This is a genomic window from Tenacibaculum sp. E3R01, from assembly GCF_003318185.1.
Taxonomy (GTDB): Bacteria; Bacteroidota; Bacteroidia; order Flavobacteriales; family Flavobacteriaceae; genus Polaribacter; species Polaribacter halocynthiae.
Genome location: NZ_QOCC01000025.1, coordinates 1 through 115,343, shown reverse-complemented (window position 1 = coordinate 115,343; position 115,343 = coordinate 1). Strand labels below are relative to the sequence as shown.

The window sequence follows — 115,343 nt, the reverse complement described above, 5'->3', positions numbered from 1 at the left end:
GTCAGCACAAGCCACTAAAGTATATTCTTCACCAAACATTGAACCATCTTCAGATATTAATGCTAATCGATCAACATCAGGATCAACTACAATTCCTAAATCTGCTTTCTTTTTTACAACTAATTTAGATATATCTGTTAAGTTTTCTTTTAAAGGCTCAGGGTTGTGAGGAAAATGTCCATTAGGCTCACAATATAGTTCTATACATTTAACTCCTAGTTCTTTTAAAAGCATTGGAATAGCTATACCTCCTGTTGAATTTACTCCATCAACTACAGCTTTAAATTTAGCTTTTTTAATTGCTTTTTTATCAACTAAGTCAAGTTTTAAAACTTCCTTAATATGTTTTTTTATATAGTTCTTTTTCTTCTTATAGTTACCTAAATCATCTACTTCAGCAAATTGCAAATTATTGCTTTCAGCTAAAGCTAAAACTTCTGCTCCATCTGCTCCATCTATAAATTCACCTTTTTCATTTAATAATTTTAAAGCATTCCATTGTTTAGGATTATGTGATGCTGTTAAAATTATACCTCCATCTGCTTTTTCAATAGGAACTGCTATTTCAACAGTTGGCGTGGTAGATAAACCTAAATCCAATACATCTATTCCTAAGCCTACTAAAGTATTTGCAACTAAACTAGTAATCATCTTACCAGAAATACGGGCATCTCTTCCTATTACTATTTTTATTTTTTCTTTTTCTTGATTCTGTTTCTTTATAAATGTACCGTAAGCTGCAGCAAATTTTACTGCATCAATAGGCGTTAAATTATCACCTATAGCTCCCCCTATAGTACCTCTAATACCTGAAATAGATTTAATTAAAGTCATATTGTTATTTAATTTGATAACAAATATAACGGTATTTCAGAAATTAAAGCTTACATATAGGCATCTTTAAATGTAACAATTGTTACACTATACAGATATAAAAGATCCGTTAAATCTATACTTAATGGTATCAATTAAGAAAAATTAGTTTCTTGCTTTATATATAGTTTTTTGATATTTATCTCCGTTTTTCAATTCTTTATTTATAATACTATATCCAAAAGGCAATGTTTCTACTAATTTAGGGTTTTGAATTTCTTCACTATCCAATTTTTTAACCTCATAATTATTATCTATTATATTTCCAAAACTAATTACAGTTCCTCCTTGATATACTGATGGTCTGGGGATATTGCATTTACGAGCTTCAGAACTTGAAACCTGAAGAATCTTTATTGCTGTAAAGTATGGATGCTCCTTTGGAACGTCATTTTTAGAATAACTTTTTTTAACAAAAGTAGTTTTCTTACAGTCTACAAATTGATAGTCAAAACCTTTTTGAAATTTCATCTCTTTTCCAGTAACATTATTTGGATCTTGATATATTCCTTGAACATAACTTCCCTGATAAGGTTCATATAAACTTTCAATTGAATTTTCAACTTTTTTATATATTGTATTCCATTTATTCTGAATTGTTAACATCATTCGCTTGCCTTGACCAGAAGTAAAGCTTGCATTTTCTAAAGACCTACAGGGCAAAACATTTGAACTCATAAAATTAGTTGCTGGTACTTGAGTAAAATCAATTCCGCATTTATTTTTATCTTTATCACCTATATATGTTGTACAATCTGAATCAATTTCTGAATTCTCATAAGCCATTGAAGGTAATGTATCGTCTATATAATCATTTTGAGCTACCAAATTACAATTCGAATTATTCCAATTTCTATATGTATGTTCTAATGAGAAATTATGACCAATTTCATGAGGTAAAGTAGATGTTAATAAATATTCATCATCTATCACACTGTTTATTCCTGGTTTATTTGATAAACCAGCTATTTTTCTAGAATCGTATTGACTATAACGTATCGTAGAAACGATATATACATTAAAACTGTTATTTTGATATTTACCTATACTTTTTGAGTATTCTACTAACTGACTAAATGTTCTGTTTCCTCCAATATATAATACAGACCTCCATGTGCTATTAATTTGATCATGCCCTTTATATTTAAAGAAAATTTTAAACTGATTAAATGTTTTATTCAAAATTGCTACAGCCTCAATTAAATCATTTTCACTTATTGGCACAGCACGGTTTCCATTATTTTCATTAACAACATGAAAAAACACATTAAAAACCTTTATTTCATATGAAGGTCGTCGGTTACTATACCTAATATTACCACTTTCATCCAAATCATTATTTAATACTTGTTTAGAATCGACACATTGGGCAGGAGGAATGTCATTAAGCTCCATATAATTTTCTACTTCACTTAATTTTAAAGTTTTTTTATACAATTTGTTCAACATATCTTTTTGTGCTGAACTTTTAATACTAAATAACAACAATAATAATACAATACATAAATTTCTAGTTTTTCTCATTAGTAATAACATTTTTTAGAATTAGGTTCGTTTTAAGGGGGGTATAAAAACACCTTTCTATATCTGACAATGCTAGTAGTAGAAATATTTGTAGTAGTAATTTGGTAGTAGTTGTTTGGAGCTAAAATGCCAAATAAGAATTACTTGAAAAATAATTATAGTACACTAGTACATTCACTATAATTATTGATGAATCAAATTATCAATTGATTCACAGGACCTTATAAATTTAACACTTTTTTTTAAAAAAAACAACACTTATGAAAAGTAACTTTTAAATACAAGGAATAAAAAAAGCCGTTACATGATGTAACGGCTTTTAAAAATTTATGGTTTTTAGGAAATTTATTTTCCTTCCATTTTTTTCTTTAATTCAGCTAATCCACCGATATCACCTAAAGTAGTTTTTTCAGTTTCTTGCGCTTTTTTAGCAGCTGCTTTAACATTCTTTTGCTCTTCAGCTCTAAAGATAGAAGTATGAGAAACAACTATTCTACGGTATTCTTTACTGAATTCAATTACTTGAAATTGAACAGTATCACCTTTAGCTAATTTACCACCATCTTCTTTATCTAAATAACGAGAAGGTGCAAATGCTTCAACTCCATCAGCAAAAGCTACAGTAGCTCCTTTATCGTTTTTATCTTTGATAGTTCCTTCATGAGTAGATCCGATTGAATACGTAGCTTCATGACCATCCCAAGGATTATCTTGAGTTTGTTTATGACCTAAGTTTAATTTACGGTTTTCTACATCTAATTCTAACACTTGAACTTCTAATTTATCACCAACAGTTACGAAATCTGATGGGTGCTTAATTTTCTTAGTCCAAGATAAATCAGAAATATAAACTAATCCATCAATACCTTCTTCTAACTCTACAAACACACCAAAGTTAGTGTAGTTACGTACAGTACCTGAATGTTTAGAACCTACAGGATATTTAGTAGTAATATCAGTCCAAGGATCTGGGTGTAATTGCTTCATACCTAAAGACATTTTACGCTCTTCGCGGTCTAATGTTAAGATTTGAGCTTCTACTTCATCACCAACAGTTACGAAATCTTGTGCAGAACGTAAGTGAGTTGACCAAGACATTTCAGATACGTGAATTAAACCTTCAACACCATCTTCTACTTCAACAAACGCACCATAATCAGCTAAAACAACTACTTTACCTTTTACAGTATCTCCAACTTTTAAATCAGAGTTAAGTGCTTCCCATGGGTGAGCAGATAATTGTTTTAATCCTAATTGAATTCTTGACTTGTTATCATCAAAGTCTAAAATTACAACGTTTAATTTTTGATCTAACTCAACAACCTCATTTGGATGGTTGATACGAGACCAAGATAAATCAGTAATATGTACTAATCCGTCAACACCACCTAAGTCAACAAACACACCATAAGAAGTAACGTTTTTAACAACACCTTCTAATACTTGTCCTTTTTCTAATTGACCGATGATTTCACGTTTTTGATCTTCTAAATCAGCTTCGATTAACGCTTTATGAGAAACTACAACATTCTTAAATTCGTGGTTGATTTTAACAACTTTGAATTCCATAGTTTTTTCAACATATTGATCGTAATCACGGATAGGTTTAACATCAATTTGAGAACCTGGTAAGAAAGCTTCAATACCAAATACATCAACGATCATACCTCCACGAGTTCTACACTTAACAAAACCGTTAACGATTTCTCCAGTTTCATGTGCATTATTAACACGATCCCAAGCTTTGATTACACGTGCTTTTTTATGAGATAATACTAATTGACCAGAAGAATCTTCTCTTTTATCAACTAATACTTCTACTGTATCTCCAACAGCTAAACTAGGATTGTAACGAAATTCATTTAATGAAATAACTCCTTCAGATTTAGAGTTAATATCAATAATTGCATCACGATCAGTAATACGAACAACTTTTCCTTCAATAACATCACGTTCATTTACGAAACCTACTGTTCCTTCTAAAGCTTGTTCAAATTCTTTTAATTTAGACTCATCAACTTCATCAATACCTTCTTCGTATTTATGCCAATTAAATGTTGCTAAAAATTCTGCTGGGTTAACTGCTTCTGCAGTTGTTGTTTTTGTTTCTTCAGACATGTCTGAGAATAATTTTGTATCTTTTTATTAATCAGGATATTATCAATATTAATGCAAAGAGATATTAAACTTATAAATATATTTTTCTTACCTTTTCAATCCTGTTCTTGTAAAAAGGCGTGCAAATTTACGGATTATTTTTTAAGTAACCTAAATAGATATTACTTTAAGTACCTAAAAAAGAGTATACACCACCTTTTCTAGTAATTATTTAACAAATTAACTTTTATCAAGTTCATTCCAATAATAACTATCGGGATAAATTCGATCTCCAAAAATTGCTGTTCCTACTCGGATAATTGTAGCTCCTTCCTCTATTGCAATTTCTAAATCTTTACTCATACCCATTGATAATTCACTCATCTCTACATTCGGTATATTAAGTGCTATAACCTCCTTTTGTATTTTCTTTAAAAGTTGAAAACACTTTCTTATTTCATTCGATTTTGAACTTAACAAACCTATAGTCATTAATCCTTTAATATGAATGTTTTTAAATTTAGCTATATTTTTTATTAGCTCAATTGTTTCATTCGGGGCAACCCCAAACTTACTTTTTTCAAAAGAAGTATTTACTTGAATGAATATATCTATTTGTTTGTTTTCTTGTGCTAATTTATTTTGTAATTTCTCAGCAACAGATAATCTATCAATAGATTCAATACAAGTTACCCATTTAAGCACTTCCTTAATTTTATTACTTTGTAAATGCCCAATAAAATGAACTTCTGGGTTCTTTTCTTTTACTGAATGACATTTTTGCTTAAGCTCCTGTACTTTATTCTCTCCAATAAGTGTTTCTCCTTGTTCTAAAGCAAAATTAATACAGTTTGGTTCTACTGTTTTTGTGGCTAATAATAAACGTACTTCCTCTTTTGCTCTGTTAGCTTTTTTACATGCTTTTATCATTCTATTGTGAATGACATTTAAATTATTTAAAATATTATTCATTTTAATTTAGAGTTCTTTATGCTCTAAACAATCTATTTCCAATTCAGTGTTTTTTAATTCTTTTTGAATTAGATTACAATAATGGTTATTCCCTTCTTTTTTATAGTGGTAACATGTTAAACACATGCGTTGAGTAGAAATTATATTCTTTTGATTTAATTGATAAATTAATTGCATTAATTGCTTTAAGAAAACTCCCTTTTCTATTTCAGATAAATAATCTATTGACTCATTTAGAGCACTTGTAAAAAGACTTGCTTTTTTAACAATCTCTTTTCCTTTTACTGTTAATTCAACCAAAAAGCTTCTAGAGTCTTTAGAATTTACCTTCTTAACAAGTAACTCTTTTTTTAATAAAACCTTAATTGAATCACTAACTGTAGCTTTTGTTAAATCAAATTCAGTAGCCAAAAAACCTACCTTTAAGTTTTCCTTTTTATGTGTATCACAAAAAATCAATAGTTGTATTTGAATTGGACTAATTTTATACAGCTTACTTTCTTCCCAAAGTAATACTCTAAATGCTTTAGAAATACGTTCTAAACCTTGGGTTATTTTTCTATTTAATACTCCAGCTTCCATACTAATAAACAGTTGTTAATTCTTTAGCTTCTTCTACCTCTATAATTTTATTTTTAACATTTCTAAAAGTAATATCTCTAGCTTCTGCATAAGAAATAGAATAACTTCTCTCAAAGCTTCTAAATTCTTTAGGAAATTTTAATAATAATGAATCATAATACCTATCTAATTCATTTTTATTTGGTTTTTCAAACTTTAACCTTAATTGAAAACGTCTTAATAATGCTGTATCAATAATACTTGAATGATTTGTTGCAGCTATTAATAAAGTAGTATTGGGTAGTTGATCAATTTGTTGAATAAGAGTATTCACTAATCGCTTAATTTCTCCAGAATCTTTAGTATCGTAATCACGAGTTTTGCCTATATAATCAAATTCATCTAAAAAAAGAACTGAATTTTCTCGTGAAGCTTTCTTAAATACACTTGTAATATTTTTAGCTGTTTCACCTAACTTCGAAGAAATAATTTCTCCTAAATTCAAAATTAATATTTCCTTATCTAATTTATGAGCTATCGCCTTAGCTGTAGTGGTTTTTCCACAACCAGTGTGCCCATATAAAAGAATTTTATTATCTACTGGTAATTGATATTCACCTAGAATATTTATATACTTAAATTCTTTGAGTAATTGACTTAATATATCCTTATTGCTTTTACTAAAGTGAATATTGCTTAATTCAATTAAAGATGTATCTCTTGACTTTAAAATTAAGTTAGGTAGTATAGCCATTAGTTTATTATGTTTAATAGCACAAAGTTAGTAATCCTAATTAAAAATCACTAGTTTTTATTCTTAGTTATATCTTATAACCTATTTTAACACTGAATTCAATTATTTAATAAATTGATTAGATTATTATTAGTTAAGTAGTGAACAATTAGTTGTTCACTACTTAACTTTACTATTTTAACCTTTTACATCTGCCATAGAAGCACCAAAATTAAGATGCAAAACATTATTAGTTGGAGTTAATAATGCTGGTACAGATTTTACTCCTACCAATTCTGCTTCTTCAATTCTAGACCTGTTTTCTCCAATATTTACAATTTCAATATTGTCCTTACCTATTAACTTAACAATTTCATGTTCAGCACTTATACATACTGAACAACCTGCGTGATAAAAAATTGATTTACTCATTTTTCTGTGTTTAAAATTTTTAGCAATATTGCTATTACAAATATAGTAAGGATCCCTAACTAAATAAAATTATTTAAGAAATTTAACAAAACACAAATACCTGTTTTTTAAACAAAAAACTGATAAACAATGAATTAAGTATGTTAAAGAAATATAATATAAATGAAAAACTCTAATAATAGATATATTAAAATCTATTAAATTAAAGATTGTAACCCAATTTATTGAGTGAAATAAGTTAATTGTAGATTAAAATATTAAGTAGTAGAAATCCAATTTACTCCTTTAGTTTTTACTTCACTACCGTAATTTAGGTAATGATTCATATGTATTATTTCACCATTAATATCTTCTAATTCAACTTTTATATTAAAAAGTCCCCATGTCCAAATTACTAATGAACAATTTGTATTATCAGATTTTCTTTCAATGGTTTTAACTGGGTTTCTAAAGGTTTTATGTAGTGTATATTTAACTTTTTTAATAAAAGGCAAATCTTTACCCTCTATAAATAAATATACTTTATATAGTGTTTTACTACTTCTAGAAGTATTTTTTTTATAATGAGCAATCAACTCTTTATTTACCCCTTTTTTATTCGGGCTAAAAATCGAGTCACGTACTTTTATATCATATGTTTTTACTCTACTATTCATAACCTCTTAATTTTCTTCAATTTCAGGAGCTTGTTGAATTTCTTCTTCTATTGAATTATTTTCAATAGTGTCTAATTGAGTAACCTCATTTGTTGTTGTTGTTATTCTAGATGAATTCGTTCTTGCAGCAGATTCTCCAAAATAATATCCTATGACTGTACCAACTATACCTCCTAATGAAGCTATTACAAGTTGTAACGCTTTCATTTTATTATTAAAATCTGGAGTAGCTGCCATAGAGTATACTATTAAACCAGCAAAAATTATTATGATAACTAAAGCTAAAAAGTGCTTAAAATCATTTATTAAATTAGCAAAAAATTGCGTTGTTACATAAATTAAATTACCATAGTCTTTACTATTAACTTCAGGATTTTTGTACTTACCCCAATTAAAAATTTTAGCAAGCCAGTTTATCATTATTAAACAAGAAAACATAAGCAAAATAAGTATTATAATGCCACTGGAATGTTCTGTTAAAAAAGTTAAGAAGTTTTCCATTATATTTTTAGTTTAATTAATTAAGCTTACACATAGCTAATTTAGTTAAAATGAATTGAAATTCAAATTACAATTCTTTAATTTCTACTTTAAATAAGTTAGTGAATATATTAAAAACAACCTGTGCTTCTTTTTTACGAACTGAAATTGTATACTCGCATGCTAACTCTAATTTTTGATTAATAATTTCAATACTACGTTCTTTTACAATACGTTGCACTTTGTTCATCATATCGTAACCGAAAGTTAACTTATAATGTATATCAATAGTTTTCTCAATAATATCTGAAGCTTCTAAAGCTAATTGAGCAGAAGATCTATACGCATTAATTAAACCACCTACTCCTAATTTAGTTCCTCCAAAATAACGAACGGAAACTATTAAAACATTGGTTACATCAAAAGCCTGAATTTGCCCATAAATAGGTTGCCCTGCAGAATTACTTGGCTCTCCATCATCATTAGCTCTAAACCTTATTTTTTCGGTTCCTAACTGCCAAGCATAACAAAAATGACGTGCGGAATGATGTTGTTTTTTCAAGCCTTCTAAAGCTTTTTTCACATCATCTTCATTAAAAACGGGAAATGCATAACCAAAAAACTTGCTATTCCTATCTTTAAACAGGGTTTCTTCTGAAGGTTTTGTTATTGTTTTATATGTATCTTTTATTTCACTCATTAAGCTATAGTTACTAGAATAATTCCTAAAATAGCCAAAACTACTCCTATTTTATTTTTTAAACTAAAATTCTCTTTAAATAACAGTAATCCAACCAAAGTAGATGCAATAACAATTCCTACATTATTTACTGTAAATAATGTTGAGCTTTCAAAGTTTTTATTTTGCAAAGCTTTAATTAAAAAAACAATTGAATAATAATTAGGAATCCCTAATATAACACCAGCTATTATACTTTTCTTTTCTATTTTTTCTCTTGAAATCAATTGCTTTACTATCAAAATTACTATTCCAAAAAAAGCAGCAAAACCAAATAAACTACCCGAGAAAAAATCAACACCATCAATAGTTACAAAATTAGTTTCTACATATTTTAAAGTTGTATCTATAACTCCAGAACCTAAAAACAATAAAACTGGAAATAACAAACCTGCTTTTGTTGTTGATTTTTTTTCTTTAATTGAAGATAAATATACAGCTATCAAAGCTACTAATATACCTATTACCTTTAAAACTGTTACGCTTTCATTATATAAAATAATACCAAAAACAATAGGCACAACTACTGACATTTTTCCAGCAATCGAAGCAACTGAAACACCGTTATATTGAGCTGTCATAGCCATTACAAAGAAAATTGAAACAAACAACAAGCCTAATGAAACTGCTCCATAAAACCAAGGTTGCAAATTTATTGTTGCTAATTCACTAAAAGCATTTGCTGAAAACATACCTAGAGTAAAGGCTACTACATAATTTACAACAATAGCTTGTAAAGTATTTACTTTATAAATATTAAAATACTTAAATATTACAAATAAAGACGTTGAAAACACAACGCTTAACACTAAATATATCATCCTATAAAAACTCTTTTCTATTTAATAAATTAACTACATCTTCAGTTTCTGGATTTATATTCCATACATGGATTCCCATATTTTTTGCTATATCTGTATTTTCTTTTGTATCATCAATAAAAATTGTTTCTGAGGCTAATAAATTATTTTCTCCTAATACAAACTCATAAATATTCTCATTAGGCTTACGTAAATTAATTTCATGCGATAAATAAAATTGCTCAAAACAATTTTTAAACTCCTGGTACAAGTTATTTCCCAAATCATTTTGAATCCAAGAAATATGCAATTCATTAGTATTACTCAATAAAAATAAACGATACTTACTTGATTTTTCAAGCTCTTTTAAAAACTCTAACCTGTGTAATGGAAAATTTAATAAAATGGCATTCCAAGCATTAATCAAATCCTTTTTAGCTATATTAAATTTTTTATGGTAAAAATCAACAAACTCTTTGGTAGTAATTAACCCCATTTCATATCTGTAATATACTTGCATCATCTCTTCAGAAACTTCTGTTACTCCTAACTTTGCTAATTCCTTGTATGTTGCCTGCTTATCTAAATTGATGAATACATCACCAAAATCAAAAATGATATTTTTAATCATTTATATAGGTTCTTAATATATCGTTACTTAATTTTTCTTCGGAAATCAATGTTCCTTTAAAATTTGGATTTCTTACTCCTTCTTGAAATTTATTATCACCAATAAAAATTTTAGCTTCATCCCATAAATTTGCATCAATAAATGTTTGTAGAGTTTGTTTTCCACCTTCAACAATAACTGATTGTATTTGATGTTTATGTAATACTTCACAAATTTGTTGAGCTATTTCTATTGAAAAATCAATTTGCTCTATGTGATATTTAAATCCACTAATTTTATCTACTGATCCATTTTTATTTGTACTTGAATCAATTATAATTATTGTTTTAATAGATCCATCAAAAATATTAGTTTCTAATGGAATTCTTAAGTTTTTATCAATAACAATTCTTACAGGATTATTTCCTGACCAACTTCTTACATTTAACTTTGGATTATCAGCTATAACAGTATTTGTGCCGACTAAAATAGCATGCTCTTCACTTCGCCATTTGTGCACTAACTGTTGTGAATATGAATTTGAAATCCATATTGGTCTTTGTTCACTCTTAGTTAAAGGTGCTATAAAACCATCAAGTGTTTCAGCCCATTTTAAAATAATGTAAGGACGTTTTTTATTTTGAACAGTAAAAAAACGTTTATGATGCTCAAAACATTCTTTTTCTAACACCCCTACCGTAACACTACAACCTTCTTTTTTTAAACGTTCAATACCTTTTCCCGCAACTAAACTATTTGTATCTAAACAACCAATTACAACATTAGGAATTTTCATTTTTATTATTAAATCAGCACATGGTGGCGTTTTTCCATAATGTGAACATGGCTCCAAGGTTACATATATTGTCGCATTTTTTAATAACTCTTTATTATTTACTGAATGAATAGCATTTACTTCAGCATGATTACCACCATAAGGAGAAGTAAACCCCTCTCCTATTATTTTATTATTTAATACAATAACTGCTCCTACTGAAGGGTTAGGTCTAACTGTTCCAATTCCTTTTTTAGCTAATTGTAAACAGCGGCCCATATACTTTTCGTGATTCAAAATAATCTAAAATTTTATTTTCTCTGTTTTATCAATTGGATACGTACTAGAAAACCCTAGTACTTTATACTTTATGTTTCCTTTAAAAGTAACATCTAAGCTTTTATTTAATACTGAATTTAGAATTCCACCTAAAATGCCTCCTTTATTATTTTCAAATACTTTTTTTGATGGAATTATAACTTTTAAAGGAATAGAAAACTCTTTATTTGCTGGTACTTTAAATTGTTCAGAAAATACTTCAGCTACTTCACTTCCGTTAATAATTACCTTTACTTTGTCTGTAGAAATCTTACCTCCAATATCATTTTCATTTTTAAAATATGCCATGGCTTTTAAACGAATGGTATCCATTTTAAAAGACACAATTTTAATATCATCTAATTTTAAAAAAATTGGTTTCTTTTTAACAGAACAACTTGTTATAAATAAAAATAGTATTGAAAAATAGGTGAATCTTTTCATCATTTTTGTATTTAATTTTAAGTAATTTTGTACGTACAAAAATACTACATTCCTATGATACCATCTGATTTTATTATAAGAGAAATTAAACCTGAGGATAATAAGCAAATTGCTACCGTTATTCGTAATGTTTTAATTGAGTTTGGTGTACCTAAAGTTGGTACTGCTTATGAAGACAGTGCTACTGATGAAATGTATGAAACTTATCAAGAAGAGAATGCTGGTTATTATATTATTGAACACAAAAATAAAATAGTTGGAGGTGCTGGTTTTTCTAAACTCGACAATTTTGAAGGTAATGTTTGTGAGTTTCAAAAGATGTATTTTTTACCTATAGCTAGAGGAAAAGGACTTGGAAGTAAGCTTATTGATTTTTCTTTAAAAGAAGCCAAAAAACAAGGCTTTAAACACTGCTATTTAGAAACTATGCCCTATATGGATGCTGCTAGAGCTTTATATAAAAAAAATGGTTTTGTTAACTTAGATAAACCTATGGGAGATACTGGACATTTTTCCTGCAATGTATGGATGATTAAAGAATTATAAAACTGAAGACTTTATACAATGACAATTAAAGAGTTTAAAAATAATTTCATTTATCAACTATCACCAGTTTATCCACAAACTGAAATAGATACCTTTTTCTTTTATTTAATAGAAGAGTATTTAAATTTACAACGTATAGATATTACTTTACAGCCTAATTTTGAAATTTCTTCTGAAAATGAAACTCTTTTAAATAAAGCTTTAGCACGATTAAAAAAAGAAGAACCCATACAATATATTTTAGGTAAAACTGAGTTTTATGGATTACCTTTTCATGTAAATAGACACACATTAATTCCTCGTCCAGAAACAGAAGAGTTAGTTGAGTGGATTATTTCTGAAGTAAAAGAAATCAGAACAAATAATCAAACAAAATCTTTATCTATCCTAGATATCGGTACAGGTTCGGGATGCATCCCTATAAGTTTAAAAGTTAATATTGATAATTCTACGATTTGTGCTATTGATGTTTCTGAAGAAGCTTTAAAAATAGCTAAGCATAATTCAGATTTAAATAATTCTCTTGTCCAATTTTTAAATTTAGATATATTAAAAGCAGATTCTTTAAATGTTTTTACGAAAAAAACAACATCTGATGAAATCATTAAGTTTGACATTATTGTTTCTAATCCCCCATATGTAAGGAACTTAGAAAAAATAGAAATTAAAAATAATGTTTTACAAAATGAACCTCATTTAGCCTTATTTGTTGAAGATGACAATCCTTTAATTTTTTATACTAAAATAGCCGATTTAGCAAAAAAACATCTTTCTTCTGACGGTTTTCTTTTCTTTGAAATAAATCAATATTTAGGAAGCCAAACTGTTGGAATGCTTCATCAAAAAGGATTTAAAAACATTGAACTTCGTAAAGATTTGTTTGGAAACAATAGAATGATTAAAGCAAACTTATAGCTTTTACTTTTTTCATTACTTTCTCTAAACAACTTATTAAGTCATAAATTTCTACTTCGTTATAACTAGCAAAACCTATTCGCAATGAATTATGATTGTTATTTCCAAGATCATATCGTTTCCAATCTCCAATTATTAAATTATACTTCAAAGCCTTCTCTTCAACTACCTTCCAAGAGTACTTTTTATTTAAAACAACCCAAATAGCCATTCCTCCTTTTGGAATATCAAATTCTAAAAATTCTGAAAGTTTTTCTTTTAATAATTTACAAAACAAATCTCTACGCTGTTTATATATTTTCAAAACCTTTCTAATATGTCTATCTAAATCTCCCGATTTTATAAAATCCGCAAAAGTCAACTCTAATAAAGCATCTCCTTGCCTATCTATATATCTTCTACAACTAGATGCTTCATCTACAAACTCTTTAGAAGCTATCAAGTAACCTATCCTGAAAACTGGCGCTACTGTTTTACAAATAGATCCGATGTATATTACGTTTCCATGAATGTCATGACTTGCCAATGGTAAAATTGGTGCATGATTATAATTAAAGTCATAATCATAATCATCTTCAATGATTGCAAATTGATGTTGTTTTGCTAAATTCAATAAATGAATTCTTCTTTCAGCAGATAAGGTTACTGTAGTAGGATGATGATGATGAGAAGTTACATACACAGCCTTAATTTTTTTCTTTTTACATATTTCTTCTAGCTCAGTAATACACAAACCATCATTATCAACCCGAATACGAACTAATGTTGCTTCATGTTGCAAAAAAGTAGTATCTGCCGATGAATAATTCGTTGCACCAACAACAATTACATCCTCTTTTTTTAATAATAACTGTGTACTAAGCCATATTCCCATTTGACTTCCTCTAGTTATTAATATATTGTTTTTTGTTATTTGTAAACCTCTTGTTTCATTCAAATAAGTAACTAAAACTTCTCTTAATCTATCATTTCCATACGTAGAACCATACGATAAATGTTCAAAAACATCTTTCTTCCCTGCTATTTTTCTATAAACTCTAGCTAGCTCAACTGTTGGTGTAAGCCTGCTATCTGAAACACCATCATTTAGGTATATTTTTTCTTTTTCTTTTTGATTTGTTTTAACACTTAACAACTCATTTTTATAAAACGAAAACCCGCTAACTGTGTTTTTATTGTTACTCGTAGTTTTATCAAATACACGAAGTTGTAATAATGGTAAATCTGCCTTAACAAATGTTCCTTTTTTAGGAATTGACTCTACCCAACCTTGCAAATCAAGTTCTTCATAACAAGCTACAATAGTCTTTCTATGTACTTTTAACAATTCCGCTAAAGTTCTTGTTCCTAATAATTTAGTATTTGCTGGTAATACTCCACTTTTTATAAATGCAATTAATTGATTTGCTAATTGTAAATAAATAGGTTGGTTACAACTTTTATCAAATTTAAAGCTAGTTTTATAAGGAAACATCTGGACTATTAATTATTTTAATTCTGGACTAATATTATAGTCCATAAATGTAATACTTTTGATTATACAAAACAAACACATCATTACATTAACTAAGCCATTAAAAGGAAGATATGACAGTACAAGATTTACAACAAGCAGAATATAATGAATATTATTCAAGATATATAAATAAAGTATCAAAAGACACTAGCTTAATAAAAGGCTTTGAAGATGATAGAAAAATGGTTGTTGACTTTTTCTCATCAGTTCCTGAAAACAAACTTGAATATCGATACCAGCCTGAAAAATGGACAATCAAAGAATTACTTCAACATATTATTGATACTGAAAGAATATTTATTTACCGCTTTCTTCGAATCAGTAGAAATGACAAAACGGCTTTAGCTGGTTTTGATCAAGATATATACATTGATCCCTCTATGGCTAACAACAAGTCTTTAGAAGAGTTAATTAATGAATTTAATAGTACTCGTTCTTATTCTATAAACTTAATTGAAAGTATTTCTGATGAAAATTTAAAAAACATAGGTACAGCTAGTGATTCAACTATATCAGCTAGAGCTTGTGCTTTTATATTATTAGGCCATAGTGTTTGGCATATAGAAGTAATCAAAGAAAGGTACTTATAATGTTAGAGATTAGACCTAATTGTGAACATTGCAATAAAAATTTGCCCTATAATTCTGAAGAAGCAATGATATGCTCATTTGAATGCACTTACTGTAAAGAATGCGCTTTAGAACTTTTTGAAAATGTATGTCCTAGTTGTAGTGGCAACTTTATTCAACGTCCAATTAGACCTTCTTTTCATTTAAAAAAATATCCCGTATCAAAAGAACGAATTTTTATCCCAAAAAATAAAAACTTAACAAAACAAAACACAGAAGCTTACAAAAATATTCTACCAATAAAAAGGTGATTTTTTACTAAAACAATAAACTTAAAAATTATGATTACCATTAGAATAGCAACTACCTCTGATGCTGAAATTCTTGCCCTATTAGGTAGAATTACTTATTCTGAATCTCATGGAGAATACATTGACAATAAAAAACACCTGTTAAATTATAACAATGAGGCTTTTTCCTTAAAAAAAATAAAAGAATCTTTAAGTGACACTAATAATCTATTCTACCTAGTCTATGTAAACAATTTACCCGTTGGATATGCTAAACTAGTTTTAAGAGCTACTTTTAATAATGAAACACCTGAAAATTCATGTCGACTGGAACGAATTTATATTCTTAATGAGTTTCTACCATTAAAAATTGGTCAGCAATTATATGATATTCTTATAAACAAAGCTATCTCTTTAAATTTTGACTGTATTTGGCTTTCTGTTTACATAAAAAACAATAGAGCCATACAATTTTATCTAAAAAACAATTTCAAAAAAATTGGAAGTTTACAATTTAAAGTAGATGAAACTGAATATGAAAATACAGTTTTTTCAAAAAAAATAGAGCATATTTAAAACAACTAAACTGATGAATGAATATACAAAATCAAAACTAAACAGGGTAAAAAGAGGTGCCAATAGAGCTATTTATGATGTTGAAAAAATCAATACTATTTTAGATGCAGGTTTTTTATGTTATGTAGGTTACATATATGATGGTAAACCTATTACTATCCCAATGGCATATTGTAGAAAGAAAGATAAAGTTTACATCCATGGTTCTACAGCCAACAGAATGCTTTTATCAATTTTAGAAAGTGAAGAAACATCAATAACAGTAGTGCATTTAGACGGTTTGGTATTAGCCCGTTCAGGGCTTCATCATTCAGTAAATTACAGATCTGTAACTCTTTTTGGAAGCTTAAAAAAAATTGAAAAAGACTCAGATAAAACTGATATACTAGAATGGATAGTTAATCAAATGGTACCAAACCATTGGGATTCTTTAAGGCCAATGTATCAAAAAGAATTAGACAGAACATTAGTTGTAGAAATGACTATTGAAACAGCTTCAGCTAAAGTAAGAGATGTTGGTGTTGCAGATGAACCTGAAGATTACGAATTACCTATATGGGCAGGAATTGTTCCTATAAAACAAATTGCTGAATACCCGATTCCTGATAAAGGTAAACCTGAAAACATGGAAATACCTAAACATATAATAGATTATTATGAAGCGAACAAATAGCTTCTTTCTTTAAAAATTAATATTTTAGCTTCTGATTTTTTAACTATCATAAAAATGAAGAAGCTTTTTAAGTTTATAGGAATTATTTTATTATTTTTTGTTTTAGCTATTGGTGTTTTTTATTTTATAAATAATGAGCCACTTCCTAAAGGAAAGGAAGGAAAAGAAGCTGATGCTTTAGCAATAAAAGTAATTAATTCATTACATCATGAGGCTTTTGAAAATACTGAAGTAATAGAATGGAGCTTTAGAGGAAAACACTTTTATAAGTGGATGAAAAGAGAAGGATATGTAATTATTGAATGGGATAATTATATCGTACACTTATTTCCTAATCAACCACAAAAAAATATACTGTTTAATAAAGAAAAAGTAAAAATAAAAAATCCAGACCCAAAAATATTTCAACAAGCACATAGTTTTTTTAATAATGATTCTTTTTGGTTAGTTGCTCCTTATAAAATTTTTGATAAAGGCACAAAAAGAAGTATCGTTAAACATAATAATAAAGATGCTCTTTTAATTACTTACACTTCCGGTGGATCGACTCCAGGAGATTCTTATTTATGGATACTAGATGATAACTACTACCCTATATCTTATAAAATGTGGACAAGTATTATTCCTATTGGCGGTGTTTCAGCAACTTGGTCTGATTGGAAAAAAACTGAAGCTGGTATACAGCTACCTACCAAACACAAACTTTCTTTATTTGGCGTTGAATTAAACATGGGAAAAGTTAAAGCTTACAATTACAAAGCAAACATATTAGCCAAAAAGGTATTAAAAGCAATAAATCATAAAGCTTATATAAAAACAAAAAAATTAGAGTGGAGTTTTGCAGGAAAAAGACATTATAAATGGAATAAAGAACAACATAATGTTTATGTTAGTTGGGATACAATTCAAGTAAATTTATATCCAAATAAATTAAATAAAAGTACCGTTTCTTATAATGATGTTTTACAGAAAAACCCTAATTTTAAAATCATTCAAAAAGCGAATGATCTTTTTAATAATGATAGTTTTTGGTTGATAGCCCCTCATAAACTATTTGAAGATGGAATTATTAGAACCATTAAAAAAATAAATAGTAAAGATGCTTTATTAGTAAAATACACAACTGGTGGAACAACACCTGGTGACTCTTATCTTTGGATTTTAGATTCTAATTATGTTCCTAAAAGCTATAAAATGTATGTTCCTAGCATGAAAATGAACGGAGTTGATGCAACATGGGACAACTGGATAACTACTAATAGTGGAACTTTACTCCCAACAAGTCATACTTTCGGAAAGAATAGAATTTTAAGTATGGGAAACGTAAAAGGAACTAATTAAGTACATACCATAATCCGTTGTTTTCAATTTCAGTTTATTGAAATTTTTATATTAATTATATCAAGTAAGTTTTCAGTATCTTTGACTTACTAAGAAAAAAAATGCAGACCTTAAACCTATGAGTACTAAAAAAATTCATGCTCAACCTCCTGAAGAATTAACTGGAATTAAACTAACCAACATCCCTTCATCTGCGGTAGGAGCTAAAGCAATTGCATCAGCTTTAACCCATGTTACTGAAGAAGTTGGATTGATAAAAGGAATTGGGTTACTGTCTAAAATAAATCAAAAAGATGGATTTGATTGTCCGGGTTGTGCCTGGCCTGATCCAGATGAAAAACGCGCCTTTTTAGCTGAATATTGTGAAAATGGTGCGAAAGCAATTGCTGAAGAAGCAACTAAAAATAGAGTTTCTCCAATGTTTTTTTCTACACACTCAATTCAAGAACTTTCTAAGTTATCCGATTATGAAATCGGTAAAAGTGGTAGAATAACTCACCCTATGATTTTAAAAGAAGGGGCTGATTATTATGAAGAAATATCTTGGAACGATGCTTTTAGTTTAGTTGGGAAAGAATTGAACAATCTAAAATCTCCAGATGAGGCAATTTTTTATACCTCAGGTAGAACTAGTAACGAAGCTGCTTTTCTTTATCAACTTTTCGTACGCCAATTCGGAACAAATAATTTACCAGATTGCTCAAATATGTGTCATGAAAGTAGTGGTGCTGCACTTTCTGAAACTCTTGGTATTGGTAAAGGGTCAGTTACTTTAGATGATTTTAATCATGCTGATTTAGTAATTGTAATGGGTCAAAACCCTGGAACAAATCATCCTAGGATGTTAACCGCACTTAGCGAGACTAAAAAAAATGGAGGTAAAATAATTACAGTAAATCCACTACCAGAAGTGGGATTACTTAACTATAAAGATCCACAAAATCCTTTAAAGTGGATTGGTAAAGGTCAGGATTTAACTGACTTATTTTTACAGGTTAAGATAAATGGTGATGTTGCTTTATTAAAAATAATATTAAAAATAATGAAAGAAAAAGAATTAGAGCAACCTAATTCTGTATTCAATCATAAATTTATAAAAGAAAAAACATCAGGTATTGATGAGTTTTTAGAGGATTTAGACAATTACTCAATAGAGAGTTTATTACCACAAACAGGACTTACTTTAAAACAAATTAAAGATGCTAGTGAATTAATCATTAACAATGACAAAATAATTATTTGCTGGGCTATGGGGTTAACTCAACATAAAAACTCTGTTGATAATATTCGTGAAGTTGTAAACCTTTTATTATTAAAAGGAAGTATTGGAAAAAAAGGAGCAGGTACTTGCCCTGTTAGAGGTCACTCAAATGTTCAAGGAGACCGTACAATGGGAATATGGGAAAAACCTAAAGAAGGTTTTTTAAATAAATTAGAGAAAGAATTTTCTTTTAATGCTCCTAGAAAACATGGCCATGATGTTGTAGCTGCTATTGAAGCAATGCACAAAAAAGAGGCTAAAGTTTTTATAGGAATGGGGGGTAATTTTATTTCTGCTACTCCAGATACTGAATTTACTGCCAAAGCATTGCAAAATTGTGATTTAACAGTTCATGTTTCTACAAAACTAAATAGGAGTCACTTAATACATGGAAGGCAAGCACTTATCCTTCCTTGTCTAGGTCGTTCAGAAAAAGATAATCAACAATCAGGAGATCAATTCGTAACTGTAGAAAACTCTATGGGAGTTGTACATCAATCACAAGGACATTTAAATCCTTTATCAAAACACCTGCTTAGTGAACCTGCAATTGTTGCAGGACTAGCAAATGCTACTTTAAAAAACTCCAAAGTAAACTGGAGTGAATTAATTACTAATTATGATTTCATAAGAGATAAAATTGAAGCTACTATAAATGGTTTTGATAACTATAATGAACGTGTTCGTATTAAAGGTGGTTTTTATTTACCTAATAATGCACGTGACAATGATTTTAAACCCAATAAAACTAAAAAAGCAAATTTCACCACTAATAAACCATCTGAAATTAAGCTAGAAGATGATCAATTTATTATGATGACAATACGTACTCATGATCAATATAACACTACTATATATGGTTTAGATGATAGATATAGAGGTGTATTAAATGAACGTCGTGTTATTTTCATGAATCCAAATGACATGAAAAAGATTGGAGTACAAAAATTAGACAAAGTTGATTTAACAAGTCATTTTCAGGGACAAGAAAGACATGCGAAAGGTTTTTTAGTAATTCCATATAGTATTCCTAATCAATGTACAGCTACTTATTTTCCTGAAGCAAACGTTCTAGTTCCAATAAAAAGTAAAGCTGATATTAGTCACACACCTACTTCAAAAACGATAATTATAACATTACAAAAAGTAAGCTAAAAACTTAATATTTAGGTAATAAAAAAACACTATAGTTACTATAGTGTTTTTTTATTGTAAATGATTTTATTTAATCTCTTCTTCGTTTTCTACCAAAACCAGAATTTGATTTTCTAGGAGATGAATCTCCACCACCACTGCTTCTTCTTCTTCCAAAACTCTTGTTAGATGAGCTTCCTGAATCATTACTACTTCTTCGCTTACCTCTAAATCCACCACCGCTATTATTACCACGGCTACGACCTCTACCTCTACTTCCACCACCTCTATCACTCTTAGTGATTTCTATATTTACAGTACGTCCTTCAAAATCTGGTCTATTCTTTTCAAAAGAAGCAAGAGTTTCGCTTTCAAAGTTTTTATCTATTTCAAAAAATGAAAAAGTATCTAAAATATCGATAGCTCCTATCTCAACTTTATCTGATATGTTTTGCTCATTAATAAGTCCTATTAACTTTGCTGGATTTAAACGATCTTTTCTTCCTAAATTAATGAAGAAACGAGTCATATCTTCATTTACTGATCTTCCTCTAGAATTATCTCTTGAAGATAAATCGTTTAAATCTGGTGCCTTCTCATAGTATGATAAAAAGCTATTAAACTCTATAGAAACAAACTTTTGAATTAATTCTTCTCTAGTTAAATTTTCTAATTTTTCATAAATACTTGGTAAAAAACTTGCTATTTCATTTTCTTTTACTTCAGTATTCTCTACTTTATCTATTAAATGAAATAATTGTTTCTCACATATCTCTTTCCCAGTAGGTACAGGTGTATGAACAAATTTTTTCTTTAAAATTCTTTCTATTGGATTTAAACGTCCACGTTCTTTCTTAGTTACTAAAGCAATAGAAATTCCTTTATTTCCTGCTCTACCTGTTCTACCACTTCTATGGTTGTAATTTTCAATTTGGTCAGGTAACTTATGGTTAATAACATGTGTAAGACTATCAACATCTAAACCACGTGCAGCAACATCAGTAGCTACTAACATTTGAATATTTTTCTTACGAAATTTTTCCATAACGCTATCACGTTGTGCTTGTGATAAATCACCATGCAATGCATCAGCACTATAACCATCTCTAATTAAAAAGTCAGCTACTTCTTGAGTTTCCCTACGTGTTCTACAAAATACAATCGCATAAATATTAGGGTTTACATCTGCCACTCTTTTAAGTGCAGGATAACGTGTTCTTTCCGTTACCAAATAATATTCATGGCTTACATTTTCTGACCCTTGATTTTTCTGTCCAGAAGTAATCTCAGCAGGATTGCTCATATAATTCCTAGCAATTGCTTCAACTTCTCTTGGAAAAGTTGCAGAAAACAATAATGTTTGTTTTGTTTCAGGGGTAGCTTCTAATACCTTATCTAACTCATCTTTAAAGCCCATATTAAGCATTTCATCAGCTTCATCTAAAACTAACCACTTAACATTACCTAACTTTAATGCTCTTCTTTTTATTAAATCTACCGTTCTACCAGGAGTTCCAATAACTATTTGGGCACCTCTTTTAAGTTGCTTTATTTGTTGATCTATGTTAGCACCACCATATACTGTTGCTACCTTTAATTCAGGTATATATTTTGAAAAACTTTCAATGTTTTTACCAATTTGTACAGCTAATTCTCTAGTTGGTGATAAAATAATAGCTTGAGTATTATTATCTTTCTCGTTAATTAACTCAATAATAGGTAAGCTAAACGCTGCTGTTTTACCAGTTCCTGTTTGAGCAAAAGCTTTTAAATCTTGGTCAGATCCTATTATTTGTGGAATTGCTTTTTGTTGAATTACGGTTGGCGTTTCATACCCTAAATCAATTAATGCTTTGCTTATAGGCTCTTTCAAGCCTAATTCTAAAAATGTTGACATACTGTGAATTTAAACGAACCCACAGATGCCCACCTATGAATTCTTTTTATTTTTAATTATCTCTGTAGTGAGATTTTGGACGGCGCAAAAGTACGCTAATTTATTAATATAAGGTGCAGAGAGTTATTTTTTTTGTAATTCTTTAAATTGTTGCTCTATATCATAAGCAGAAGTACTTGTGTAATCATTCTTTACAATTCCATTTTCATCTACTATTACTAAACGAGAAAACTCACTAGTTAAGAAATTAAAAGCTTTACTATTTTCAGGTATCTTATATTGATACCTAATAGGTACATTCTTTGTAAATTTACCTTTAACTCTAGAATTAACTAGTATAAAATTAATTTCTGGATATTTTTTAATAAAATAATTAACTCTTGACGCTATTCTTTCACGTGAATTAACTTTTTGGCTTTTAAAGAAAATAACCGTTTTTTTATTTCTTATAATTTTTGAAACATCTACCCAGTTACCTGTTGGAGCCTCTAATTTAAAATCTGGAATTCTTTTATCAATTTTTATCTGTTTGATATCATTAATAAGACGTTGAATTTTTTTCTTATTTTCTATATCTCTACTTAATTCAAAGTATCTATGAAATACATCTTTATATGAATTACTTTTAGTTCTTTTATTAAAATGATAAACTACAGTACTATATAAAAATCTATCTTTTATTTTCTCATCAGTTAGTTCCTCATTAATATTATTTAATAGACTTTTTACAAAGATTTGAGATTTCTCATCTGAACCTTTTAAATAAGCTTCATTATAAATTTTGTTAATTACATACCTGTAATAAGGACCATAAAACATTAAAGAATCTCTACCTAATTCTATTTTATCTCTATAGCTAAAATAATTACTATCTAATGGCTCTTCATTTTCAATATTATCTATTGAATATGTTTCTAAATTTGAATAAACAGGATATGTTAATGATATATTTAATATATCTAAAAATTCTAAAGGTTCTTCGCTATGCTCTTTTTTATATTTTTTTAGAATACTTTGTTTACTTAGTAATAAAGAATCAATTTTTGAAATAAACTTTAATTTCTCAAGTTTTTTGTTATCAAATAACCTTCTTTTATCTTCTTCATGTTTCAAAAAAGTTTCTATTAAAAGATTATTTCTTTCAGCGTTTTTACCACTAAAAACTAAAGATTCATCAAAATCCCATGTATTCAATCTAAAAAGTAAACTATCAGAAGGTTGAATATACACATATTGATATTCAGGTCCATGATCAAAAATATATAATCCTTCTTTAAAATTTTCATACTTACCCATAAAAGTATTGTCTTTAGAAAGCATAATGGTATCTCTAAAGTTTTTGTGATCAGATAAAATAACATAACAACCTTTTGGATTTATAATTTTACCTCCAAAATAAGTGTACTTAGTTTTATTTGGAGTATTACAACCAATAATTGTTGTTAAAAGTAAGAAGGGAATTAAATATTTTGTCATACTGTTTTATGTGTATGCATTAAAGCAACATCCAAAAATAAATATCAATTAAGAATAACCTTGTTAATTCGTTGTTAAAAGAATTTAAAATTTTCCAAATTTATAATCTTAAAATTTTCTATCCAAATTCTTTTAAACTCTTTATATTTTATACTTTTGCACCGGAATTTAAAATTTTATAAATGTTATCAGTTTCTAATTTATCAGTTCAGTTTGGTAAAAGAATTTTATTTGATGAGGTAAATACAAAATTTACTCAAGGTAATTGTTATGGTATTATTGGAGCAAATGGAGCAGGAAAATCTACTTTTTTGAAGATTTTATCTGGAGATTTAGATCCTACTTCAGGGCAAGTTCATCTAGAAGCAGGAAAAAGAATGTCTGTTCTTTCTCAAAACCATTACGCCTTTGATGAAGTACCAGTTTTAGAAGCTGTTATTATGGGAAATAAAGACTTATTTGCCATAAAAAAGGAAATTGATGCATTATATGCCGATTATACTGATGAAAATGCTGAGAAAATAGGTGAACTTCAAGTAAAATTTGAAGAAATGAATGGTTGGAATGCAGATTCTGATGCAGCTTCAATGCTATCTAACTTAGGTATTAAAGAAGAATACCATTATTCTTTAATGAAAGATTTAGATGGTAAACAAAAAGTACGTGTGTTATTAGCACAAGCTTTATTTGGTAGTCCTGATGTATTGATAATGGATGAGCCTACCAATGATTTAGATTTTGAAACTATTTCTTGGTTAGAAAACTTCTTAGCGAATTATGACAATACAGTTATTGTTGTGTCGCATGACCGTCACTTTTTAGATGCTGTATGTACGCACATTTCAGATATTGATTTTTCAAAAATTAATCATTTCTCTGGTAATTATACTTTCTGGTATGAATCTAGTCAATTAGCGGCTAAGCAAAGAGCACAACAAAACAAAAAGGCTGAAGATAAAAAGAAAGAGTTAGAGGAGTTTATTCGTCGTTTTTCTGCAAACGTAGCTAAATCAAAACAAGCTACTTCTCGTAAAAAGATGATTGAAAAACTTAATGTAGAAGATATTAAACCTTCAAGTCGTCGATATCCTGCCATTATTTTTGAAAGAGACAGAGAGGCTGGAGATCAAATTTTAAATATAGAAGGACTTTCTAAAACTGATGCTGAAGGAGAATTATTATTTTCCAATATAGATATTAACTTAAATAGAGGTGACAAAGTAGCTATAATATCTAAAAACTCTAAAGCAACAACTGCATTCTATCAAGCCATCACAGATAATGATAAGGCTGATAATGGTAAATGTAGCTGGGGAGTTACTACCACACAATCATATCTTCCTTCTGATAACTCTGCATTTTTTCAAAATGGTGAATTAAATTTAGTTGACTGGTTACGTCAATATGCAAAAACTGAAGAAGAAAGAGAAGAAGTTTTTTTAAGAGGTTTTTTAGGGAAAATGATTTTCTCTGGTGAAGAAGCCTTAAAGAAAAGCAATGTTCTATCTGGAGGTGAAAAAGTACGTTGCATGTTATCTAGAATGATGATGACTAGAGCGAATATTTTACTAGTTGACGAACCAACAAATCACCTCGATTTAGAATCTATACAATCATTAAACAATTCATTAATAAACTTCAAAGGAACAATATTGTTTACAACACATGATCATGAGTTTGCACAAACAGTAGCTAACAGAATTATAGAAATAACACCAAAAGGGGTTATTGATAAATACGCTACTTTTGATGAATACTTAAGTGATCCAAAAGTAAAAGAACTAAGAACTAAAATGTATTCTTAAACTTGTAGAATACATAAATAAGCTCTTAAATATATATAGAAACTTCTCCTTACAATTAAACTGTAGGGAGTTTTTTTTATTTTCAACACACTATCTTTTCTTATTTCTAATTATTGTTGATATATTTATATTTAATATTTCTACTATCTTTCCATAAAATTAATACAGATTAATGAATTGGCAACAAGCTTTATCAGATTATGTAAGTTACCTAAAAATTGAACGTGGTTTAGCTAAAAACTCCATTGAAAGTTATCAAAGAGATATAAAAAAACTTATTTTATTTATTGACTTATTAAAAGAACACTACTCCCCTATTTACATTTCTTCTAACATAATCAAAGAATTTATTTATGATGTTAGTAAAACTATAAATGCTAGAAGTCAGGCTAGATTAATATCAAGCCTTAGAGGTTTTTTTGATTATTTAGTTTTTGAAGATTATAGAAAAGACAATCCTACTGATTTAATTGAAAGCCCCAACATAGGGAGAAAGCTTCCCGACACTATTTCAAAAGATGAAGTAGATTCTTTAATTTCTGCTATAGATTTAAGTCATCCTCAAGGAGAACGAAATAAAACTATAATTGAAACAATTTATAGTTGTGGTCTTCGTGTTAGTGAAGTTATTAATTTACAATTGTCGGATTTATTTTTTGAAGAAAATTACATTAGAATTTTAGGAAAAGGTAATAAATATCGTTTTGTACCTATACATAATACTACTATAAAAAGAATAGAACTTTACATCAATGAAATACGTTCAAGCATACTCCCTAAAAAAGAAGATGAGGACATCATTTTTTTAAACAGACGTGGAAAACGATTAACTCGTCAAATGATATTTATAATTTTAAAAAATTTAGCTACTAAAATAAACCTTAAAAAGAAAATAGGCCCACACACCTTACGCCATTCATTTGCTACTTATTTACTACAAAATGGAGCAGATTTAAGAGTTATACAACAACTATTGGGGCATGAAAGTATTACTACTACAGAAATTTATGTACATGTCGATAGAGAATATCTAAAAGAAGTGGTTACCTTACATCATCCAAGAAGTAATTTAAATACTAAAGAGTAAGGAAAAATAAGAGCATAAAAAAAGGCAAGCTACCTACATCACACTGCTCAACCTAATACCCTTGCTGCGTTCCCGCCCTGGGGGATTCAAAGGGAGCTAGTTGTGTAGGACTTGCCGAGGCAAATCTACATCCTTTTTTTTATAAAAAATAATAAAATTTGCATAAAATTTATGTAACATTTCTAAGGTTTTGAATACTAATGAATTGTTACTATACTTTTTTACTTTTAAAACACATAGTATTAAAGTGTATAAGAAAATAATATATTTGTATAACTAACTAAATTCACACAATGGAAAATCAAGCAAACAGTAAAAGTATTATCATCAACAATGGTTTAATTCTAGGAGCATCTAGTGTTTTATTAAGTTTAACTATGTATGCCTTAGGAAAACATTTAAATCCACACTGGTCACTATCTATAGTTTCTATGCTTATAACCATTACATTAATTGTTTTAGGAATAAAAAAATATAGAGCTATCAACAACGACCTAATTACATGGGGACAGTCTGTAAAGATCGGTGTTGGTATAACTGTATTAGCAGCATTAGTAAGTGTTATTTATAACTATATTTTTGTTTCTTTTATTGAACCTGATTTTATGACTCAAATGATGGAAGTTCAAAATCAAAAAATGTTAGACGGAGGAATGTCTGAGGAACAAATTGAAGCTGCGAATGAAATGAGTCAAAAACTTAGTTCTCCTTTAATTGGTGCAGCTATGGGAATCATAGGTTCAGCTGTTCTTGGATTTATAATTTCTGCAATCGCAGGAGCTATAATGAAAAAAACAGAAGAAAACGAATATTAATACTTGTTAATTTTTAAATACAAATTAACAGTTATTGTGAGTAATAAATTGCTACTTACTTTGTAACTTTACAACTTAATAAATTTTGTATTTAAAAAGCATGAATATATCGGTAGTAATACCACTTCTTAACGAAGAAGAATCTTTACAAGAATTACATGATTGGATTGCAAACACCATGCAATCCAATCAATTTTTGTATGAAATTATTTTTATTGATGATGGAAGTACTGATACATCTTGGAAAGTAATTGAAGAGTTATCATTAAAAAATAAATCTGTTAAAGGAATTCGTTTTCAACGAAACTACGGAAAATCACAAGCATTAGACGCTGGTTTTAATATCGCGCAAGGTGAAGTTGTAATTACAATGGACGCTGACTTACAAGATAGTCCTGATGAGATCCCTGGCTTATACAACTTAATTACCAATGAAAAATATGATTTAGTTTCTGGCTGGAAAAAGAAACGTTATGATAATATTATAACCAAAAACATTCCTTCAAAATTATTTAATTGGGCTGCTCGTAAAACCTCAGGCTTAAAACTTCATGATTTTAATTGTGGCCTAAAAGCTTACAAAAATGAAGTTGTAAAAACGGTTAAAGTTAGTGGTGAAATGCATCGATACATTCCTGTTTTAGCAAAAAATGAAGGTTTTTCTAATATTGGTGAAAAAGTAGTTCAACATCAGGCAAGAAAATATGGAGTTACAAAATTTGGAATAGATCGTTTTGTTAACGGTTTTTTAGATTTGATTACTATCTCTTTTCTTTCTAAATTTGGAAAAAGACCTATGCATTTCTTTGGCCTATGGGGTACATTAATGTTTTTATTTGGTTTTTTATCTGCTTTTTTCATTGGAGCTATGAAATTATATAGAGTTTCTGCTGGTATAAAAACAATTTTAGTCACAAGTAATCCTTGGTTTTATATTGCTTTAACATCTATGGTTTTAGGTACCTTATTATTTTTAGCAGGTTTCCTTGGTGAACTTATTATAAAAAGTGGTGAACATCAAAAACATTATACGATAAAAGAACAGCTAAATCTTTAAAGTTGTAGCTTTGTAAACTTTTTAAATTTATCTATGGAAGATATAATAAATAAAGCCAAAATGTGGCTTTCTGAGATTTTCGATGCAGAAACAAGACAAGAAATTCAAGAATTAATAACTACTAATTCTGAAGATTTATCTGATCGTTTTTATAAAAACTTAGAGTTTGGAACTGGAGGAATGCGAGGAATTGTTGGTGCCGGCACAAATAGAATTAATAAATATACCTTAGGTAAAGCTACCCAAGGGTTAAGTAATTATTTACATAAAACTACTTCTAAAAAAGAATTAAAGGTAGCAATTGGGTATGACTGTAGGCATGATAGTAAATGGTTAGCAAAAGTTGTTGCTGATGTATTATCTGCTAATAATATACAGGTTTTCATTTTTGAAGACTTACGCCCTACTCCAGAATTATCTTTTGCTGTAAATCATTTAGGATGTGATGTAGGAATTGTACTTACTGCTTCTCATAATCCACCTGAATACAATGGTTATAAAGTATATTGGACCGATGGTGGCCAAATAGTGCCTCCTCAAGATCACGGAATCATTGACAATGTTAATTCATTAAATTATTCTGACATTAATTTTAATGCGAAAGAAAATTTAATAACTACAATAGGAAAAGAAGTTGACGAAGCTTTTTGGCAAGCCTCATTACAAAATGGTACTTTTAATGTAAAAGGAAGAAAAGATTTAAAAATAGTTTTTACTTCTTTACATGGTACTTCTATTAAATTAATCCCTGAAGTTTTAAAAAGAGCTGGATACACGCAGGTCCATATTGTTGAAGAACAGGCTGAACCAGATGGAAGCTTTCCTACTGTTAAATCACCTAACCCAGAAGAGTCAGAAGCTTTACAGTTAGCTGTAAATTTAGCTAACAAAATAGATGCTGATATTGTTTTAGGTACCGATCCAGATTCTGATAGAATTGGTATAGCTGTTCGTGATTTAGAAGGGAACATGAAATTACTAAATGGTAATCAAACCATGAGTGTAATGACTGATTTTTTAATCAATGATTGGAAAAAACAAGGTAAATTAAATGGAAAACAATTTGTAGGTTCTACAATTGTATCAACAAATTTAGTTAATGAAATTGCTGATAGTTATGGTGTTGAAACCAAAGTTGGGTTAACTGGTTTTAAATGGATTGCAAAAATGATTAAAGATCACCCTAATCAAGAATTTATTGGTGGTGGTGAAGAAAGTTTTGGTTACATGGTAGGTGATTTTGTTAGAGATAAAGATGCAGTAACCTCCGCCCTACTTGCATGTGAAATTGCCAGTGAAGCAAAAAATAATGGTAGCTCATTTTATAATGAATTACTTCAACTTTACACTAAACATCATTTTTATAAAGAACATTTAATTTCTTTAGTTAAAAAAGGAATGGATGGTGCTCAGCAAATCAAACAAATGATGGTTGATTTACGCAACAACCCATTAACTGAAATAGATGGAGTACAAGTAAAATATTTATTTGACTATCATACTTCAATACAGAAAAACATAATTACTGGTGAAGAAACTAAAATTGAGATACCTAAGTCAAATGTTTTAATCTATGAAACCATAGATGGTTCAAAAATTGCGGCTAGACCAAGTGGAACTGAACCAAAAATTAAATTTTACATTAGTGTAAAAATAGGTTTATCTAAAATTGAAGATGCGAAAAACACAGAAGCTACTTTAGATGAGAAAATTAAACGAATTATTAAAGATTTAAAGTTATAGATGAATATAACTATTGTACATTATAATATTATTCCTGTAACTCATTATGGAGGTACTGAAAGGGTTATCTGGTATCTAGGTAAAGAACTTAGCTTATTAGGGCATAATGTAACCTATTTAGTAGAAAAAGGTTCTCAATGTAATTTTGCTACAATAAAAAATATTGATCATAGTGTAAATATTTGGGCTCAAATTCCTGAAAACACTGATGTTATTCATTTTCAACATCAACCAGGAGATATTGAAAGGGCAAAACATCCTTATGTTGTTACTATGCATGGTAATGCAAACAAAGATGCTTTTATTGATAATAATACAGTTTTTGTTTCAAAAAACCATGCTGAAAGATATAGTGCAAGTACGTATGTTTATAATGGATTGGATTGGGACGATTATCTAAATCCTACTTTCTCTAAAGAAAATTATTTTCATTTTTTAGCTAAAGCAGCTTGGAGAATAAAAAATGTAAAAGGAGCAATAAACGTTGTAAAAAAAGCTAAGAATGAACATTTAAAAGTTTTGGGCGGTGATCGTTTCAACTTTAAAATGGGAATGCGATTTACTCTTACTCCTAAAGCTTCATTTTATGGAATGGTAGGTGGTAAAGAAAAAAATCAACTACTTAATAAATCTAAAGGATTAATATTCCCTGTTCTTTGGCATGAACCTTTTGGTTTAGCTATTATTGAAAGTTTATATTATGGTTGCCCAGTTTTTGCAACTCCTTACGGATCTTTAAATGAGTTAATAAATAAGGATGTAGGATACCTTTCTAATAATCGTAAAGAACTAACTCATGCTATTAAAAATATTGGTAATTATTCTCAAAAGAGTTGTAATGAGTATGCTATTGAGAATTTTAATGCCAAAAAAATGGCTTTATCATATATAGAAGTATATCATAAAGTAGCTAATGGTAATCTTTTACATACTCAAAAACCAAAAATAAAAAATATTCAAACCAAAAAGTTTTTAGATTGGTTTGAATAATTAGTTAACTATATATGAATGATTTAAAAAAAGTCATACGATTTATTTTCCCTTATAAAAGACTTCTAATATTAAATATTATCTGCAATGTCTTTTATGCTCTTTTTAGTACATTAAGTTTTGTTGCTTTTATACCCATGTTGGATATTTTATTTAAAAGTAATAAAAGAGTCTATGTTAAACCTGTATATGAAGGATTAACAAATAATTTCAAATTATATTTAGAAAACAGTTTAAATTATTTTGTTACGCAACAAATCGAAAATGGTAATAATGGTGAAATTGTTGTTTTAGGGTACGTGTGTATAATAATAATTTTTCTTTTTCTTTTAAAAAATATTGCAAACTATGCTTCTTTATACTTCATGGCTATTATTAGAAATGGTGTAATTAAAGACATGAGAAATGAAGTTTATTTAAAAGTAATTAGCTTACCTATTTCTTTTTTTACTGAAAAAAGAAAAGGTGATGTGATGTCTAGAATAACAAATGATGTAGGAGAAGTTCAATGGTCATTTTTAAGTGTTTTAGAAATGCTTGTTAAACAACCTTTAATTATTATTTTCACTTTATCAATGATGTTTGCGATAAGTCCTCAACTAACATTATTTATTTTTATTTTCATTCCTTTATCAGGGTTAATAATTGCCTTCATTGGTAAAAAACTGAGAGCTTCTTCTGATCAAGTGCAAAGAGAAAACGGTCAGTTTTTATCACATGTTGAAGAAACATTATCTGGTTTAAAAATAATAAAAGGATTTGTTGCTGAATCTATTTTTAAAAATAGGTTTTTTAAAACTTCTGATAAAATTTTTAAACATTCAAATAAATTAATGTTTAGACAAAATTTGGCGACTCCACTTAGTGAAGTATTGGGTATTACTGTTATAGTTGTAGTTTTATGGTATGGAGGTAAAATGGTATTAATAGATAAGTCAATGACAGGTGGAACTTTTATTGGATTCATGGCTTTAGCTTATAATATTTTAACTCCTGCAAAAAACATATCAAATGCTATGTACAGCATTAAAAGAGCTGGAGCTTCAATAGATAGAATATTAGAAATATTAAATAAGAAAAATCCAATAACTGATAAAAAAGATGCAATCACTAAGGAAGATTTCAATTCTGAAATTAAAATTGACAATATTTCCTTTAAATATAAAAGTGATTATGTTTTAAAAGATTTTTCTTTAACTATTCCTAAAGGAAAAACTGTAGCTTTAGTTGGACAATCAGGAAGTGGAAAATCTACTTTAACAAATATTATTCCTCGTTTTTATGACATTGATAAAGGAAGTATTACTGTAGATGGCTTAAACATTAAAGATGTCACAAAAAATTCTTTGCGTAGTTTAATAGGTATCGTTACTCAAGATTCAATATTATTCAATGACAGCGTTGCAAATAACATCTCTTTAGGTAGCCCAGATGCAACTTCAGAAGAAATACAAAAAGCTTCAAAAATTGCCAACGCTCATGAGTTTATAAAAGATTTACCCGAGCAATATAACACCAATATTGGTGATGGAGGTGGTAACTTATCTGGTGGTCAAAAGCAACGTTTATCAATAGCTAGGGCGGTTTTGAAAAACCCTCCAATAATGATTTTAGATGAAGCTACTTCTGCTTTAGATACAGAGTCAGAAAAGTTAGTACAAGATGATCTAGATAATATGATGAAAAACAGAACTTCTATTGTTGTTGCTCACAGATTATCTACTATTCAAAACGCTGATTTAATAGTGGTCATGAAAAAAGGGAAGATAATGGAGCAAGGAAATCATGAGGAATTGCTAGCTAAAAAAGGTGAATACTTTAAATTAATAACCATGCAATCATTTCAGTAAAATGGGATTTCTTAAAAATATTAAGCGTCAAAAATTTTATTATTATATAACAAATATTTTTAGATACATAACTCCAAATTTTATTTTTAGATTTCAATTAAATAAATGGTTGAAAGTTGAAAATGATGAACTAAAAAAGCGTTTAGAATATTACATATCTCCCTCAGTTACTTCTTCTACTAATAAAAACGAATGGACATCATTAAAAGATTTTAAACTTCCTAAAAAAGGGAGTTTATATTTTTTCGATTTGGTAAAGTTTACAAAGTATTTTTCAGTAAAAAATAAAATAAAATTTAAATTCGGAGATGTTACTGAGAATTTTGATCAACCAACAATTGTTAAAAGTCGTCCTATAAATCATAATGGTAATTCTGTTTTAATGAAATTGGATTCTTTAAGACACTTTCATTTTATTACTGATAATAAGCAGTTTCATGAAAAAAATGATATGGTTGTTTGGAGAGGTGAAATTCATAAAGAAAACAGACGGTTATTAGTTGAGAAATTCCATAATCATTCATTATGTAATATTGGAGAAGTTAGTAAGAATGAACATTATCCTTTAGCATGGAAAAAAGAGTATTTAAGTATAAATCAGCAATTAGATTATAAATTCATTTTATCTATAGAAGGTATTGATGTTGCTACAAACTTAAAGTGGATTATGTCTTCTAATTCACTTTGCTTCATGCCTACTCCCATATTTGAAACTTGGTATATGGAAGGTAAATTAATACCTAACCATCATTATGTACATATTAAAGATGATTATTCTGATCTCTTAGAAAAAAGAGATTATTATCTTAATAATGTAAATGAAGCTTTAAATATTATAAAAAATGCAAATGATTGGGTAAAACAATTTGAAAACCCTACTTCAGAAAAACAACTTTCTTTATTAGTTTTAAATAATTATTTTAAACAAACTAGCTAGAATTAGATTAATTCTAGCCCTAGTTTTTTACCTTTTTCGATCATAAACTCATAACAAGCTTCATATTCATTAGGTATTTCACCTTCTAAAATAGCTTCTTTTATAGCTTCTTTTATTTGACCAATCTCTCTACACGGTTTTAAATTAAAGGCTTTCATAATCTCTTCTCCTGTTATTGGAGGTTGAAAATTACGAACTCTATCTCGTTCTTCAACTTCTTTTATTTTTTTACGAACAATTTCAAAATTTTTATGATAACGTTTAAATTTTTTCGGGTTTTTCGTTGTTATATCTGCCTCACAAAGAGTCATTAAACTATCAACATCTTCTCCTGAATCAAAAACTAAACGACGAACGGCGGAATCTGTTACTTCAGAAGCAAGTACTATAGGCCTTGAACTTAATAACACCATTTTTTGCACAAATTTCATTTTGTTGTTTAATGGCATTCTCAAGCGCTTAAATAATTTATACACCATCTTTGAACCAACAAATTCATGAGAATGAAATGTCCAACCTATTCTCGGATGATATTTTTTTGTAGGAGCTTTTCCTATATCATGCAATAAAGCTGCCCAACGCAACCAAACATCATTCGTTTTTAATGAAATATTGTCCACCACTTCTAATGTGTGATAAAAATTATCTTTATGCTTCTGTCCTTCCACTTCCTCAACCCCTTTAAGATCAATTAATTCAGGAATAATACGCTTAAGTAATTTCGTTTTTTCTAATAATAAAAAACCAATAGATGGTTTATACGATTCTAGAATTTTATTTAACTCCACTATAATTCTTTCACGAGTAATAATATCTATTCTGTCAGCGTTATTTGTAATCGCATCTAACGACTTTTCTTCTATTTTAAATCCTAATTGACTTGCAAACCTAACCGCCCTCATCATTCTTAATGGATCATCTGAATACGTAATATCAGGACTTAATGGTGTTTTAATTATTTTATTTTGTAAATCATCTATTCCATTAAAAGGGTCTAATAACAATCCAAAACTATCTTCATTTAAACTTAATGCTAAGGCATTTATTGTAAAATCTCTTCTATTTTGATCATCTACTAAAGTACCTTTCGATATTGTTGGATTCCTACTTTCTTCAGTGTATGATTCTTTTCTTGCTCCTACGAACTCAATTTCTACATCTTGAAATCGTAACATAGCAGTTCCGTAGGTTTTAAAAACCTGAACTTTTGGTTTAGTAGGCAATAAAGATGCTACTTTTTCTGCTAATTCAATACCACTACCAATAGCTACAATATCAATATCTTTAGCTGTTCCTCTTTGTAAAATATGGTCACGAACAAACCCACCAATTACATAACTTTCTAATCCTAACTCCTTAGCAGCTTTTGATATATAATGAAATATTTCGGCAGAAATTGCCTCTTTATAGTATTGTTTTTGCATAAAATTATTCTCTTATTACAATTACATTACCTTAATCGATTTATTATAATAGGTACTTTTACTGTAATCTTAATTAATGCAAATCTACTATTTATATAGTAAATTTAAATCTAAATTTTATGATTTGTATTAAGAGTTAAGCTTTAAACTTAGAAAATACGTATTTTTACAAACTGTTTAACTGAACAAAGAACAAAATGCTTGTTATTTTCAATAACGAGAAAAATATTTAATTTTCTTAAATGACTAAATTCAATATTCCTTACGGGAGACACAATATAGAACAAGACGATATTGATTCTGTTGTAAAAACATTACAATCGGATCTATTAACCCAAGGTCCAAAAGTAGAAGAATTTGAGCATAAATTTGCCAAATATGTAGGTGCTAAATATGCTGTTGCTATGTGTAATGCTACAGCTGGACTTCACCTTGCTGTATTGTCTTTAAATTTAAAAAAAGGTGATCGTATAATTACTACCCCAATAACTTTTGCTTCTTCTGCAAATTGTGCAAGATTTGTTGATGCTGAAGTTTGGTTTGCTGATATTAATCCTGAAACTTATTTAATTGATATAGACAAAACCAGAGAATTATTAAAATCTAAACCTAAAGGTTTTTTTAAAGGAATTATTCCTGTAAACTTTGGGGGATTACCTGTTAATTTAGAAGATTTCAAAAAATTAGCTGATGAATATGATTTATGGATTATTGAAGATTCATGTCATTCACCTGGTGGTAACTTTACTAATTCTAAAAAGAAAGATCAATACTGTGGAAATGGAAACTACGCAGATATATCTGTATTTTCTTTTCACCCAGTTAAGCATATTGCTTGTGGTGAAGGAGGAATGATTACGACTAACTCTAAAGAAATCTATGATAGGGTCATGTTACTTCGTACACATGGAATTACTAAAAATAATATGAAAGAGAATCATGGTAATTGGTATTATGAAATGCAAACTTTAGGGTTTAATTATAGACTGACAGATATCCATGCGTCTTTGGGAATTACACAATTAGCAAAAAATGATAAAAGAATAATAAAACGAAATCAAATTGCTAATAAATATATAAAAGCCTTCAATGGAAAAGTGAAATTTCAGCATACTCCTCCAGGCTATTTAAATGCTTATCATTTATTTGTTGTTGAAGTAAAAAAAAGGAAAAAATTTTTCGAGTTTTTAGTAACAGAAGGAATAGTTCCTCAAATACACTACATACCTCTTCATACATTTCCATATTATAAAAGTATAGGCTATGAAAACGCAGATCTAAAAAATGCTGAGAATTATTATAAAAACTGTTTTAGTCTACCAATGTATCCTAGCTTAAGCGATGAAGAACAAAATCATGTAATTAAAAAAGTATTAGAATTCGTAAATAAAGAGTATTAACCTTTGACTAAAAAAAAACTAATATTAGGTACTGTTCAATTTGGATTAAATTATGGTGTAAACAACACCAAAGGAAAACCATCATCAGAAAATATTAAAAATATTTTAGATACTGCTTATAATAATGGTATATATTTATTAGATACTGCTGAGGCTTATGGTGATTCTCAAGAAAAAATTGGAGAGTACCATCAAAATTCTTCTAATAAATTTGAAATAATTACTAAGTTTAGTGCTACTGTTAAAAACTTACCTTTTAATATTACAGAACGTATTAAAAAAAATATAGCAACTTTACAAGTAGACAATTTATACTGCTATATGTTTCATTCTTTTAAAGATTTTGATTCCTACTTTAAACCTTTCCAAAAAGATTTATCTTCTCTAAAAAAAGAAGGAATTATAAAAAAAATAGGAGTTTCATTGTATAAAAATGAAGAGTTTGAAAAAGTTTTAGAATTTGATGATATAGATTTAGTTCAATTACCCTTTAACTTGTTAGATAACACAACAAAAAGAGGCGAAATTTTAAGTAAAGCTGTAAAAAAAGGAATAGAAATTCATACAAGATCTGTTTTTTTACAAGGTTTGTTTTTTAAAAAAACAAAAGATTTAAGTGGTAACTTAAAGCCATTAAACAAGAATTTTGATAAACTACATAATCTCTGTTCAGATAATTATAAGATGAGTGACTTAGCATTAAACTATGTGCATAGCCAAGAAAAAATTGACAAAGTTTTAATTGGTGTTGATACAGTTAATCAATTATTAGATAATTTATCTTCAATTAAAAAAGAAATCTCAAGCGACAGAATTGAAGAAATTAACAATATTAATGTAGAACAAAATGAATTACTGAACCCTTCAAATTGGAAATTATGAAAATAGTAATTATAACACAGGCCAGAACTGGTTCAACAAGGCTACCTAACAAAGTTTTAAAAAAAATTGCGAATAAAACATTGTTAGAAATTCATCTAGAAAGAATATTACAAAGTAAATTAGCTACACATATTATTGTTGCAACAACCAATAAAATAGAAGACAATTTAATTGAAGAAGAGTCAAAAAAAATGAATATAGTTTGTTCAAGAGGGTCTGAAAACGATGTATTAGACCGTTTTTATCAAGCTGTAAAAAAATTGAATCCAGACTATATTGTCCGTCTAACTTCTGATTGTCCTCTACTCGATCCCCAATTAATAGATACTGTTATAAAAACCACAATAGATAAAAAGGTTGATTATTGTTCAAATGTTCAAGAAGAAACTTTCCCTGATGGGCAGGATATTGAAGTTTTCACTTATAAAGCACTAGAATTAGCATGGAAAAATGCTAAATTAATATCTGAAAGAGAACATGTTACTCCTTATATAAGAAACAACTCTTCTTTTTTTAATCAAAATCTATTTACTGCTTACAATTATTCTTCAAGTCATTTAAAATATAAAAATGTTAGAATGACTGTAGACGAACCTAAAGACTATGAAGTTGTTAGTAGCTTAATCAACTCTTTAGGAATTGATAAAGGTTGGAAAGAATATGCAGAATTATATTTAAATAATACTAACATATCTAATTTAAACAGTACCATTAATAGAAATGAAGGGTATAAAAAATCACTAAAAAAAGATTAAAATGAATACAGGTCAAAATTTATACAAAAAAGCTAAGAAATTAATCCCTGGGGGTACTATGTTACTTTCTAAAAGGCCAGAAATGTTCTTACCGGAAAAATGGCCTTCTTATTATTCTAAAGCCAAAGGTTGTAATGTATGGGATTTAGATAATATTAAATATACTGATGTTTCAATTATGGGTATTGGAACAAATATTTTAGGGTATGGTAATAAAGAAATAGATGAAGTTGTTTCTAATGTAGTTAAAACTGGAAACATGTCTACTTTTAACTGCCCTGAAGAAGTTTATTTAGCTGAAAAGCTTATTGAAATGAATCCTTGGGCTGATATGGTACGTTTTGCACGTTCAGGAGGAGAAGCTAATGCTATTGCAATTAGAATTGCTCGTGCTGCTAGTGGTAAAGACAAAGTTGCTATATGTGGTTATCATGGATGGCATGATTGGTATTTATCTACAAATTTAGGAAATGATGAAGGTTTAGATCAACATTTATTACCTGGATTAGATCCTGCCGGTGTTCCAAATCATTTAAAAGGAAGTACTTTACCTTTTTTATACAATAACTACGAAGAGCTTGAAAACTTGGTAAAAAACCATGATATAGGAGTTATTAAAATGGAAGTACAACGTAATCATGCACCAAAAGAAGGTTACCTTCAAAAGGTACGGAAACTAGCTACCGACCATAATATTGTTCTAATTTTTGATGAATGCACTTCAGGATTTAGAGAAACTTATGGTCCTATTTTCAAAAAATATGGAGTTGAACCTGATATGACTGTCTTTGGTAAAACAATAGCTAATGGATATGCATTAACTGCTGTAGTGGGTAAAAGAGAAGTAATGGAAGCCGCACAAAATACGTTTATCAGTTCTACTTTTTGGACAGAAAGAATAGGTCCTGCTGCTGCTTTAAAAACATTAGAGATTATGGAAAAAGAACAGCCTTGGGACTATATTACTGAAATGGGAAACTATATAAAAGAGCAATGGAATAGTATAGCTTCTAACAATGATTTAGAAATAAATACTTTTGGTATACCAGCCTTAGCTGGGTTTTCTTTTACTTCTAAAGATGCTTTAAAATATAAAACTTTTATTACGCAAGAATTATTAAAAAAAGGATACTTAGCTTCAACTGTTTTGTACAGTTGTACTGCGCATACTAAACCTATTATAAATGCATACTTAGATGAATTAAATACTGTTTTTCAAATCGTTGAAAAATGTGAGAAAGGAGCTTTAAAAATTGACAACTTATTAGAAAGTCCAATTTGTCATGGTGGTTTTAAAAGGTTAAATTAAAAATGAATCAAAAAAAACTTCTTTTTAGAGCTGATGGTAACTCAATAATTGGGTTAGGTCATTTATATCGACTTTTTGCCTTAGTTGAACTTTATAAAGAGAAAAATGATTTTATCTTTATAACTAAAGAGAGTTCTACTTTAAAAGTAATTCCTAAAGACTATTCAATTGAAACTATTTCTAATACTATTGATTTAATTGAAGAACCATATATTTTGTCAACAAAATACTCTCCTAAAGAATATATAGTTATAATAGATGGGTATCAATTTACATCTGAATATCAAAGAAAATTAAAATCATTAGGATATATTATTATATATATTGATGATTTAATTACAAATCATCAATATGCAGATGTAGTTATAAATCACTCTGAAGGCATAAAATCTAAGAAATATATTACTGAAAACTATACTGAATTAGCTTTAGGTACTAAATATGCTATATTAAGACCTTCTTTTTTAGAAGCAACAAAAAATAAAAGAATTATTAATACCATAAATACCGTTTTTGTATGTTTTGGAGGTGCTGATATGTATGATTTAAGCTATAAAGCTACAAAGGCGTTATTAAAATTTAATAAATTAAAAGAAATACATGTTTTATTAGGTGGTGCCTATAAGCATAATCAAATATTTAATTTACAAAAGAAGCATTCAAATATTCATATTTACCAAAACTTACAAGAAAAAGAAATTATATTAATAATGGAGAAGTGTAATTTAGCTATTGCTCCAGCAAGTACAACTTTATATGAATTATGTGCTATTCAAATGCCAATTTTATCAGGTTATTTTGTAGATAATCAATTAAATATTTATAATTCATTTACTAATAAAAAAGCGGTATATCCTGGAGGAGATTTTTCAAAATATGAAGAAGAAAACTTTTTTAAAGCTATTGAAAAAATTCTTAAAACTAATGATTATAATTCTTCCTTAAAAATTCAACAAAAATTATTTGACAGTAAAATTAGTAACCGCTTTTTTGAATTATTAAACTATGTTCAAATATCAACTAGAAAAGCTTCTAAAGATGATATGTTAAATGTTTATAATTGGTCAAATGATCCATTAGTAAGAAAAAACTCTTATAATTCTAATCCCATAACTTTAGAAAATCATGAAAAATGGTTCGAATCTAAAATAAATGATAAGAATAACATCTTCCATATTATAGAATACAACTCCTCTCCTGCTGGTATGGTTCGATATGAAGTTAAAGAAGAATACACAGTTGTAGGAATTACAATAGCAAAAAAATATAGAGGGAAAAAACTAGCTCATTTATTTTTAAAAAAATCGGCTAAAGAGTACTTCAAAGTATTAAAAAAACCTATTCTTGCTCACATAAAAAAAGAAAATATTGCTTCCGTTAAATCTTTTGAAAAATCTGGTTATAAATCTTATAAAGAAGAACAATATAACGGAATAAATAGTTTTATATATAAATTAGAAAAAAATGATTCCATCAGATAAATGTTTTATAATTGCTGAATTATCAGCAAACCATAACGGAAGTAAAGAAATTGCAATAGAAACTATTAGAGCTGCTAAAAGAACTGGTGCTGATGCAATTAAGTTTCAAACTTATACAGCAGATACAATTACTTTAAATTCTAAAAAAGATGATTTCAAATTAAAACAAGGAACCATTTGGGATGGAATGTTTTTACATGATTTATATAAACAAGCCTATACTCCATGGGAATGGTTTGAAGATCTATACAAAGTTGCTAGAGAAGAAGGTTTGATAGTCTTTTCGTCTCCTTTTGATAAAACAGCAGTTGATTTATTAGAGTCTTTAGATAATCCTATTTATAAAATTGCTTCTTTTGAAATTACTGATATTCCATTAATTGAATATTGTGCAAAAACAATGAAGCCTATCATTATTTCAACTGGAATAGCAACAGATGAAGATATTGAACTAGCTGTTAAAACATGTAGAGATGTTGGAAATAATGATATTACCTTATTAAAATGTACATCATCTTATCCAGCTCCTATTGAAGAAGCTAATCTTGTAATGATTAAAGATTTAAAAAAACGTTTTAATGTAAAATCTGGGCTTTCTGATCATACAATGGGTATTGTTACTCCTGTAGTTGCTGTAACTTTAGGTGCTACGGTTATTGAAAAACATTTTATTTTAAACAAAGAAATTGGAGGTCCTGATGCTTCATTTTCTTTAGATGAAACAGAGTTTACTCAAATGGTAAGTGCTGTTAGAGCTGCTGAAAAAGCTAGTGGAAAAATAAGTTACCAATTAACAGAAAAAATGAAAAATGGTAGAGAATTTTCTCGTTCATTATATATTTGTAAAGATGTTAAAAAGGGAGAATTTATTTCTGAAGAAAACGTAAGGTCTATTCGACCTGGTTTTGGACTACATCCAAAATACTATAATGATATTTTAGGAAAAAAACTTTTATTCGATCTTGAAAAGGGAACTCCTTTAGATCTAAACCATATAGAAAAAAACTAAGCTCTTAAAGTTATTACCGAACCATCTTTTCCTATTTTTAAAATAGTAGATGGTTTGGTATCCTTTTGTTTCTCATATAAATGGCTAACTATAAAATCAGTTTTTAGTTTAACCTCCTCAGATATATCTTTGAAAACTTTAGGTGTATTTTCTCCACTAATATTAGCTGAAGTAGATACAATTGGTTTACCAAATTGACTAATTAATTTATGGCAAAATTCATCTTTTACAATCCTTATAGCTACTGAGTTATCTTCTTTATTAATTATCTTCTCTGAAATTCCTTTTGAATCCTGATAAATTATAGTTGTTGGTTTTGTAGAATTTTTTATAATTTTTATAACTTCCTCAGGAACAAAAACATACTCTTTTAACATTTCTAAAGAATTGACAAGTACTATTAAACTCTTAGATTCTTTTCTTTTTTTTATTTTATAAATTTCACTTACTGCTTTGTCATTTGTTGCATCACAACCTAACCCCCAAACAGTATCAGTTGGATATAAAATAGTTTTTCCTTCTAAAAGAATTTCACTTACTTTATTAATATATGTGTACTCTATATTTGTTTCCAATCTTTCTTTATTGAGTTTGCTATTTTAACATCTATTCTATCACTAACTGTAACTACTTCATTTCCAAGTAAATTTGCATATAAACCTGTTGATGAAACATAATTATATATCGTAATGTTTTTATTAAAGAACAACAACTCTTCTAAAATTACATTACTACCTAACTCTTTAAATTCTATATCACTATTTTTAGAAAATACATTCTTTATTTCTAAAATTTCTGCTTGATTTTTAATTCTTAATTGCTCAGGATGAAATTTAAAAAACACCTTAGTTTGATTAGTAATTATTAAATGTTTAATAATTATTTCTAATAATTTTATGCTTTCCTCTTGAGAAACCATATTATAAGGAACAATAGCATCAAAAACTAATATTATACAAGTACCAAACAAGTCTTTATCTTCATAATTTGGTTTAGTATAAGAGGCTTGTAAAACTTTTTTTTCTTTACAGTTTTTGAATGCTTTATCATTAATACAAAAAGCTTTTTTGAACTTCTTATTTGTATAATCTAGCATTCTCATTCTTTTGCGTAACCCTGTTCTTCTTAAAAGGACATGTGATGCTATTTTAAATTTACTGTCTTTATAATTATACGCTAACAATCCTTCTTCTATATAATTATAAGATTTACAATTATCAATACTAAGGATTAAGTGTATTAATATTTCTCTTGATTGAGGAATATAAAATTCAAAATCAAAATTTAAAATTTCTGACCACTTTATTTTTATACCATCTTCTGATTCTTTTAAAATTGGATCATAACTAGGTATTTCATATAAAGTTACCCTCTTAATTGGTCTAGGCAATTGGTAATTTCTATAAGTCAAAAAAACTAAGTCTTCTTTTTTTAATTTTAATTGACTTATTACCATTTCAGAAACTAAAAAAGTTATGTGACTATGTATCCAAAAAACATGTTTCATACAAACTATTAATTAAATCCATTTTTACACCTTACAACCCCATTTTTAACAACATCTAAATATTTACTATAATTAATATTTTCATTACCTCTGTCATTAAACTTATGGTGTAAATGAAAACAAATAGCTACCATTTTTAGTTGTCGTTGTTTTATACCTAGATTTGTTAGTCTAGCAGCAAGTTCAATATCTTCATGTCCCCACCCATCCATATCATTATCGTAACCATTCACAGCTATAAAATCTTTTTTCCAAAAAGCAAAATTACATCCTTTTACGTTATTCGATTTAAATTTATCCTTTCTAAAAATAGAAGCAAAAAGTGGCATCCTAGTAGCATTAATTGTATTTTTTACATACTTTAATTCTTCTTTTAAAACAAAAATCTGGTTATTTAATATGCTTTCTGTTCTGTCTTTTAATATCAAAGCTCTACTTCCTTTAATAAAGAATCCCTTTTTAGCATTTTTTATATGATCTTGTATAAAGTGCTTTTCTAATAATATATCTCCATCTATTTGAACAATATAATTAGAAGAAGAGGAAGCTATAGCTTTGTTCATTATTATAGTCTTTCGAAACCCTTTATCCTCATGCCATAGGTGCTTAATTGGAATAGTTAATTTTTCTTTCCATTCTTCTATTACTTTTTTGGTATCTTCAGTAGATCCATCGTCCGCAATTAATATTTCATTTGGTAGTACTGTTTGATTTTGTACTGTACTTAAAACCATATGAAGCGCTTTGGGCCAATTATATGTTGAAATCAATAACGCTATATCCATTTTCTATAAATACTTATTAATTCCTTTTTCACAAAACTTAACTCCATCAGTTTTTGTACTTTCAAATACTGCTAAATTCTCTCCTAAAAATTCTTTTTCGTTAATTGGATGATCTATATGAAAAATAACACCACCAAGTTTTAAAAACCTTTTCTCTACTCCTGAATTCAAAAGGCGAGCAACAAATTCCTTGTCCTCAGGCCCCCAACCATAAAACGATTCATTATACCCATTAACTTTAATGGCATCTGCTCTCCAAAATGCCATATTACATCCATGAATTTCCCATCTTTCATCCCCATTAACTTTATAGTTTTTTTCGAAATATTTCCAAACCAATGGAAATCTAAATGAACTAAAAAAATTACTTACTCCTTTGGCAAAAATATTTATTGAAGCATCTTTAGTATCTAACTTATTTTTTGAAAGTTCAGTATCTAAATAAATTCTACTTGCTCTTACGAATGTATTTCTTTTTGCAAACTTATTATGATCTTTAATAAAGTAAGGATGCATTATTACATCTCCATCAATTTGTACTATATAATCTCCTGTAGCTTTAGCTATTGCTTTATTTCTAATTTCAGCTAATCGAAAACCTTTATCTTCATGCCAAACATGAATAAAAGGGACTTTAATTCTTCGTTTATATTCTTCTATTAAAACTCTAGTTTCTTCTTTTGAACCATCATCAGCTATTAATATTTCATCAGGTAACTCCTTTTGTAATAATACACTATTTAAAGTAAGTGTTAACGCTTCTGGCCAATTATAGGTAGCTATTATTAAAGACGTTTTAAAATTTGTTTTCATAGATTAATTTAACCTTAAGACCAACAAATATACTATATATAGATTATAGCTCTTTATATATTGCTTTAATTTTCTTTGCTATAATTTCGTCATTAAATTGTTGTGCAAAATCAAACCCTTTATTCACCATCTCTTCCTTTTTATTTTTTGAATTTAATAATAATTCTATAGCCTCTGTCATTTCCTTTATATTATAAGGATCAACATATAAAGAGTCTGGCCCACCTGCTTCAGGAAACACTCCCTCTTTTGATGTTATAACTGGCGTTTTTGAAAATAAAGCCTCTATTATAGGAATACCGAATCCTTCAAAAATACTTGGATAAATAAAAATTTCGGCTAATTGATATACTATAGATAGTTCTTTTAACGTTAATCCTTCTAGAAAATAGATTTTGTTTTCTAAATTATTTTTCTGAATATAATCTTCAATTTGAGTATAATATTTTGTTTTTCTTCCTACAATAACTAAAGGAATATCAATTTCTTTTACAGCTTTTACAATACTCAACGCATTTTTTCTTTCTTCAATTGTTCCTACATTTAATAAAAAGGTATCAGGTATCTTATATTTATCAAGAAACTCTTTTTTTTCTATAACACTTCTTTCCTCTTTAAAAACGTTGTTACAGCCTTGATAGACAACTTCAATTTTTGACGGATCAATTTTTAAAAAAGTAATAATATCTTTTTTAGTTTGCTCGCTAATCGCAATTACTTTATTGGCATTTTTCGCAGCATATTTAAACTTTTTAAAATGAATTTTTCTATCAAAAAATGAATATAATTTAGGATAACGCATAAATATTAAATCATGAATTGTTACTACCGATTTAATTTTATTTTTTGTTAGTCCTCTTGGTATTTCTCCAGATAAGCCATGAAACACATCTACTCCATCACTTTTAATTTGTTTTAATACAGCTGTTTGACGCCATAAAGAAGAATACTTTTTCCAAAATTTTGTATTTGGTAAAACTTCATGCATTGATTGAGTTAGTTCTAATCTATATACTTTTTTTGGCTTTGGGTTATATAAATAATAAGTACTCTTAGGATAAAATTTTGCTAAAATTCTTATCAAATCTCTGCTATAATTCCCTAAACCAGTAGTATTATGAAAAACACGTTTAGCATCAAACCCTATCTTCATTTATTTATTATTTAATAGTGTTAATTCTTTATATCTTTTTGCAACTCCATACGCCATTAAGTATGAAAATATAATTCCCTCTTTCCCATCTAAAAAGCCTAATTTAAAAATGTAATGAATTAAAAATCTAATAAAAGGCTTTATATATAAATGAAATATTGTTACTTTTTTTTCTTTAGCAAATAACTCTTGTGCTCTAAGTTTTGCATAATAATTCATTTTTTTCTTAAAGTGTGTATAATCTTTGTACGTATAATGATTTAATCTACCTTCTAAATTTTCTAATTTCCCTGTTGTTTTTATTGTTTCATGTACAATTCCTTCGTAAAAACAATGTTTTTTATTAAAAAGACGAACTATTTTACTAGAATAGCCTCCAAACTGTAGTCTTTTATTCTCAACGTAGCTGTTTCTTCTTATATAAAAACCTACATAGTTTAACTCCTTAGAAAATATCTCTTTAATTTCTTTCCTCAACTCATCTGTAACTTCCTCATCAGCATCAACAATCAAAACCCAATCGTTTGAAGCTTTTTGTATTGCATAATTTTTTTGTGAAGAAAAATCATCAAACTTCCTTTGAAGTAAAGTTACATTGTTCTTTTTAACAATAGTAACTGTTTTATCTGAACTATATGAATCAATTACAATAATTTCATCTGCAAAAAAAACAGAATCCAACGCTCTTTGAATGTTGGATTCTTCATTTAATGTAGGTATTATTATTGTTAGTTTGGTCAATTATCTATTTTTTGTCAAATATATTATTTTAAAAACTTAGATATAGCATATATATTTCCCAAATACTTAAATTTATTTCTAAACTGCAACATCATACTCACGTAAAGCATCATTTAAAGATGTTTTTTTGTTAGTACTTTCTTTACGTTTACCTATAATTAATGCACAAGGTACTTGATATTCACCAGCTGCAAACTTTTTAGTATAACTTCCAGGAATTACAACAGAACGAGCAGGAACTACACCTTTCATTTCAATTGGCTCATTTCCTGTAACATCGATAATTTTTGTACTCATTGTTAATACAACATTGGCTCCTAAAACAGCTTCTTTTTCTACTTTTACACCTTCAACTACTATACAGCGAGATCCTATAAAAGCACCATCTTCAATAATTACTGGTGCAGCTTGTAAAGGCTCTAAAACACCACCTATACCAACTCCTCCTGATAAATGAACATTTTTACCTATTTGTGCACATGAACCAACAGTTGCCCATGTATCTACCATTGTTCCTTCATCAACATAAGCACCAATATTTACATAACTTGGCATTAAGATTGTTCCTGAAGAAATATATGCTCCATGACGAGCTACTGCATTAGGAACAACTCTAATTCCTCTTTCTTTATAATTTCTCTTTAATGGAATTTTATCATGATATTCAAAAATACCTGCTTCTAATGTTTCCATTTTTTGAATAGGGAAATATAATACTACAGCCTTTTTTACCCATTCATTTACTTGCCAACCATTTTCTATTGGTTCGGCTACTCTTAAATCACCTGCATCCAATAAATCAACTACTTTTCTAATAGCACTTATTGTTTCTTCTTCCTTTAATAAATCTCGGTTATCCCAAGCTTTTTCTATAATAGATTGTAACTCTGTCATCTTTAATTAATTTGCTACAAATATAATTTGTGTTCATGAATTAAGCACGAAGATACATTTTTTAAACAGATAATTTACTCTTGTTAAAAATCATTACTTTTGCCTAAAACAGAAAGTATGGGCCGTGTTTTAGCTATTGATTTTGGAAAGAAAAGAACTGGTATTGCAGTAACAGATGAGCTGCAAATTATAGCTTCTGGTTTAACTACTATTGACACTAATAATCTGATTTCTTTTTTAAAAGATTATATCACTAAAGAAACTGTTGATTTGTTTCTTGTTGGTAAACCAAAACAGTTAAATAATACTGATAGCGAAAGTGAAGTTTTAATTACTCCTTTTCTAGAGAAAATTTCGAAAGCAATCCCTAATATTCCTATAAAGCGTATTGATGAACGATTTACTTCAAAAATGGCTTTTCAAACAATGATTGATAGCGGACTTAAGAAGAAGCAACGCCAAAATAAAGCTTTAGTTGATGAAATTAGTGCTACAATCATTCTTCAATCTTATTTATACAATAAATAATTTTATACAAACTCCTTTCTTTGTATTTTTGCCGACACTAAAAAATAAATAAATGATTTTACCAATTGTTGCATACGGTGATCCTGTATTACGTAAAGTAGGAAAAGATATTGATGCTGACTATCCTGAATTAAGTAAATTAATTACTAATATGAAGGAAACTATGTATAACGCTAATGGTTTAGGTTTAGCTGCTCCACAAATTGGAAAAGATATTCGTTTGTTTCTTATTGATGCATCTCCTTTTAAAGATAATGAAGAACTTGATGAAGAGGAACGTGAAATTTTAGGTAATTTTAATCGTGTTTTTATCAATGCTAAAATTATAAAAGAAGAAGGAGATGAATGGGCTTTTAATGAAGGTTGTTTAAGTATTCCGTCAGTAAATGAAGATGTGTGGAGACAAGAAACAATTACAATAGAATATCAAGATGAAAACTTCAAAAAGCATACTGAAGTACTAAGTGGGTTGGCTGCAAGAGTTTTTCAACATGAATATGATCATATTGAAGGAGTTTTATTTACTGATAAATTATCATCATTAAAAAAACGATTAATTAAGAAAAAATTAGAAAACATTTCAAAAGGAAAGGTAAACGCTGATTATAGAATGCGTTTTCCTAATGCTAAGAGAAAATAAAAAACAAGACATTAATAATATAAATATATGGAGTTTAACAAAATTATATCTGTAACTGGAAAACCTGGTTTATTTGAAATCTTATCACAAACAAAAACTGGTGTGATTGTTAAGTCAATTACTGACGGTAAACGTTTTCCTATTACAGCTACTCATAACGTAAGTTTATTAGAGAATATTGCTATTTATACATATGAAGAAGAGGTTCCATTAGCTAAAGTTATAAAAAACATAGCCGATAAAGAAGACGGAAAAGAAACAATTTCTCACAAAGAAAGTTCTAATAAACTAGTTGCTTATTTTAGTGAAGTTTTACCAAACTTTGATGAAGAACGTGTGTATGCTTCAAACATTAAGAAAGTAATTCAATGGTATAATTCTTTAGTTAAAGCTGGATTTGATTTTAGTTCTTTAATTGAAAAAGAAGTAGTTTCTGAAGAAGAAGAATAAAACATGTATACTCGAAAAAATCAATTAGAAGCTTTTAATCGTTTGTTAGATATTATGGATGAACTTCGAGAGAAGTGTCCATGGGATAAAAAACAAACCTTAGAAAGTTTACGTCATTTAACTATTGAAGAAACCTATGAGTTAGCTGATGCTATTTTAGATAATGATTTAGAAGAGATAAAAAAAGAATTAGGCGATGTGCTTTTGCACATCGTTTTTTATGCTAAAATAGGAAGTGAAAAAGGTGCTTTTGATATTGCAGATATAGCAAATTCTATTTCTGATAAGTTAATTAATAGACATCCTCATATTTATGGTGATATTAAGGTTAACAATGAAGAAGAAGTAAAGCAAAATTGGGAAAAACTTAAGCTTAAAGAAGGTAAAAACTCTGTGTTAGAAGGAGTTCCTAAAAGTTTACCTACCTTAATAAAAGCAAGTAGAATTCAGGATAAAGTTGCTGGAGTTGGTTTTGACTGGGAAGAACCACATCAAGTTTGGGAAAAGGTACAGGAAGAAATATCTGAACTTAATGAAGAAATTAAAAATAAGAACCAAGAAAAAACTGAAAAAGAGTTTGGTGATGTATTATTTTCAATGATAAATTACGCTCGTTTTATTGGTGTTAACCCTGAAAATGCTCTTGAAAAAACTAATAAAAAATTTATAAATAGATTCCAGTTTTTAGAAGAGGCTGTAAAAAAAGAAGGCAAAGAATTATCTGACATGACTTTAAGTGAAATGGATGTTTACTGGGAAAAATCAAAAGCTTATTTTAAATAACTAAATTTACTTTATCTTCTTTTTTTAGTAAAAAAATTATAGTTTTTTCATATAATCAATAATAGCCTTTCTAATATCAAATGCTTTTTCTATGGATTTTGGCTTATAGATAGATAAAACTTCAGGGTTTTTATTTGATAAAAAAGGAATATCAAACCCTTTTAAAAGGTAATCAGAAAAAGCTACTTTATATACTTTATTTTCATCAATTTTTTTAACCTTTACATACCAATTACCAGATTTCTTTGATACATTATAACGTTGTAAAAATGCACCTGTTCCGGAAGCTGATAATCCGAAATCTAAAACTTTTTTAAGCAAACTTCCTTTTATCTCAACTTTCAATATTGCCCCACCATATGGCAACACTCTAAAAACATCTACAGCAGTAATTTTCCCTTCAAGTACATCATCAATTCTAATTGAACCTCCATTAACCAAAGCGCAGTCTACTTTATCATTATAAGCATAACTCATAGCTTTAGTTATCATATTACCCATATTAGTTTGAATACTGCGTACAGGTGTATCACGAGCTTCTAAAGGTTCTTTTGTATTAAAAATAACTTCATTAGGGCTTGCTACTACTTCTTTAATTTTAGTGTTTAAAATCCCTTCCCACTTACTAACAATATTTTCTATTTTTTTATTTGGAATAATTGATTTATTGATTTCTTTTAATTCAGATTTAACTTTTACTTTTTTTGTTAATCTATCATATTCAAATCTATGAATATAAACTGTTTTCGCATTTGCATCAGCTTTCGCTATTATAACATTATTTATATTCTCATAACTATTTGTATGTTCATGCCCTCCCATTATTAATGCTAAATCAGGTAGTAATTTTGCAATTATTCTATCCTGTTCAACTTTTACATGTGTCAAACCTAAAACAATATCAACTTTGGGTTTAATTTCATTATAAGCCCTCTTTATTTCTTCAAACATATCACCATAAAAAACATAGTTTTTAGGGTTAGAAGGTATACAAACACTAATAAAACCAACTCTTAAAATAGATCCATCTGAGTTTTTAAATTCTTTTATATAAGAATCTTTAAGTATTTGTTTTTTTTGATTTTTAATTTTATAAAAATACTTTTTACTTTCAACTTGTTTATGAAGAACATTTGCAGAAATCCAATCAAAATTACTTTCGTTTAATCTTTTTTGTAAATTAGTATAACTTAAATCAAATTCATGGTTACCAAAAGCTACTAAATCAAAATTCATAGCATTCATTACTTCAACCATTTGCTTACCTCTAACACGTTCTCCATTTATTTTTAATGTACCAAGTAAAGAAGGGTTTAAAAAATCACCAGCTAGAACTAACATTGAATTTTTATTCTCTTTTAGCACTTCTTGATGAATAGTTTCAACTCTTGCCATACCTCCAAATTTTCCATTTTGAATTGGAGCTATTTCATATACGTCATTGAGTTGTACTATTGAAAAATAAGTTTTGTTTGGTGCTTTTTTAAATGAGTAGTTTGATTGTTTTAGTAAAGCTTTAGATGCTTTATTTTGTGTACTACAACTAAAATAAAGTAGTAGTAATGGTAAAAAGAAAAATAATTGCTTTTTAAGTTTCATTAAGGCTAATTTTAAAAAGCCAAAATTACAATATTAATGAACATAATAACGTGTATTATATCGTATTAATTTTCTGTAAGCGACTAATTCTGGAAATTGATAGAAGAAATTTATTTTCTTTTGTGCGATTGTTTTTGGATTTTTTACTTTTTTCTTTAAAACAAAATATGTCCAACTTTCAACTATATCTTCTTCAGGACTTTCTGCTGCATAATCTGTAACAAAATCTGCAAGGTTATCAAAATACAATCCATTTAATTTTTCTACACAACTTTCTTCTGTAAAACAATGCCTTTCCTTTATAACATCCCACTTTTCTAACAATCTACCCTTCCAAAACAAAGACACAAACCTATTTAAATAACTATTTTTGTACGCTTCACCTTCTAAAGTAAGATATAAACCTCCCTCATCTTGAAGTATTTTGTTGGTTGGCTTTATCTGAGTATTGTTAAGTGTTAATAAATGCCCAAATTCATGAACTAAAGTATAAACTGATTCTTGTAGTCTTTTTTTGTTTTTTGATTTAAAATTAACATCTAAAGTATCAATAACTAATTGCCATTTATCATTTTTAGAACTTAAAGCTCCCAATGCACCAGTTTTTTCATCTAAACCATCAGAAATAAGCACTAATTTTTTAATGTATTTTTTTGTGATTGATTTAGGGAAAATCTCATAAAAAGTTTGCCAATGAAGAGCAGCTAACTTGTCATTTTTAGAATAGTTTTTAATAAATCTACCATTCCTTATATTCCACGTCCCTATGTTTTCATCATCTGAAGAATAATGAAAAAAAGAAAAAGTAATAAAAAAAGTAACAACTATAAACTTCATAATTCTAAAAAACTTCTAGTGCCTTGTTATATGCACTTTCAAAACTCATTGGTTTAATATTGGTATTAACTTTATTAGAGGTAAAATAAGACAACAATTTCTCTGTTGGCATATTACCTGTTAAATCATCTTTAGCCATAGGACAACCACCATAACCTTTTATAGCTCCATCAAAACGTTTACAACCAGACCTGTATGCACTATCAACTTTTTCAAACCAAGTGTCAGGAGTTGTATGTAAATGTGCTCCAAATTCTATTTCAGGGTATTGAGGAATTAAATTAGTAAACAGATACTCAATTACTTGTGGGGTTGAGCTACCTATTGTGTCAGATAAAGATAACACTTTCACTCCTAAATTACAAAGTTTTTCTGTCCATTCTCCAACAATATCAACATCCCAAGGATCTCCATAAGGATTCCCAAACCCCATTGATAAATAAGCAACTACTTCTTTATTGGTTCTTGTGGCAATTGACAAAACTTCTTTTAATGTATCTATAGATTGTTCAATTGTTTTATGCGTATTACGCATTTGAAAATTTTCAGATATAGAAAAAGGGTATCCTAAGTAATCAATTTCGTCAAAACATGATGCATCATTAGCTCCTCTAACATTAGCAACAATAGCTAACAATTTACTTTCTGTATCTGCTAGATTTAATTTTGATAAAACATAAGCAGTATCACGCATTTGTGGTATTGCCTTAGGTGAAACAAAACTACCAAAATCAATAGTATCAAAACCTACTTTAAGTAAAGAGTTTATATATTTTGCCTTAGAATCTGTAGAAATAAAATGACTCTTAATTCCTTGCATTGCATCTCTAGGGCATTCAATAATTTTAACTCTATCATTCATCGCGCCAAATATACATATTTTCATTAGTTTTTTATTTTAAATTTTGATATAATAATTTAATACTTATAAAAAAAGTAATTTCTCATCTCTTTCTTTATTTTTATAAGCATAAAACTTTTTTATAAAAAAGTGTCACACATTAAAAATTAGATTGTCATTAGGTTAGAATATATTTATTGGAATCGCAAAATTTACATATCAACCAACTAATCGAACGCTGTAAGAAGAACGATAATAATGCGCAAATGCAAGTATATAAAAGCTATTATAAAGCAATGTATAATACCGCATTTCGCATATTAAAAGACGAATTTGAAGCTGAAGATCTAATGCAAGAAGCTTTTCTTACTGCATTTACAAAATTACACACTTTTAAAGGTGAAGTAGCTTTTGGTGCTTGGTTAAAAAGAATTGTAATAAACAAAAGTTTAACACAATTAAAAAAAAACAATCGCTACGATGAAGTAAAAATGGATGTAATTCCTAATAATGAAGTTGAGAGTGATACAATTAATTACAACGATTTAGATATACAAGAAGTATTAAAAGTAATTCAAAGTTTAAAAGATAATTACCGTTTAACACTTACTCTAAACCTTATTGAAGGGTATGATTACGAAGAAATAGCTCAAATTTTAAATTACACCAATGAAAATGTTAGAACAACTATTTCTAGAGCAAAGAAAAAGTTAAAGCAAATTTTAATTGGAAATGATGTTAAAACAAAAATATATGGTAGATAAATTACTTGTCTTTTTTTATGAAAATGACTTTGATATTCATGAACCACGTTCTGGTCATTTTGACCGATTTAGACAAAAATTAAAGTTACTACTTTTTTAAAAAGATGTAGTATTAAATAAATTAATAAGAATTTATAAAATGAAATTTTATGGCAGATAAATTACATAACTTTTTTCATGATAATGATTTCGATATTCATGAACCTCATTCTGGTCATCTTATTAGATTTCAACGCAAGTTACAAACTCCTAAAAAAAGAACATTTACTTCATGGAAATGGATGAGTATAGCAGCTTCTGTTATATTAGTTTTAGGATTTTATCTAGGTAATATTCAAAACACAAAAGCACAATATGGTTTAGCTGGAATATCTCCTAAAATGGCCGAAGCTGAAACTTTTTTTGTTTCAACAATTAAGCAAGAATTAAAAGAAGTTGAAAAGCATAGAAATATTGAAACTGAAACCCTAATTGAAGATGCTCTTGATAAATTTGAAGACCTTGAAGATAAATTTAAAACATTCTCTAAAGAGCTACTTAAAAATGAAAACAAAAGGTATATAATACAAAGAATGATAAATAATTACCAACAGAGATTAGATATTTTAGGAGAATTACTTACCCAATTGGAATATCAAAAAAACCCAACAAAATTTGAAATTAAATATGATGAAATTATATAAAACACTTTTATTAGTTATTAGCTTAACTCCTGCTCTATTATTCTCAAATACAATTAATGATAATAGTAGTAAAAAGCATGAAAAAAGTAAGACCATTAAAAAACAATTTTCAGTAAATAGTAATGCTACACTATATATTAAAAACAAATATGGAAACATTAATGTAACTACATGGAATGAAAATCGTATACAAATTGATGTGAAAATTACTGTAAAGGGAAATAGTTTAGATAAAGTAGAAAATAAACTAGATGCTATTACTGTTGATTTTGAAGCTACTAAAAATTTAGTAGAAGCCAGAACTAGAATAGAAAAAACAAAATCTAGTTGGTCATCATGGTGGAAAAGTAATAATATTAATTTTAAAATTAATTATTTTATTAAAATGCCAGTAACAAATAATGCAGATTTTAATAATGCATATGGAAATATCGAAATTGATGTACTTGAAGGAAAAACAAACATTAATTGTGATTATGGAAATATTGATATAGATAAACTAACCAATATTAACAATACTATAAATTTAGATTATTGCGGTGCTTCGGAAATTAACTATATAAAATCTGGTAACATCTCTATAGATTATTCTAAATTAAGAATTAATAATTCTGAAAAACTAAAAATTAATGCTGATTACTCTGCAGTAAAAATTCAAAACTCTAATACTATAAACTTTAATAGTGATTATGGTAGTCTTATTGTTAATAATGTTGAAAATATATATGGTAATTCTGATTATGCAGGTGTAAAAATTGGTACTTTAAAAAAGAACCTCGAAATAAATACAGATTACGGAAGTGTTAAAATACAAAACATAGCAAATAATTTTGAAAAAATAAGTATCGATGGTAGTTATGCAGGCATAAAACTAGGAACAAGCAGTACAAATAATTTCAAATTCACTATGAGTTTAGGATATGCAAGTTTCAATTATCCGAAAGATAAAGTAGAGATGTATAAAAGCATTAAAAAATCCTCAAAAAAATATTATGAAGGAGTATTCGGGAACTCAAATAGTAATTCTGTAATTAATATAAAGTCAAGTTACGGAGGGGTTTCTTTAAAAACAAATGACTAAAACAATTATAAAAACTTTAAAAATGAAAAAATCAATAATAATATTAATAGCAATAAGCATGAGCTTAACATCACAAGCTCAAAGTTGGTGGAGTTCAAAAAAAGTAAAAGGAAATGGTAATGTAACTACAGAAACAAGAAAAGTGAATGATTTTGATAGAGTTAACGTTGGCGGCTCTTTTGATGTTAGACTTGTAGAAGGTAATGAAGGTAAAATATCAATTGAAGGTGAAGAAAATATTATTCCTTACATTGAAACAATTGTAAAAAACAACAAACTAAAAATTAAATTCAAAAAGAATATTAATATAAGAACTACTAAAAAACTTGTTGTTACTGTTTCTTTTGAAAGTATTGATGGTGTATCTTTAGAAGGCTCAGGAAACGTTGTAGTAAATAAAAAAATTAAAGAAGAAGATATTTCATTCAGTATAGCTGGGTCTGGAAACATAAAAGCTATGGTTAATGCTAAAACAATAAGAGCTTCTATTGGAGGCTCAGGAAATATTAAATTAAAAGGAAGTACGAATAATTTTAAATGCTCTATCGCTGGTTCAGGAGATGTTAAAGCATATGAATTAAAAACTTCTTATTTAAAAGCTAGCATAGCAGGATCAGGAGATATACAAACATCTGTATCTAAAAAAATAAAGGCTAACGTAGTTGGCTCTGGGAATATTTATTATAAAGGAAAACCAAAACATGTAGACACTAACTCTGTTGGTTCTGGAAATGTTATTAGTCGAAACTAATATTCATACTTCTTTCATATTAAAAAAGTTATAATCCTATAAAATTACCTTTTATGGGATTATAACTTTTTAGTTTATAAAAATACTATTAATTAAAAATTAATCTTCTTCAATAATAATAACTTCATCACACGTTAAACCGCCAGATGAAACACCTCTCACCTTAATTTTTCCATTTTTAAAATTATTCCCTAATTGTATCGTAACTTTATTATTATCAATCCCTGACAAAAATTCAATATCTCCTGAAATTATTTCCCATTTTACAATTGGATCTGATAGATTTGTAACATATTCATAAACTATTGGAGTACCAATATTCAATGTTGAATTTCTTTGAAAACAACAAACTGTTCCTGTAAAATTAAGGTCAGTTAATTTAGGTTCATTTTCTAAACAAAGCCCAAACGTATTATCTTTCAAACTTATTGTTGGTGAATCATTTTCATTACACGAAAAGAATAACACTGTTACTAAAAGAATTACTGATTTAATGTTTTTCATAATAGTTTTATATTTAATTAATATACTTTTCTATATAGTCTTAAAATAAAAAAAAGGTTGCGTCTAGAAAGCAACCCTAAATAAAAAAGCTAAACTGTATATTATTTAAATTAACTACTCATTGACTTAACGTATTATGGAACTATCAAAAATTATAAAGCAACTTACTAGTAATTTTTTGTTTCTTATATAAAATCTTCTTTTTATAATAAGTAAAAATTAAATATATCCTAATATCTAATTTTTACAAAAAATCATAGATATGTTTATTTCTTAAAATTAATTTGCTTGACTTTCTATCTTTTCTACATTTGAACCGTAAAATACTTTTAAAAATGAACAGAAAAGAATTACTAAAGCTAGCAGACACATACGGTTGTCCGTTATATGTTTATGATACAGATGTAATAATTAATCAATATAAAAAAATTACAAACGCTTTTTCTAAAGTTAAAAATGTAAAGATAAATTATGCAACAAAAGCACTATCTAATATTAACATATTAAAAGTTTTTAATTCTTTAAAAAGTGGATTAGATACGGTATCAATACAGGAAGTAAAACTAGGGCTATTGGCTGGTTTTGAACCAAAAGATATTATATACACCCCTAATGGAGTTTCTTTACAAGAAATAGAAAAAGTAGCTAAATTAGGTGTGCAAATTAATATTGATAACTTATCAATATTAGAACTTTTTGGTCAAAAACACCCTGAAATACCTGTTTGTATAAGAATAAACCCACACGTTATGGCTGGTGGAAACAGTAAAATATCTGTTGGTCATATTGATTCTAAGTTTGGTATTTCAATACACCAAGTACCACATATAAAAAGAGTTGTTGAAAATACAGGCATGCATATAAATGGTATTCATATGCATACTGGATCAGATATTTTAGATATTGATACCTTTTTAAGGGCTACTGAAATTTTATTTGATGTGGCTAAGCAGTTTAAAAATATAGATTTTATTGATTTTGGAAGCGGTTTTAAAGTTCCATACAAAAAAGATGATATTTCAACAAACATTGATGAATTAGGTAAAAAACTATCAACAAGGTTTAATGATTTCTGTAAAAATTACGGTAAAGATGTAACCTTAATGTTTGAACCAGGAAAGTTTTTAGTAAGTGAATCTGGTTATTTTCTAGCTAAAGTAAATGTTATAAAACAAACAACATCTACTGTTTTTGCTGGTATTGATAGTGGTTTAAATCACCTTATTAGACCAATGTTTTATAATTCATACCATCATATTGAAAATATATCTAATCCTAAAGGTAGAGAACGATTTTATAGTATAGTTGGATACATATGTGAAAACGATACTTTTGGTTCTAATAGACGAATTTCAGAAATAGCTGAAGATGATATATTATGTTTCCATAATGCGGGTGCATATTGTTTTTCTATGGCTTCAAACTACAACTCAAGGTATAGACCTGCAGAAGTTATGCTTTATAAAGGGAAAGACTATTTAATTAGAAAAAGAGAAACCTTTGAAGACATAGTACGAAATCAAGAACAAGTAGTTATTAACTAAAATAAAACTCCAATATTTTTTAGAAAATATTGGAGTTTTTTAATACAATCCTTTCATCGAATTATATTAGAATTGGTTAGAAGTTACAGATAAATTCCCCTATTTATCTATCCGTTTTGCAAACATACTATAAATAAAAGAAAATTATTACAGGAAAAACCCTGTTTTTATTCATAAAAAAATCCGCTATAAGCGGATTTTTAATATATTATATGTAATAAACTATTACTTTTCAGCAACAACTTCAAATACAATATCTGCTACTACTGCTCTGTGTAAACGAACAGCTGCATTATATTTACCTAATCTTTTAACATTACCTCCAGTAACTTTGATAAATTTTCTATCTATCTCAGTTCCTGCTTTTGATAATGCAACAGCAACATCAGCATTGTTTACAGATCCAAATAATTTGTCTCCTGTACCAACTTTAGAAGCTATTTTAAGTTCATATCCTTTAATAGTATCTGCTAATTTAGTAGCATCTTCTATTAATTTAGCTTCCTTAAAAGCACGTTGCTTTAAGTTTTCTGCTAATACTTTTTTAGCTGAAGAAGTAGCTAAAATTGCATATCCTTGAGGTATTAGGCAGTTACGTCCATAACCATTCTTAACGGTTACAACATCGTCTTTAAAACCTAAGTTTTCTACGTCTTGTTTTAATATCAATTCCATGTTTCTACTTCTTTATTATTTTAACATATCACCAACGTATGGCATTAAAGCTAAGTGACGAGCTCTTTTAATAGCCTGTGCAACTTTACGTTGATATTTTAATGATGTTCCTGTTAAACGTCTTGGTAAAATTTTACCTTGTTCGTTTACTAAATACATTAAGAAACTAGCATCTTTATAATCGATGTATTTAATATCATTTTTCTTAAAACGACAGTATTTTGCTTCTTTTTTAGTTTCAATGTCAAGTGGAGTTAAGTAACGTACTTCTCCTTGCTTGTTTCCTTTTGCTTGTTGATCTATAGACGACATAGGTTACTTTTTTGATGATTTAACACGTTCTTTTCTCTTCTCAGCCCAAGCCGCAGCATGTTTATCTAACCTTACAGTTAAATAACGCATAATGCTATCATCACGTCTAAATTCTAATTCAAACGGAGTAATAGTATCTCCTGATGCTTTAAACTCGATTAAGTGGTAAAATCCACTTTTCTTTTTTTCAATTGGGTAAGCTAATTTCTTTAAGCCCCAATTTTCTTTGTAAATCACCTCTGCACCCTTTGAAGTCAAATAATCTTCAAATTTCTGCACTGTTTCCTTTATCTGACCTTCAGATAAAACGGGATTCAAAATGAAAACAGTTTCGTAATGGTTCATAATTAAAAATTTTATTTTAAGGGTGCAAATATATAAAAAATAGACTATATATATAACAACTACACGCTATATTTTTTTATTTGTTTTTTGAGTAAGTTTGTAACCCTTCTAAAATTTCAAAAATATGTTAATCTCTGAATTACCTAATATTATTCATTTTGCTATTCCTTTTTTTATAATTACAGTACTTATTGAAGTAATTTTAACTGTAAAAGTAAAAATGGAAAATTATGAATATATAGATTCCTTAACTTCAATAACGATGGGCTTAGGTAATGTTTGTATAGGATTATTTACTAAAGGAATTACATTCGCTTTCTTATTATTTATATATGAATACCGCTTTTTTACAATTCCCTTTATTTGGTGGTCGTGGTTAATTTTATTGTTTGCTGAAGATTTAGTGTATTACTGGAATCATAGAATTGCACATGAAAGTAGGTTATTTTGGGCTAGTCATGTGGTACATCATTCCTCAAAAAAATATAATTTATCAACGGCTTTACGACAAACTTGGTCTGGTAGTTTTTATACTTTTATTTTCTGGACTCCCCTAGCCCTTATAGGGTTTCATCCTGTAATGATTTTAATGCAAATGAGTATAAGCCTTTTATATCAATACTGGATTCATACTGAATTAATTTACAAACTACCAAATTGGTTTGAAGCAATTTTTAACACTCCTAGTCACCATAGAGTTCATCATGCAACAAATCCACAATATTTAGACAGAAATCATGCTGGTATCTTTATTATATGGGATAAATTATTTGGCACATTTGAACCAGAAATAGAAAAACCTATATATGGTTTAGTTAGTAATATTAACACATACAATCCTATTAAAGTTGCTTTTCATGAGTGGTTCAATATGCTATCAGATTTTTTATTTTCTAAAACATCTATTATAAATAAACTTAAATACTTGATTAAACCACCAGGATGGAAACATGATGGTAGTGGTAAATTATCTACTGATTTAAGAAAAGAATGGAGTGCAAAAAAAAAGAGATAAATTAATAATTTATCTCTTTTTTATATTTTTTACTTTTTAAATTATTGATTCCCAAGGATAATTGGCATTCCACTATTACCTGAACCTATAATCACAACTTTACTGTTTGGTGATTCAGATAATTTCATTGTTGCTTCAATACCTTTATCACGTAGAATTTTATCAGTAAGTGAAGCACTTAAAATTTTGTTTGCATCTGCTTTTCCTTTTGCTTCAATTATCTGTTTTTCAGCTTCTTTTTGTGCAGTTACTAACCTAAACTCATATTCTAATGACTCTTGTTCTTGCTTTAGTTTTCGTTCAATTGCTGATTTGATAGTAGCTGGTAAAGTAACATCTCTAACTAATACTTCATTTAATTGAATATGTTGCTTGTCTAATATTTTCTTTGTTTCAACAAATATCTCTTCTTGAATTACATCTCTTTTACTAGAGTATAATTGTTCCGGTGTATAACGACCTACAACACTTCTAGCAGCAGAACGAATGGCTGGTTGAATAACTCTTGAAATATAATTTTCTCCTTTTTCTTTATGTAATAACCCTAAATTTTCTGATTGTGGTTGAAACCATGCAGAAGCTTCTAATTGAATTTCTAATCCATTTGAAGATAAAACTTGCATTTTTTCAAAAATTTCTTGTTGACGTACTTCATACACGAAAACCTTATTCCATGGAGCCACAATATGAAAACCTTCACCTAATGATGGTTCATCTGTTACTACACCACCTCCAAAAGTTTTATACAAAACTCCAGCTTGACCTGACTTTATAGTTTCTGTTGATTTTGAAAAAGCTATAATTGTAATTACAGCTAATAAAACTACCATAAAACCTCCTTTAGGAAACTTTAAATCTAATTGCCTGTTATTGTTCATTGTTTTTTATTTCAAATGTACAATTAAATTCACTAATTACAATTTTGATATTCGCATTCTTCAGTCTTTAACTCAAATTCAATAGTTATGTGTTCTAAATGGTATTTATCATGTAATTCTTTTTTCAAAGTTCCTTTTAAAACAGCAATCTCTTTTAAATTACTATTATTTTTTAAAACAACATGAACAGTAAGAATAGTATACTCTCCATCCATAGTCCAAAGATGAAAATCATGAACATCTTCAACTGAAGGATTTTTTAATATATAATTTTTAATATCTTCTATCGATAAATTTTCAGGAATCCCTTGAAGAATTACAGCTAAGCTTTCTTTCATATTCTTGTAAACATTAAAGAGAACATATAATGCTATTAATAATGATAAAATTGGATCTAAAATTGGAAAATCCCAAAACTGCATTATAATACTTGCAATAAGTACAGCAACCCAACCCAGAACGTCTTCTATTAAATGTAAATAAACCACTTTTTCATTAATGGTTGTTCCTTTTTTTAATTTAAAAACAGCGGCTCCATTTACAAGTATCCCTAAAAGAGCCAACCACATCATTCCTTTTGCATCAGAATATTCTGGGTTCATAATTCTTGGTATCGCCTCTTTTATTATAAAAATTGAACCAATAATTAATATTATTGAATTTATAATAGCTCCTAAAAGAGACAATCTTTTAAATCCATATGTATACTTCTTAGTTGGTTTTTTAGTTGACTTTTTCTCAAAATACCATGCCAATCCCAAACTTAAGCTATCACCTAAATCATGTAAAGCATCTGACATTATAGCTAAACTATTAGTAAAAAACCCTCCTATGAACTCAATTATAGTAAAAGTTAAATTTAAAAAGAAAGCTGTCGCTAAATTTTCTGAAGAATTATTATGCGAATGATTGTGTCCCATTTTATTACTTTATTTACAAGACAATTAATTTACAAAAAAGATGTATGATTTATAAATAAAATGTGGTTACATTTCTGTAACCACATAATTATATTTTTTAATGAGCATGTCCATCCATGCCACCAGACATTTGCATAAGTTTACCTTTTAAAAAATGCGCTCCAGATATTACCACACTTACATTAAAATTATCTTCTTCTATCTCTTTAATTTCTACAAAACCTTTATCTGTATTTCCTAATCTAACCTCTACAGGTATAAATTCAGTTTCATTCATAGCAATGAAAATAAAATTCTTTCCTTCATTCTCTATAACAGCATTTTCAGAAATAGCATATACTTTGCTCCCTTCCAATAAAACTTCAGCATTGATAAACATACCTGACTTCAACCTTCCTTCTGGGTCTTCAAAATGACCATGAACATTTACTGTTTTAGTTTTATCGTCAACCTTTTGACTAATTAGCTTAATGTAGCCTTCATATTGTAGATTTAATCCGGATGGTTTAAATGAAAAATCACTTCCTTTTTTTATTCTAGTTATATCAGAACCAAAAACATTTAATTCTGCATGAATATGATCATTATCAATCACTTCAATCATTTCAGAATTAGCCATTAAAAATTTTCCTTTATTTATATTATTTTCAACTACAAAGCCTGTTATAGGAGACTTAACATATACATATTGTTGAATTCCTTTTTTATTTATAGTAACAGGATTTAAACCTGCCATTTTCAATTGAGAAGCATAACTACTTACCAAACTTTGCAACGACTTATACCTTCCTTCAGATGCTTGAAAAGATTTTTTAGAAGTTATATCTTTTTCTAATAGCATTTTTTTTCTATCATAATCAGCTTTAGCTACATTACAATTATTTATTGACTCTAAATACGAGTACTGAAGTTTTATAAAATTAGGGTGCTCCAAAACTGCTACAGTTTGCCCTTTAGTTACTTTATCACCTGGCAATACATCAGTACTATAAACAAATGCTTCCATTGGTGCATAAATTGTAGCTTTATTTTGTGGAGGAGCTTCAATAGTTCCAGTTACAGCTATTCTATTTCTTATTAATTTTTTACTAAGCACTTCTATTTTTAAGTCAGCATTTTGTATTTGCTCCTTTGTTAAATGAAGTTTATTTTCTTCATGATTTTCTTCTTTAGATATTGTTGATTGTTTTTTTTGATCCTCTTTTGCATGGTCATGCCCTGAGTGATCTTCTTTTTTAGAATTACAACTTGTAATTATTATAAAAAGTAGTGGTATTATATATTTTTTCATCGTGTTATTCTTTACTATAAAATTCATACGTTATTACTGTTTGATTGTAATTATTTATAAGTGATAAATAATTTTGCATTACTTGAAAATATGCTGTGAAACTTTGACTGTATTGAAACGCATCAATTTCTCCTGCTTTGTATGCTATTTGTAACTTTTCTATAAATTTTTCAGCTACAAGAACAGTTTTATTAATTCCTTTTAACTCTTTATTTAAATAAACTATCTGATTTTGTAAACTCTCGAAATTATTATTAATAGCGATAAACTTTGATTCATTTTCAAATACAACCTCTTCTTTAAATATTTTCTGTTGTTTAACTTTTGAATTATTAGACCAAAATGAAATAGGTATATTTACACCAACATTAAACCCGGTATAACTAGTATTAACTCCTGTTTTCCTTCTTAACAAACCTCCTGTAAGCTCAGGAAAATTAGCAGATTTTGCTAAAGAAACTTGCTTACTTGCTCTTTCATTCTGTTTATTTAAAATCTTTTTAAATCTACTAGAGAGAACTCCATCTTTTTTTGATACTATTTTCTTTTTAGGAAAATCTTTGGTCGGAATAATAGCATAGCTTATCTGAAGTATCTTTTTTAATTCATTCTCTACTTCTAGTAACTTCTTATACATCTTGTTTTTTTGAGATTGTATACCCAAAAACTGTAATGTTGTTAAATCATTTTCTAAACCACCTATTTCACCAGCCTTATGCAATTCTTTTGCTATAGTGCTAATTTTACTACTATTTTGCTGTTGTTTATTCATTAAAACATTAAGTCCATATAAATAATTCCATTCTTGATACAGGCTTTTAACTTTTTTAATCAACTCTTTTTCGGAAATCTCATTAGATATATTCATTAACTCAACAGTTGTTTTTGCTAATTCTCTTTTTTTTAAATGCGACAATACAGATCCAAAATTCTGGTTAATTGACCATTCTTTTTCATTAATACCTGTAGAAACACCAACATCTTGATATCTTACATTCATAGGCTTTAATACTATTGCTCCAGAAACACCAGCCTTACTTTTTTCGATATTAAGTTGTGATTTTTTAAGAATTACCGATTTTTTCAATGCTATTTTAATAGCATCATTTTCTGATATTTTTCTATTTCTTTCCTGAGCATTAGATATAGAACAATAAAATAGTATTGGTAAAACAATCCCTAATACAGAAGGTTTAACTTTTTTTAGTTTAATAGTTTCAAATAACATATATAACACTGGTAAAATCAACAGTGTTAAAAATGTAGCAGATATTAAACCACCAATAACGACAGTGGCTAATGGTTTTTGAACTTCAGCTCCAGCAGATGATGATAAAGCCATTGGTAAAAAACCTAAAGAAGCAACAGCTGCTGTCATAATTACAGGTCTTAAACGCACAGAAGTACCTCTCTTTATTATTTCATATAAATCAGTAATCCCCTGTTTCTTTAGTCTATTAAATTCAGCAATTAATACAATTCCATTTAATACTGCAACGCCAAACAATGCTATAAATCCAACACCGGCAGAAATAGAAAAAGGCATACCCCTTAACCATAATGCTAATATTCCTCCAATAGCTGACATTGGAATTGCTGTAAAAATTAACACACTATGCTTAATAGAATTAAATGTAATATACAGCAATATAAATATTAACAACAATGCTACTGGAACAGCTACAAATAAGCGTTCTCTAGCTTCTTCAAGGTTTTTAAAAGTCCCTCCATAAGTAATATAATATCCAGCATCAAATTTTATATTTTCATTTATCTTCTTTTTTAATTCTTTAACAATACTTTCAACATCACGATCTCTTACATTAAAACCTACTGTAATTCTACGTTTAGCATCATCTCTTTGAATTTGATTAGGCCCAGATTTAAAACTAACATCAGCAACATTAATTAAAGGTATTTGTAATCCTGTAGCTGTTGAAACATATAATTTACGAATATCTTCTATACTCTCTCTTTTGTTTTTTGTTAAACGAACTACTAAGTCAAAACACTTTTCTTCTTCATAAACAGAACCTGCTTTTTGACCAGCAAAAGCTGTATTGATAGCAGTATTCACATCAGATATATTTAAACCATAATATGCTAATTGACTACGTTTATAGTTAATAACAATTTGTTTTAAACCTGTTATTTTTTCAACATATAAATCTTCAGCTCCTTCTACTTTCGGAATTATTAAACTTAATTCGTTAGCGTATTTAACTAATTCATCTAAGTTTTCTCCGTAAATTTTTAATACAACATCTTGTCTTGCTCCAGTCATTAACTCATTAAAACGCATTTGTATTGGCTGTTGAAACCCAAAAGAAACTCCCAACATACTATCTTCTAATAACTTTTGCATTTTATAAGTTAACTCGTTCTTCGTATGGGCTTTGGTCCAATATTTTTTATCTTTTAAAATAATAATCATATCTGTAGCTTCTATAGGCATTGGATCTGTTGGAATTTCAGATGAACCTATTCTGCTTACAACCTGTTCTATTTCATTAGAAAACTCTTTTAGTAACAATTTTGAAGATTTATTAGAAACATCAACTGAATATGATAAAGAACTACCTGTAGAAACTACTGTTTGCACTGCAAGATCACCTTCATCTAAAGAGGGTATAAATTCTGCACCCATTTTAGTAAACATAAGGACACTTAGAATGAAAGTTAATACAGCTCCTATAACAACTTTTAATTTATTTTTTAATGCAAAATTCAGCAAAGGGTTATAGCCTTTTTGTATTCCTTCAATTATTTTATCAGAGACAGTAGATTTATTACTTATTTTTTTCTTTAAAAATAATGCACTCATCATAGGCACATAAGTTAGTGACAATAAAAATGCCCCTAAAATTGCAAAACTAACGGTAATAGCCATTGGCCTAAACATTTTGCCTTCTATACCTACCAAAGCTAAAATTGGCAAATAAACAATTAGAATAATTATTTCTCCAAATGCTGCACTAGTACGTATTTTAGATGCCGAATTATAAACCTCTTCATCCATTTGTTTTTGAGTTAATAACGTGCCAGATTTTTTCAGACCTAAATAATGTAAAGTAGCTTCAACAATAATAACTGAACCATCAACAATTATCCCAAAATCTATAGCACCTAAGCTCATTAAGTTTCCAGAAACACCAAATACATTCATTAAACTAATAGCAAATAACATAGCTATTGGAATGACAGAAGCTACAATTAATCCAGCTCTTAAATTCCCCAGTAACAATACCAAAATAAATATAACAATTAGTGCTCCCTCTATTAAATTTGTTGTTACAGTATTAATTGCTTTATTAACTAGTTTAGTTCTATCTAAAAATGGCTCAATTACAACCCCTTTGGGTAAGCTTTTTTCTATTTGCGCAATACGGTTTTTAACTGTCTTGATAACTTTTGATGAATTAGCTCCTTTAAGCATCATAACTATCCCTCCTACAACTTCACCATCACCATTCCTAGTCATAGCTCCATATCTAACTGCGCTACCTAATTGTACGGTAGCAATGTTTTTAATCAAAATTGGAGTACCATTTTTAGTGTTTTTTATAACAATATTTCTAATATCATCAGAAGTTTTAATTAATCCTTCACTTCTTATAAAATAAGCTTTTGGGTTTTTATCTATATAAGCTCCCCCTGTATTTTGATTATTATTTTCTAATGCTTTAAATACCTCCTGTATGCTAACTTCTAACGTTTGTAATTTTTCAGGGTGTAAAGCTACTTCGTATTGCTTTAAATTACCTCCAAAACTACTTACATCCGCAACACCTTCAATACCCAATAATTGGCGACGAACCATCCAGTCTTGAATAGTACGGAGCTCCATAATTGAATACTTCTTTTTGTTTTTTTTATTTACTTTTAAAGTATATTGATAAATTTCTCCTAATCCTGTAGTTACTGGCGCCATTTCTGGATTTCCAACACCACTTGGAATTTGATTTTTAGCTTCAACTAAACGTTCGTTAATCTGCTGTCTTGCCCAATAAATATCTATATTATCTTTAAACACTACAGTAACAACACTAAGTCCAAATCGAGAAAAGGAACGAACTTCTTCTATATTAGGAATACTTGACATGGTCATTTCTATAGGAAATGTAACTAATCGTTCAATATCTTGAGCTGATTGTGATGGTGCTGATGTTATTATTTGCACCTGATTATTTGTTATATCTGGTACTGCATCAATAGGTAGTTGTTTAAATGAGTATACACCCCAACCTATTAACGCTAATACTAATACACCAATAATCAATTTATTTTTAATTGAAAATTTTATGATGTTATCTAACATTATCAATGATTTTAATTTATTATTTTTTCATTGTATATATTGATATACAACTACTTTTCACATCATATTAAATTTATGATGCGTACATGATTCTAAATAAATGATATAATAAATTAAACTCTTGGTGGTTGGAAAATTTCCTCTAAGAATGAATTAAGGTAAGTATTTTGATAAAAGTTGATTTCTTGCTTTATCGTTATAAAAGTAAGAAATTGAAAATTATATTCTAAAATTGGTACAAATTCGGATGATAATGAAACTACATTACAATGATGATGATGTTCGGTATTTTCTTCATCTTGAGAATCTTCTTGATGATGAATATCTTCATGAGCTTCATCAATATCAAAATGGTTTTCTAAAGTATCATATATAACTACATCATTATGTGCTTGCATTGGAGGTGCAAACAATAATAGTATTAACATGTATACAATAGAGTTCTTCAAAATTTTATAATAAACACAGAATAAAGTAACATTTTATATCTGGTTTAACAAATTTAACCTTTTTTTAATTTTAAACCAATATTAATTGATAAATAAACTTACATATTTTGAGTATAAAAATTATAATCTTTTAATATAGTATCTATAAATATAATGTCAGTTTTATCTTTTGATTTCACTTCTGTAACTTCTTCTATTTTTGTTCTTAACTTTATAAGAGTTTTATAGTCTTTACTTTTTTTAGCAACTGAAAAAGTATCCTTTATAATACGAGCGTCATTATCTGAAAGTTTTATAACACTTGGATAAGTTGGCACATACTCTTCACTAATATCCTCAAGAATAGTTTGAGAAAATTTTGCTTCATCTTTTAAATTAACCACAACTGTATTAGCAGATATGTCACCTATCCTTTGATTATTTTTAGTCATAATTATTGAAAATAAACCTACCATTTTACCACCTAAAAATATCAACCATAGCAAACCTAAATATTCATTTGCTCCTAAAGAAGATACATATACAAAAATCAACATAAATAAATTAAAATCTACTACTCGCAAAAACCAACGCATCGTATAATCTGTAAATGAAGGTTTAAATCCATCAATATTTATAACTCTTAACTTCAACATTTTTTTACCTAGAGTTTGTCCGTTTAACAACATCTCAGTATATAATGAATAAAACGTAATAGGTAAAAATAATAAAATATCTATAGCCTTTATAGACCAAGAATCTCCATCAACAGCCGCTTTAATTAAAGTGAAGTTAAACATGTATATGATGAAATATATGTAAGCAAATTTTATTATGTTATCAATAAAAAAAGCGAGTATACGCTGACCAAGATTAGCTAATTCAAAATTGATAATAACATTTTGTGTGGTATTTACTTGCAGTCTTTTCATACATTATTTACATTTGTCTCAATGAGAGAGGTAGCTTTTATAAAGCAAAATAAAGAAAAATGGCTTGAATTTGAACAAGTAATTTCAAATAATACGAAAAAGAGCCCAGACGAAATTGCTGAATTGCACATTAAGATAATGAATGATTTGTCGTATGCACAATCGTTTTACCCTAAAAGTAAGGTTGTTATATACTTAAACAAACTTGCTAAGAAAAGTTATGGGAAAATTTACCATACTAAAAAACAAGATAAAAATACCCTAGCACAATTTTTCTTTGAAAAAATTCCTTTACTTGCTTATAAGCATCGTAAATATATTTATATCTCATTTATTTTTTTCTTTTTATGTTTTTTTATTGGTTTGCTATCTACATTTAATGACGATAGTTTTGCCAGAGAAATTTTAGGAAATGAATATATTGATGTTACTCTCGAAAACATTGAAAGTGGTGATGCATTAGCTATTTATAAAGGCGGAAGTAACTGGGGAAGCTTTATCGGTATTTTTGACAATAATTTACGTGTAGGATTAAATATGTTTTTATCTGGTTTATTTATTGGATTGGGAACTGGATACTATATTATATACAATGGTATTATGGTTGCTGTTTTTCAAGCTTTCTTTTATCAAAATAATACTTTTTTTGATAGTGTAAAAGGTATCTGGATACATGGAACTTATGAAATTTTCGCTATGATTATAGAAGCTGCTTGTGGATATATTATAGGAGCTAGTATATTATTTCCTGGATCATTAGATAGAATTGAATCTTTTAAAAAAGGACTAAGAGAAGCTTTCTTTATTTTTTTAAGCACTATACCTTTTACATTTATAGCTGCCTTTTTAGAAGGTTATATTACAAGATATTATAATCAAATGCCTACTGTAATATGCTTACTCATAATCTTGTCTTGTTTAGCATCTATTTCTTATTATTATTTGATTTTACCATATAAAGTTGCTTCAAAACACCAATTACGATAATGAGAAATATTATAATAATACTTTTTTTATTTTTGGGTGTTTGTGTGCATTCTCAAGACATAAATACGTTATTAGAAAACGATAGTATATCGTATGATAAAAATGTAGACTATGTAAAAAAAAGAAAATTAGGAAATGACTTGAAATCAAAATATAAAGGCAAAGATTTTATTTACACTGAAAGCACTCCACCTCTTAAAAAAACTAAAAAAGAATCAAAAAAGAAAATTAATGAAAATACTTTAGACTTTTTTAAAGATTTAATTAGCTTCTTGGGTACTGTTTTCCCTTATTTACTAGCTTTAATTGTTATTCTTATTTTATTGAAAAGTTTTGTTTTTACTGAAATGGATTTTTGGAAATTTAACAAATCTACTAAACAGCATAAGAAAGCACTTATATTCGAAGAAGAAGACGAAGATATTAATAAAAATGACTATAGCAAGTTATTAGAACGAGCAATTCTAAATAATGATTATAGACTTGCTACGAGGTACTATTATTTATTATTACTTAAAATAATGTCACAAAAAGGCATAATCAAATACGATAAAGACAAAACAAATTCAGAATACTTGTTCGAACTAAAAAGTATTAATAGTCGTAAGCAATTTTCATACTTAATATACCTGTATGATTATGTTTGGTATGGAGAATTCCCTATTGATGAATTAAAATTCAATGCTATTGAAAACAACTATAAATCTTACATTAAAAAATTATAATTGAATACTAAAAACTACATATTATTTTTATTATTTATTTCACTAATTTTTACTGGATGTAAAAAAACAGATTGGAGAGAAAATTATAGAGAACAATCAAAAGCTCCATTTGGAACTTATATAATTCATAATGAAATAACGAGCTTATATAATGGGAATGAAAAGGTATATTTAAAGAAAAACATCTCCGATTTCTTTAATGAAATATACTATGATAATGATGCTGGTTATGCAAATTATATCTGTATTAAATCATCTGCTAACAAACTAGATAAAAGATCAATAAATAAGTTGCTTAAATTTGTATTTGCTGGAAATGATGCTTTTATTTCTTTAAATCATTTTAGTGAAAATTTAAAAAAATCTTTAAATATCAGTACTGATAATTTAGATAAGAATACATACGCCCTTCAGGAATTAAAGAATTTAAAAGGATCTTTATACTTAAAAAATGATCAATTTAAAGATAGCGTTTTTAAGTTTGAACGTAATATAAGACGTCATTATTTCTCAAAATTTGATTCTTTAACAACCATTGTTTTAGGAACTCAAAAAATAAACCATGAAAAACAACCTAACTTTATAAAAGTATACCATGGCAAAGGAGCTATATACTTGCATACACAGCCAATCGTTTTTACAAATTATTATTTACTTAATAAAAAGGGTACTTATGCTTCAAATATCTTTTCTTATTTACCAGACAGAACAATTTTATGGGACCCACAAGTGAAATCCAGAAAAAACTCAACAGACAAAAATAAAAAGTCTGTATTTAAATTTTTCAACAAACATACATCTTTAAAATGGTCGTTATATATTGCTTTTTGGGGGCTATTACTTTTTATTCTTTTCAATGCTCGAAGAAAACAACGAGTTGTTCCTACTATTGAAAAATTAAAGAACTCAACTTCAGATTTTACACATACTATTGCCAATTTATATTTAAAGGAAGAAAATCATAAAAATTTAGTAACAAAAAAAATAACTTATTTTTTAGAAAAAGTTAGAACCAAATATTTAATCAACACAAATAACTTAAATAGTGTTTTTATTGAAAAGTTAGCATCTAAATCTGGAAATAAATTAAGTACAACTCGATATTTGATAAACACTATTATAGCAGTAAATAAAAAATCAAATTGTACGCAAGATGAATTAATGCGCTTAAATACGCTAATTGAAAACTTTTTTGAAAACAATTAATTATGGAAAACACAACTACAAATACTACTAGTGAAAGTTTAGAATTCGAAAGCAGAATTAACTTATCTGAACTACAAGAGAGTATCTATAAGATAAAAACAGAATTGAATAAAGTTATTGTTGGTCAAAAAAGAATGATCGATTTATTACTTGTTGCAATACTTTCTGATGGTCATGCATTGATAGAAGGTGTTCCAGGAGTAGCCAAAACAATAACTGCCAAATTACTATCTCGTACTATAACTATAGATTTTAGCCGTATCCAATTTACACCTGATTTAATGCCTTCAGATATATTAGGAACTTCAGTTTTTAATGTTAAAAATTCTGAATTTGAGTTTAAAAAAGGCCCTATTTTTTCAAATATGGTATTAATTGATGAAATAAATAGAGCACCAGCTAAAACTCAAGCAGCTTTATTTGAAGTTATGGAAGAACAGCAAATTACTATTGATGGAACCACCTATTCTATGGGATCTCCTTTTATAGTTCTAGCTACACAAAATCCTATTGAACAAGAAGGTACATATAGATTACCTGAAGCACAATTAGATCGTTTTCTTTTTAAAATAAATGTAAACTACCCTACTGCTGAAGAAGAATTAGAAATTGTAACAAGAGAACAGGCTTTAATTAACAATACAAAGATTGATAAAATTGAAACTGTTATATCTGGTGAAAAAATTGAGCAATATAAAAAGTTAATTACCCAAATAAAGGTTGAAGAACACCTACTTAAATACATCTCTAACATTGTTGTAAGCACAAGAAATAATTCTTTTTTATTTTTAGGAGCTTCTCCAAGAGCTACAATTGCTATTTTAAAAGCTTCAAAGGCCTTTGCTGGGATTAATGGAAGAGACTTTATTACTCCTGAAGATATTAAAAATGCAGCAATTCCTGTACTACAACACAGAGTTATAGTTACACCTGAAAGAGAAATGGAAGGATTAACTAGTACTCAAATTATTGAACAAATAATTGAATCTGTAGAAATTCCAAGATAATAATGAAGAAACTTTATAATTCTTTATTTTTAAACGACAACTTATTTTATGGAATAATTTTCATAGCTGTATTATTTGTTGCTGGTTTTTTTATTCCTCTTTTTTTCTCTTTAGGACAAGTTCTTTTATTTTCTTTACTGGTAGTAACTTTTATAGATATATTATTAATCTACAGCTTAAAAAAAGGAATTCATATTGAGCGGTTTTTACCAGAACGATTATCAAATGGTGATAATAATAAAATATCTATATTACTTAAAAGTAGTTATAAATTCAATATTCATTCTATTATTATTGAAGAATTACCGTTTCAGTTTCAAAAAATAAATTTTTATTTTAAACAAGTTTTAAAACCAAACAAAGAAAATAAAATTAAATATAATCTTACTCCAAAAAAAAGAGGAGTTTATGATTTTGGGCATATTAACATTTACATTAGTTCTCCTTTAAGGCTTGCAACTCGAAAATATATTTTAGGAGAAGAAAAAAAATTAAAATGCTATCCTTCTTTTTTAAAACTAAAAGAATTTGATATAAAAGCTGTATCAAACGACTTAAATACCTACGGTAATAAAAAAATTAGAAGAATTGGACATTCATTAGAATTTGAACAAATTAAGGAATATGTTTCTGGAGATGATATTCGTTCTTTAAATTGGAAAGCTACAGCTAAAAGAAACCAATTAATGGTAAATCAATATGTTGAAGAAAAATCACAACCAGTATATTCAATAATTGATAAAGGTAGACCAATGCAAATGCACTTTAACAACCTTTCTCTGCTTGATTATGCAATTAATGCAACTTTGGCTGTAAGTAACATTATTTTACGAAAACAAGATAAAGCCGGAATGCTTACTTTTTCTAAAAAGTTAGAAAATATTATTGTAGCTGAACAACGTAATTCGCAAATGAATTTAATTTCTGAAGCTTTATACAATGTCAAAACAAATTTTTTGGAAGCTGATTACAGTTTATTATATGCTACTATTAAACGAAAAATAACCAGTAGAAGTTTACTTATATTATACACTAATTTTGAAACCCTAGATGCACTTAAAAGGCAACTCCCCTATCTTCGTGCTATTGCTAAAAATCATTTATTATTAGTTGTTTTCTTTCAAAACACTGAATTAAATACAATTGTAGAACAAAAATCAAGTTCAGTTGAAGATGTATATAATAAAATTATTGCTGAAAAATTTATGTATGAGAAAAAACAAATTGCAAACGAATTAAAAAAATACGGAATACAATCTGTACTAACTAAACCAGAAAACTTAACTGGTAATACTATAAATAAATATTTAGATTTAAAATCAAGAGGCTTATTTTAGTTCTCTATATTTGCAAACAATAACAAAAAAATAATTATTATGAATTGGTATGTGAAAGTACTTAAACAGTATGTTGATTTTAGTGGTAGAGCTAGAAGAGAAGAATACTGGATGTTTACCTTGATTAATCTATTAATCAGCTGGGGCGCAATGGGAATATCAATTGGATTAGATATTCCTGTATTAGCTATATTATTAAACTTATACTCTTTGGCTGTGTTTTTACCAAGTTTAGCAGTAGCTGTAAGAAGGCTACATGATGTAGGTAAAAGTGGATGGAATATACTAATAGCTTTAATTCCACTAGTTGGGGCTATTATACTTTTGGTATGGTTGTGTACAGATAGTGATCATGGTAAAAATAAATGGGGGGATAACCCAAAAGGTATTGGAAATGATCATGCTATTAATAATATTGGAAAAGAATAGATAAAAGAAGTTTATTCAATAAAAAGCCTCAGTAATTTTAAACTACTGAGGCTTTTATATATATTATATTATTAAATCTTTCCATAGTACTTTCTTACAAACCATTCAATAGATAACAAAGAAGCAATTAAAACCAAAATCCATTTCCAATCAATTAAACTCTTTTGAGTTGTCATTGATTTCTGAACTGTAAAATAATCTTTGTCAGAAAGTAAATTTGAAATTAATGATTCTACCTGATTAGAATAAACTAGTTTTCCATTAGAATTTTTTGCTAATTTTTGTAATTTAATACTATTAGCATTTGTAAACTGCTCTTCTATTTGATAAGGTGTTATTTTAAATCGTCCATACTTATTAATATTTTGATTTTCAACAGAAACTTGGTACATATAATCTCCAGCTAACAAACCTTCAACAGATACCTGATATGCATTATTAGTTAAAGAAAATGGTAATACTTTAACCTCTTTTGTTTTTGAATTCGTTATTTTTAATTGTAAGGAAGCTCTATTATCAAATTTATAATTACGATCTACATAAAACGCTGAAATTTGTATTATAGCATTAGCAGGATATATGCTTTTAGAGGTTACTTCTAATCGTTTTCTTTTTTTATTTGAAGCCAAATACTGTGCTATATTACTTATAAAAGTATCGAAATTTTCAAATGTTTTATCTTTTAAATAGCTAGCAGATCTCCATTTCCAAATCCCCTCTCCAAATATAAAAGCATATTTAACATCATTTTTCTCTAAAGATGTTATTAAAGGTTCTGTTAAATTTATACCATTTAATTTTTGATATAATAAAATTTGTGTTTCATTTGACAATCTTAATTTCCCGAATTTATCACGTAAAGGAGGAAATTCTTCAAAACCAATATCATCTTGCATAAAAGTTAAAAAACTATCATTATAAATTGCTCCATAATTCTCAAACTGATTTATTGCATTCTTTTTTACCCCTAAGTTTAATGAGTTTATTAAATTCCAATCCGTTTTTGTTCCTGTGATTACTAAAAAATTAGAAGACACTTCTTCAAAAATTCTTCTGAAATAAAAATTTGGTTGATAAAAAACATAAAATTGATACTCTTTTAAGTTCAACTGCTTGTTTCCTATTACTTCTATGGTTACTTTTCGTTGTTTATTGCTTTCAATTGCTTTTTTTATAGCTCCTAAATCTGGATGCATTATTGAACTTAAGAGTAATACTTTAGTTTGCTCATCTATAACTTCTACCGAAAAACTTTTATAATTATTTTTAGTGTTTTTTTCTTTCTTAAGTTTTGTTATAGAGGCTTGGTAATATTGAAGCCCTTTCTCTTTTGATGTTAAATTAACAGTTATTGTTTTTGACGGGTTTTCAGATGAAAGTTTAATTCTTTCTGAATATATCTTTTTTCCATTATGAGATAATGTAAAAACAGAACTAACTGCACCTTTACCTTCATATAATAAAAAAGCTTCTACAGGAAACTTATTTTTTATGTAACTATATTTATTTACATTAAGTTGCGTTATTTGAACATCCTGATATTGAGTTGTATCCCCTAACACAATAGGAAATACTTTATCTTTTGGCATTAAAAACTCATAATCATTTCCTGAAGTTTGATTACCATCAGTAATTAAAATTGTAGCTTTTTTATTGTTTTTCACTAATTCATCGACCGAATTTATAGCTTCAGATATATTGGTGCTAGTTTCAGAAAAAGATAAGCTATCTAATACTTTTATAGAGTTTCCAAAAGAAAAATTAGATATTTGATATTTTTTATTTAGTTCCTTATTATTAACAATAATATTAAGTATCTCTTTTACTTTTTTTTCTTCTTTAAAAAACCTAGTTGACAGAGAGTTATCTATCAATACTGACAACTTCGGTTTGATATTTTGAGTAGCAACAATATCAATTTTAGGATTTATTAATAATAATCCAATTAAAAATAAACTCAAAGCTTTTAAAATAAATAATGCTATAACAATTTTTGGTTGCTTCTTTTCTTTAAAAAAATATTGAAAAAAAGCAATTACTAAACTGCATAAAACTGTTATAACTATATAAATTAGAGTTGTTGATTGCACAAAATTATATTTAAAGTGTGAATATAAAAATATCTACTAAAATACGAACTGTATATACACTCTTAATTTAAAATACTCTTTATGATTAAGGTCATAATTTAATAATATATTACTGATTAATTTTGCTATAAACAACTCATATTATGAACACTACAAACACAATAACTCAAACTAAAACATACAAAAAAGAATTAAGTTTTCATAGCATTACTAAGTTAAACGATTGGATAGCTACTGAAGAAAAGAATGCAATGGGGATTTCTATTATTTTATTAATTCTTGGGACTATGATTGCTTCCATATCAGCTGCATTAGCTGTACATAAAGAAATAGCTTTGTTTCCATTAATTTTTACTTGTATTTCAGCAATGGGTGCAAATGCTATTGTTATTAGTCAAAGATCATTCAAAACAATTATATGGGCCTTTATAATAAATATTTTAGGAAATATTCTTTTAATAGCCTATCAACTTATTGAATTGATGGCTTAGGTTTTACTTCGAACATTTTAAAAAAGAGCATAGAAGCTATGTTTCGTGCTCTTTCTTTAGCTTCATTTGCTTTAGTACCAATAAATAAATCATCTATTGTTGAAAACCATAATTGAAGCCACCTACCAAAATGTTCTTGAGAAATACCATAACTAAACTCTTTATCAACATCTTTATGAACTTTCATTGGATTACCTTTAAATTTTCTAACAAAAAACAAATTAGTTTCCCAGAAATCCGTAAGCTTTTCCAAATGACTATCCCACATTTTTTCTGGTATTACTTTTAAAAAAATTGGACCAATAAAATCGTCTTTTTTAATCTTATCGTAAAATGTCGATACTAATAAAAAAACATCATCTCTTGTAGTTATTTCTCTCTTGCTCATTTAAAAATAAAATTAATCTAAATCAAAAGTATATCTTTATGCTTTTGCAATTTATGACTTAAATCATAATGATTCCACAAGAAACCTTATTAAATTTTGGAGCTCAAATAAAACATTTTGAAAAAAACAGCTTAATTTTTTCAGAAAACGATATTGCACGTAATTATTATCAAATAGTTATTGGTGCTGTAAAAATGAATAATTTTAATGATGAAGGAAAGGAATTTATTCAAGGTATATTTTACAAAAATCAAAGTTTTGGAGAACCCCCTTTATTTATTGATGTAAAATATCCCGCTAATGCAGTAACTTTATCAGAGTCAAACATTATTGTCCTTCCAAAAAGCAAACTTTTACTTTTATTAGAGAAACATCCAGAAATTCATTTAAAAATAACTCAAAGTTTAGCACAACGATTATACTACAAAGCCATTATTGCTTCAGAAATTTCAAGTCAAGAACCAGGACATAGAGTACTTCGATTTTTTGATTATCTTAAAAATGATGTTTATAAGTTACATGGTCAATTTAATTTTAAAATTCCTCACACACGACAACAAATAGCAGATATTTTAGGGCTTAGAGTTGAAACAACGATAAGAGCCATCAAAAACTTGGAAAAAAAAGGATATTTAAAAATAATTAACAGAAAAGTATATCGATAAAACATTATTACTTAAAATTTAAAATAATAATGTTTTAAAAAAAAGTATTTTCGCACCTTCAATAATTCAAAAACAATTGTAAAATGAAGAAAAACTACTTTTTTTTATTGCTTTGCGTATTCTCCTTTCTAACTATTTCAGGTCAAACTAATTTGGTTCCCAATGGAAACATGGAAAGTTGGGATGCTTCTGATTCTAATCCTACAGAGTGGTTTAGATTTAGTAATGGAAAATGGAAAAAAAGCTCAGATGCTCAAAATAAAACTGCTAGTTTAGAGCTAGAAATTACTACTGGGCAAACTCAAAATTTTATCTTTTCTCCAAATATTCCATTTGTTAAGGATACTAAGTACATAGGTACCTTTTATTATAAGTTAGTTTCAGGTACTTTTAGTAAAGTAAATTTTAACTTGGTGCACAAACCAGGAAGTTTCCCTGAAAACTTATCTACTAAAGAGTTTACAAATTTCCCTACTGATAAATGGACAAAAGGAGAATTTGAGTTTACTGCAACAACTAGTGAAAACATACAAGTATATATCAAAACTTATGGAGATGTAGGTTCAAAAATACTTATTGACAATGTTTCTGTTTTCGATGCAAATTCAATTGTAATTATACCAGATGTTAATTTTAAAAAGGCTTTGCTTAATCATTCTCAAAAAATAGATACGAATAACGATGGAGAAATTCAATTTTCAGAAGCTAACTCTTTTGGTCCTTACCTTAGTACTAGCTCATATGGAAAAGCAGATGATGAAAAAATTAAAGATTTAACTGGTATTGAGTATTTTACTAAAATTACTGGATTAAATTGTTCAGGAAATAAAATTTCTAATATAAACTTAACAAATAACAAGGAATTATACGAAATAAAATTAAGCTCAAATAATATCACAAACATTGATATTTCTAAAAACTTAAACCTTGTACATTTAAGTTGTAATTATAATCAGATAAGTCAAATAGATGTTTCAAAAAACACAAACTTAAAACGTTTAGATTTTACGTCAAATAAACTTACTCAATTAGATATAAAAAACAATAAGTTATTAGAAATTTTAAATTGTAATAATAACATGTTACTTGGATTAGATTTAATTAACAATAAAAAGTTAACTGAATTGAATTGCAATAAAAACAAATTAACAACTCTTAATTTATCTTCTTTTGATAATTTAAAAAAATTAGATTGCGACTATAATTCCATAACAGATTTAAATATTTCTAACAGTGATCAATTAACAAATATTAACTGTATCTATAATAAGTTATCAAACTTGGATGTTACCACCTGTACTTCTTTAAATGAATTAATTTTTTATAATAATTCAATCACAAGTATTGATTTAACAAACAATATCAAATTAACGAAACTTTCTTGTTATAATAATCAAATTACTGAATTAAATGTATCAAAAAATATTAACTTATTAGAACTAGGAGCTTCAGGAAATTCTATTTTGAGTTTAGATGTATCAAAAAACACAAAACTAAAAAAGTTATATTGTAGTAGTAATAAACTAACCAATATAGATGTGTCAAAAAACCCTGATTTAACTATTCTAAATTGTGATCATAATAAATTAAACAATTTAGATTTAACAAATAATACTTCTCTTATACAAGTACGTTGTGCTTGGAATCAAATTAAAAGTTTAAACTTATCTAATAGTCCTGATTTAACACATTTATCTTCTAGTTATAATGAACTTACAGAGTTAAACATAAAAAATGGAGCTAATGAAAAGTTATATTTAATGGAAGCAGCTACTAATAAACTATTATGTATTCAAGTTGACAATCCTTTAAATGCAAATAGTAATAGTAAATGGAGTAAAGACCATTATGCAACCTATAGTGAAAATTGTTCAAATTTATCTACAGAAGTAATTAATATTCCTGATTCAAATTTCAAGAAATATTTGCTAAATAGTACTATAATTAATGGAAATGGAGATGATGAAATACAATTACTAGAAGCTAAAAGTTATCCTGGTAGTATATATATTAATAATTCGCATAGTAATATTTCTGAAAAAATCAAGGACTTAACTGGTATTGAGGCTTTTGAAAAAATGACTAGTTTAGATTGTAGTTATAATTTACTAACGGCATTAGATCTTTCAAAGAACACAAAATTAACTTTTTTATCTTGTAAGGATAATAATTTAAAAGAATTAAATATCCAAAACGGTAACAATGCTTCTTTATCTAATCTAGATACTAAATACAATAGTAGTTTAACTTGTATTCAAGTTGACTCAAAAAGTGAAGCTGAAGCTAAAACTAATTGGGAAAAAGATAATATTGCTATATACAGTGAAAATTGTGGTGCTACAGCAAGCATTGATAAACTATTTACAAATCAATTAAACATTTACCCAAACCCGGTAATAAATAGCTTAAAAATTACAACTCAGAACAATCAGATAATTAAAAAAATTAGTATTTTTAATACTTTAGGTAAAAAGGTTCTTCAAACATCAAAATTAAATATAAATACAACTTCATTAAATCAAGGCTTATATTTAATAAAAATTGAAAGCACAGATAATAAAATTGCTTTAAAAAAATTCATTAAACAGTAATTTTATAAAAAACTTGACAAGGGTATCTAAATTAGATACCCTTTTTTTATTATACCTATTTTAGAATTTTTACTTTTGTTGCTTCAACACAACAGATAAAAATGAACTTAACACAATTAAATGCTATATCTCCTATTGATGGTAGATATCGTAACAAAGTAGCTGATTTAGCAAATTATTTTTCAGAAGAAGCTTTAATAAAATACAGAGTTAAAGTAGAAATTGAGTATTTTATTGCTTTATGTGAAATTCCTTTACCTCAATTAGCTGACTTTAATAAAGATTTGTATCCTGATTTACGTGAAATTTACACTAATTTTTCTAGTGAAGATGCTCAAAAGATAAAAGATATTGAAAGTGTTACGAATCATGATGTAAAAGCTGTTGAGTATTTTATTAAAGAAAAATTTGACAACTTAGATCTTCAAAAATTCAAAGAATTTATTCATTTTGGATTAACGTCTCAAGATATTAATAATACTGCTATTCCATTATCTATAAAAGATGCTATGGAAGAAGTATATTATCCTTCATTAGACACTTTAGTTTGTAAATTAGCTGATTTATCTGAAGAATGGGAAAACGTTCCTATGTTAGCTCGTACGCATGGTCAACCAGCTTCTCCTACTCGTTTAGGAAAAGAGTTTTTTGTTTTTGTTGAGCGTGTTAATAATCAAGTTATACATATACAACACACTCCACATGCTGCTAAATTTGGTGGTGCAACTGGTAATTTTAATGCTCACAAAGTTGCCTACCCTAATATAGATTGGAAAAACTTTGGAACTAACTTTGTAGAAGAAATTCTTGGCTTACACCATTCATTTCCTACCACACAAATAGAGCATTATGATCATATGGCTGCTTTATATGACGGTTTAAAACGTGTTAACACAATTTTAATTGATTTAGATCGTGATATTTGGACCTATGTTTCTAATGATTATTTCAAACAAAAAATTAAAAAAGGCGAAGTAGGTTCTTCTGCTATGCCACATAAAGTAAACCCTATTGATTTTGAAAATTCTGAAGGTAATTTAGGAATAGCTAATGCTATTTTCGAACACTTAGCAGCAAAATTACCAGTGTCTCGTTTACAACGTGACTTAACTGATAGTACTGTTTTACGTAATGTAGGAGTTCCATTTGGGCACACTTTAATTGGTTTTGCTTCTACTTTAAAAGGATTAAACAAATTACTTTTAAATGCTGATAAATTTGCTGAAGATTTAGAAAATAATTGGGCTGTTGTTGCTGAAGCTATTCAAACTATTTTACGTCGTGAAGCATACCCAAATCCTTATGAAGCTTTAAAAGGATTAACACGTACCAATGAAAAAATTACGCAAAAATCAATAGCTAATTTCATTGATACATTAGAAGTATCTTCTGAAATAAAAGAAGAATTAAAAGTAATAACACCTTCAAATTATACTGGAATATAATTTTATGAAATTAATGAAAACAACATTATCACTATTTTCTTTACTCTTAATATTTTTTTCATGTTCTACTGAAAAAAAAGGAGACCCTACTCGTTTTAAACAAGGAGTTTTTGAAATTCCTGCAGGAGAATCTTATGGAAAAACTATCATTACTAGAAAAGATAGCTTACAAATAGAACAGTATACTAAAAAAACAAGTATTTCATCTGATAGTTTAGTTACTCTAAAAGAAGAGAAACATACTGATACGTTGTTCATTAAATGGAAAAATAATTTTGCATATACTTTGCAAATGAAGAACCCAAAAACAGATTTAGATAAAGATCCTATATTTGTACAAATAACTAAAGTTACCGATAATTCGTATGACTTTACAGCTAGAATTGGGTATTCAAAATTTAAACAAAAAGGAACCGTTTATAAAGTAAATTAAAACTATGGAAATATTTTTACAAGCAGATACTTGGGGGGCATTAGTTACCTTAACTTTTTTAGAAATTGTACTTGGTATTGATAATATTATATTTATATCAATAGCAGCAAACAAACTTCCAGAAAATGAACAAAAAAAAGCAACCAATATAGGTTTGTTTTTAGCCATGGTACTTCGTATAGTTCTTTTATTCGGAATTTCATTATTAATAGCAATGAATTCTCCTCTTTTTAATGTAGATCTTTCTTGGTTTAAAGCAGGTGTAACAGGACAAAGTTTGATTTTGTTTGCTGGTGGTTTATTCTTATTATACAAAAGTACTAAAGAAATTCACCATAAAGTTGAAGGGCTTGATGAACATAGTGTTGATCAAAAACCTAAAAAGAAATACACAATAAGCCAAGCAATAGTTCAAATTACATTAATTAATATAGTTTTTTCATTTGACTCTATTTTAACAGCTGTAGGTATGACAAATGGTGTTGAAGGAGCAATGATTATTATGGTAGTATCTGTTATTCTATCTATGATTATTATGATGTTGTTTGCGAATCCAGTTGGTAAGTTTGTAAACAAACACCCTACAATTCAAATGTTAGGTTTATCTTTTTTAATACTAATTGGTTTTATGTTAATTGCTGAGGCTGCACATTTATCTCATGCTAAACTATTTGGTGAAGAAATGGGAATAGTACCTAAAGGGTATTTATACTTCGCAATTACATTCTCTTTAGTTGTTGAAATGCTTAATATGCGAATGAGAAGGAAAAAAACCTCTAAATAATATAATACTTAAAAAAACTGATATTAAAATATCAGTTTTTTTATTTTTACTACCTTTGCTCAAATGTTTAGATTTAAAAAGCATATTATATTTCTAAGTTTACTTGTATTACTACTACCATCAGTAATACAATGTATTCATGCTTTCGAAAATCATGAGCATATTATTTGTTCGTCAATAGATGAACATCACTTTCATGAACAAGAAATAGATTGTTCTATATTACATTTTCAAGTTGGTGTTACTACTTATGAGTCCCCATTTGATTATCAAATAATATCAGAAGAAATCTATAATCCGCAGTTTAACCAACCATTAACTGTAACACTACACAACACTAATAAAAAAACTCCTAGAGGCCCTCCTTTCGTAATTTAATTTAGTATACTATATAAATTACAAATAAATCTTAAATGAAATCAAAAAGTATTCTTTTGATTATTTTGCTTTTATTATGCTCGGCATTAGCAAATAGTCAAAATTGCGAACATACATTTTCTGGTTTGGTAGAAGATTTTCATGATAAATCGCCTATAGTTGGAGCTACTGTTTTTATAAAAAACCAAAACAAGTATGCAACTACTGATATTGAAGGAAAATTTACTATTAAAAATGTTTGTTCAGGTAAAATAATTATTCAAACTTCTCACGTTGCGTGTGAGCCACTAATTTTAGAACTAAATATAACCAAAGATATTTATAAGGTTATTGATTTAGAACACCATGTTGAAGAATTAAATGAAGTTAATATAAAAGGAAACGTAAGTTTAAAAACTAAAACAGCTCAAGAAACTTTAATTAAAACTAAAACTCTTGAAAATTTTAGTGATGCTAGTTTAGGTGATGCTATAAAAAATGTTTCTGGTGTATCATCAATAAACACAGGAAATACCATTGTTAAACCCGTTATTAATGGTTTGCACAGTAGTAGGATATTAATTTCTTATAACAATGTTAGACTTCAAGATCAAGAATGGGGTATTGAACATGCTCCAAATATTGATGTAAATGCTGCTCAATCAATTTCTGTAATAAAAGGAGCTAACGCTCTTCAATATGGAGGAGATGCTATTGGTGGAGTTGTTATAGTTAATCCTGCTACAAATAGTAGAAAAGATACTTTATATGGTAAAAGTATATTTTCTCAACAAAGTAATGGTAGGTTATTTTCCGTAACAAGTAGTTTACATAAAAACTATTCTTCAGGTTGGTATATCAATGGGCAGGCTTCTTATAAAAGAGCTGGTGATTTTGAAGCTTCAAATTATAACCTAACAAATACAGGTATAAATTCAAAAGCTTTTACAATTGGCACTGGATATAAGAGATTTGAAAAAGGTTTTGAATTATTTTATAGTCGTTTATCTAATAGAATTGCAATTTTAAGTGCTTCTCATAATGGTGGGGTAACTGATTTAGTAAATGCTATAAATAGTGACATTCCTTTGATTATTAAAGATTTTAGTTATGATATTAACAATCCTAAACAAGAAGTTACGCATCAATTATTAAAAGCTAAAGTTTATAAACGATTCAAAGGATTTGGTAAACTTTCTCTTCAATATGATTATCAAGTAAATAATAGACTTGAATTTGATAAAAGAAGGGGTGATAAAAAAGAGCTTCAAGCTGTTGACTTAGCATTAAAAACGCATACAGTTAGAGCAGATTTAAATCTTGATGCTTCTGCTGGTTATACTCACAAATTTGGTGTTAGTGGAGGATTTCAAAATAATTTCCCTGATCCAATAACAGAAGTAAGAAGACTTATTCCTGATTATGATAAATATAATTTAGGTATCTATGCTATAAGTAGTTTTAAGTCTGAAAAAGCGATAATAACTGGAGGGGTTAGATATGATCTAGAGCACATTAACGCTCAAAAGTTTTATCAAAAATCAAGATGGCAATCTTTAAATTATCAAAACGATTTTAGTAATATCATTATTGATAATGACGTAAAAGGATCTCAATTATTAACAAATCCAGTATTTACATATCATAATATTTCAGCCTCACTAGGTTTAACCTATACCATTGATGAGGAGAATTCTTTTATAGTAAATTACGGGCTGTCAAATAGAGCTCCAAATGCATCAGAATTATTTAGTGATGGCTTACACCATTCAGCTGCTAGAATTGAATTAGGTGATTTACGCTTAAAGTCAGAAACATCAAATAGAATATCAACTTCTTACAGGTTTAATAATGATAAATTCAATATTACATTTGAAGGATTTTATAATTTTATTTCAGATTTTATTTATATAGAGCCTTCGGGCGTTGAAACTACACTAAGAGGTGCTTTTCCTGTTTGGTCATACAAACAGACTAAAGCTCATTTATTTGGTGTTGATACAAATTTACAATATGAGGTTAATGAAGATTTTTTACTAACAAGTAAATTATCATTTTTAAAAGGACGTGATATAACAAACAAAAGACCTTTGATTGATATTCCTCCTTTTAAAACCACTACTACCTTACTTTTTAAGAAAGAAAATTGGAAAAACTTTTTTGCTTCTCTTGAAAGTGAGTTTAATGCTAAACAAAACGAATTTCCTAACAATAATTTTCAAGCTTTTATAGCTCCGTTAAATCGTTATGAATTAGTTGATGTTAGCACACCTCCCTCTGCATATCATCTTTTAAATTTTTCTTCAGGTTTTGAGTTTAAAATGTCTAAAACAAAAGTAAACATAAACTTTTCAGTAGATAATTTACTTAATAAATCTTATAGAAACTATTTAAATAGGTTACGATATTTTGCTGATGACTTAGGGAGGAATTTTAAAATTCAATTAAAAATTAATTATTAAAAAACAAAACATTATGAAACATATTAAATTATTAGCTGTATTATTTATCTCTGCATTTACAATAACATCTTGTTCGGACGATGAAGTACCTACGCCAGTTAATGAAGAAGAAGTAATTACAACAATGACTATAGTACTTACACCTAGTGCAGGAGGAAATGCTGTAACTATTCAAAGTAAAGATTTAGATGGTGATGGACCAAACGCTCCTGTTATCACTGGTGGAACTCTTGCTGCAAATACAACATATAATGCTGATATTACATTATTAAATGAAACTGAAAGTCCTGCAGAAGATATCACTAAAGAGGTTGCAGAAGAAGCTGATGAACATCAATTTTTTTATAGCACTTCAGGAGGTTTAAATAGTACATTTACGTACGCAGGAACAAATGATGCTAATGGTAATCCTGTAGGTATTAAGTTTACGGTTGCTACTGGAGCTGCTGGAACTGGAAATTATACAGTGATTTTAAGACATGAACCTAATAAAACAGCTACTGGTGTAAAAGGTGGTGATATTACCAATGCAGGTGGAGAAACTGATATTGAAGTAGTTTTCCCTATAACTATACAATAATACTTATAAATTAAGCTACTAATACAAATATACACGGGCTCTATTTTTTATAGAGCTCGTTTTTTTATGTAAAATATTATTTAATTTAAAAAAATACATCCAAAATCTTCCACTATAAATATTTGATTAAACAATATTTCGTATGTAGTAACTGGTATATCAATAAAAGCAAATTGATTTGTTGTCTGATTACCTTCTTTATTAACTAATTTTATTCTAACTGTTTCTGTTTTCATGACTTAATCTTTACGGTTATATACTGCAAATTAGTAAGTAAATTTGATGAAATAACTCTTGGTCGGTTCAAACCTAAACAACTATCTTTCAATGAACAATATCTATAGATAAACTGTAAAATGATTGTATAAAAAAACCCACTCAATAAATTGAGTGGGAAAATTGCTATGAAAAAGAAAGTCTAAGGACGTCTCCTAAGACGTGTGCAATATAACACTTTTTTTAAAACTAGCAAAAAATATCTAAAAAATATCTAAATATATTAATACGCATCAACATCAATAATAAAACGAATTGGCCTGAAATCTTTTACTGCTTCAAATGTGTTTTTAATTTTTTGTAATTGTTCTTTAGTTTTACCTAATGATTGTTTTGGTGGTATTTTAATAACTAAATTTTTTATGTATTGATTTCGAACACGTGATACAGATGGCTCAGTAGGTCCTAAAACATTTTCTTTAAAAATATTTTGTAAAGCTCTAGCTAGCCAATGTATCCCAGTATCAACTTTTGTATAATCTTTATGTTTTAATGTAATTTTAATTAGTCTATAATAAGGTGGGTAATTGTACTGCCAACGATCTTGCAATTGTTCTTTATACATTTCTGTATAATTTGTAGTAGAAACTTGTTGTAAAATTTGATGATATGGATTATACGTTTGAATAGCCACATTACCTTGTTTTTTTGAACGCCCTGCCCTACCCGATACTTGAACCATCAATTGAAAAGCTCTCTCATGTGCTCTAAAATCTGGAAAATTCAACATTGAATCTGCATTTAAAATTCCAACAAGTGATACATTTTCAAAGTCTAATCCTTTGGAAAGCATTTGAGTTCCTACTAATATATCTATTTCTTGAGCCTCAAATGCTCCTATAATTTTTTGATATCCATACTTTCCACGAGTAGTGTCTAAATCCATTCTACCAATGGTATGGTTTGGAAATAATTCTTTTAACTCTAACTCTATTTGTTCAGTACCAAAACCTTTTGTATCAAGAGTTGTACTTCCACAAGCACCACAATTATTTGGCATAGAACGTTGATAATGACAATAATGACACTTTAATTCTTTTCTATATTTATGATATGTTAAACTAACATCACAATTAGGACACTGCGGTGAATTTCCACAAGTAGTACACTCAACAACAGGAGAAAATCCTCTCCTGTTTTGAAATAAAATAACCTGTTCTTTTTCATTTAATGCTTCCTCTATCATTTCTAATAAACGATCTGAGAAATGCCCTTTCATTACTTTCTTTTTGAACTTTTCTTTAATATCAATTAATTCTATTTTGGGTAATTGAATATTTCCAAAACGTCTATGTAAAGCAACCAATCCGTATTTATTTTGGGTTGCATTAAAATAACTTTCAATAGAAGGTGTTGCTGAACCTAATACTATTTTTGCTTTATGCTGATATGCTAAAACTACTGCTGCATCCCTTGCATTATATCTTGGTGAAGGTTCAAATTGTTTATACGAACTTTCATGTTCTTCATCTACAATAATTAACCCTAAATTTGAAAAAGGTAAGAAAATTGACGACCTAGCTCCTAAAATTATTTGTGCTTTTGATTTATTGTTTAAAACATTATTCCAAACCTCAACTCGTTCATTCATTGAATACTTAGAATGAAATACAGAAATTTGAGAACCAAAATAATTTTGTAATCTAACAATTATTTGAGTTGTTAAGGCTATTTCTGGTAATAAGAATAAAACTTGTTTGCCTAAAGCTAAAACTTCCTTTATGAGTTTTACATATATTTCTGTTTTACCTGAACCAGTAACTCCTTGTAATAAAGTAACTTCATGCTTTTCAAAAGATTTTTTAATTTCTTTATAAGCCTGTTCTTGAAACTCATTTAATTCTTTTATTTCGTTTGTTGTTCCATCAAAACTAATCCTATCAGTTTTAATATGATAAAATTCAAATATCTCTTTATCTACTAATGTTTTTAAAATAGAAGTTGATACGTTTGATTTCTCTTCTAATTCTTTAGTTTTTATAGGTTTTTTGGAACTAGATAACTGAAAATAATGTAAAACAGCTTCGCGTTGTTTTTTTGCTCTAGAAAGCTGTTCTAATAAATTTTGAAGACCTTCATTCGTTGTATACTTAGGTAATAAACGTACATATTTAACTAGTTTAGGTTTATATGTTTCATAAATTTCCTCTTTTATAGTAACAGCATTTTTTTCCAGTAACTCATTAATTATTGGTAAAATTGTTTTTTTACCTAAAATATCACTTACTTGATGAATAGTTAACTGAGAATGGTGCTGTAAAGCTTCAAAAATTAAAAAAGAATCGTCTCCTAAAGTTACATCTTCAGTAAAAGAATCATTTTTATAAATTATAGTCTCACTCTCCAATAAAAACGCAGAAGGTAAAGCAGCCCTATATACATCTCCTAATGAACACAAGTAATATGATGATATCCATTCCCAATGATTTAATTGATGTTCATTAACAACAGGGTATTCATCTAGTATTTGATGAATATCTTTAGCTTCATATAAAACTGGAGCTATTTGATGTATTTTAAATACAATTGCAGTATAAATTTTTGATTTCCCAAAAGAAACTGCAACACGCATTCCTTTTTGTAAAAAACTTGCTTCAGCCTCAGTTACCGAGTATGTAAAAGTTTTTTTTAGAGGTATGGGTAATATGACGTCTATAAAATAAATAGAAAAGCTCTTTTAATGTTATATCAAAACTACACAAATTTCACTACATTGTAAACAGAATTTTTAAGGAATTATGAACGCTAAAGAATGGAAATCTAAGGGAGAATTTATCTCGATTAATGGTAAAACTATTTTTGTTGTTGATACCAGAGGAAGTAAAGAAGTTTTAGTCATTTTACATGGATATCCTACCTCATCATTTGATTATTACAAAGTACTCCCCTATTTATCTGAAAAGTATAGAGTTATTATTCATGATCATTTAGGCTTTGGTTACTCTGAAAAGCCATTAAATTACTCATATTCTTTAATTGAACAAGCTGATATTGCTATTCAATTATGGAAATTTCTCAAAATAACTCAAGTAACTGTACTTGCACATGATTATGGAACAAGCATAGCTACTGAGATTATTGCTCGCCATAATCAAAATCAGCTTTCTCTTAATATTAAAGAGTTAATTCTTTGCAACGGTAGCATGCATATTGAACTAGCCAAGCTAAGAACTATTCAAAAATTGTTAAAAAATAAATACACTGGTAAATGGGTAGCTAAAATTGCTACTCAAACAATTTTTAATAGGAATATTAAAAATATATATTTTGATAGTTCTAAAGTCTCTAAAAATGAACTAAACGACATGTGGTTTTTACTTGAACACAATGGTGGCCGAAAGGTTATTCATTTATTAAGTAATTATATTAATGAACGTTATTATTTTTGGCATAGATGGATTGGTGCCTTAAAAGATACTAGTATATTAACAAAAATAGTATGGCCAACTCATGATCCTATTGCTGTAAAAGCAATTGCTGATCAACTTCATCAAGAAATTCCCAATAATAATTTATTCTGGTTAAAAAACTCTGGACATTTCCCTATGCTTGAATCTCCAAAAGAATGGAGTAATTTAATATTAAAGTAATTTACAAACTAAACTAAAACACTCATTTACAGTGTTATTTTCATAATTTTAGTTAAAACCTGTTAACTTTATATTAAAGTCCAGTTTAACTGAAACATTATTTTTTTTCTGTAGTCTTATAAGCAAATATAAACCCAATAAATATTAATATATTATGAAGACTTTAGTAAAAACTTTAATTATTTTCAGCATTAGCCTTTTCCTTTCTTTGTCAACTTTTGCTACTCCAAAAAACGACTTTGGTAAAGACAACTCATTAACCAATCAAATCATTGCTTTAATAGGAGATAAAGTACCTTTTAACACTTATGAAACTTTAAAAGTAGATGTTTCCTTTACTGTTAATAATAAAAATGAAATTATTGTTGTAGATGTTACTTCAAAAAATGAAGATTTAAGTTTATTTATAAAAGAAAAATTAAATAATAAGAAAATTAATTCTTCTAAAATAAAACAAAAAGAAATTTATACGCTACCTATAAAGGTTAATAAAGCATAAGTTATTTTAAAACAAAAAAAATCGTCTGAAATTAATTTCAGACGATTTTTTTGATATATATCAGTATAATATTAATTTATCATTTCTAAATATAACTTTTCTACTTTTGCCCTTGCCCAAGGAGTTTTTCTTAAAAATTTTAAACTTGATTTATAAGTTGGGTTATTCTTAAAACAATTTATGTTTAAAATTTCTCCTAACTCTTCCCATCCATATTCTAAAAATAATTCTTCTAAAATTGTTGCTAACTTTATTCCATGTAATGGATTATTTGGTTGCTCTTGACTCATACTTATTTACAATGATTTAGAAAATACATTTTCTATTTAATTAATTCATTTAACAATGATCTAAACTTAGAGCTGTTCCAATCTGCAGCTCCACTTTTATTTATAACTACTTCTCCTTTCTTATTGATTACAAATGAAGTAGGTATCGAGTTTACTTGAAATATTTTTGGTAAACTATTTCCCAAATTATATGTAGGTAAATCGTAATTATGTTTTTTATAAAAAGCATTTATAACTTCCCTTTTTTCATTACTAACAAATATAAATACTACTTCATCTTTATAATCGTTATATAATTCTTGGATGCTAGGAATTTCAGCTATACAAGGAGGGCACCATGTTGCCCAAAAGTTTATAAAAACAACTTTGTTTTTTAGGTTATTAAAATCTACATCAATTGTATTTAACCCTTTTAATGACCAATTATAATCATTTAAAACATCTCTTTTTTCACTCTTAATAATGGAAGGCGAAAAAGAAATCAAACGAATAAAATAGGTTTTTGTTGGCGGATAAAGCAACAATCCTATAATTATTAAAAAAAGAAGATTGTATATTGATTTTTTAGTAATTTTCATCTGTACTATATTAACACCTCAAAAATAGAACTATTTATTACTGTTACAAAACATTAAATAGCTTAAAACAGCTATAAATATTAAACAATTTCTCCGTTTTTGTTTACCTTTTTTTACATACTTTAGCATAATTATAAACAAACAATTCATAAAAAATGAAAAATACTGCATTAACTCACATTCATGAAGGTTTAGGAGCAAAATTAGTTCCTTTTGCTGGGTATAATATGCCTGTACAATATGAAGGTGTGAACATTGAACATGAAACTGTAAGAAGCGGTGTTGGTGTATTTGATGTTAGCCATATGGGAGAGTTCTTTTTAAAAGGAGAAAATGCTTTGGCTTTAATTCAAAAAATAGCATCTAATGATGCCTCTAAATTAGTACCTGGAAAAGCTCAGTATAGTTGTATGCCAAATGCTGATGGTGGAATCGTAGATGATTTAATCATATATATGATTGAAGAAAATGAGTACATGCTGGTTGTTAACGCTTCAAACATTGAAAAAGACTGGAACTGGATTTCACAACATAATGATTTAGGTGTTGTAATGGAAGATCGTTCTGATGAATGGTCTTTATTAGCTATTCAAGGTCCTAAAGCAGCCGAAGCTATGCAATCATTAACATCTGTAGATTTATCAGCTATTAAATTTTACACTTTTGAAATTACTGATTTTGCAGGTTTACCAAATGTAGTAGTTTCTGCTACTGGTTATACAGGATCTGGTGGTTTTGAAATTTATGTAAAAAATAAAGATGTTGAAGCTGTTTGGAAAAAAGTTTTTGAAGCGGGAGCTGATTGGGGTATTAAACCCATAGGATTAGCAGCTCGTGATACTTTACGTTTAGAAATGGGATATTGCCTATATGGAAATGATATTGATGATACTACTTCTCCTCTTGAAGCTGGTTTAGGTTGGATTACTAAGTTTACTAAAGACTTTGTAAATGCTGAAGCTTTAAAACAACAAAAAACTGACGGAGTAACTCGTAAATTAGTTGCTTTCGAAATTATTGAAAAAGGAATTCCTCGCCAAGGATATGATATTATAAATGCTGAAGGTACTAAAATTGGTAATGTTACTTCTGGTACTATGAGCCCATCTTTAGGTAAAGGGATTGGTTTAGGGTATGTAACTATCGAAAATTCAAAAGTTGATAGCGAAGTGTTTATTCAAGTTCGTAAAAAACAAATAGCAGCCAAAGTAGTTAAACTACCTTTTTACAAAGGATAATTTAATTGTACATTATAAAATTAAAAGCGATTCATACATTTATGAATCGTTTTTTTTATTATCAATTAATCCAAATATTTCTTCTGACTTTATTAAATAAACAATAATAAAAACTTCAGAACTTTCACTATTCTTTAATTCCACTAAAAAATAAAATTAACAACCTAACCTAAAGAAAGTTAGATTGTTTTTAAATTCAATTATTAAAGTTTTTTTATTTTTTTTTCTATTCATCTATACTTAACTACCATTCATCTATAATTTTTTTTTGAAATATATAAAAGCTGTATTTTCACTAAACAAATCCCTCAAAATCAACATCATGAATAATAAATACTTTATTAACCTTCTTCTTTTAACCTTTATTTCAATTCAACCTTTAATTTCACAAAACACTCCTTTCAATTGTGATTATTATGCATATCTTTTTCAAAAAAATGACGTATTTGCTGTAGATTTAGCATCTGGGTCCGCTTATGAAGTTGCAACGGATATAACAACAGGAAATATTAACGGAGCTGGATATAATCCTAAAGATGGTTATATATGGGGATCTTTAACATACCCTCAAAAGTCAATCGTTAGAATTGGAAAAAATTTTTCCACAACAACCTACACTATTGATGCGTTACCAACCTCAAACAGATATATAGGTGATGTAAGTCATGAGGGAATTTATTATTCTAAATCTGGTGGAGACACATACTACATTATAGACTTAGACCCTGAATCTCCAACACATTTAACCTCATTAGGAACAGGTACACTTTCACAAAGTATTTTGGTTCATGATTGGGCATTCAACTCTTTAGACAACCACCTATATACTGTTGAAAAAGGAACTAATAAATTATATAGAATTAATGCTTCAACTGGTAATGTTGAAAATCTAGGTGTAGTACCAGCATTAGCTGGGTTAAACTATACTTATGGTGCAGTATATTTTGATAACATGGGGAATTTTTATGTATCAGCAAATCAAACAGGAACTGTTTATATCATAAATGAAGTTACCAACATAAATAATGGTAGTAGTATTAACTCTAATCTTTTTGCTTTTGGACCATCTAGTTCTAGTAATGATGGAGCACGTTGTCCAACTGCGCCAGTACCTATGGAAGACTGTACAAATGGAATTGATGATGATGGTGATGGATTAGCAGATTGTGATGATCCTTCTTGTTCAGGAGTATCTGCTTGCCCAACAATAGTTGCACCAACAACTAGTGGTAATAATGGAGGCTTAGAAAGTAACAATAGATTATCTCAACAAATTAATAAACGTAACTATAATAGAATAAAAACTAATTATACTTTTAGAAAAGAAACAGCTAAAAGGATAGTGAAAAAATCTACATACGCCCAAAGAGGTGCTAAAAAAGCATTAACTTTAAATGATTTTATTCCTCTAAAAGTTATAAATGAAGACGAAGCTATTGAATCATCACCTACTGATTTAATAAAAATCACAAATGCTACAGATATAGTATCTGTTGATTATCAAAGAAAAAATAAAACTGTAGCTTCTATCTTAGCTTTAAAAACTGAAGACAAAGTATATGAGCACACTAAATATATATGTGATCGTTTATTAGGTGCTGAATTATTATCTGTTTCAACCATCCAAATTGAAGAACATAATTTTATTAAATCAATTATTAAAAATGTAGATGGTGGTGTTGAATTCGTTTTAAGTTTATCAGCTAGAGAATCAAGTGATGGTCAAAACTTCATAATTGAAAATCACTGGAATTTAGATAAGTATAAATCTGAAACTGGATATTTTAATTTCCAAATATGGTCTAATTCAATTGACGATTTAATGTTACTTAGTACCGAAGTGATTCGTTTATTAGATGTAAAGAAAACAATTGATACTTATAACATTTCTCCTCCTCCTCCAGTATTTGTAAAAAAAGGATTCTACAAAAATGGCGTATTAAATTTAGACATAGTTAATGTAAATGGAAGTACTACTGTTGAATTTGATGCCGGATTTAAACAAACAGAGACTAGTAATTTAGATAATATGTCATCAACAATAGTTTTAGATAAAAAATACATTTCAAATGTAATTTTAGATACTGGTAAACTATTTGACATAGGCTTTAGAATTGGTGATGGAACCAATACACCAGATGACTTATTCATGTCTGATGGTTCATGGGGTGTTGATGATGCAGCTACTAGCACTAATGTTACAGATTTCACTGTAACACCTAATGAAGATCAAACTGATGATACTGAAATGTCTATAGAAAGAAATATAAATTTAAAAGCTTCAACAGAAGAATACGTTTCCGTATATAAAGCATTTAATCCTAGATTTAAATCTGTTGATATTTCTTCATACAATGCTTTAAAGTTTAAAGGAAATGGTACAGGTACCCTTGAAGTTCGCTTTATAAAAGAAAGTATTAATGTTTGGGAAGATCAATTTAATGCTACTGTTAATTTAGGTACAACTAATCAAGAATACACAATCCTTTTCGATGATTTTACATCTACCAAAAGCTCAAAAGTAGATTTCAGTGATGTAGTTACATTAGTGTTTACTATGGTTTCTAAAAATGGTGAAAAACAAGTAAAAGAAATGAATATAAGTGAATTAAAATTAGTTAATTCTAGTGCGTTGTCAACTAATGATGAAGTTAATTATTTAACTAATCAAATTTCTGTAACACCTAACCCTATGATTGAATCAGCAAATATTCAGTTTAATAGCTCACAATATCAAAATGGTAGTTTAATCCTTTACAATCAATTAGGTCAAATAATTCAACAAAGAGATTTAAAAATAAATAGTGGTAAAAATGAAGTTACTATATACAGAAACAAATTAGCCACTGGAGTTTATTTCTTTAAAATTAAAAGTGATAACTTAAATTATATTACCAAAAAGTTAGTTATCAAATAAATTGGCATATTTTAAAATATAAATTATAATAAAGGAGGTACTTACCTCCTTTATTTGTTTTAATAATAACTTAAAAATTAACTCCACTGTCATTAAACGTCTAATATTTCATTAAAAAAAACAATGAAATATGGCTTTTAAAGCTATTTTAAAAACTAGTGAATGATTGTTTAGGCACACAATTTAAAGCTCTTAAAAGAGTGAATTTATATTACTTAAAATAAATAAAAATTTTAGCTAAATATGATAAGTGCATACCAATTATATATCTCTACTAGTAATTAAAAATAATAACACTTAAAAACCGTTTAACTACACATATATACCATTCATCTACAGATAAATTGTTGCTATCTTTTAAAAAGAAACAATTGTTATAAAAAAAATATATTTGTTATATACAAACCTACGTACAAAAAATAATTATGAATTTAAATATATTACTTGTTGAAGATGACGAAATAGAGAAACTAAAGTTTGACCGAGCTTTAAAAAAGTTAAAGTTAAATCATTCAGTTTCTAAGGCTAGTAATGGTGAAGAAGCTTTACAAAAATGTAAAGAAAGTTTGCCTAATTTAATTCTATTAGATTTAAATATGCCTAAAATGAATGGGTTTGAATTTTTATCTATTTTAAAATCTGACGAAAACTTAAAATTTGTTCCTACTGTGGTATTTACAACCTCAAATAATCATCATGACATGATTAATGCATACAAAATAGGTATTGCTGGTTATGTTGTAAAACCATTGCGTTATGAAGATTATGTGAATCAAATTGATAAAATAATTGACTATTGGTCTATGAATGAATTAGTCTCTTTATAATTTTTTCAGTATATTTCATCTTTAGTATTAATTAATTTTAATCCCCCAATATAAAACTAGATGAAAGGAATTGTATTTACCGAATTTTTGGAAATGGTTGAACAAAAATTTGGATTAGAAACTACAGACACCATTATTACAAAATCAAATTTAAAATCAGAAGGTGTATACACTTCAGTAGGTACATACGATTTTGGAGAAATGGTAAGCTTAATAACCAATCTTAGCGAGGAAACTAAAATAGACGTTCCTACCTTAATATATACCTATGGGTTATATTTTTTTGACACTTTAAAAAATGGATACCCTAATATTTTTAAACATTACAAAACCGGTTTTAACCTTATCTCGGGTATAGAAAAGCATATACATGTTCATGTAAGAAAAATTTATCCTGATGCTGAACTTCCTAGTTTCATTACTCACGAGGAAACTGATACCAAATTAATTATCGAATACCAATCTGAAAGAGCTATGTCTTCCTTTGCACAAGGACTTATGGAACGTACATTAGAGCATTATAATGAAGAGGTTACAATAAAAAAAGAATTACTGAATTCTGATGGAACTAAAGTTTTATTTACACTAGTAAGAAATGTCTGATGAAAAAGTAAAAATATTTGAAAGAGCCTTACAAAGAGAAAGAAAAGCTAGAAAACAAGCAGAAGAAATTCTTGAACAAAAATCATTAGAGTTATTTGAGGCTAACCAAAAACTAACTGCTTCCAATAAAAAAACTGAAGCTTTATTAAATGATCAAACTGCTCAATTAAAATTGATTGTTGATAACTCATCTTTAGGTATTGTTTTATCTCAAAAAAATAACTTAATTAAATTTAATAAAGCTTTTGCAAATTTATTAGGCTATACTGATGATGAATTATTAAATGTCAATATTTACGAACTCTCACACCCTGATGATTTACCACAAGCCAAAAAACAACTAAAATTACTGGAAGAAAGTAAAATTGATAAGTTTTTAATAAAAAAAAGATACAGAAAAAAAGATGGTAACTATGTTTCTTGTAATACAAACGTAAGTGCAGTTAGAGATAATGAAGGTAATGTAAAGTACCATATTGCTTTAATAGAAGATGTTTCTGAAATAGATAAAAAAACAAGAATGTTAAATGCTTTAAACAGTCTTTCTGTATCTATATTAGGAAAAAGAGATTTAAATGAAATTGCCTGGGAAATAGCAAAAAACACTGCTAATCATTTAGATTTAGAAGATTGTCTTGTTTTTTCTATTGATTATGAATCTAATATCATAAAAGAAATAGCTGCTTATTCAAATAACCCTGATATTGATATAACCAAAAAACCTCCTTTACATATACCTATAGGGAAAGGGGTAATTGGTAAAGTAGTTGAAACAGGAGTGTATTCATTAGTAAATGACACTTCAAAAAATGATTTGTACGAGGTTGATGATTTTTTTCGTTTTTCAGAATTAACGGTTCCTATTATAGCTGATAATAAAGTAATTGGTATTATTGACTCTGAACATAGCAAAAAAAATTATTTCAATAATGACCACATTGAGGTTTTTCATAACATAGCTAGTTTAGCTTCTGCTCAATTTAATAGTGCTATTAGTCTAATTAAAGAGAAAAAAACTCAAAAAGAAAAAGATGTATTACTGGTTCAATTAGGAAAAAACAATGAAGAGTTAAAAAACTTTGCTCATGTAGTTTCTCACGATTTAAAATCTCCATTAAGAAGCATGTCCGCATTAATTTCTTGGATACAAGAAGATAATGAAGGTACTTTTGATGAAGAGACTACCGTTAATTTTAATTCTTTATTAAAAAAAATTGATAAAATGGATCACCTTATTAATGGAATATTAAAATATTCAAGTATTGATAAGATTGATAAAACTGACCAAAAAGTTGATCTTCAGAAAACCGTTACAGATATAATTGATACAATTTTTGTTCCTGAACATATTAATATTCAAATTAAGAACACGCTACCAATTATTTATGGTGATAAATTTCGTTTACAACAGTTATTTCAGAATTTAATAAGTAATGCTATTAAATATAATGATAAAGAGAAAGGTATTATTACTATAGAAGTAGAAGATTTAGATATTAAATTTCTATTTATTATAAAAGATAATGGTATTGGTATTGATAAAAAATACCACTCAAAAATATTTGAAGTATTTGAAACCTTAGAAGAACCTAATGATGACTCTACAGGTATAGGTCTTTCAATTGTAAAAAAGATTATCGACTTATATAATGGTAAAATATGGTTAGAAAGCGAATTAGGTAAAGGGTGTTCCTTTTTTTTCGAATTAAAAAAACCTCATTAATATTACTTAATAAGGTTTTGATAATTGGGGAATACAAACAAACTACTAATTTAAATATTTTTTTCTATGTTTTCTTATTCAAATATAATCACTTCATAGAGTAAAGATTTCTAAAAATCGTTCAACTCTTTTTTTTCTGTCGATGAAATGCTTTTAACTATCGATGAATGAAAAAACTTAATTTTCTACTATAAAAAACCTCATTATTTAATTTATAATGAGGTTTTTAAGGTTGGGGAAAATAACTAGTAAACTAGCACTTTATTTTTAATCATATTTTCTTTAAATTCTTTAATAAGCTTCCAAAATTTTCATAACCAATGGTAAAGTTAGCATCTAAACAACCAACATGTGCAACAGATGACAAGCTATAAAAAAAACGAGCACCAACTTTTATAGCCCTACTCTTTCCTTGGTTTTTTTTCATATTTATAATAGTAACTTTTTTTTCAAATTCATCTTTTAATTTATATAAAACATCTAAAGTATTATCTTTACTTCCATCGTTTACAAAACAGAGGTGAACGTCGCTATATTTTTTTAAGCACTTTTTAAATGCTTTAATTTTTACCCCCTTCTCTTCATTATAACATGGAATGATAATGCCAATCTTCATATATATCTGTTTTTAATACTCCTTAAAAATAGCTTCTAGATTAAGTGTTTATGAAGTTTAATCGTTTAGTACGGTTTTTAGTGTCGATGAAACGTAAAAATGTATAGATTAGTTTACCTAACATATTACTTAACTTTATTATATTAGAATGTTATAATTAAATTAATGAAAAACTCAATAAATAAATATTTATTATTAGCCCTAGGGTTTGCCTTACTATTTCATGGTAGTGCAGTGTTTTATACTATTGAACAAACTTATGATGCTTTAATACATTTATTTTTTGCAGAGCATTATGCTAATAATTGGCAAGAACCATGGTCTTATAAATGGTACACTGGATTTAGTATAATGGGGTATCCGCCACTTGTTCATCAATCATTAGCGATACTATCATTTATTGGCGGTTTTAAATTTGCTTTATTTAGTTACTCTTTTATAATTATTATACTATTTGTTACTGGTGTTTATCGATTTAGCTTATTACTTACTCAAAACGAAGACTATGCTGGCTTTGCTGCTATCTTTTCAGTATTCTCTTCCGTTTTTATCGAAACTTTACATGTATTTGGTCAATTACCAACATTAGCAGGAATATCCTTGCTAATGCATTCAATACCTGAAATTTACTATTGGATTCGTACAAAAGAATATAAATATTTGATTTCTTCTTTATTGTTAATGGGATTAATGGTTTGCTCTCATCATGTAACTCCAATATTCGGAATGGTCTTTTTTATATTCCCTTTAATAGGTTTAGCTATTATGGATAACATTAAGGACCTCACTGGTAGTTATAAGAATATCCGTTTTTTATTTTTTGTAAAACATTTGCTAAAGTCAATGAAACCAATTTTAACATTTGGCTTTTTATCATTAGTTATAATGATAGTATGCATTTTACCTTATTGGATTAATACTAAAAACAATCCAATAACTCAAGTACCAATACCACATGGTTCTCGTGATAACTTTCTTGAAGTTTTATCATCTGGTCTCGTGTTCTTTTTAATTCCTTATGGAATTCTTTTAACCTTATTCCCATATCTTTTTTATCGATTTTTTAGTAAACGATTATTATTTTTTGGTATTTCATTTTCTATGCTTGTTTTATTAGGTACTGGTGGTACTACCCCACTACCTAGAATGATTTTAGGTGAAAATGCCTTTTCTATACTGACATTAGATCGTTTTACCTTTTGGGCTTCTATAATGAGTTTCCCAATTGCTGGGGAGTTTTTTTATCGCTTATCAAAATCTGATTATAAAACATATTTAAGTAAAAAATTTGGTAAAACATATTATACCTTTTGCATTGGTTTAATAGGTAGCATTATTCTGTTTTTTGCAATTTTTACTATTAATTTAGGAAAATTTAGACCTTCACAACCTAAAGCTATTAAGATGTTACCAATTGTAAACTTCATAAACCAAGATATGCATTATAAATGGCGTTATTTAACACTTGGTTTTGGTGATCAAATGGCATGGTTAGCATCACAAACTAGAGCCTTGTCAGTTGATGGTAACTATCATTCTGCTAGGCGACTTCCTGAATTAACCACTAGAGCTGTTGAACGCCTGGAAAACTCAAAATATCGTGGGATTGAAGGAATTGGATCTCTTCAACAATTTTTAGCGAATTCAGAAAAATTTAATCTAAAATATATTTTTTCTAACGATAAATTTTATGATCCTATTTTATATTTTACAGGATGGGAAAAACTCTCATATCTTGAAAACGGTATAATGGTATGGGAAAAGAAAAATATTAAACCTTTAGCATCCATATTACCTAAAATTGATATTCCAAGGTATCAAAAAATAATATGGTCGTTTGTTCCTGTCATATTATTATCATTAGCTACTTTTTGGTTTATAGGAACCTTTTTATTTTCAAAAAATAAAATAGTGAGTTTAAAGAATGAGAATTCTCCTTCTGCATCTTTCTCTTTTTCCAGAACATTACTCCCTTGGAATACAATGTTACTATTTGCCGCTATTATAGGTGCATATTTTATATATGACGAAAATGGAACACAAAATTCATCAGTAAATGTAGTAAAAGCATACTATGATGCTTTAGATTTTAAAAGATTTACAAAAGCTCATTCTTATTTAGATAAAAATTCAAAAAAAACACTAGATCAATTCATGCTTGAAATATCAGTTAGTGATGGATTGTTAAGTTCTTATGCTAAATTAGAAAATATCGGAACTAAAATAATTAACAAAAGAAATGATACTGTATTAATAGAAGCAAAAACTAAATGGGTTACTCCTTTAGAAATAATTAATAAAAAAGAAATTATAAAAACTATTTCGAAAAATAACAAATGGTTTATAGTACCGGAAGAACCAGATCCTTACAAACCCTCTAATCAGTTTTTTAATTCTCCTGAAACTATATTTTATAATCAAGGTAGACGTAAAATAACTACTCAACAAACCCATCATGAAGATGTTTTACCACAACCTATTGCATACATTAATAATGCTAAATTGGTCCAAAATAATGATCAGTATCATATTATTGGTGAATTACAAAATATAGACTATTTTCCTTCTGCTATTAATTTAAAAGCTGTGTTATATGATGCTGATAATAATGAGTTAGCTAGTTATAGTTCCAAGCTTCAAAACAAACACTATTTGAATCCTTTTGAAAAAACAGTTTTTAAAATAGATTTTGAAGAAATTGCTTGGATTGATTCTGATAAAAAAAATAAAAGTTTCGACCCTAATGAATTTCATTTAAAAAAGTTTGATCAAAAACCAGTTAAGTTTGTATTGCATGTTGGTACCACAGTAGCTACTAAAAATTTGTACCAATCTGTACAAGTTAATGCTCTTAATTATACTAATGATAAAATATCAGGAATGTTATTTAATACAGGTTATAAAGAAGTTACTATAGCCCAAACATTAATTTCGTACTATAAAAATGATAAACTTGTATGGGTTGACCATCTATTTTTAAAAGAAAGCATACGCCCTCATAGAAAAGGATACTTTAATTATACACCAATAGTAACTGATATGATAGAAATAATATCAGAAACTACTGAAAATTGTTATGTTAATGGTGTTCAAAATGAAAAGGGAACATTTGATAGATTAGAAGGCTATAATGAATCTAAAAATAAAAATATTATGATTCAGAAAAATGAATTTCAAATAAAGTTTCAAATCGCTAATTTTATTGGTAATTAAATGAGGTTCATATTATACATATTTATTTTATTATTAATTTCTTGTAAAAACAACAAGAAAATCAAACTTGTACCTAATAATCAAACCTCAAAAATTAGTTGGATTAATAAACCTAGATCAGTATATGCCAGTGAAAATATTCATTTTACCTTTAAAACTGATACTATAATTAGTGATATACTATTATTTATCAATAATGATTATGGTAGTTCTATTTTGCAACCACAAGTAAAAAATAATCAATTAACTTTTATAATTCCAAAACACTTTTCTACAATCTCTGGTATTTTAAATTACGCAATAGTTATTAATAAGAAAAAGATTTTAACTGATAAACTAATTATTAAACCCCAAAAAAAAACAACTTTACTTGAAACTTACTGTGGCCCTCCATATATAGTAGCATCTAAAACCGATTATTCCATGCTTGTTGTAATACCAAACGATATTTATGACAACCCAAATCGTTCTAATTATACTGCTTATGAGTTATATAGAAATACACCTTTAAACACTAATATAAATACAACCGAACTATTAAGTTATAAAAACATATATAGCAAAACTAAAACAGGTAAAATATTTGTTAGAACTTATATTGATAGTTTAAAATCTAAACTATTAGAATTATCTATACTCTCAAATAATCCTACAAATTTTTCTATTTCTTTCGACAGAAATAATTCATTTGCTGATGGTAAAGAGTTAACTACTTTTAAAACGTCTGTTATAAAAGATCAGTTTAATAATATTATTGAAAACGGTACTATTGTTAGTTTTTATATATCGAATGATGATACGCATTTAAAGGCTTACGGAAAAACAAATAATGGAATTGCAGTAACTAAATTCGTCCATCCTGAGAAAATTAAATCATTTAATATCAAAGCTTATGTTGAAGGATTTGCTTCAAGCAATTCTTTGAATATAAAATACACTAAAAAAATAGATTGATTGATGAAAAAAACACCCTTAAATAAAAGAACATTTAAGCAAATTGTAATAATTACAACTTTTGTTCTTGTTAATTTATTACTAATAAGTTTACTTTCTAAAATTTACTATGAGTTTAATTCTGGTGCGGATAGAAGTAAATTATTACATATTGACTTAAAAAACAACACATATTATTTACCTAAAATAAAAGTTAATTATGATAATGTAGAAGGTCGAGATCCTAATGAGGAAATTATAAAAAATATAAAAAAAGACTACCTCAAATCTTGGTATGTAAAAAAATATGCTTTACAAAATAATGATTTTAATGCTATTGAAGATTTTTATACAGATTCAGCCCAAGTAAAAATTAAAAAAATAATTCAATTCAATAGTAAAAACTCTATTAATATACGATCAACAAGTGTTAATCATAATGTAACTATAAAATTCTTTTCGGAAGATGGTCAAGTTGTTTATTTAGATGATAAAAATGTTGAAGAACAAACTTTCTATTACAAAAAGAAAAAATTAATACATCAAGAAAAAACTTTAAAAAATTATAAAGCTATTCTACTACTTGAAGATGGTTTTTGGAGAGTTAGGCACATTGTTAGTGATAAAGTTCTCTTAAAAGAAAATGAAACTTTTAAAACTACTAATAAGAATTTTAAAATAAAAGGTATTAATTATTATCCTCAAAAAACATCTTGGTTTGACTTTTGGAAAAAATACGATAGTATTACGGTTAATAAAGACTTTAACATAATAAAGAAATTAAAATTAAATACGGTTAGAATTTTTATTCCCTATAAACTTTTTGGTAAAGAGAATGTTTCAGAAATATATTTAAATCATTTAAAAAACACATTAGATCTAGCAAAAAAAAATAACCTTAAGGTTATTGTTACCTTTTTTGATTTTTACAGTAATTATCAAGTATTAGATTATACACTTTGTGATAGGCATTTAGAAACTATTATAAATGAAATTAAAAAGCATCCAGCTATTTTACAGTATGACATTAAAAATGAACCTGATTTAGATTTTAAAAATTATGGAAAAGAGAAAGTTTTAAATTGGTTAGATTTTATTAGTTCTAGGATTCGTATATACGATCAAAAAACTCCAATAACCATTGGTTGGAGTACTCCTGAAGTTGGACATTTATTAAAAAACAAAATGGACTTCATTTCATTTCATTATTATAAAAAAACTATTGACTTTAAAAATGCTTACTTAAATTTAAAAAAGAAAGTAAACAAACCAATAGTAGTTCAAGAGTTTGGAAGGCACTCATACAATAGCATATGGAATTTATATAGATATAGCGAAAAGAAACAAGCTAAATATCATAAAAATATGCAACAAAATTTTCATGATTTAAATATTAATCACTTTGTTAGTTGGACTCTTTACGACTTTCCTAAAATAGATGTAAAAATTTTTGGTAAAATGCCTCATAAAATAGGCCCACAAAAAAACTTTGGCTTTATTGATAAAAAAGGAAATTTAAAAAAAGCTGCTAAGTATATTGTTACTTATAAATAATCTTTATCAACAACTATTCGTCTTTAGTAATTGTTATTTTATCGAAATAGAACACACAAACATGGATATTCATTTTAAATTTATAATATAACTTAAAATGCTATCACATGAAATTAGGTATTGTTACATCATTTCCTCCAAGTAAAATAACCTTAAATGAATATGCCTATCATTTAGTTAAAAACTTCGTTTCTTTAGATAAAATAGAAGAAATCATTCTATTTTGTGATACAACAGAAGAAGATAAAATACTAGATTTTCCATACTCAGAAAAAGTTACAATAGTTGAATGTTGGAAGTTTAATAGTTACACTTCTATTTTTACCGTTACTAAAGCAATAAAGCAATACAAACCAAATCAAGTTTTATTTAATTTTCAGTTTATGAAATTTGGCCATAAAAAAATTGCTGCAGCTTTAGGTTTAATGTTACCAAAAATCACTCGTTTGTTAGGTATCCATTCAACAGTTTTAATTCATAATATTTTAGAAACTGTAGATTTAGAAAGTGCAGGTTTTACAAAAAATCCGTTATTAAAAGTCGTGTATAAAGCAATAGGTTATTGTTTAACCAAACTTATATTAAGTGCCAATAATGTTGCTGTAACTATTCCAAAATATAAACGTATTCTTGAAAAGAAATATAACGCTGATAACGTTCTTGTAATACCTCATGGAACTTTTGAAACTGCTAAACAACCAAGTTACCAACTAATAAAAGGAACAAAAAAAGTAATGACTTTCGGTAAGTTTGGAACCTATAAAAAAGTTGAAATTATTATTGAAGCTGTTGAGAAGATTAGAAAACGTACAAATGAAGATATAGAAATTGTGATAGCTGGTACTGATAACCCAAACACTCCAGGCTATTTAAAAAATGTACAAAATAAATATAAAGATATAGCTCAATTAACTTTTACCGGATATGTACCTGAAGAAAATATTGAAACGATATTTAACGAAAGTACTTTGGTAGTATTTCCTTATACATCAACAACTGGAAGTTCTGGAGTACTTCATCAAGCAGGAAGTTATGGTAAGGCTGTTGTATTACCTAATATTGGTGATTTAAAAGAATTAATACAAGACGAAGGATATCAAGGTGAGTTTTTTAATTCTAATGATTCAGATACGCTGTCAGATGCTATACAAGTAATTCTTGAAAAACAATTATATAGAATACAATTAGAAAAAACTAATTATAAAGCAGCTACAGCTTTTCCTATGTCTAAAATATGTGAAATGTATTTAGATCTTTTTGAAAAAAGTTATAATACTACAATAGATCAGGTACTAGCATAATAAAATACAATTTTCCCCTTTTTTCCCCTAAATAGAAGCAAAACTACTTTGATAAAATTTCAAAGTAGTTTTGTATTTAAAAAATACAATTATAGTTTAGATAGTATTAAAAAAGTTGTAGTATCTCCATATTCCATTAAATTATCTAATAATGATTGTAAATGCTGTTGATCTTTTACTACAATTTTTAAATGTATATTTTGATTACCAGTTATTCGATGTACTTCTTTTACTTCTTCAAATGAACTTATTATTGATAACATATTCTTTAGTTTTCCAGGAAATACTTTTAATAAAATGAATGCTTCTAAATCATATCCAAGTTTTTTATTATTTATATCAATACTGTATTTTTTAATAACTTCATTGTCTTCTAAGTTTTTTACTCGCTCTCTTATTGATGAAGGAGATAAACTTATTTCACGTCCCAAGTCAGCAAAAGATATTCTAGAATTCTCCTTTAAAATATTTATAATTTTTAAATCTATTTTATCTACCATTGATTAAACTTTAATTATTGAATAAAAAGCATATTTAAATGGCTAATATACAATAACAACTATTAATCAATTTTTTAAATTGCCTTACACATTTTATCTTTACTAAAATTATAACAATGAGTATTCTTATTATTTTCAACAATAAAAACCCAGAGCCTTGGGCTAAAAAACTCAAGCAAGAATTGCCTAATACTACCATAGAAACTTATCCTAATGTTAAAGCCCCTGCTAATGTAGAATTTATTATTTGCTGGAAACCTGAAAAAAACATCTTAAAAAAATTTCCTAATGTAAAAGTTATTCAATCAGTTGGTGCTTCAATTGATCATATAGTATCATCACAGGATATCAATAATAATATTATTCTCTCAAGAATAGTTGACTCTAAATTATCTAATGATATGTGGGAATATTTAATTTCAACTGTATTAAATCAAATAAAAAACTTAGATACTTATTTAGAAAATAAAAATAACAAGAAATGGGAACAACATAATTATCAAACAATAAATGATACTGTAATAACTATTTTAGGTTTAGGGAAAATTGGAAAAACTGTTGCCTCAAATTTTTCGAAAATTGGTTTTAAGGTTAAAGGCTGGAGTACCTCTAAAAAAGAGATAACAAATGTAGAATGTTTTTATGGTAAACAATACTTAGATGTATTACTAAAAAACACATCTTTTTTAATAAATATTCTTCCTTTAACAATAGAAACAGAAAACATTTTAAATAAAAATCTATTTGAAAAACTACCAAAAGACGCAATCATAATTAATGTAGGTAGAGGTGAACACTTAGTTGAAAATGATTTAATATCATTTTTAGATAGTAATCAATTACAAGGAGCCTATTTAGATGTTTTTAGAGAAGAACCTTTACCTCTTAATCATCCTTTTTGGAACCATTCAAAAATTAAAATAACACCACATATTGCTAGTCTTACTGATATTAAAACTGCTAGTAATCAAGTTATACAAAATTATAAGAACTTTCTTAACAATAGAGAATTACTAAACATTGTATCAATAAATAAAGGTTATTAATATGAACTCAAAATTTCATTTAGCATTTAAAGTAAAAGATATTGAAAGTACTATATACTTCTATCATAAAATATTAGGATGCAAAATTGGTAGGCAAACTAAAAACTGGGTAGACTTCGATTTTTTCGGACATCAGCTTTCTGCCCATGTTTCAAATAATATCATAGAATTAGATTACTGTGGTATCGTAGATAAAATAAAGGTGCCAATACCTCATTTCGGATGTATTATATCTAACTCAGAATTTTCAGAAATTAAACTAAAACTTAAAAAATATAATATGAAATTTATTATTGATCCTCAAGTACGTTACAAAAATAAAAATGAAGAGCAACAAACTATGTTTGTTTTAGATTTAAGTAATAATCCTTTGGAATTTAAAAGTTTTAAAAACAATGATGCTATTTATAGTTAACCTTCATTCTTTTTTTTAAATTATAAAATAAAATACAAATTAATAAAACAGCCATCAACATAATTTGTATATGTACTACTTGGGCTAATGATTCATGAAAGTTAATTAATAAAGTTACTTGAGCTATCCCAAATACCATTGCCATTATAACAGGTTTATAGTCTGATAATGATAAAAAATAATATACAAATAAATTAGCCAAAGCAAATAATGATGTTGCTAACGCATATTTATACAATAAAAATCCCAAACTTATATATTGTTCTCCAAATAAAAGTTTAATTATTATTTCAGGAAATAAATAACAACCTGTAACTAACGATATTGTTAAAACTAATATAAACTTTAAATAACTATTTAAAATTTTCTGTGGGTTTTCTCCTTCTTTTTTTGCTTGAATAACCTTTGGCAGAAGTACCATAATTAACATCCAAATAACAAAGTACACTACTCTACCAATTAATGCTAATGAAGCGTACAATCCAGCTTCATTATGGTTAAAAAAATGTTTTACAATTAAAATATCTGAGTTATTAATAATAATTTGAGTCCCTTCATATAAAGCTGTTATTAATAAAAAACTATAAATTGATTTTGTTTCTAATTTTGATAGAATTGATTTTTCTTTTAAACTAGAAAAAGTAAATTGGTTAGGATACAATCCAAAAATAAATGAGATCAAAATACCTAGTGCAACAGCTATTGTAGGTTCAACAATATCAAACCCTATTAAAAAGAATGTTACTAGTAGTCTACCAAACATTTCTAACAAATATGATTTAGACAAAGCTACAAACTCCTGATTCCCTTGATTTAAACCTCTAGAAACACTCATCAAAAAATAAATAGGTACTCCAAAACCAAATAGATAAAAAACATATTTATTATTTAATTGAAATATAGTTTGTAAAAATTCAGAAGAAAAAACACACAATAAACCTATAATAGCACTTACAAATAATGTGTATTTGTATATAACTCTTTTAAAATTTAATAATTTATCTTTAGGTAGTTCAATAATAAATTTGGCACATAACAGCTGAATGGTCATTGCTAAAAATGATAATACTAATAATAATGTAATTAGTAATGCTACATCTGCAAAAACACTTGGCCCTAACCACCTACCCAATACTAAATTATATATATAATTACCAGCGTTAACAATCATCACACTTATCATGAACCACTGTGACGCACTAATTTTAAATTCTTTTTTTAGTATTGAAATTCCCATTAACACTATTAATCTTTTATAAACTCCTTTAATTTAGAATTATTTAAAGTTTTCGTTATTTTTTTATTCGCTTTTCCAAAAACCTTTAGTACTTTATTATTTTGTGATGCTTTTTTGCATAAATCAAAAAGAACTTCTATACTTGAATTATCGATAGCTTTAATATTTTTCAAACTTAAAATAACTTTAGAATTATAGTCTAATAACGTTTCTAAATACGATTTTAAACTTCTTGAATTTTCTAAAACTAAATTTCCTTCTAATTCATATTTTCCTTTAATATAGTTTATTTGTAACATATTTAATCAATTTAAAAAATTTAACATGTTCAAAGTTCCTGTTTTTACTTCCATATTTCAATTAGTTTCGACAAAATGCAGTTTACTATAGATTAATAAAAGGTATTTATGTCTTAACTTGGCATAAATAAAAAATATAAGATATGAAAAGATTATTGAAATCATTACTATTGCTTATTATCTTTTTAATAAACCATAAAGGAATAGGCCAATCTTCAATGGATAGAGGCTTTAATTACCTAGAAAAAGGTAACTTTAAAGACGCTGAGATATTTTTTAAATCTTATTTGAAAGAATACCCAGCAAATAAAACAGCAAAACTATGCTATGGTAGAGCTGTAGGTTTGAATGGAGCCCCTGTAAAAGCCAAGTTAATTTTTAATGAATTATTAACTATTGAACCTGAAAATCTTGAATTTAACATAAACGCTGCAGAATGTTTATTATGGAATAAAGAATACGATATAGCTCTCAAAAAATATTTGAATCTATCAAAAAAATATCAATCTAATCCTATAATTCAATTAGGTCTTGCAAATACATATAGTAATTTAAAAAAATTTAGTAAAGCCATCTATCATTATAATAAAGGTATAAATCTAGATCCTAAAATACTTGGAATATATATTGGCCTTGCCTATACACATTTAGCCAATAACCAAAATAAAGCAGCTTTAAAAACAATTGATAAAGCATTACTTTTAGATAAATCAAACACACAATTATTAAACTTAAAAAAAACAATACGAAAAAAGTATACACCTAAAATTCATCAAAAGTTAAGTATAACATCTGATAGTGGTGATAATCAATCAATCAATTCCAATACAGAAGTTATTTATCCATTATCAACTAAACTTAGTATTGGAGGGTATTATAACTACAGAGTATCTACTTTTTTATTAAACAATGATACCTCAAAACAAACATCAATAGGTTTAAAAACCTCATATAATTTAACTAACAAGATACAATTAGAAGGAGAAATAGGTAGTTTAAAAGTAAAAGGAGCTACTAATTATAATGATGTAACCTATAAAATTGGTTTAAAAACAAGATTAGCTTATAATCAGAATTTTAATATTTATTATCAAAAAGAGTATCATAATTTTAATGTACAATTAATTAATTCAAAAATTAGTCAAAATCATCTTTTTGCTAATTATCATATACTAACAAAATATGATATAGGTTTATTTACTCAATATTATTATACAAAACAATCTGATGAGAATAGTAGAAACTTGTTATTTACTTCACTCTATTATTTAGTTAATAAAAAAACTCCCATAAAAGTAGGATTAAATTCAGTTATTATGGGGTTTGATAAAGAAAGAGCTAATGTATATTTTAGCCCTGAAAAATACTATGTATTTGAAGCATTTATTGATTTTAGTTTATTTCCTAGCTCAAAGAAATGGATTACAAAAGGAAATGCTGCTTATGGTTATCAATTAATTAATGAAGACCCTAAACAACAAAGTTTTAGATGTGAATTATATTTTGGATATAAGCCATCAGAAAAAATAACAGCTCAACTATATGGAAAATATAGCAATCAAGCAGTTGGTAATGCTTCAGGTTTCGAGTTTAATGATATAGGTATTGAATTAAAAATTAACCTTTAAATTATAATCTAATTTAAAAGGTTAAGTCTTTTCATCAATTCTGGTCTATTTGACCTACTAACTGGTATTACTTCTTTTTTAATTAGAACACTATTATCCTCTATATCTATAATTTGTTTAAGGTTTATGATATAAGATCTATGTATTTTTAAAAAAAGATCTTCAGGAAGTTTATCTTCAATCTTTTTCATTGTAGTATGTACAATATGATTTTTAGATTCAGTCTTAATATTTATATAATCACCTTTAGCTTCAATTAAATAAATATCAGAAATAAGAATTTTAACTAACCTTCTATCAATATTAACATACAACTCATTATTACTATCTTCACTCTTTACTTCTTTATCTGCATCCGATGTGTTTTTTTCTACTTCAATTTTAGAAACGGCTTTTATAAATCTTGGTAATTTAATTGGCTTTACTAGATAGTCAACTATACACTTATATTCAAAAGCATTTAGAGCAAAATTAACATCAGAAGTAGTTAAAATAATATTTGGAGGATTATTTAAGCTATCAATAAAGTCAAATCCAGTTAAATCTGGCATATGTATATCTAAAAAAACTAAATCAACTTTATTTTTATTAATAAAATCTAAAGCATCTAAAGCATTATCGAAAGACTTTAATACAGATACATGATCTAATCTAGAGCAATATTTTGAAATAATAACTCTAGCTAATTCATCATCATCTATTATTATTGAATTAATCATTTATATTTTTTTTAGGAAATTTTCAATTGTTTCTAATATAATAACAAATTCATCAAATAATTCAAAAGAATTATTAATCAATTGGCTTTCAAAATTTGAAGCTAATATGTAACCTTCTTCTAAACTCAACAGATTAATTTTATGCTTTAATTTATGAACAACTTCAGCACTTTCTTTATATTTTTCAGATTCAAATGAGTCAAAAAAAGCTTTTTTTTCAATAGGAAATTCTTTTTTAAAAATTCCTATCATTAAATCTTTGAAGTCATTATCTCCATCAGATATTTCATCAAACTTAAATAAATTAGGCAATTTTTTCATTATTATAGTTAGTCAACATAAATATAACTTAAAAAATATAATATTTCAAAAAAGAATTTGAAAAATTCTAAATAAAAATTCTACTAGCGATTAAAACCAACTTAATTTTAATCAAAATAATTAAAAAATTAAACTAATTAATATATAGAATTAAGAGTTTAAACTCTCCAACGATCTACTCCCACAGTATTGAATTACTGATTACTTAGGTTGTAATTAAGAAAGTAGGTATAGCACAAAAAAAAACCGTTCTTTATCTTACTAAAGAACGGTTTAAAA

General features: G+C 27.5%; 111 protein-coding genes and 1 other RNA gene (1 of these 112 running past the window's edge). 61 read left to right on the top strand and 51 right to left on the bottom strand.

The genetic code is table 11. The features are described from left to right. From glmM to DS884_RS13085, 14 genes are all read right to left on the bottom strand, one after another. Positions 1-834, bottom strand: the 5' portion of a protein-coding gene (gene glmM / locus DS884_RS13150; protein WP_093871068.1) for a phosphoglucosamine mutase. Its footprint begins 558 nt before the window's first position; the window shows 834 of its 1,392 coding nt (coding positions 1-834); it begins with the start codon at positions 832-834; its stop codon lies off the left edge, out of view. A 144-nt stretch (positions 835-978) separates the two neighbouring features. Continuing rightward, a complete protein-coding gene (locus DS884_RS13145) occupies positions 979-2,397 on the bottom strand; it encodes a M43 family zinc metalloprotease (RefSeq protein ID WP_158530844.1) in 1,419 nt (472 codons plus the stop codon). Positions 2,398-2,742: 345 nt separating this feature from the next. Beyond that, on the bottom strand, positions 2,743-4,515 hold the full coding sequence (rpsA, locus tag DS884_RS13140; protein WP_093871066.1) for a 30S ribosomal protein S1: 1,773 nt from the start codon (positions 4,513-4,515) through the stop codon (positions 2,743-2,745). A gap of 219 nt (positions 4,516-4,734) precedes the next feature. After that, entirely contained in the window at positions 4,735-5,466 is a 732-nt protein-coding gene (locus tag DS884_RS13135; protein WP_113787052.1) for a YggS family pyridoxal phosphate-dependent enzyme, read from the bottom strand. Positions 5,467-5,472: 6 nt separating this feature from the next. Further along, positions 5,473-6,048, bottom strand: a complete 576-nt coding sequence (locus DS884_RS13130) for a MarR family winged helix-turn-helix transcriptional regulator (protein ID WP_113787051.1) — start codon at positions 6,046-6,048, stop codon at positions 5,473-5,475. Between the two features lies 1 nt (position 6,049). Next, positions 6,050-6,781 carry an AAA family ATPase gene (locus tag DS884_RS13125; protein ID WP_113787050.1) on the bottom strand — a complete coding sequence of 244 codons (732 nt, stop codon included), beginning with the start codon at positions 6,779-6,781 and terminating at the stop codon, positions 6,050-6,052. A gap of 177 nt (positions 6,782-6,958) precedes the next feature. Then, positions 6,959-7,192 carry a thioredoxin family protein gene (locus DS884_RS13120; protein WP_093871062.1) on the bottom strand — a complete coding sequence of 78 codons (234 nt, stop codon included), beginning with the start codon at positions 7,190-7,192 and terminating at the stop codon, positions 6,959-6,961. A gap of 257 nt (positions 7,193-7,449) precedes the next feature. Continuing rightward, complete coding sequence (locus DS884_RS13115) at positions 7,450-7,848, bottom strand: pYEATS domain-containing protein (protein ID WP_093871061.1); 399 nt, start codon at positions 7,846-7,848, stop codon at positions 7,450-7,452. Positions 7,849-7,854: 6 nt separating this feature from the next. Then, positions 7,855-8,268: a hypothetical protein gene (locus DS884_RS13110; protein WP_113787049.1), complete on the bottom strand. Its 414-nt coding sequence runs from the start codon at positions 8,266-8,268 to the stop codon at positions 7,855-7,857. 148 nt (positions 8,269-8,416) lie between these two features. After that, positions 8,417-9,028 (bottom strand): IMPACT family protein, encoded by a 612-nt coding sequence (locus DS884_RS13105; protein WP_113787048.1) that lies wholly within the window; start codon positions 9,026-9,028, stop codon positions 8,417-8,419. After that, positions 9,028-9,888, bottom strand: coding sequence for a GRP family sugar transporter (locus DS884_RS13100; protein WP_113787047.1), 861 nt, complete (start codon positions 9,886-9,888; stop codon positions 9,028-9,030). Before DS884_RS13100 ends, DS884_RS13105 begins: the two co-directional genes overlap by 1 nt. Before the next feature lies 1 nt (position 9,889). Beyond that, complete coding sequence (locus DS884_RS13095) at positions 9,890-10,498, bottom strand: HAD family hydrolase (protein ID WP_113787046.1); 609 nt, start codon at positions 10,496-10,498, stop codon at positions 9,890-9,892. Further along, positions 10,491-11,531 carry a bifunctional diaminohydroxyphosphoribosylaminopyrimidine deaminase/5-amino-6-(5-phosphoribosylamino)uracil reductase RibD gene (gene ribD / locus DS884_RS13090; protein WP_410529730.1) on the bottom strand — a complete coding sequence of 347 codons (1,041 nt, stop codon included), beginning with the start codon at positions 11,529-11,531 and terminating at the stop codon, positions 10,491-10,493. The genes DS884_RS13095 and ribD overlap by 8 nt, the downstream gene beginning before the upstream one ends. Before the next feature lie 24 nt (positions 11,532-11,555). Continuing rightward, positions 11,556-12,017, bottom strand: coding sequence for an LEA type 2 family protein (locus DS884_RS13085; protein WP_233487158.1), 462 nt, complete (start codon positions 12,015-12,017; stop codon positions 11,556-11,558). A 51-nt stretch (positions 12,018-12,068) separates the two neighbouring features. On the opposite strand from DS884_RS13085, the gene DS884_RS13080 reads away from it, so the two are divergent. Together DS884_RS13080 and prmC are read left to right on the top strand one after the other, a co-directional pair. Further along, the gene (locus DS884_RS13080; RefSeq protein ID WP_113787044.1) at positions 12,069-12,560 is read left to right on the top strand and encodes a GNAT family N-acetyltransferase; all 492 of its coding nucleotides are present in this window, start codon (positions 12,069-12,071) and stop codon (positions 12,558-12,560) included. Positions 12,561-12,578: 18 nt separating this feature from the next. Beyond that, positions 12,579-13,475: a peptide chain release factor N(5)-glutamine methyltransferase gene (gene prmC, locus DS884_RS13075; RefSeq protein WP_113787043.1), complete on the top strand. Its 897-nt coding sequence runs from the start codon at positions 12,579-12,581 to the stop codon at positions 13,473-13,475. On the opposite strand, the gene DS884_RS13070 is transcribed toward prmC, so the two are convergent. Then, a complete protein-coding gene (locus DS884_RS13070) occupies positions 13,459-14,949 on the bottom strand; it encodes a PLP-dependent aminotransferase family protein (RefSeq protein WP_113787042.1) in 1,491 nt (496 codons plus the stop codon). The two genes, prmC and DS884_RS13070, sit on opposite strands and share 17 nt — an antisense overlap. A 113-nt stretch (positions 14,950-15,062) precedes the next feature. Here DS884_RS13070 and DS884_RS13065 point away from each other — a divergent pair, with 113 nt between their 5' ends. From DS884_RS13065 to DS884_RS13040, 6 genes are all read left to right on the top strand, one after another. Then, a complete protein-coding gene (locus tag DS884_RS13065; protein ID WP_113787041.1) occupies positions 15,063-15,581 on the top strand; it encodes a DinB family protein in 519 nt (172 codons plus the stop codon). After that, positions 15,581-15,871, top strand: a complete 291-nt coding sequence (locus tag DS884_RS13060) for a DUF1272 domain-containing protein (RefSeq protein ID WP_113787040.1) — start codon at positions 15,581-15,583, stop codon at positions 15,869-15,871. The genes DS884_RS13065 and DS884_RS13060 overlap by 1 nt, the downstream gene beginning before the upstream one ends. 30 nt (positions 15,872-15,901) lie before the next feature. After that, on the top strand, positions 15,902-16,426 hold the full coding sequence (locus tag DS884_RS13055; RefSeq protein ID WP_113787039.1) for a GNAT family N-acetyltransferase: 525 nt from the start codon (positions 15,902-15,904) through the stop codon (positions 16,424-16,426). 13 nt (positions 16,427-16,439) lie between these two features. Continuing rightward, the gene (locus DS884_RS13050) at positions 16,440-17,099 is read left to right on the top strand and encodes a pyridoxamine 5'-phosphate oxidase family protein (RefSeq protein WP_113787038.1); all 660 of its coding nucleotides are present in this window, start codon (positions 16,440-16,442) and stop codon (positions 17,097-17,099) included. Positions 17,100-17,153: 54 nt separating this feature from the next. Further along, positions 17,154-18,440, top strand: a complete 1,287-nt coding sequence (locus DS884_RS13045) for a hypothetical protein (RefSeq protein WP_113787037.1) — start codon at positions 17,154-17,156, stop codon at positions 18,438-18,440. 118 nt (positions 18,441-18,558) lie between these two features. Beyond that, positions 18,559-20,856, top strand: a complete 2,298-nt coding sequence (locus DS884_RS13040; RefSeq protein WP_113787036.1) for an FdhF/YdeP family oxidoreductase — start codon at positions 18,559-18,561, stop codon at positions 20,854-20,856. A gap of 70 nt (positions 20,857-20,926) precedes the next feature. Here the strand turns inward: DS884_RS13040 and DS884_RS13035 are convergent, their stop codons facing one another. After that, positions 20,927-22,732, bottom strand: coding sequence for a DEAD/DEAH box helicase (locus DS884_RS13035; protein ID WP_093871046.1), 1,806 nt, complete (start codon positions 22,730-22,732; stop codon positions 20,927-20,929). A 123-nt stretch (positions 22,733-22,855) separates the two neighbouring features. Next, positions 22,856-24,208, bottom strand: coding sequence for a hypothetical protein (locus tag DS884_RS13030; RefSeq protein ID WP_113787035.1), 1,353 nt, complete (start codon positions 24,206-24,208; stop codon positions 22,856-22,858). 182 nt (positions 24,209-24,390) lie between these two features. Between DS884_RS13030 and DS884_RS13025 the strand changes: the two genes are divergently transcribed. Beyond that, positions 24,391-26,013: an ABC-F family ATP-binding cassette domain-containing protein gene (locus DS884_RS13025; RefSeq protein WP_093871044.1), complete on the top strand. Its 1,623-nt coding sequence runs from the start codon at positions 24,391-24,393 to the stop codon at positions 26,011-26,013. 172 nt (positions 26,014-26,185) lie between these two features. Then, positions 26,186-27,100 (top strand): tyrosine recombinase, encoded by a 915-nt coding sequence (locus DS884_RS13020; protein ID WP_113787034.1) that lies wholly within the window; start codon positions 26,186-26,188, stop codon positions 27,098-27,100. A gap of 19 nt (positions 27,101-27,119) precedes the next feature. Here the strand turns inward: DS884_RS13020 and ffs are convergent. Beyond that, positions 27,120-27,217: signal recognition particle sRNA small type (ffs, locus tag DS884_RS13015), an RNA gene on the bottom strand. A gap of 176 nt (positions 27,218-27,393) precedes the next feature. Between ffs and DS884_RS13010 the strand changes: the two genes are divergently transcribed. From DS884_RS13010 to DS884_RS12985, 6 genes are all read left to right on the top strand, one after another. Then, positions 27,394-27,915 (top strand): DUF4199 domain-containing protein, encoded by a 522-nt coding sequence (locus tag DS884_RS13010; protein ID WP_093871042.1) that lies wholly within the window; start codon positions 27,394-27,396, stop codon positions 27,913-27,915. Positions 27,916-28,015: 100 nt separating this feature from the next. Then, complete coding sequence (locus DS884_RS13005; RefSeq protein WP_093871041.1) at positions 28,016-28,972, top strand: glycosyltransferase family 2 protein; 957 nt, start codon at positions 28,016-28,018, stop codon at positions 28,970-28,972. Positions 28,973-29,005: 33 nt separating this feature from the next. Next, a complete protein-coding gene (locus DS884_RS13000; protein WP_113787033.1) occupies positions 29,006-30,715 on the top strand; it encodes a phospho-sugar mutase in 1,710 nt (569 codons plus the stop codon). Continuing rightward, entirely contained in the window at positions 30,716-31,705 is a 990-nt protein-coding gene (locus DS884_RS12995) for a glycosyltransferase (protein WP_093871039.1), read from the top strand. It abuts the gene before it with no gap. A gap of 14 nt (positions 31,706-31,719) precedes the next feature. Continuing rightward, positions 31,720-33,555 carry an ABC transporter ATP-binding protein gene (locus tag DS884_RS12990; RefSeq protein WP_113787032.1) on the top strand — a complete coding sequence of 612 codons (1,836 nt, stop codon included), beginning with the start codon at positions 31,720-31,722 and terminating at the stop codon, positions 33,553-33,555. A 1-nt stretch (position 33,556) separates the two neighbouring features. Continuing rightward, a complete protein-coding gene (locus tag DS884_RS12985) occupies positions 33,557-34,492 on the top strand; it encodes a glycosyl transferase family 90 (protein WP_113787031.1) in 936 nt (311 codons plus the stop codon). Positions 34,493-34,494: 2 nt separating this feature from the next. Here DS884_RS12985 and DS884_RS12980 read toward each other — a convergent pair whose 3' ends face one another. Continuing rightward, positions 34,495-35,916, bottom strand: coding sequence for a CCA tRNA nucleotidyltransferase (locus DS884_RS12980; protein ID WP_113787030.1), 1,422 nt, complete (start codon positions 35,914-35,916; stop codon positions 34,495-34,497). Between the two features lie 242 nt (positions 35,917-36,158). On the opposite strand from DS884_RS12980, the gene pseC reads away from it, so the two are divergent. From pseC to pseI, 6 genes are read left to right on the top strand one after another with little or no spacing between them, the layout of a single operon-like run. Further along, on the top strand, positions 36,159-37,316 hold the full coding sequence (pseC, locus tag DS884_RS12975) for a UDP-4-amino-4,6-dideoxy-N-acetyl-beta-L-altrosamine transaminase (protein ID WP_113787029.1): 1,158 nt from the start codon (positions 36,159-36,161) through the stop codon (positions 37,314-37,316). A 3-nt stretch (positions 37,317-37,319) separates the two neighbouring features. Next, positions 37,320-38,198, top strand: coding sequence for an aldo/keto reductase (locus tag DS884_RS12970; RefSeq protein WP_113787028.1), 879 nt, complete (start codon positions 37,320-37,322; stop codon positions 38,196-38,198). Next, positions 38,195-38,953, top strand: coding sequence for a cytidylyltransferase domain-containing protein (locus tag DS884_RS18580; protein ID WP_199488213.1), 759 nt, complete (start codon positions 38,195-38,197; stop codon positions 38,951-38,953). The genes DS884_RS12970 and DS884_RS18580 overlap by 4 nt, the downstream gene beginning before the upstream one ends. Before the next feature lies 1 nt (position 38,954). Then, positions 38,955-40,262, top strand: coding sequence for an aminotransferase class III-fold pyridoxal phosphate-dependent enzyme (locus tag DS884_RS18575; RefSeq protein ID WP_199488212.1), 1,308 nt, complete (start codon positions 38,955-38,957; stop codon positions 40,260-40,262). Positions 40,263-40,264: 2 nt separating this feature from the next. Continuing rightward, complete coding sequence (gene pseG, locus DS884_RS12960) at positions 40,265-41,743, top strand: UDP-2,4-diacetamido-2,4,6-trideoxy-beta-L-altropyranose hydrolase (protein ID WP_113787027.1); 1,479 nt, start codon at positions 40,265-40,267, stop codon at positions 41,741-41,743. Beyond that, positions 41,727-42,752, top strand: coding sequence for a pseudaminic acid synthase (gene pseI, locus DS884_RS12955; RefSeq protein WP_113787026.1), 1,026 nt, complete (start codon positions 41,727-41,729; stop codon positions 42,750-42,752). Before pseG ends, pseI begins: the two co-directional genes overlap by 17 nt. On the opposite strand, the gene DS884_RS12950 is transcribed toward pseI, so the two are convergent. The 7 genes from DS884_RS12950 to DS884_RS12920 all read right to left on the bottom strand — a co-directional run bounded on the left by DS884_RS12950 (position 42,749) and on the right by DS884_RS12920 (position 48,645). Next, the gene (locus DS884_RS12950) at positions 42,749-43,327 is read right to left on the bottom strand and encodes an L-threonylcarbamoyladenylate synthase (RefSeq protein WP_233487157.1); all 579 of its coding nucleotides are present in this window, start codon (positions 43,325-43,327) and stop codon (positions 42,749-42,751) included. The genes pseI and DS884_RS12950 overlap by 4 nt on opposite strands. Continuing rightward, on the bottom strand, positions 43,312-44,259 hold the full coding sequence (locus DS884_RS12945) for a polysialyltransferase family glycosyltransferase (protein WP_113787025.1): 948 nt from the start codon (positions 44,257-44,259) through the stop codon (positions 43,312-43,314). The genes DS884_RS12950 and DS884_RS12945 overlap by 16 nt, the downstream gene beginning before the upstream one ends. A gap of 8 nt (positions 44,260-44,267) precedes the next feature. Continuing rightward, the gene (locus tag DS884_RS12940) at positions 44,268-45,044 is read right to left on the bottom strand and encodes a glycosyltransferase family 2 protein (RefSeq protein ID WP_113787024.1); all 777 of its coding nucleotides are present in this window, start codon (positions 45,042-45,044) and stop codon (positions 44,268-44,270) included. A gap of 3 nt (positions 45,045-45,047) precedes the next feature. Continuing rightward, complete coding sequence (locus DS884_RS12935; RefSeq protein WP_113787023.1) at positions 45,048-45,857, bottom strand: glycosyltransferase family 2 protein; 810 nt, start codon at positions 45,855-45,857, stop codon at positions 45,048-45,050. A gap of 43 nt (positions 45,858-45,900) precedes the next feature. Continuing rightward, the gene (locus tag DS884_RS12930; protein WP_113787022.1) at positions 45,901-47,010 is read right to left on the bottom strand and encodes a glycosyltransferase family 4 protein; all 1,110 of its coding nucleotides are present in this window, start codon (positions 47,008-47,010) and stop codon (positions 45,901-45,903) included. Continuing rightward, positions 47,011-47,751, bottom strand: a complete 741-nt coding sequence (locus DS884_RS12925; protein ID WP_113787021.1) for a glycosyltransferase family 2 protein — start codon at positions 47,749-47,751, stop codon at positions 47,011-47,013. It lies immediately after the preceding gene. A 78-nt stretch (positions 47,752-47,829) separates the two neighbouring features. Next, positions 47,830-48,645, bottom strand: coding sequence for a 2,3,4,5-tetrahydropyridine-2,6-dicarboxylate N-succinyltransferase (locus tag DS884_RS12920; RefSeq protein ID WP_093871026.1), 816 nt, complete (start codon positions 48,643-48,645; stop codon positions 47,830-47,832). A gap of 117 nt (positions 48,646-48,762) precedes the next feature. Here DS884_RS12920 and ruvX point away from each other — a divergent pair, with 117 nt between their 5' ends. Genes ruvX through mazG form a run of 4 tightly spaced genes read left to right on the top strand, consistent with a single transcriptional unit; the run spans position 48,763 to position 51,046 of the window. Then, positions 48,763-49,173: a Holliday junction resolvase RuvX gene (ruvX, locus tag DS884_RS12915; RefSeq protein ID WP_093871025.1), complete on the top strand. Its 411-nt coding sequence runs from the start codon at positions 48,763-48,765 to the stop codon at positions 49,171-49,173. 52 nt (positions 49,174-49,225) lie between these two features. Then, positions 49,226-49,813, top strand: coding sequence for a peptide deformylase (gene def / locus DS884_RS12910; protein ID WP_093871024.1), 588 nt, complete (start codon positions 49,226-49,228; stop codon positions 49,811-49,813). 27 nt (positions 49,814-49,840) lie between these two features. Beyond that, the gene (locus DS884_RS12905) at positions 49,841-50,263 is read left to right on the top strand and encodes a DUF5606 domain-containing protein (protein WP_093871023.1); all 423 of its coding nucleotides are present in this window, start codon (positions 49,841-49,843) and stop codon (positions 50,261-50,263) included. A gap of 3 nt (positions 50,264-50,266) precedes the next feature. After that, the gene (mazG, locus tag DS884_RS12900) at positions 50,267-51,046 is read left to right on the top strand and encodes a nucleoside triphosphate pyrophosphohydrolase (protein WP_113787020.1); all 780 of its coding nucleotides are present in this window, start codon (positions 50,267-50,269) and stop codon (positions 51,044-51,046) included. Positions 51,047-51,082: 36 nt separating this feature from the next. Here the strand turns inward: mazG and DS884_RS12895 are convergent, their stop codons facing one another. Genes DS884_RS12895 through DS884_RS12885 form a run of 3 tightly spaced genes read right to left on the bottom strand, consistent with a single transcriptional unit; the run spans position 51,083 to position 54,344 of the window. Beyond that, the gene (locus DS884_RS12895; RefSeq protein ID WP_113787019.1) at positions 51,083-52,645 is read right to left on the bottom strand and encodes a bifunctional metallophosphatase/5'-nucleotidase; all 1,563 of its coding nucleotides are present in this window, start codon (positions 52,643-52,645) and stop codon (positions 51,083-51,085) included. Between the two features lie 33 nt (positions 52,646-52,678). After that, positions 52,679-53,482 carry a hypothetical protein gene (locus DS884_RS12890; protein ID WP_093871020.1) on the bottom strand — a complete coding sequence of 268 codons (804 nt, stop codon included), beginning with the start codon at positions 53,480-53,482 and terminating at the stop codon, positions 52,679-52,681. A gap of 4 nt (positions 53,483-53,486) precedes the next feature. Continuing rightward, positions 53,487-54,344 (bottom strand): hydroxymethylglutaryl-CoA lyase, encoded by an 858-nt coding sequence (locus DS884_RS12885; RefSeq protein ID WP_113787018.1) that lies wholly within the window; start codon positions 54,342-54,344, stop codon positions 53,487-53,489. Between the two features lie 176 nt (positions 54,345-54,520). On the opposite strand from DS884_RS12885, the gene DS884_RS12880 reads away from it, so the two are divergent. The 4 genes from DS884_RS12880 (at position 54,521) to DS884_RS12865 (ending at position 57,602) form a co-directional block, all read left to right on the top strand. Then, entirely contained in the window at positions 54,521-55,087 is a 567-nt protein-coding gene (locus tag DS884_RS12880; RefSeq protein ID WP_113787017.1) for an RNA polymerase sigma factor, read from the top strand. A gap of 149 nt (positions 55,088-55,236) precedes the next feature. Then, positions 55,237-55,770, top strand: a complete 534-nt coding sequence (locus DS884_RS12875; protein WP_093871017.1) for a hypothetical protein — start codon at positions 55,237-55,239, stop codon at positions 55,768-55,770. Next, entirely contained in the window at positions 55,754-56,851 is a 1,098-nt protein-coding gene (locus DS884_RS12870; protein WP_147239410.1) for a hypothetical protein, read from the top strand. The genes DS884_RS12875 and DS884_RS12870 overlap by 17 nt, the downstream gene beginning before the upstream one ends. Before the next feature lie 22 nt (positions 56,852-56,873). Next, entirely contained in the window at positions 56,874-57,602 is a 729-nt protein-coding gene (locus DS884_RS12865) for a head GIN domain-containing protein (protein WP_158530843.1), read from the top strand. 99 nt (positions 57,603-57,701) lie between these two features. On the opposite strand, the gene DS884_RS12860 is transcribed toward DS884_RS12865, so the two are convergent. After that, complete coding sequence (locus tag DS884_RS12860; RefSeq protein WP_093871014.1) at positions 57,702-58,106, bottom strand: hypothetical protein; 405 nt, start codon at positions 58,104-58,106, stop codon at positions 57,702-57,704. A gap of 323 nt (positions 58,107-58,429) precedes the next feature. Here DS884_RS12860 and lysA point away from each other — a divergent pair, with 323 nt between their 5' ends. Continuing rightward, positions 58,430-59,650, top strand: coding sequence for a diaminopimelate decarboxylase (gene lysA / locus DS884_RS12855; protein WP_255414828.1), 1,221 nt, complete (start codon positions 58,430-58,432; stop codon positions 59,648-59,650). A gap of 225 nt (positions 59,651-59,875) precedes the next feature. On the opposite strand, the gene rplI is transcribed toward lysA, so the two are convergent. From rplI to rpsF, 3 genes are read right to left on the bottom strand one after another with little or no spacing between them, the layout of a single operon-like run. Further along, entirely contained in the window at positions 59,876-60,325 is a 450-nt protein-coding gene (rplI, locus tag DS884_RS12850; protein WP_093871012.1) for a 50S ribosomal protein L9, read from the bottom strand. Between the two features lie 15 nt (positions 60,326-60,340). Then, positions 60,341-60,637, bottom strand: a complete 297-nt coding sequence (rpsR, locus tag DS884_RS12845) for a 30S ribosomal protein S18 (RefSeq protein WP_093871011.1) — start codon at positions 60,635-60,637, stop codon at positions 60,341-60,343. 3 nt (positions 60,638-60,640) lie between these two features. Next, positions 60,641-60,982, bottom strand: a complete 342-nt coding sequence (gene rpsF, locus DS884_RS12840; RefSeq protein ID WP_093871010.1) for a 30S ribosomal protein S6 — start codon at positions 60,980-60,982, stop codon at positions 60,641-60,643. A 124-nt stretch (positions 60,983-61,106) separates the two neighbouring features. Between rpsF and DS884_RS12835 the strand changes: the two genes are divergently transcribed. After that, positions 61,107-61,997, top strand: coding sequence for a sterol desaturase family protein (locus tag DS884_RS12835; RefSeq protein ID WP_113787013.1), 891 nt, complete (start codon positions 61,107-61,109; stop codon positions 61,995-61,997). A gap of 41 nt (positions 61,998-62,038) precedes the next feature. On the opposite strand, the gene DS884_RS12830 is transcribed toward DS884_RS12835, so the two are convergent. From DS884_RS12830 to DS884_RS12805, 6 genes are all read right to left on the bottom strand, one after another. After that, positions 62,039-62,827 (bottom strand): prohibitin family protein, encoded by a 789-nt coding sequence (locus DS884_RS12830; RefSeq protein ID WP_369813937.1) that lies wholly within the window; start codon positions 62,825-62,827, stop codon positions 62,039-62,041. An 80-nt stretch (positions 62,828-62,907) separates the two neighbouring features. Beyond that, positions 62,908-63,795 carry a cation diffusion facilitator family transporter gene (locus DS884_RS12825; protein ID WP_093871007.1) on the bottom strand — a complete coding sequence of 296 codons (888 nt, stop codon included), beginning with the start codon at positions 63,793-63,795 and terminating at the stop codon, positions 62,908-62,910. A gap of 97 nt (positions 63,796-63,892) precedes the next feature. Next, a complete protein-coding gene (locus DS884_RS12820; protein ID WP_158530842.1) occupies positions 63,893-65,086 on the bottom strand; it encodes an efflux RND transporter periplasmic adaptor subunit in 1,194 nt (397 codons plus the stop codon). Positions 65,087-65,090: 4 nt separating this feature from the next. Further along, positions 65,091-69,404: a CusA/CzcA family heavy metal efflux RND transporter gene (locus tag DS884_RS12815; protein ID WP_113787011.1), complete on the bottom strand. Its 4,314-nt coding sequence runs from the start codon at positions 69,402-69,404 to the stop codon at positions 65,091-65,093. Between the two features lie 113 nt (positions 69,405-69,517). Continuing rightward, a complete protein-coding gene (locus DS884_RS12810; RefSeq protein WP_147239409.1) occupies positions 69,518-69,853 on the bottom strand; it encodes a hypothetical protein in 336 nt (111 codons plus the stop codon). A 98-nt stretch (positions 69,854-69,951) separates the two neighbouring features. Continuing rightward, entirely contained in the window at positions 69,952-70,764 is an 813-nt protein-coding gene (locus tag DS884_RS12805; protein WP_093871003.1) for an RDD family protein, read from the bottom strand. 21 nt (positions 70,765-70,785) lie between these two features. Between DS884_RS12805 and DS884_RS12800 the strand changes: the two genes are divergently transcribed. The 6 genes from DS884_RS12800 to DS884_RS12775 are packed head-to-tail and all read left to right on the top strand — an operon-like array spanning position 70,786 to position 76,455. Then, positions 70,786-71,751: a stage II sporulation protein M gene (locus DS884_RS12800; protein WP_093871002.1), complete on the top strand. Its 966-nt coding sequence runs from the start codon at positions 70,786-70,788 to the stop codon at positions 71,749-71,751. Next, a complete protein-coding gene (locus DS884_RS12795) occupies positions 71,751-72,476 on the top strand; it encodes a hypothetical protein (RefSeq protein ID WP_113787009.1) in 726 nt (241 codons plus the stop codon). The genes DS884_RS12800 and DS884_RS12795 overlap by 1 nt, the downstream gene beginning before the upstream one ends. Next, positions 72,477-73,682, top strand: a complete 1,206-nt coding sequence (locus DS884_RS12790) for a DUF4350 domain-containing protein (RefSeq protein WP_113787008.1) — start codon at positions 72,477-72,479, stop codon at positions 73,680-73,682. A 2-nt stretch (positions 73,683-73,684) separates the two neighbouring features. After that, positions 73,685-74,689 (top strand): AAA family ATPase, encoded by a 1,005-nt coding sequence (locus DS884_RS12785; RefSeq protein WP_093870999.1) that lies wholly within the window; start codon positions 73,685-73,687, stop codon positions 74,687-74,689. A gap of 2 nt (positions 74,690-74,691) precedes the next feature. Next, the gene (locus DS884_RS12780; protein WP_113787007.1) at positions 74,692-76,026 is read left to right on the top strand and encodes a DUF58 domain-containing protein; all 1,335 of its coding nucleotides are present in this window, start codon (positions 74,692-74,694) and stop codon (positions 76,024-76,026) included. 39 nt (positions 76,027-76,065) lie between these two features. Beyond that, positions 76,066-76,455: a DUF805 domain-containing protein gene (locus tag DS884_RS12775; RefSeq protein ID WP_113787006.1), complete on the top strand. Its 390-nt coding sequence runs from the start codon at positions 76,066-76,068 to the stop codon at positions 76,453-76,455. A 71-nt stretch (positions 76,456-76,526) separates the two neighbouring features. Here DS884_RS12775 and DS884_RS12770 read toward each other — a convergent pair whose 3' ends face one another. After that, positions 76,527-78,545: a VWA domain-containing protein gene (locus tag DS884_RS12770; RefSeq protein WP_233487156.1), complete on the bottom strand. Its 2,019-nt coding sequence runs from the start codon at positions 78,543-78,545 to the stop codon at positions 76,527-76,529. A 143-nt stretch (positions 78,546-78,688) separates the two neighbouring features. On the opposite strand from DS884_RS12770, the gene DS884_RS12765 reads away from it, so the two are divergent. Next, a complete protein-coding gene (locus DS884_RS12765; protein ID WP_093870996.1) occupies positions 78,689-79,036 on the top strand; it encodes a hypothetical protein in 348 nt (115 codons plus the stop codon). On the opposite strand, the gene DS884_RS12760 is transcribed toward DS884_RS12765, so the two are convergent. Next, positions 79,017-79,424 (bottom strand): group III truncated hemoglobin, encoded by a 408-nt coding sequence (locus DS884_RS12760; RefSeq protein WP_093870995.1) that lies wholly within the window; start codon positions 79,422-79,424, stop codon positions 79,017-79,019. The genes DS884_RS12765 and DS884_RS12760 overlap by 20 nt on opposite strands. 68 nt (positions 79,425-79,492) lie before the next feature. On the opposite strand from DS884_RS12760, the gene DS884_RS12755 reads away from it, so the two are divergent. From DS884_RS12755 to DS884_RS12720, 8 genes are all read left to right on the top strand, one after another. After that, on the top strand, positions 79,493-80,089 hold the full coding sequence (locus tag DS884_RS12755) for a Crp/Fnr family transcriptional regulator (protein ID WP_093870994.1): 597 nt from the start codon (positions 79,493-79,495) through the stop codon (positions 80,087-80,089). A gap of 83 nt (positions 80,090-80,172) precedes the next feature. Then, the gene (locus DS884_RS12750; protein WP_113787005.1) at positions 80,173-82,680 is read left to right on the top strand and encodes a T9SS type A sorting domain-containing protein; all 2,508 of its coding nucleotides are present in this window, start codon (positions 80,173-80,175) and stop codon (positions 82,678-82,680) included. 101 nt (positions 82,681-82,781) lie between these two features. Beyond that, positions 82,782-84,125 (top strand): adenylosuccinate lyase, encoded by a 1,344-nt coding sequence (gene purB, locus DS884_RS12745; protein WP_113787004.1) that lies wholly within the window; start codon positions 82,782-82,784, stop codon positions 84,123-84,125. Between the two features lie 13 nt (positions 84,126-84,138). After that, positions 84,139-84,558, top strand: coding sequence for a hypothetical protein (locus DS884_RS12740; protein ID WP_093870991.1), 420 nt, complete (start codon positions 84,139-84,141; stop codon positions 84,556-84,558). A 4-nt stretch (positions 84,559-84,562) separates the two neighbouring features. Continuing rightward, a complete protein-coding gene (locus DS884_RS12735) occupies positions 84,563-85,342 on the top strand; it encodes a TerC family protein (protein ID WP_093870990.1) in 780 nt (259 codons plus the stop codon). 63 nt (positions 85,343-85,405) lie between these two features. Then, a complete protein-coding gene (locus tag DS884_RS12730; RefSeq protein ID WP_093870989.1) occupies positions 85,406-85,720 on the top strand; it encodes a hypothetical protein in 315 nt (104 codons plus the stop codon). A gap of 35 nt (positions 85,721-85,755) precedes the next feature. After that, positions 85,756-88,161 (top strand): TonB-dependent receptor, encoded by a 2,406-nt coding sequence (locus DS884_RS12725; protein ID WP_113787003.1) that lies wholly within the window; start codon positions 85,756-85,758, stop codon positions 88,159-88,161. Between the two features lie 13 nt (positions 88,162-88,174). Then, entirely contained in the window at positions 88,175-88,741 is a 567-nt protein-coding gene (locus tag DS884_RS12720) for a type 1 periplasmic binding fold superfamily protein (RefSeq protein WP_113787002.1), read from the top strand. An 80-nt stretch (positions 88,742-88,821) separates the two neighbouring features. Here DS884_RS12720 and DS884_RS18460 read toward each other — a convergent pair whose 3' ends face one another. Both DS884_RS18460 and priA read right to left on the bottom strand, forming a co-directional pair. After that, the gene (locus DS884_RS18460; protein WP_158530841.1) at positions 88,822-88,977 is read right to left on the bottom strand and encodes a hypothetical protein; all 156 of its coding nucleotides are present in this window, start codon (positions 88,975-88,977) and stop codon (positions 88,822-88,824) included. A gap of 263 nt (positions 88,978-89,240) precedes the next feature. Further along, positions 89,241-91,664 carry a primosomal protein N' gene (priA, locus tag DS884_RS12715; protein ID WP_233487165.1) on the bottom strand — a complete coding sequence of 808 codons (2,424 nt, stop codon included), beginning with the start codon at positions 91,662-91,664 and terminating at the stop codon, positions 89,241-89,243. A gap of 91 nt (positions 91,665-91,755) precedes the next feature. Between priA and DS884_RS12710 the strand changes: the two genes are divergently transcribed. Then, a complete protein-coding gene (locus DS884_RS12710; protein WP_093870985.1) occupies positions 91,756-92,607 on the top strand; it encodes an alpha/beta fold hydrolase in 852 nt (283 codons plus the stop codon). A 154-nt stretch (positions 92,608-92,761) separates the two neighbouring features. After that, entirely contained in the window at positions 92,762-93,106 is a 345-nt protein-coding gene (locus tag DS884_RS12705) for a hypothetical protein (RefSeq protein ID WP_147239408.1), read from the top strand. Between the two features lie 71 nt (positions 93,107-93,177). On the opposite strand, the gene DS884_RS12700 is transcribed toward DS884_RS12705, so the two are convergent. Together DS884_RS12700 and DS884_RS12695 are read right to left on the bottom strand one after the other, a co-directional pair. After that, positions 93,178-93,396: a VF530 family DNA-binding protein gene (locus DS884_RS12700; protein ID WP_093870983.1), complete on the bottom strand. Its 219-nt coding sequence runs from the start codon at positions 93,394-93,396 to the stop codon at positions 93,178-93,180. A gap of 32 nt (positions 93,397-93,428) precedes the next feature. Further along, positions 93,429-93,974, bottom strand: a complete 546-nt coding sequence (locus DS884_RS12695; protein ID WP_113786999.1) for a TlpA family protein disulfide reductase — start codon at positions 93,972-93,974, stop codon at positions 93,429-93,431. A 155-nt stretch (positions 93,975-94,129) separates the two neighbouring features. Between DS884_RS12695 and gcvT the strand changes: the two genes are divergently transcribed. The 5 genes from gcvT (at position 94,130) to DS884_RS12670 (ending at position 101,282) form a co-directional block, all read left to right on the top strand. After that, the gene (gcvT, locus tag DS884_RS12690; RefSeq protein ID WP_093870981.1) at positions 94,130-95,212 is read left to right on the top strand and encodes a glycine cleavage system aminomethyltransferase GcvT; all 1,083 of its coding nucleotides are present in this window, start codon (positions 94,130-94,132) and stop codon (positions 95,210-95,212) included. 322 nt (positions 95,213-95,534) lie between these two features. Then, positions 95,535-98,129 carry a DUF6923 family protein gene (locus DS884_RS12685; protein ID WP_113786998.1) on the top strand — a complete coding sequence of 865 codons (2,595 nt, stop codon included), beginning with the start codon at positions 95,535-95,537 and terminating at the stop codon, positions 98,127-98,129. 425 nt (positions 98,130-98,554) lie between these two features. Beyond that, positions 98,555-98,956 carry a response regulator gene (locus DS884_RS12680; protein WP_093870979.1) on the top strand — a complete coding sequence of 134 codons (402 nt, stop codon included), beginning with the start codon at positions 98,555-98,557 and terminating at the stop codon, positions 98,954-98,956. A 60-nt stretch (positions 98,957-99,016) separates the two neighbouring features. Then, on the top strand, positions 99,017-99,559 hold the full coding sequence (locus tag DS884_RS12675; protein ID WP_093870978.1) for a heme NO-binding domain-containing protein: 543 nt from the start codon (positions 99,017-99,019) through the stop codon (positions 99,557-99,559). Further along, entirely contained in the window at positions 99,552-101,282 is a 1,731-nt protein-coding gene (locus DS884_RS12670; RefSeq protein WP_093870977.1) for an ATP-binding protein, read from the top strand. The genes DS884_RS12675 and DS884_RS12670 overlap by 8 nt, the downstream gene beginning before the upstream one ends. Positions 101,283-101,553: 271 nt before the next feature. Here the strand turns inward: DS884_RS12670 and DS884_RS12665 are convergent, their stop codons facing one another. Beyond that, a complete protein-coding gene (locus DS884_RS12665) occupies positions 101,554-101,898 on the bottom strand; it encodes a glycosyltransferase (RefSeq protein WP_093870976.1) in 345 nt (114 codons plus the stop codon). A 165-nt stretch (positions 101,899-102,063) separates the two neighbouring features. Here DS884_RS12665 and DS884_RS12660 point away from each other — a divergent pair, with 165 nt between their 5' ends. The 4 genes from DS884_RS12660 (at position 102,064) to DS884_RS12645 (ending at position 108,899) form a co-directional block, all read left to right on the top strand. Continuing rightward, a complete protein-coding gene (locus tag DS884_RS12660) occupies positions 102,064-105,111 on the top strand; it encodes a hypothetical protein (RefSeq protein ID WP_113786997.1) in 3,048 nt (1,015 codons plus the stop codon). Continuing rightward, positions 105,112-106,065 carry a hypothetical protein gene (locus tag DS884_RS12655; RefSeq protein WP_093870974.1) on the top strand — a complete coding sequence of 318 codons (954 nt, stop codon included), beginning with the start codon at positions 105,112-105,114 and terminating at the stop codon, positions 106,063-106,065. 3 nt (positions 106,066-106,068) lie between these two features. After that, positions 106,069-107,598 (top strand): glycosyl hydrolase, encoded by a 1,530-nt coding sequence (locus DS884_RS12650; RefSeq protein ID WP_113786996.1) that lies wholly within the window; start codon positions 106,069-106,071, stop codon positions 107,596-107,598. A 107-nt stretch (positions 107,599-107,705) separates the two neighbouring features. Then, on the top strand, positions 107,706-108,899 hold the full coding sequence (locus DS884_RS12645) for a glycosyltransferase (protein WP_113786995.1): 1,194 nt from the start codon (positions 107,706-107,708) through the stop codon (positions 108,897-108,899). 89 nt (positions 108,900-108,988) lie between these two features. Here the strand turns inward: DS884_RS12645 and DS884_RS12640 are convergent, their stop codons facing one another. Further along, a complete protein-coding gene (locus tag DS884_RS12640; protein ID WP_093870971.1) occupies positions 108,989-109,399 on the bottom strand; it encodes an Lrp/AsnC family transcriptional regulator in 411 nt (136 codons plus the stop codon). Positions 109,400-109,515: 116 nt separating this feature from the next. Here DS884_RS12640 and DS884_RS12635 point away from each other — a divergent pair, with 116 nt between their 5' ends. Next, positions 109,516-110,445, top strand: a complete 930-nt coding sequence (locus DS884_RS12635) for a 2-hydroxyacid dehydrogenase (protein ID WP_113786994.1) — start codon at positions 109,516-109,518, stop codon at positions 110,443-110,445. A 1-nt stretch (position 110,446) separates the two neighbouring features. Next, positions 110,447-110,860, top strand: coding sequence for a VOC family protein (locus DS884_RS12630; RefSeq protein WP_113786993.1), 414 nt, complete (start codon positions 110,447-110,449; stop codon positions 110,858-110,860). Here DS884_RS12630 and DS884_RS12625 read toward each other — a convergent pair. Both DS884_RS12625 and DS884_RS12620 read right to left on the bottom strand, forming a co-directional pair. After that, positions 110,847-112,097: an oligosaccharide flippase family protein gene (locus DS884_RS12625; RefSeq protein ID WP_199488211.1), complete on the bottom strand. Its 1,251-nt coding sequence runs from the start codon at positions 112,095-112,097 to the stop codon at positions 110,847-110,849. The genes DS884_RS12630 and DS884_RS12625 overlap by 14 nt on opposite strands. 8 nt (positions 112,098-112,105) lie before the next feature. After that, positions 112,106-112,396: an STAS domain-containing protein gene (locus DS884_RS12620; protein ID WP_113786992.1), complete on the bottom strand. Its 291-nt coding sequence runs from the start codon at positions 112,394-112,396 to the stop codon at positions 112,106-112,108. Between the two features lie 143 nt (positions 112,397-112,539). On the opposite strand from DS884_RS12620, the gene DS884_RS12615 reads away from it, so the two are divergent. Beyond that, the gene (locus DS884_RS12615; RefSeq protein WP_113786991.1) at positions 112,540-114,024 is read left to right on the top strand and encodes a tetratricopeptide repeat protein; all 1,485 of its coding nucleotides are present in this window, start codon (positions 112,540-112,542) and stop codon (positions 114,022-114,024) included. A gap of 8 nt (positions 114,025-114,032) precedes the next feature. On the opposite strand, the gene DS884_RS12610 is transcribed toward DS884_RS12615, so the two are convergent. Then, complete coding sequence (locus DS884_RS12610; RefSeq protein ID WP_093872030.1) at positions 114,033-114,740, bottom strand: LytR/AlgR family response regulator transcription factor; 708 nt, start codon at positions 114,738-114,740, stop codon at positions 114,033-114,035. 3 nt (positions 114,741-114,743) lie between these two features. Beyond that, complete coding sequence (locus tag DS884_RS12605; protein ID WP_093870966.1) at positions 114,744-115,064, bottom strand: hypothetical protein; 321 nt, start codon at positions 115,062-115,064, stop codon at positions 114,744-114,746. Positions 115,065-115,343 lie beyond the last annotated feature (279 nt).

What these genes read in the sequence shown, in the direction of transcription:
- DS884_RS12865 (WP_158530843.1), top strand. Translation starts at nt 56,874, where the DNA reads ATGAAAAAATCAATAATAATATTAATAGCAATAAGCATGAGCTTAACA.
- DS884_RS12650 (WP_113786996.1), top strand. Translation starts at nt 106,069, where the DNA reads ATGAAAAAAACACCCTTAAATAAAAGAACATTTAAGCAAATTGTAATA.
- DS884_RS13060 (WP_113787040.1), top strand. Translation starts at nt 15,581, where the DNA reads ATGTTAGAGATTAGACCTAATTGTGAACATTGCAATAAAAATTTGCCC.
- DS884_RS12830 (WP_369813937.1), bottom strand. Translation starts at nt 62,827, where the DNA reads ATGGTAGTTTTATTAGCTGTAATTACAATTATAGCTTTTTCAAAATCA.
- DS884_RS12710 (WP_093870985.1), top strand. Translation starts at nt 91,756, where the DNA reads ATGAACGCTAAAGAATGGAAATCTAAGGGAGAATTTATCTCGATTAAT.
- DS884_RS12890 (WP_093871020.1), bottom strand. Translation starts at nt 53,482, where the DNA reads ATGAAGTTTATAGTTGTTACTTTTTTTATTACTTTTTCTTTTTTTCAT.
- DS884_RS12935 (WP_113787023.1), bottom strand. Translation starts at nt 45,857, where the DNA reads ATGAAAACAAATTTTAAAACGTCTTTAATAATAGCTACCTATAATTGG.
- DS884_RS12805 (WP_093871003.1), bottom strand. Translation starts at nt 70,764, where the DNA reads ATGAAAAGACTGCAAGTAAATACCACACAAAATGTTATTATCAATTTT.
- DS884_RS12995 (WP_093871039.1), top strand. Translation starts at nt 30,716, where the DNA reads ATGAATATAACTATTGTACATTATAATATTATTCCTGTAACTCATTAT.
- DS884_RS12670 (WP_093870977.1), top strand. Translation starts at nt 99,552, where the DNA reads ATGTCTGATGAAAAAGTAAAAATATTTGAAAGAGCCTTACAAAGAGAA.
- DS884_RS12665 (WP_093870976.1), bottom strand. Translation starts at nt 101,898, where the DNA reads ATGAAGATTGGCATTATCATTCCATGTTATAATGAAGAGAAGGGGGTA.
- DS884_RS18575 (WP_199488212.1), top strand. Translation starts at nt 38,955, where the DNA reads ATGAATACAGGTCAAAATTTATACAAAAAAGCTAAGAAATTAATCCCT.
- DS884_RS12725 (WP_113787003.1), top strand. Translation starts at nt 85,756, where the DNA reads ATGAAATCAAAAAGTATTCTTTTGATTATTTTGCTTTTATTATGCTCG.
- DS884_RS13095 (WP_113787046.1), bottom strand. Translation starts at nt 10,498, where the DNA reads ATGATTAAAAATATCATTTTTGATTTTGGTGATGTATTCATCAATTTA.
- DS884_RS12940 (WP_113787024.1), bottom strand. Translation starts at nt 45,044, where the DNA reads ATGGATATAGCGTTATTGATTTCAACATATAATTGGCCCAAAGCGCTT.
- DS884_RS13130 (WP_113787051.1), bottom strand. Translation starts at nt 6,048, where the DNA reads ATGGAAGCTGGAGTATTAAATAGAAAAATAACCCAAGGTTTAGAACGT.
- DS884_RS12785 (WP_093870999.1), top strand. Translation starts at nt 73,685, where the DNA reads ATGGAAAACACAACTACAAATACTACTAGTGAAAGTTTAGAATTCGAA.
- DS884_RS12945 (WP_113787025.1), bottom strand. Translation starts at nt 44,259, where the DNA reads ATGAAACATGTTTTTTGGATACATAGTCACATAACTTTTTTAGTTTCT.
- DS884_RS12905 (WP_093871023.1), top strand. Translation starts at nt 49,841, where the DNA reads ATGGAGTTTAACAAAATTATATCTGTAACTGGAAAACCTGGTTTATTT.
- DS884_RS12875 (WP_093871017.1), top strand. Translation starts at nt 55,237, where the DNA reads ATGGCAGATAAATTACATAACTTTTTTCATGATAATGATTTCGATATT.
- DS884_RS12700 (WP_093870983.1), bottom strand. Translation starts at nt 93,396, where the DNA reads ATGAGTCAAGAGCAACCAAATAATCCATTACATGGAATAAAGTTAGCA.
- DS884_RS12640 (WP_093870971.1), bottom strand. Translation starts at nt 109,399, where the DNA reads ATGGTAGATAAAATAGATTTAAAAATTATAAATATTTTAAAGGAGAAT.
- DS884_RS12645 (WP_113786995.1), top strand. Translation starts at nt 107,706, where the DNA reads ATGAAATTAGGTATTGTTACATCATTTCCTCCAAGTAAAATAACCTTA.
- DS884_RS12625 (WP_199488211.1), bottom strand. Translation starts at nt 112,097, where the DNA reads ATGGGAATTTCAATACTAAAAAAAGAATTTAAAATTAGTGCGTCACAG.
- DS884_RS12755 (WP_093870994.1), top strand. Translation starts at nt 79,493, where the DNA reads ATGATTCCACAAGAAACCTTATTAAATTTTGGAGCTCAAATAAAACAT.
- DS884_RS13085 (WP_233487158.1), bottom strand. Translation starts at nt 12,017, where the DNA reads ATGATGAAAAGATTCACCTATTTTTCAATACTATTTTTATTTATAACA.
- DS884_RS12675 (WP_093870978.1), top strand. Translation starts at nt 99,017, where the DNA reads ATGAAAGGAATTGTATTTACCGAATTTTTGGAAATGGTTGAACAAAAA.
- DS884_RS12605 (WP_093870966.1), bottom strand. Translation starts at nt 115,064, where the DNA reads ATGAAAAAATTGCCTAATTTATTTAAGTTTGATGAAATATCTGATGGA.
- DS884_RS12825 (WP_093871007.1), bottom strand. Translation starts at nt 63,795, where the DNA reads ATGGGACACAATCATTCGCATAATAATTCTTCAGAAAATTTAGCGACA.
- DS884_RS13055 (WP_113787039.1), top strand. Translation starts at nt 15,902, where the DNA reads ATGATTACCATTAGAATAGCAACTACCTCTGATGCTGAAATTCTTGCC.
- DS884_RS12735 (WP_093870990.1), top strand. Translation starts at nt 84,563, where the DNA reads ATGGAAATATTTTTACAAGCAGATACTTGGGGGGCATTAGTTACCTTA.
- DS884_RS12660 (WP_113786997.1), top strand. Translation starts at nt 102,064, where the DNA reads ATGAAAAACTCAATAAATAAATATTTATTATTAGCCCTAGGGTTTGCC.
- DS884_RS12930 (WP_113787022.1), bottom strand. Translation starts at nt 47,010, where the DNA reads ATGAAGATAGGGTTTGATGCTAAACGTGTTTTTCATAATACTACTGGT.
- DS884_RS13110 (WP_113787049.1), bottom strand. Translation starts at nt 8,268, where the DNA reads ATGATAAACTGGCTTGCTAAAATTTTTAATTGGGGTAAGTACAAAAAT.
- rplI (WP_093871012.1), bottom strand. Translation starts at nt 60,325, where the DNA reads ATGGAATTGATATTAAAACAAGACGTAGAAAACTTAGGTTTTAAAGAC.
- DS884_RS12815 (WP_113787011.1), bottom strand. Translation starts at nt 69,404, where the DNA reads ATGTTAGATAACATCATAAAATTTTCAATTAAAAATAAATTGATTATT.
- DS884_RS13115 (WP_093871061.1), bottom strand. Translation starts at nt 7,848, where the DNA reads ATGAATAGTAGAGTAAAAACATATGATATAAAAGTACGTGACTCGATT.
- pseI (WP_113787026.1), top strand. Translation starts at nt 41,727, where the DNA reads ATGATTCCATCAGATAAATGTTTTATAATTGCTGAATTATCAGCAAAC.
- DS884_RS13030 (WP_113787035.1), bottom strand. Translation starts at nt 24,208, where the DNA reads ATGACAAAATATTTAATTCCCTTCTTACTTTTAACAACAATTATTGGT.
- DS884_RS13050 (WP_113787038.1), top strand. Translation starts at nt 16,440, where the DNA reads ATGAATGAATATACAAAATCAAAACTAAACAGGGTAAAAAGAGGTGCC.
- DS884_RS12760 (WP_093870995.1), bottom strand. Translation starts at nt 79,424, where the DNA reads ATGAGCAAGAGAGAAATAACTACAAGAGATGATGTTTTTTTATTAGTA.
- DS884_RS12870 (WP_147239410.1), top strand. Translation starts at nt 55,754, where the DNA reads ATGATGAAATTATATAAAACACTTTTATTAGTTATTAGCTTAACTCCT.
- DS884_RS12615 (WP_113786991.1), top strand. Translation starts at nt 112,540, where the DNA reads ATGAAAAGATTATTGAAATCATTACTATTGCTTATTATCTTTTTAATA.
- prmC (WP_113787043.1), top strand. Translation starts at nt 12,579, where the DNA reads ATGACAATTAAAGAGTTTAAAAATAATTTCATTTATCAACTATCACCA.
- rpsR (WP_093871011.1), bottom strand. Translation starts at nt 60,637, where the DNA reads ATGTCGTCTATAGATCAACAAGCAAAAGGAAACAAGCAAGGAGAAGTA.
- def (WP_093871024.1), top strand. Translation starts at nt 49,226, where the DNA reads ATGATTTTACCAATTGTTGCATACGGTGATCCTGTATTACGTAAAGTA.
- DS884_RS12730 (WP_093870989.1), top strand. Translation starts at nt 85,406, where the DNA reads ATGTTTAGATTTAAAAAGCATATTATATTTCTAAGTTTACTTGTATTA.
- DS884_RS13100 (WP_113787047.1), bottom strand. Translation starts at nt 9,888, where the DNA reads ATGATATATTTAGTGTTAAGCGTTGTGTTTTCAACGTCTTTATTTGTA.
- DS884_RS12920 (WP_093871026.1), bottom strand. Translation starts at nt 48,645, where the DNA reads ATGACAGAGTTACAATCTATTATAGAAAAAGCTTGGGATAACCGAGAT.
- purB (WP_113787004.1), top strand. Translation starts at nt 82,782, where the DNA reads ATGAACTTAACACAATTAAATGCTATATCTCCTATTGATGGTAGATAT.
- DS884_RS12990 (WP_113787032.1), top strand. Translation starts at nt 31,720, where the DNA reads ATGAATGATTTAAAAAAAGTCATACGATTTATTTTCCCTTATAAAAGA.
- DS884_RS12680 (WP_093870979.1), top strand. Translation starts at nt 98,555, where the DNA reads ATGAATTTAAATATATTACTTGTTGAAGATGACGAAATAGAGAAACTA.
- DS884_RS13125 (WP_113787050.1), bottom strand. Translation starts at nt 6,781, where the DNA reads ATGGCTATACTACCTAACTTAATTTTAAAGTCAAGAGATACATCTTTA.
- DS884_RS12795 (WP_113787009.1), top strand. Translation starts at nt 71,751, where the DNA reads ATGAGAAATATTATAATAATACTTTTTTTATTTTTGGGTGTTTGTGTG.
- DS884_RS18580 (WP_199488213.1), top strand. Translation starts at nt 38,195, where the DNA reads ATGAAAATAGTAATTATAACACAGGCCAGAACTGGTTCAACAAGGCTA.
- mazG (WP_113787020.1), top strand. Translation starts at nt 50,267, where the DNA reads ATGTATACTCGAAAAAATCAATTAGAAGCTTTTAATCGTTTGTTAGAT.
- DS884_RS13045 (WP_113787037.1), top strand. Translation starts at nt 17,154, where the DNA reads ATGAAGAAGCTTTTTAAGTTTATAGGAATTATTTTATTATTTTTTGTT.
- pseC (WP_113787029.1), top strand. Translation starts at nt 36,159, where the DNA reads ATGACTAAATTCAATATTCCTTACGGGAGACACAATATAGAACAAGAC.
- DS884_RS12720 (WP_113787002.1), top strand. Translation starts at nt 88,175, where the DNA reads ATGAAACATATTAAATTATTAGCTGTATTATTTATCTCTGCATTTACA.
- DS884_RS13010 (WP_093871042.1), top strand. Translation starts at nt 27,394, where the DNA reads ATGGAAAATCAAGCAAACAGTAAAAGTATTATCATCAACAATGGTTTA.
- DS884_RS12860 (WP_093871014.1), bottom strand. Translation starts at nt 58,106, where the DNA reads ATGAAAAACATTAAATCAGTAATTCTTTTAGTAACAGTGTTATTCTTT.
- DS884_RS12985 (WP_113787031.1), top strand. Translation starts at nt 33,557, where the DNA reads ATGGGATTTCTTAAAAATATTAAGCGTCAAAAATTTTATTATTATATA.
- DS884_RS13065 (WP_113787041.1), top strand. Translation starts at nt 15,063, where the DNA reads ATGACAGTACAAGATTTACAACAAGCAGAATATAATGAATATTATTCA.
- DS884_RS13040 (WP_113787036.1), top strand. Translation starts at nt 18,559, where the DNA reads ATGAGTACTAAAAAAATTCATGCTCAACCTCCTGAAGAATTAACTGGA.
- rpsA (WP_093871066.1), bottom strand. Translation starts at nt 4,515, where the DNA reads ATGTCTGAAGAAACAAAAACAACAACTGCAGAAGCAGTTAACCCAGCA.
- DS884_RS12635 (WP_113786994.1), top strand. Translation starts at nt 109,516, where the DNA reads ATGAGTATTCTTATTATTTTCAACAATAAAAACCCAGAGCCTTGGGCT.
- DS884_RS12800 (WP_093871002.1), top strand. Translation starts at nt 70,786, where the DNA reads ATGAGAGAGGTAGCTTTTATAAAGCAAAATAAAGAAAAATGGCTTGAA.
- DS884_RS13135 (WP_113787052.1), bottom strand. Translation starts at nt 5,466, where the DNA reads ATGAATAATATTTTAAATAATTTAAATGTCATTCACAATAGAATGATA.
- DS884_RS12765 (WP_093870996.1), top strand. Translation starts at nt 78,689, where the DNA reads ATGAACACTACAAACACAATAACTCAAACTAAAACATACAAAAAAGAA.
- DS884_RS18460 (WP_158530841.1), bottom strand. Translation starts at nt 88,977, where the DNA reads ATGAAAACAGAAACAGTTAGAATAAAATTAGTTAATAAAGAAGGTAAT.
- DS884_RS13120 (WP_093871062.1), bottom strand. Translation starts at nt 7,192, where the DNA reads ATGAGTAAATCAATTTTTTATCACGCAGGTTGTTCAGTATGTATAAGT.
- ruvX (WP_093871025.1), top strand. Translation starts at nt 48,763, where the DNA reads ATGGGCCGTGTTTTAGCTATTGATTTTGGAAAGAAAAGAACTGGTATT.
- DS884_RS12620 (WP_113786992.1), bottom strand. Translation starts at nt 112,396, where the DNA reads ATGTTACAAATAAACTATATTAAAGGAAAATATGAATTAGAAGGAAAT.
- DS884_RS12775 (WP_113787006.1), top strand. Translation starts at nt 76,066, where the DNA reads ATGAATTGGTATGTGAAAGTACTTAAACAGTATGTTGATTTTAGTGGT.
- DS884_RS13025 (WP_093871044.1), top strand. Translation starts at nt 24,391, where the DNA reads ATGTTATCAGTTTCTAATTTATCAGTTCAGTTTGGTAAAAGAATTTTA.
- pseG (WP_113787027.1), top strand. Translation starts at nt 40,265, where the DNA reads ATGAATCAAAAAAAACTTCTTTTTAGAGCTGATGGTAACTCAATAATT.
- DS884_RS13005 (WP_093871041.1), top strand. Translation starts at nt 28,016, where the DNA reads ATGAATATATCGGTAGTAATACCACTTCTTAACGAAGAAGAATCTTTA.
- DS884_RS12655 (WP_093870974.1), top strand. Translation starts at nt 105,112, where the DNA reads ATGAGGTTCATATTATACATATTTATTTTATTATTAATTTCTTGTAAA.
- DS884_RS13035 (WP_093871046.1), bottom strand. Translation starts at nt 22,732, where the DNA reads ATGTCAACATTTTTAGAATTAGGCTTGAAAGAGCCTATAAGCAAAGCA.
- DS884_RS13020 (WP_113787034.1), top strand. Translation starts at nt 26,186, where the DNA reads ATGAATTGGCAACAAGCTTTATCAGATTATGTAAGTTACCTAAAAATT.
- DS884_RS13070 (WP_113787042.1), bottom strand. Translation starts at nt 14,949, where the DNA reads ATGTTTCCTTATAAAACTAGCTTTAAATTTGATAAAAGTTGTAACCAA.
- DS884_RS13080 (WP_113787044.1), top strand. Translation starts at nt 12,069, where the DNA reads ATGATACCATCTGATTTTATTATAAGAGAAATTAAACCTGAGGATAAT.
- rpsF (WP_093871010.1), bottom strand. Translation starts at nt 60,982, where the DNA reads ATGAACCATTACGAAACTGTTTTCATTTTGAATCCCGTTTTATCTGAA.
- DS884_RS12835 (WP_113787013.1), top strand. Translation starts at nt 61,107, where the DNA reads ATGTTAATCTCTGAATTACCTAATATTATTCATTTTGCTATTCCTTTT.
- DS884_RS12780 (WP_113787007.1), top strand. Translation starts at nt 74,692, where the DNA reads ATGAAGAAACTTTATAATTCTTTATTTTTAAACGACAACTTATTTTAT.
- DS884_RS12695 (WP_113786999.1), bottom strand. Translation starts at nt 93,974, where the DNA reads ATGAAAATTACTAAAAAATCAATATACAATCTTCTTTTTTTAATAATT.
- DS884_RS12895 (WP_113787019.1), bottom strand. Translation starts at nt 52,645, where the DNA reads ATGAAACTTAAAAAGCAATTATTTTTCTTTTTACCATTACTACTACTT.
- ribD (WP_410529730.1), bottom strand. Translation starts at nt 11,531, where the DNA reads ATGGGCCGCTGTTTACAATTAGCTAAAAAAGGAATTGGAACAGTTAGA.
- DS884_RS12885 (WP_113787018.1), bottom strand. Translation starts at nt 54,344, where the DNA reads ATGAATGATAGAGTTAAAATTATTGAATGCCCTAGAGATGCAATGCAA.
- DS884_RS12630 (WP_113786993.1), top strand. Translation starts at nt 110,447, where the DNA reads ATGAACTCAAAATTTCATTTAGCATTTAAAGTAAAAGATATTGAAAGT.
- DS884_RS13105 (WP_113787048.1), bottom strand. Translation starts at nt 9,028, where the DNA reads ATGAGTGAAATAAAAGATACATATAAAACAATAACAAAACCTTCAGAA.
- DS884_RS12740 (WP_093870991.1), top strand. Translation starts at nt 84,139, where the DNA reads ATGAAAACAACATTATCACTATTTTCTTTACTCTTAATATTTTTTTCA.
- gcvT (WP_093870981.1), top strand. Translation starts at nt 94,130, where the DNA reads ATGAAAAATACTGCATTAACTCACATTCATGAAGGTTTAGGAGCAAAA.
- DS884_RS13000 (WP_113787033.1), top strand. Translation starts at nt 29,006, where the DNA reads ATGGAAGATATAATAAATAAAGCCAAAATGTGGCTTTCTGAGATTTTC.
- DS884_RS12750 (WP_113787005.1), top strand. Translation starts at nt 80,173, where the DNA reads ATGAAGAAAAACTACTTTTTTTTATTGCTTTGCGTATTCTCCTTTCTA.
- DS884_RS12820 (WP_158530842.1), bottom strand. Translation starts at nt 65,086, where the DNA reads ATGAAAAAATATATAATACCACTACTTTTTATAATAATTACAAGTTGT.
- DS884_RS13145 (WP_158530844.1), bottom strand. Translation starts at nt 2,397, where the DNA reads ATGAGAAAAACTAGAAATTTATGTATTGTATTATTATTGTTGTTATTT.
- DS884_RS12705 (WP_147239408.1), top strand. Translation starts at nt 92,762, where the DNA reads ATGAAGACTTTAGTAAAAACTTTAATTATTTTCAGCATTAGCCTTTTC.
- DS884_RS12685 (WP_113786998.1), top strand. Translation starts at nt 95,535, where the DNA reads ATGAATAATAAATACTTTATTAACCTTCTTCTTTTAACCTTTATTTCA.
- DS884_RS12980 (WP_113787030.1), bottom strand. Translation starts at nt 35,916, where the DNA reads ATGCAAAAACAATACTATAAAGAGGCAATTTCTGCCGAAATATTTCAT.